97 protein-coding genes and 1 pseudogene (1 of these 98 cut by a window edge) are annotated in these 115,343 nt (G+C 31.7%); 36 read left to right on the top strand and 62 right to left on the bottom strand.

Annotated elements, in window-relative coordinates; translation table 11 throughout:
- The 4 genes from CELLY_RS16480 to CELLY_RS16465 all read left to right on the top strand — a co-directional run.
- A protein-coding gene (locus tag CELLY_RS16480; protein WP_148228915.1) for a CdaR family protein crosses the window boundary here: on the top strand, nucleotides 1-853 show its 3' portion. It extends 68 nt beyond the left edge of the window; the window shows 853 of its 921 coding nt (coding positions 69-921); the start codon falls outside the window, past its left edge; its stop codon occupies nucleotides 851-853.
- A complete protein-coding gene (gene coaE, locus CELLY_RS16475) occupies nucleotides 850-1,434 on the top strand; it encodes a dephospho-CoA kinase (protein ID WP_013622844.1) in 585 nt (194 codons plus the stop codon). Before CELLY_RS16480 ends, coaE begins: the two co-directional genes overlap by 4 nt.
- Before the next feature lie 82 nt (nucleotides 1,435-1,516).
- Nucleotides 1,517-3,100, top strand: coding sequence for a sensor histidine kinase (locus tag CELLY_RS16470; RefSeq protein ID WP_013622843.1), 1,584 nt, complete (start codon nucleotides 1,517-1,519; stop codon nucleotides 3,098-3,100).
- A 5-nt stretch (nucleotides 3,101-3,105) separates the two neighbouring features.
- Entirely contained in the window at nucleotides 3,106-3,822 is a 717-nt protein-coding gene (locus CELLY_RS16465; RefSeq protein ID WP_013622842.1) for a response regulator transcription factor, read from the top strand.
- 48 nt (nucleotides 3,823-3,870) lie between these two features.
- Here CELLY_RS16465 and miaA read toward each other — a convergent pair whose 3' ends face one another.
- Genes miaA through CELLY_RS16430 form a run of 7 tightly spaced genes read right to left on the bottom strand, consistent with a single transcriptional unit; the run spans nucleotide 3,871 to nucleotide 10,820 of the window.
- Nucleotides 3,871-4,779 (bottom strand): tRNA (adenosine(37)-N6)-dimethylallyltransferase MiaA, encoded by a 909-nt coding sequence (gene miaA / locus CELLY_RS16460; RefSeq protein WP_042257548.1) that lies wholly within the window; start codon nucleotides 4,777-4,779, stop codon nucleotides 3,871-3,873.
- An 18-nt stretch (nucleotides 4,780-4,797) separates the two neighbouring features.
- A complete protein-coding gene (locus CELLY_RS16455; RefSeq protein WP_013622840.1) occupies nucleotides 4,798-5,643 on the bottom strand; it encodes an ion transporter in 846 nt (281 codons plus the stop codon).
- A 3-nt stretch (nucleotides 5,644-5,646) separates the two neighbouring features.
- Nucleotides 5,647-7,011, bottom strand: coding sequence for an exonuclease domain-containing protein (locus CELLY_RS16450; protein ID WP_013622839.1), 1,365 nt, complete (start codon nucleotides 7,009-7,011; stop codon nucleotides 5,647-5,649).
- A 20-nt stretch (nucleotides 7,012-7,031) separates the two neighbouring features.
- Nucleotides 7,032-7,700 (bottom strand): YggS family pyridoxal phosphate-dependent enzyme, encoded by a 669-nt coding sequence (locus CELLY_RS16445; protein ID WP_013622838.1) that lies wholly within the window; start codon nucleotides 7,698-7,700, stop codon nucleotides 7,032-7,034.
- Between the two features lie 14 nt (nucleotides 7,701-7,714).
- Entirely contained in the window at nucleotides 7,715-8,953 is a 1,239-nt protein-coding gene (locus CELLY_RS16440; protein WP_013622837.1) for a DUF1015 domain-containing protein, read from the bottom strand.
- 6 nt (nucleotides 8,954-8,959) lie between these two features.
- Nucleotides 8,960-9,850, bottom strand: coding sequence for a 3-hydroxybutyryl-CoA dehydrogenase (locus CELLY_RS16435; RefSeq protein WP_013622836.1), 891 nt, complete (start codon nucleotides 9,848-9,850; stop codon nucleotides 8,960-8,962).
- A 10-nt stretch (nucleotides 9,851-9,860) separates the two neighbouring features.
- A complete protein-coding gene (locus tag CELLY_RS16430) occupies nucleotides 9,861-10,820 on the bottom strand; it encodes a Gfo/Idh/MocA family protein (protein ID WP_013622835.1) in 960 nt (319 codons plus the stop codon).
- A 191-nt stretch (nucleotides 10,821-11,011) separates the two neighbouring features.
- Here CELLY_RS16430 and CELLY_RS16425 point away from each other — a divergent pair, with 191 nt between their 5' ends.
- Nucleotides 11,012-13,081 carry a S9 family peptidase gene (locus CELLY_RS16425; protein ID WP_013622834.1) on the top strand — a complete coding sequence of 690 codons (2,070 nt, stop codon included), beginning with the start codon at nucleotides 11,012-11,014 and terminating at the stop codon, nucleotides 13,079-13,081.
- 88 nt (nucleotides 13,082-13,169) lie between these two features.
- On the opposite strand, the gene CELLY_RS16420 is transcribed toward CELLY_RS16425, so the two are convergent.
- Both CELLY_RS16420 and CELLY_RS16415 read right to left on the bottom strand, forming a co-directional pair.
- Nucleotides 13,170-13,583, bottom strand: a complete 414-nt coding sequence (locus tag CELLY_RS16420) for a DUF6691 family protein (RefSeq protein ID WP_013622833.1) — start codon at nucleotides 13,581-13,583, stop codon at nucleotides 13,170-13,172.
- Between the two features lie 3 nt (nucleotides 13,584-13,586).
- Nucleotides 13,587-14,144, bottom strand: a complete 558-nt coding sequence (locus tag CELLY_RS16415) for a YeeE/YedE family protein (protein WP_013622832.1) — start codon at nucleotides 14,142-14,144, stop codon at nucleotides 13,587-13,589.
- Between the two features lie 188 nt (nucleotides 14,145-14,332).
- On the opposite strand from CELLY_RS16415, the gene CELLY_RS16410 reads away from it, so the two are divergent.
- The gene (locus tag CELLY_RS16410) at nucleotides 14,333-15,331 is read left to right on the top strand and encodes a metal-dependent hydrolase (protein WP_013622831.1); all 999 of its coding nucleotides are present in this window, start codon (nucleotides 14,333-14,335) and stop codon (nucleotides 15,329-15,331) included.
- Between the two features lie 53 nt (nucleotides 15,332-15,384).
- On the opposite strand, the gene CELLY_RS16405 is transcribed toward CELLY_RS16410, so the two are convergent.
- On the bottom strand, nucleotides 15,385-16,791 hold the full coding sequence (locus tag CELLY_RS16405; protein ID WP_013622830.1) for an MBL fold metallo-hydrolase: 1,407 nt from the start codon (nucleotides 16,789-16,791) through the stop codon (nucleotides 15,385-15,387).
- Between the two features lie 70 nt (nucleotides 16,792-16,861).
- Nucleotides 16,862-17,497: a Crp/Fnr family transcriptional regulator gene (locus CELLY_RS16400; protein ID WP_013622829.1), complete on the bottom strand. Its 636-nt coding sequence runs from the start codon at nucleotides 17,495-17,497 to the stop codon at nucleotides 16,862-16,864.
- 195 nt (nucleotides 17,498-17,692) lie between these two features.
- Between CELLY_RS16400 and CELLY_RS16395 the strand changes: the two genes are divergently transcribed.
- The 4 genes from CELLY_RS16395 to CELLY_RS16380 all read left to right on the top strand — a co-directional run bounded on the left by CELLY_RS16395 (nucleotide 17,693) and on the right by CELLY_RS16380 (nucleotide 22,885).
- Complete coding sequence (locus CELLY_RS16395) at nucleotides 17,693-20,116, top strand: TonB-dependent receptor (protein ID WP_042257203.1); 2,424 nt, start codon at nucleotides 17,693-17,695, stop codon at nucleotides 20,114-20,116.
- A gap of 85 nt (nucleotides 20,117-20,201) precedes the next feature.
- On the top strand, nucleotides 20,202-20,528 hold the full coding sequence (locus CELLY_RS16390; protein WP_013622827.1) for a hypothetical protein: 327 nt from the start codon (nucleotides 20,202-20,204) through the stop codon (nucleotides 20,526-20,528).
- Between the two features lie 3 nt (nucleotides 20,529-20,531).
- The gene (locus CELLY_RS16385) at nucleotides 20,532-20,834 is read left to right on the top strand and encodes a hypothetical protein (RefSeq protein ID WP_013622826.1); all 303 of its coding nucleotides are present in this window, start codon (nucleotides 20,532-20,534) and stop codon (nucleotides 20,832-20,834) included.
- Nucleotides 20,834-22,885, top strand: coding sequence for a PepSY-associated TM helix domain-containing protein (locus tag CELLY_RS16380; RefSeq protein ID WP_013622825.1), 2,052 nt, complete (start codon nucleotides 20,834-20,836; stop codon nucleotides 22,883-22,885). Before CELLY_RS16385 ends, CELLY_RS16380 begins: the two co-directional genes overlap by 1 nt.
- A 33-nt stretch (nucleotides 22,886-22,918) precedes the next feature.
- Here CELLY_RS16380 and CELLY_RS16375 read toward each other — a convergent pair whose 3' ends face one another.
- The gene (locus CELLY_RS16375; RefSeq protein WP_013622824.1) at nucleotides 22,919-23,278 is read right to left on the bottom strand and encodes a hypothetical protein; all 360 of its coding nucleotides are present in this window, start codon (nucleotides 23,276-23,278) and stop codon (nucleotides 22,919-22,921) included.
- 274 nt (nucleotides 23,279-23,552) lie between these two features.
- On the opposite strand from CELLY_RS16375, the gene CELLY_RS16370 reads away from it, so the two are divergent.
- Entirely contained in the window at nucleotides 23,553-24,059 is a 507-nt protein-coding gene (locus tag CELLY_RS16370; protein ID WP_042257200.1) for a hypothetical protein, read from the top strand.
- 66 nt (nucleotides 24,060-24,125) lie between these two features.
- Here the strand turns inward: CELLY_RS16370 and CELLY_RS16365 are convergent, their stop codons facing one another.
- Nucleotides 24,126-24,653, bottom strand: a complete 528-nt coding sequence (locus CELLY_RS16365; RefSeq protein ID WP_052306528.1) for a hypothetical protein — start codon at nucleotides 24,651-24,653, stop codon at nucleotides 24,126-24,128.
- A 279-nt stretch (nucleotides 24,654-24,932) separates the two neighbouring features.
- On the bottom strand, nucleotides 24,933-26,438 hold the full coding sequence (locus tag CELLY_RS16360; RefSeq protein WP_013622822.1) for a S10 family peptidase: 1,506 nt from the start codon (nucleotides 26,436-26,438) through the stop codon (nucleotides 24,933-24,935).
- 283 nt (nucleotides 26,439-26,721) lie between these two features.
- On the opposite strand from CELLY_RS16360, the gene CELLY_RS16355 reads away from it, so the two are divergent.
- The 13 genes from CELLY_RS16355 (at nucleotide 26,722) to bglX (ending at nucleotide 49,821) form a co-directional block, all read left to right on the top strand.
- A complete protein-coding gene (locus CELLY_RS16355) occupies nucleotides 26,722-27,207 on the top strand; it encodes a CAP domain-containing protein (RefSeq protein WP_013622821.1) in 486 nt (161 codons plus the stop codon).
- Nucleotides 27,208-27,496: 289 nt separating this feature from the next.
- On the top strand, nucleotides 27,497-30,748 hold the full coding sequence (locus tag CELLY_RS16350; RefSeq protein ID WP_013622820.1) for a T9SS C-terminal target domain-containing protein: 3,252 nt from the start codon (nucleotides 27,497-27,499) through the stop codon (nucleotides 30,746-30,748).
- A gap of 37 nt (nucleotides 30,749-30,785) precedes the next feature.
- On the top strand, nucleotides 30,786-31,712 hold the full coding sequence (locus CELLY_RS16345; protein WP_013622819.1) for a PorP/SprF family type IX secretion system membrane protein: 927 nt from the start codon (nucleotides 30,786-30,788) through the stop codon (nucleotides 31,710-31,712).
- Nucleotides 31,713-31,722: 10 nt separating this feature from the next.
- Nucleotides 31,723-33,639 (top strand): OmpA family protein, encoded by a 1,917-nt coding sequence (locus CELLY_RS16340; RefSeq protein ID WP_013622818.1) that lies wholly within the window; start codon nucleotides 31,723-31,725, stop codon nucleotides 33,637-33,639.
- Between the two features lie 136 nt (nucleotides 33,640-33,775).
- Nucleotides 33,776-34,135 (top strand): hypothetical protein, encoded by a 360-nt coding sequence (locus CELLY_RS16335; RefSeq protein ID WP_013622817.1) that lies wholly within the window; start codon nucleotides 33,776-33,778, stop codon nucleotides 34,133-34,135.
- Nucleotides 34,136-34,215: 80 nt separating this feature from the next.
- Nucleotides 34,216-35,097, top strand: a complete 882-nt coding sequence (locus CELLY_RS16330; protein ID WP_013622816.1) for a DUF6268 family outer membrane beta-barrel protein — start codon at nucleotides 34,216-34,218, stop codon at nucleotides 35,095-35,097.
- A 63-nt stretch (nucleotides 35,098-35,160) separates the two neighbouring features.
- Nucleotides 35,161-36,138, top strand: a complete 978-nt coding sequence (locus tag CELLY_RS16325; protein ID WP_013622815.1) for a hypothetical protein — start codon at nucleotides 35,161-35,163, stop codon at nucleotides 36,136-36,138.
- 70 nt (nucleotides 36,139-36,208) lie between these two features.
- On the top strand, nucleotides 36,209-39,010 hold the full coding sequence (locus tag CELLY_RS16320) for a triple tyrosine motif-containing protein (protein ID WP_148228914.1): 2,802 nt from the start codon (nucleotides 36,209-36,211) through the stop codon (nucleotides 39,008-39,010).
- Nucleotides 39,011-39,250: 240 nt separating this feature from the next.
- Nucleotides 39,251-42,286 (top strand): SusC/RagA family TonB-linked outer membrane protein, encoded by a 3,036-nt coding sequence (locus tag CELLY_RS16315; RefSeq protein WP_013622813.1) that lies wholly within the window; start codon nucleotides 39,251-39,253, stop codon nucleotides 42,284-42,286.
- Nucleotides 42,287-42,297: 11 nt separating this feature from the next.
- The gene (locus CELLY_RS16310) at nucleotides 42,298-43,773 is read left to right on the top strand and encodes a RagB/SusD family nutrient uptake outer membrane protein (RefSeq protein ID WP_013622812.1); all 1,476 of its coding nucleotides are present in this window, start codon (nucleotides 42,298-42,300) and stop codon (nucleotides 43,771-43,773) included.
- A gap of 11 nt (nucleotides 43,774-43,784) precedes the next feature.
- The gene (locus CELLY_RS16825; protein WP_013622811.1) at nucleotides 43,785-45,875 is read left to right on the top strand and encodes a PKD domain-containing protein; all 2,091 of its coding nucleotides are present in this window, start codon (nucleotides 43,785-43,787) and stop codon (nucleotides 45,873-45,875) included.
- A 12-nt stretch (nucleotides 45,876-45,887) separates the two neighbouring features.
- Nucleotides 45,888-47,537, top strand: coding sequence for a family 16 glycosylhydrolase (locus tag CELLY_RS16295; RefSeq protein WP_013622810.1), 1,650 nt, complete (start codon nucleotides 45,888-45,890; stop codon nucleotides 47,535-47,537).
- A gap of 7 nt (nucleotides 47,538-47,544) precedes the next feature.
- On the top strand, nucleotides 47,545-49,821 hold the full coding sequence (bglX, locus tag CELLY_RS16290) for a beta-glucosidase BglX (protein WP_013622809.1): 2,277 nt from the start codon (nucleotides 47,545-47,547) through the stop codon (nucleotides 49,819-49,821).
- Nucleotides 49,822-49,915: 94 nt separating this feature from the next.
- On the opposite strand, the gene CELLY_RS16285 is transcribed toward bglX, so the two are convergent.
- From CELLY_RS16285 to CELLY_RS16255, 7 genes are all read right to left on the bottom strand, one after another.
- Entirely contained in the window at nucleotides 49,916-50,548 is a 633-nt protein-coding gene (locus CELLY_RS16285) for a hypothetical protein (protein WP_013622808.1), read from the bottom strand.
- Nucleotides 50,549-50,572: 24 nt separating this feature from the next.
- The gene (locus CELLY_RS16280) at nucleotides 50,573-51,838 is read right to left on the bottom strand and encodes a hypothetical protein (RefSeq protein ID WP_013622807.1); all 1,266 of its coding nucleotides are present in this window, start codon (nucleotides 51,836-51,838) and stop codon (nucleotides 50,573-50,575) included.
- 22 nt (nucleotides 51,839-51,860) lie between these two features.
- Nucleotides 51,861-52,952, bottom strand: a complete 1,092-nt coding sequence (locus tag CELLY_RS16275; RefSeq protein ID WP_013622806.1) for a DUF6688 domain-containing protein — start codon at nucleotides 52,950-52,952, stop codon at nucleotides 51,861-51,863.
- A 16-nt stretch (nucleotides 52,953-52,968) separates the two neighbouring features.
- Nucleotides 52,969-53,682 (bottom strand): hypothetical protein, encoded by a 714-nt coding sequence (locus tag CELLY_RS16270; protein ID WP_013622805.1) that lies wholly within the window; start codon nucleotides 53,680-53,682, stop codon nucleotides 52,969-52,971.
- A gap of 25 nt (nucleotides 53,683-53,707) precedes the next feature.
- Entirely contained in the window at nucleotides 53,708-54,655 is a 948-nt protein-coding gene (locus tag CELLY_RS16265) for a tRNA dihydrouridine synthase (RefSeq protein WP_013622804.1), read from the bottom strand.
- Between the two features lie 71 nt (nucleotides 54,656-54,726).
- Nucleotides 54,727-55,830, bottom strand: coding sequence for a toxin-antitoxin system YwqK family antitoxin (locus tag CELLY_RS16260; RefSeq protein WP_013622803.1), 1,104 nt, complete (start codon nucleotides 55,828-55,830; stop codon nucleotides 54,727-54,729).
- 250 nt (nucleotides 55,831-56,080) lie between these two features.
- Nucleotides 56,081-56,614 carry a hypothetical protein gene (locus tag CELLY_RS16255; protein ID WP_013622802.1) on the bottom strand — a complete coding sequence of 178 codons (534 nt, stop codon included), beginning with the start codon at nucleotides 56,612-56,614 and terminating at the stop codon, nucleotides 56,081-56,083.
- 198 nt (nucleotides 56,615-56,812) lie between these two features.
- On the opposite strand from CELLY_RS16255, the gene CELLY_RS16250 reads away from it, so the two are divergent.
- Nucleotides 56,813-58,027, top strand: coding sequence for a hypothetical protein (locus tag CELLY_RS16250; RefSeq protein WP_013622801.1), 1,215 nt, complete (start codon nucleotides 56,813-56,815; stop codon nucleotides 58,025-58,027).
- Nucleotides 58,028-58,073: 46 nt separating this feature from the next.
- Here the strand turns inward: CELLY_RS16250 and CELLY_RS16245 are convergent, their stop codons facing one another.
- From CELLY_RS16245 to CELLY_RS16235, 3 genes are all read right to left on the bottom strand, one after another.
- Nucleotides 58,074-58,307: a hypothetical protein gene (locus CELLY_RS16245; protein WP_013622800.1), complete on the bottom strand. Its 234-nt coding sequence runs from the start codon at nucleotides 58,305-58,307 to the stop codon at nucleotides 58,074-58,076.
- Between the two features lie 452 nt (nucleotides 58,308-58,759).
- Nucleotides 58,760-60,097, bottom strand: a complete 1,338-nt coding sequence (locus CELLY_RS16240; RefSeq protein ID WP_013622799.1) for a ferredoxin reductase family protein — start codon at nucleotides 60,095-60,097, stop codon at nucleotides 58,760-58,762.
- A gap of 144 nt (nucleotides 60,098-60,241) precedes the next feature.
- Nucleotides 60,242-60,994: a nitroreductase family protein gene (locus CELLY_RS16235; RefSeq protein ID WP_013622798.1), complete on the bottom strand. Its 753-nt coding sequence runs from the start codon at nucleotides 60,992-60,994 to the stop codon at nucleotides 60,242-60,244.
- Between the two features lie 294 nt (nucleotides 60,995-61,288).
- On the opposite strand from CELLY_RS16235, the gene CELLY_RS16230 reads away from it, so the two are divergent.
- Nucleotides 61,289-62,344: a sensor histidine kinase gene (locus CELLY_RS16230; RefSeq protein ID WP_235183531.1), complete on the top strand. Its 1,056-nt coding sequence runs from the start codon at nucleotides 61,289-61,291 to the stop codon at nucleotides 62,342-62,344.
- Nucleotides 62,334-63,038: a LytR/AlgR family response regulator transcription factor gene (locus tag CELLY_RS16225; RefSeq protein WP_013622796.1), complete on the top strand. Its 705-nt coding sequence runs from the start codon at nucleotides 62,334-62,336 to the stop codon at nucleotides 63,036-63,038. Before CELLY_RS16230 ends, CELLY_RS16225 begins: the two co-directional genes overlap by 11 nt.
- 397 nt (nucleotides 63,039-63,435) lie before the next feature.
- Here the strand turns inward: CELLY_RS16225 and CELLY_RS16220 are convergent, their stop codons facing one another.
- The 4 genes from CELLY_RS16220 to CELLY_RS16205 all read right to left on the bottom strand — a co-directional run bounded on the left by CELLY_RS16220 (nucleotide 63,436) and on the right by CELLY_RS16205 (nucleotide 68,390).
- Nucleotides 63,436-64,683, bottom strand: coding sequence for an NAD(P)/FAD-dependent oxidoreductase (locus CELLY_RS16220; RefSeq protein WP_013622795.1), 1,248 nt, complete (start codon nucleotides 64,681-64,683; stop codon nucleotides 63,436-63,438).
- 1 nt (nucleotide 64,684) lies between these two features.
- Nucleotides 64,685-65,695 carry a 4-hydroxyproline epimerase gene (locus CELLY_RS16215; protein ID WP_013622794.1) on the bottom strand — a complete coding sequence of 337 codons (1,011 nt, stop codon included), beginning with the start codon at nucleotides 65,693-65,695 and terminating at the stop codon, nucleotides 64,685-64,687.
- Between the two features lie 3 nt (nucleotides 65,696-65,698).
- Nucleotides 65,699-67,276 (bottom strand): aldehyde dehydrogenase (NADP(+)), encoded by a 1,578-nt coding sequence (locus CELLY_RS16210; protein ID WP_013622793.1) that lies wholly within the window; start codon nucleotides 67,274-67,276, stop codon nucleotides 65,699-65,701.
- 157 nt (nucleotides 67,277-67,433) lie between these two features.
- Entirely contained in the window at nucleotides 67,434-68,390 is a 957-nt protein-coding gene (locus CELLY_RS16205) for a dihydrodipicolinate synthase family protein (protein WP_013622792.1), read from the bottom strand.
- Between the two features lie 146 nt (nucleotides 68,391-68,536).
- Here CELLY_RS16205 and CELLY_RS16200 point away from each other — a divergent pair, with 146 nt between their 5' ends.
- From CELLY_RS16200 to CELLY_RS16190, 3 genes are all read left to right on the top strand, one after another.
- Nucleotides 68,537-69,382 carry an AraC family transcriptional regulator gene (locus CELLY_RS16200; protein WP_013622791.1) on the top strand — a complete coding sequence of 282 codons (846 nt, stop codon included), beginning with the start codon at nucleotides 68,537-68,539 and terminating at the stop codon, nucleotides 69,380-69,382.
- 86 nt (nucleotides 69,383-69,468) lie between these two features.
- Nucleotides 69,469-70,260 (top strand): type IV toxin-antitoxin system AbiEi family antitoxin domain-containing protein, encoded by a 792-nt coding sequence (locus CELLY_RS16195; RefSeq protein WP_013622790.1) that lies wholly within the window; start codon nucleotides 69,469-69,471, stop codon nucleotides 70,258-70,260.
- Between the two features lie 22 nt (nucleotides 70,261-70,282).
- Nucleotides 70,283-70,999, top strand: a complete 717-nt coding sequence (locus CELLY_RS16190; protein WP_013622789.1) for a nucleotidyl transferase AbiEii/AbiGii toxin family protein — start codon at nucleotides 70,283-70,285, stop codon at nucleotides 70,997-70,999.
- A gap of 153 nt (nucleotides 71,000-71,152) precedes the next feature.
- Here the strand turns inward: CELLY_RS16190 and CELLY_RS16185 are convergent, their stop codons facing one another.
- The 21 genes and pseudogenes from CELLY_RS16185 to mnmE form a co-directional block, all read right to left on the bottom strand.
- A complete protein-coding gene (locus tag CELLY_RS16185; protein ID WP_013622787.1) occupies nucleotides 71,153-71,848 on the bottom strand; it encodes a phage integrase SAM-like domain-containing protein in 696 nt (231 codons plus the stop codon).
- A 25-nt stretch (nucleotides 71,849-71,873) separates the two neighbouring features.
- A complete protein-coding gene (locus tag CELLY_RS16180; RefSeq protein WP_013622786.1) occupies nucleotides 71,874-72,230 on the bottom strand; it encodes a helix-turn-helix transcriptional regulator in 357 nt (118 codons plus the stop codon).
- 458 nt (nucleotides 72,231-72,688) lie between these two features.
- Nucleotides 72,689-73,330, bottom strand: a complete 642-nt coding sequence (locus tag CELLY_RS16175; RefSeq protein WP_013622785.1) for a DUF6266 family protein — start codon at nucleotides 73,328-73,330, stop codon at nucleotides 72,689-72,691.
- A gap of 125 nt (nucleotides 73,331-73,455) precedes the next feature.
- Nucleotides 73,456-73,968: pseudogene (locus CELLY_RS17365) on the bottom strand (DUF6943 family protein).
- Between the two features lie 1,009 nt (nucleotides 73,969-74,977).
- The gene (locus tag CELLY_RS16165; RefSeq protein ID WP_013622782.1) at nucleotides 74,978-76,924 is read right to left on the bottom strand and encodes a heavy metal translocating P-type ATPase; all 1,947 of its coding nucleotides are present in this window, start codon (nucleotides 76,922-76,924) and stop codon (nucleotides 74,978-74,980) included.
- Complete coding sequence (locus CELLY_RS16160) at nucleotides 76,921-77,283, bottom strand: DUF3703 domain-containing protein (RefSeq protein ID WP_013622781.1); 363 nt, start codon at nucleotides 77,281-77,283, stop codon at nucleotides 76,921-76,923. The genes CELLY_RS16165 and CELLY_RS16160 overlap by 4 nt, the downstream gene beginning before the upstream one ends.
- Before the next feature lie 56 nt (nucleotides 77,284-77,339).
- On the bottom strand, nucleotides 77,340-77,753 hold the full coding sequence (locus tag CELLY_RS16155; RefSeq protein ID WP_013622780.1) for a Fur family transcriptional regulator: 414 nt from the start codon (nucleotides 77,751-77,753) through the stop codon (nucleotides 77,340-77,342).
- Nucleotides 77,754-77,755: 2 nt separating this feature from the next.
- Nucleotides 77,756-78,961, bottom strand: a complete 1,206-nt coding sequence (locus CELLY_RS16150; protein ID WP_013622779.1) for an efflux RND transporter periplasmic adaptor subunit — start codon at nucleotides 78,959-78,961, stop codon at nucleotides 77,756-77,758.
- Nucleotides 78,962-78,965: 4 nt separating this feature from the next.
- Nucleotides 78,966-83,300: a CusA/CzcA family heavy metal efflux RND transporter gene (locus CELLY_RS16145; protein WP_013622778.1), complete on the bottom strand. Its 4,335-nt coding sequence runs from the start codon at nucleotides 83,298-83,300 to the stop codon at nucleotides 78,966-78,968.
- A 123-nt stretch (nucleotides 83,301-83,423) separates the two neighbouring features.
- A complete protein-coding gene (locus CELLY_RS16140) occupies nucleotides 83,424-83,819 on the bottom strand; it encodes a hypothetical protein (RefSeq protein ID WP_229720477.1) in 396 nt (131 codons plus the stop codon).
- A 63-nt stretch (nucleotides 83,820-83,882) separates the two neighbouring features.
- Nucleotides 83,883-85,994: a Piwi domain-containing protein gene (locus CELLY_RS16135; protein ID WP_013622776.1), complete on the bottom strand. Its 2,112-nt coding sequence runs from the start codon at nucleotides 85,992-85,994 to the stop codon at nucleotides 83,883-83,885.
- A 21-nt stretch (nucleotides 85,995-86,015) separates the two neighbouring features.
- Nucleotides 86,016-87,269, bottom strand: coding sequence for an ApeA N-terminal domain 1-containing protein (locus CELLY_RS16130; RefSeq protein WP_013622775.1), 1,254 nt, complete (start codon nucleotides 87,267-87,269; stop codon nucleotides 86,016-86,018).
- A 3-nt stretch (nucleotides 87,270-87,272) separates the two neighbouring features.
- The gene (locus CELLY_RS16125) at nucleotides 87,273-87,581 is read right to left on the bottom strand and encodes a helix-turn-helix domain-containing protein (RefSeq protein WP_013622774.1); all 309 of its coding nucleotides are present in this window, start codon (nucleotides 87,579-87,581) and stop codon (nucleotides 87,273-87,275) included.
- A 154-nt stretch (nucleotides 87,582-87,735) separates the two neighbouring features.
- Nucleotides 87,736-89,487 (bottom strand): DUF3987 domain-containing protein, encoded by a 1,752-nt coding sequence (locus CELLY_RS16120; RefSeq protein ID WP_013622773.1) that lies wholly within the window; start codon nucleotides 89,485-89,487, stop codon nucleotides 87,736-87,738.
- Nucleotides 89,484-90,392 (bottom strand): BT4734/BF3469 family protein, encoded by a 909-nt coding sequence (locus CELLY_RS16945; RefSeq protein ID WP_013622772.1) that lies wholly within the window; start codon nucleotides 90,390-90,392, stop codon nucleotides 89,484-89,486. Before CELLY_RS16945 ends, CELLY_RS16120 begins: the two co-directional genes overlap by 4 nt.
- Nucleotides 90,379-90,606: a helix-turn-helix domain-containing protein gene (locus CELLY_RS16110; RefSeq protein ID WP_244847015.1), complete on the bottom strand. Its 228-nt coding sequence runs from the start codon at nucleotides 90,604-90,606 to the stop codon at nucleotides 90,379-90,381. Before CELLY_RS16110 ends, CELLY_RS16945 begins: the two co-directional genes overlap by 14 nt.
- Before the next feature lie 65 nt (nucleotides 90,607-90,671).
- Nucleotides 90,672-90,974, bottom strand: coding sequence for a helix-turn-helix domain-containing protein (locus tag CELLY_RS16105; protein WP_013622770.1), 303 nt, complete (start codon nucleotides 90,972-90,974; stop codon nucleotides 90,672-90,674).
- 156 nt (nucleotides 90,975-91,130) lie between these two features.
- Nucleotides 91,131-92,078 (bottom strand): DUF6617 family protein, encoded by a 948-nt coding sequence (locus CELLY_RS16100; protein WP_013622769.1) that lies wholly within the window; start codon nucleotides 92,076-92,078, stop codon nucleotides 91,131-91,133.
- Entirely contained in the window at nucleotides 92,078-93,172 is a 1,095-nt protein-coding gene (locus CELLY_RS16095; RefSeq protein WP_013622768.1) for a site-specific integrase, read from the bottom strand. Before CELLY_RS16095 ends, CELLY_RS16100 begins: the two co-directional genes overlap by 1 nt.
- A 7-nt stretch (nucleotides 93,173-93,179) precedes the next feature.
- Nucleotides 93,180-93,632 carry a helix-turn-helix domain-containing protein gene (locus CELLY_RS16090; RefSeq protein WP_226696405.1) on the bottom strand — a complete coding sequence of 151 codons (453 nt, stop codon included), beginning with the start codon at nucleotides 93,630-93,632 and terminating at the stop codon, nucleotides 93,180-93,182.
- Between the two features lie 130 nt (nucleotides 93,633-93,762).
- Nucleotides 93,763-95,151: a tRNA uridine-5-carboxymethylaminomethyl(34) synthesis GTPase MnmE gene (gene mnmE / locus CELLY_RS16085; protein WP_038507642.1), complete on the bottom strand. Its 1,389-nt coding sequence runs from the start codon at nucleotides 95,149-95,151 to the stop codon at nucleotides 93,763-93,765.
- A gap of 225 nt (nucleotides 95,152-95,376) precedes the next feature.
- Between mnmE and CELLY_RS16080 the strand changes: the two genes are divergently transcribed.
- The 3 genes from CELLY_RS16080 to CELLY_RS16070 all read left to right on the top strand — a co-directional run bounded on the left by CELLY_RS16080 (nucleotide 95,377) and on the right by CELLY_RS16070 (nucleotide 99,060).
- Nucleotides 95,377-97,902, top strand: coding sequence for a S9 family peptidase (locus CELLY_RS16080; RefSeq protein WP_013622765.1), 2,526 nt, complete (start codon nucleotides 95,377-95,379; stop codon nucleotides 97,900-97,902).
- 173 nt (nucleotides 97,903-98,075) lie between these two features.
- Complete coding sequence (locus CELLY_RS16075; protein ID WP_013622764.1) at nucleotides 98,076-98,444, top strand: DUF4870 domain-containing protein; 369 nt, start codon at nucleotides 98,076-98,078, stop codon at nucleotides 98,442-98,444.
- Between the two features lie 127 nt (nucleotides 98,445-98,571).
- Nucleotides 98,572-99,060, top strand: coding sequence for a hypothetical protein (locus CELLY_RS16070; protein WP_013622763.1), 489 nt, complete (start codon nucleotides 98,572-98,574; stop codon nucleotides 99,058-99,060).
- Nucleotides 99,061-99,142: 82 nt separating this feature from the next.
- Here the strand turns inward: CELLY_RS16070 and dnaN are convergent, their stop codons facing one another.
- The 5 genes from dnaN to CELLY_RS16045 form a co-directional block, all read right to left on the bottom strand.
- A complete protein-coding gene (gene dnaN / locus CELLY_RS16065) occupies nucleotides 99,143-100,264 on the bottom strand; it encodes a DNA polymerase III subunit beta (RefSeq protein ID WP_013622762.1) in 1,122 nt (373 codons plus the stop codon).
- Nucleotides 100,265-100,393: 129 nt separating this feature from the next.
- The gene (gene gldG, locus CELLY_RS16060; protein WP_013622761.1) at nucleotides 100,394-102,061 is read right to left on the bottom strand and encodes a gliding motility-associated ABC transporter substrate-binding protein GldG; all 1,668 of its coding nucleotides are present in this window, start codon (nucleotides 102,059-102,061) and stop codon (nucleotides 100,394-100,396) included.
- Entirely contained in the window at nucleotides 102,061-102,792 is a 732-nt protein-coding gene (gldF, locus tag CELLY_RS16055; protein ID WP_013622760.1) for a gliding motility-associated ABC transporter permease subunit GldF, read from the bottom strand. Before gldF ends, gldG begins: the two co-directional genes overlap by 1 nt.
- Nucleotides 102,793-102,796: 4 nt before the next feature.
- Nucleotides 102,797-103,093: a putative quinol monooxygenase gene (locus CELLY_RS16050; RefSeq protein WP_013622759.1), complete on the bottom strand. Its 297-nt coding sequence runs from the start codon at nucleotides 103,091-103,093 to the stop codon at nucleotides 102,797-102,799.
- Nucleotides 103,094-103,924: an SAM hydrolase/SAM-dependent halogenase family protein gene (locus CELLY_RS16045; protein ID WP_013622758.1), complete on the bottom strand. Its 831-nt coding sequence runs from the start codon at nucleotides 103,922-103,924 to the stop codon at nucleotides 103,094-103,096.
- A gap of 128 nt (nucleotides 103,925-104,052) precedes the next feature.
- On the opposite strand from CELLY_RS16045, the gene CELLY_RS16040 reads away from it, so the two are divergent.
- Together CELLY_RS16040 and CELLY_RS16035 are read left to right on the top strand one after the other, a co-directional pair.
- Nucleotides 104,053-105,006 (top strand): PhoH family protein, encoded by a 954-nt coding sequence (locus CELLY_RS16040; RefSeq protein WP_013622757.1) that lies wholly within the window; start codon nucleotides 104,053-104,055, stop codon nucleotides 105,004-105,006.
- Nucleotides 105,007-105,015: 9 nt separating this feature from the next.
- On the top strand, nucleotides 105,016-105,966 hold the full coding sequence (locus CELLY_RS16035) for a phosphoribosylaminoimidazolesuccinocarboxamide synthase (protein WP_013622756.1): 951 nt from the start codon (nucleotides 105,016-105,018) through the stop codon (nucleotides 105,964-105,966).
- 47 nt (nucleotides 105,967-106,013) lie between these two features.
- Here the strand turns inward: CELLY_RS16035 and CELLY_RS16030 are convergent, their stop codons facing one another.
- Nucleotides 106,014-106,418 carry a response regulator gene (locus CELLY_RS16030; protein WP_013622755.1) on the bottom strand — a complete coding sequence of 135 codons (405 nt, stop codon included), beginning with the start codon at nucleotides 106,416-106,418 and terminating at the stop codon, nucleotides 106,014-106,016.
- Between the two features lie 6 nt (nucleotides 106,419-106,424).
- The gene (locus CELLY_RS16820; RefSeq protein WP_013622754.1) at nucleotides 106,425-108,719 is read right to left on the bottom strand and encodes a PAS domain-containing sensor histidine kinase; all 2,295 of its coding nucleotides are present in this window, start codon (nucleotides 108,717-108,719) and stop codon (nucleotides 106,425-106,427) included.
- Between the two features lie 271 nt (nucleotides 108,720-108,990).
- Between CELLY_RS16820 and CELLY_RS16020 the strand changes: the two genes are divergently transcribed.
- On the top strand, nucleotides 108,991-109,377 hold the full coding sequence (locus CELLY_RS16020; protein ID WP_013622753.1) for a YchJ family protein: 387 nt from the start codon (nucleotides 108,991-108,993) through the stop codon (nucleotides 109,375-109,377).
- Nucleotide 109,378: 1 nt separating this feature from the next.
- Here the strand turns inward: CELLY_RS16020 and CELLY_RS16015 are convergent, their stop codons facing one another.
- The 6 genes from CELLY_RS16015 to trxA all read right to left on the bottom strand — a co-directional run bounded on the left by CELLY_RS16015 (nucleotide 109,379) and on the right by trxA (nucleotide 115,054).
- A complete protein-coding gene (locus tag CELLY_RS16015) occupies nucleotides 109,379-110,722 on the bottom strand; it encodes an exonuclease domain-containing protein (protein ID WP_013622752.1) in 1,344 nt (447 codons plus the stop codon).
- Nucleotides 110,719-111,492, bottom strand: a complete 774-nt coding sequence (locus CELLY_RS16010) for an XRE family transcriptional regulator (protein ID WP_013622751.1) — start codon at nucleotides 111,490-111,492, stop codon at nucleotides 110,719-110,721. The genes CELLY_RS16015 and CELLY_RS16010 overlap by 4 nt, the downstream gene beginning before the upstream one ends.
- A gap of 123 nt (nucleotides 111,493-111,615) precedes the next feature.
- A complete protein-coding gene (gene cydB, locus CELLY_RS16005; RefSeq protein ID WP_013622750.1) occupies nucleotides 111,616-112,692 on the bottom strand; it encodes a cytochrome d ubiquinol oxidase subunit II in 1,077 nt (358 codons plus the stop codon).
- 2 nt (nucleotides 112,693-112,694) lie between these two features.
- On the bottom strand, nucleotides 112,695-114,026 hold the full coding sequence (locus CELLY_RS16000; protein WP_013622749.1) for a cytochrome ubiquinol oxidase subunit I: 1,332 nt from the start codon (nucleotides 114,024-114,026) through the stop codon (nucleotides 112,695-112,697).
- Nucleotides 114,027-114,170: 144 nt separating this feature from the next.
- Nucleotides 114,171-114,758: a methyltransferase domain-containing protein gene (locus CELLY_RS15995; RefSeq protein ID WP_013622748.1), complete on the bottom strand. Its 588-nt coding sequence runs from the start codon at nucleotides 114,756-114,758 to the stop codon at nucleotides 114,171-114,173.
- On the bottom strand, nucleotides 114,758-115,054 hold the full coding sequence (trxA, locus tag CELLY_RS15990) for a thioredoxin (protein WP_013622747.1): 297 nt from the start codon (nucleotides 115,052-115,054) through the stop codon (nucleotides 114,758-114,760). Before trxA ends, CELLY_RS15995 begins: the two co-directional genes overlap by 1 nt.
- Nucleotides 115,055-115,343: the final 289 nt, after the last annotated feature.

The raw sequence follows: 115,343 nt of genomic DNA, 5'->3' as shown, positions 1-115,343 counted from the left end.
TTACACCGCTAATACATACTTTAATTTAGAATACGTGAACGTGCCAGATAGCTTGTTTTTTGCTCAAAAACACAAAACAGAAGTACAGGTAAAAGTGCATGCAGGAGGTTTTCAACTATTACGTTTAAATATTTTTAGAAAAAACATAAAAATTGATTTATCTAACGTAGAGGAAAAAGAAGATAGATATTTTTTAAGGCAGTCGGTTTTTAGAAAGCAAATAGAGCAGCAGTTACCAAATTCTTTATCGCTAACAGAAGTTGGTTATAGTGACACTTTGTATGTAGACCTTTATAAACTACACTCTAAAAAAGTGCCGGTTTTAGCAAATATAAAGGTAGATATGGCACAAAATTATGTGTTAGAAAAAGGTATAAAAATAACTCCAGACTCTATAAAAGTATCTGGACCTAAATCTGAAATAGACACTATTGTAAAAGTAACAGCGGAGGACTATAATTTTAGTGATGTATCATCAGATATTAGTAAAACATTACAGTTAATACTGCCTAAGGATTTAGCTAATACTAAGTTTTCAGACAAAGAAGTTGTTGTTTCTGGAAGTGTATTTCGTTTTTCAGAAAAATTAATTACAGTGCCAGTTACAGTTTTAAATTTGCCAAATGAAATAAGTATCAGAACTTTTCCTAGCGAGGTATCTATCTTATGTAAAGCAAATGTAGAGGTATTAAAAAAAGTTACGGCAACGGATTTTAGTTTAACAGCAGATTTTAATGATTATGTAGATGAAAATTCGCCAATATTAAAATTAAGTCTTACTAAAAAACCAGAAGGTGTTTATAGTGCAAAGTTAAAAGAAGAGTCTGTAGAATTTATTTTAAACAGAAAATGAAAATTGTTGGTTTAACAGGTGGTATAGGTAGTGGTAAAAGTACTGCAGCTAAAATGTTTGCAGACTTGGGTGTGCCTGTATATAATTCTGATACAGAGGCAAAAAAATTAATGCATACCTCTGCTAATGTAAAAGAGCAAATTATACAATTACTTGGTGCAGAAGCATATAAAAATGGATTTTTAAATAGAGAGTATATAGCCCAAAAAGTTTTTTCTAAAGCTAATTTATTAGAACAATTAAACGCTATTGTACACCCAGCAGTAAGAATACATTTTTTAGAATGGGCTGAAAAACAAAACGCACCTTATGTTATACAAGAAAGTGCAATTATATTTGAGAATAACAACCAAGATTTTTATGACTACATAATTTTGGTAACAGCACCCTTAGAAGTCAGAATAGACAGAATATTAAAAAGGGATAATACTACACGTGAAAAAATTCTTTCTAGAATGGACAATCAGTGGACAGATGAAAAGAAAGAAAAAATGTCTGATTTTATGTTAATAAATGAAGATATTGTAAAGTTAAAGTTAAAAATCAGAGAAATTCATTATATATTAAGGGAGTTGTCTTAAAAACCGTTAAAGTTTAACTGTTAGTGTTAAGGTTAGGTTAAACCGGACAGACTATATATGTTAAAATCTTAATTTTGCCCAAATGAACAAGAAGTTATTGGTTATACTTATTGTGTTGATGACCTTGTCTTTGCTTGGAATTATATTTGTACAGGCATATTGGATTAAAAAATCTATAGAAGACAAAGAGGAGCAGTTTTATCAAACCGTATCACAGGTTTTAGATAATGTAGCAGGTAAGATAGAGACTAGAGAAATTAATGAGTACGGAAATAAGTTAATAGCACTTAAAGATAGTGTTGGTAAACCATCTGAATTTCAAATTAGAGATATCTTTTTTAAAGAGATAGATGAAGACTCTAGAGAAGTAACCATTTATAATCACGGAATATTAAAAGAGAATTATAATATTCCACCTTCGTTCTTTGACAATGATCTTTTTAATGATAGTACAACAACTATTACCAGTTACACCAGTAAAACTGTAGAAACAGTTTTTAAGGAAAATTTTGGTATGGATGGTAAAGGATACAGCTTTACGCCAATTAAAACAATAACAAAATTTGGAGATATATCTAGGTTTGAGCGACTGCAGTTTGAAGAAATGTTTAGAGATGCAGCAAACAGAAAACCTATGTATAAGAGGGTTTCTAAGGAAGAAATTAGATCTTCTTTAGAAGAAGAGTTTAAAAACAGAAAAATAGATATTGATTTTGAATTTGGTATTTATAGCAAAGGGTTGCCAACATCTGTAAAATCTAGAAAATTTAAGTTTGACCCCGAAACTGTTAACAGAACACCAATATTTAGAGATAGTGAAGGAAAAACAGATTTTTCACTATTGGTTTCGTTTCCAGAAAAAAAGGAATACTTAGTAGGTTCTATTTTAGGTATGGCTATTATTACCTTTTTATTTACCACAATTATACTTATTACCTATATAGGCGCTATTTACCAGTTAATTAGGCAGAAAAAAATATCAGAAATTAAAACTGACTTTATAAATAATATGACCCACGAATTTAAAACCCCAATTGCTACAATAAATTTGGCAGTAGAGGCTATTAGAAACCCGGGAACTATTGGAGATAAAGAAAAAGTTGGACGCTACCTGCAAATGATAAGAGATGAGAATAAACGAATGCATGCGCAGGTTGAAAATGTATTACGTATTTCTAAATTGGAGAAAAACCAATTAGATATTAGTAAGGAAAGAGTAGATGTGCACGACATAATTGAAGACGCTATAACGCATGTAGAGCTTATTGTAGATGATAGAGGTGGTTATATAAACACACACTTAAATGCAAAGCGTACAGATGTTTTAGCTAATGAAATGCACTTTACAAATGTGTTGGTAAATGTTATGGATAATGCTATAAAGTACTCTCCAGAAGCGCCAAAAATAGATGTGTACACAGAGAGTACAAAAAACAGTATTCTTATAAAAATAAAAGATCAAGGTTCAGGGATGAGCAAAGCTGTTCTTAAAAAAGTTTTTGAAAAATTTTATAGAGAACACACAGGAGATATACATAATGTAAAAGGGCACGGTTTAGGACTGGCCTACGTAAAAAAAATAATAGATGATCACCAAGGTGAAGTATATGCAGAAAGCGAAAAAGGAAAAGGAAGCACTTTCTACATTAAATTACCTATAATTTAATAGATATGGAAACAGTAAACAAGAAAATACTTTTGGTAGAGGATGATCCAAATTTTGGAATTGTTCTTAAAGATTATTTAGGAATGAATAATTTTGACGTTGTTTTAGCTAAGAACGGAATGGAAGGTTTTGAAAAATTCAAAAAAGACATTTATGATGTTTGTATTTTGGATGTGATGATGCCTTACAAGGATGGATACACGCTAGCAAGAGAAATTAGAGAAAAAAATGAGAACGTGCCAATTGTTTTTCTTACTGCAAAAACAATGAAAGAAGATGTGCTTAAAGGGTACAAAGCTGGTGCAGATGATTATTTAAACAAGCCTTTTGATTCTGAAGTTCTTTTAATGAAACTTAAAGCTATTTTGCAAAGAAAGTCTTCTAATACAATGGCAGACAGTAAAAAGTTTGAGTTTACAATTGGTGATTTTAAATTAAATTCTAAACTTAGATTTTTAAAATATAAAGAAGAAGAAGCAGTTAAATTATCTCCTAAAGAAAATGATCTTTTACGTTTATTAGCTTTACATGAAAACGATTTAATGCCTAGAGAATTAGCATTAACTAAGATTTGGAGAGATGATAACTATTTTACATCTAGAAGTATGGATGTTTATATAGCTAAACTTAGAAAATATCTTAAAAAAGATGAGAATGTAGAAATTTTAAACATTCATGGTGAAGGTTTCCGTTTGGTTATTAAAACTGAAGAAGAGTCTTAATTAATAGATATTTATATATAAAAAACCATCCAATTTTGGATGGTTTTTTTATGCTTGTAATTTATCTTCAATTTTAGAAATAATGTTTTTAGGATTGTCGTTAAAATTTACCCAAAGCGTTTCTTTATTTTTATTAAACCAAGTTAATTGTCTTTTAGCAAATCTTCTGGTATTTTTTTTAATTTCAGAAATGGCAAAATCCAGCGTCCAATTATGGTTAAAAAACTGAAATAGCTCCTTGTAGCCAACAGTTTGTAGAGCATTAAGGTTTTGATGCTTTGTTAATGCTTTAGCTTCATCTAACAAGCCATTTTGCACCATAATATCTACCCTTTTGTTAATTCTTTCGTATATAATTTCTCTATCTGCCTTAATGCCAACAGTAATTGTGTTAAACGATCTTTTAGGCTTTTCTTGATTTAAAAAAGTAGAGTAGGGCTTGCCAGAACCAATGCATACCTCTAAAGCTCTAATTAACCTGTGTGGATTATCTTTGTCTACTTTGGTGTAATATTCTGGATCTAAAGCTTGTAGTTTAGTTTGTAAAGCAATAATACCTTTTTCTTTAAATAAAGTGTTTAAATCTGCTCTAACACTAGCATCTATTTTAGGAAAACTATCTAAACCTTTAGTTACAGCATTTACATACAAACCACTACCACCAACCAATATTACAATATCATTTTCTTTAAAAAGTTGTTCTAGTTTATAAAGAGCTTCTTTTTCATAATCGCCTACAGAATAGGATTCTAAAATACTTTTATGTTGAATAAAGTGATGTGGTGCAGCGGCAAGTTCGTTAGTATCTGGTACAGCAGTACCAATAGCCATTTCTTTAAAAAACTGACGAGAATCTGCAGAAATTATATGTGTATTAAAGTGTTGAGCAAGTGTAATTGCCAATTTTGTTTTGCCAATTGCAGTAGGTCCTACCACAGCTATTAGAGTTTTAGTAATCACTATACTTTTTGGGTTTTAATCGTCATCATCTTCTGTTAACTTATAACCACATTTGCGGCAATAGTCTGCATCAGATCTTTTAATTTCACAACTACAATTAGGACAAGATCTACCCTCATCCATTGTTTTATTTGGGTTTAAGTTAGATGCATACTCTGCTGATACAATACCTGTAGGCACTGCAATAACTCCATAACCAATAATCATAATTAAAGTGGCTAAAAATTGTCCCATTGGTGTTTCTGGAGAAATATCTCCATAACCCACTGTGGTTAGTGTTACAATGGTCCAATATACACTGTGTGGTATACTGTTAAAACCGTGTTCTGGTCCTTCAATTAAATACATTAAAGTACCTAGTAGTACAGATATTATCAATACAAAAAATACAAATACAGATATTTTTGTTCTACTAGCTCTTAAAGCATTAATTAGCTTGTTAGATTCGCCAACAAAGCGCACTAATTTTAATATTCTAAATACGCGTAATAAGCGTAGAGCTCTAAAAGCAGTTAAGTATTGTGACCCAACAAAAAAGAAAGCAAGGTACTTGGGTATTGTGGATAAAAAATCAATAATACCAAAAAAACTAAAAACGTATTTTTTAGGTTTATTAATGCAAATAACCCTTAATATATATTCTATAGAGAATAAAATGGTTACTACCCATTCTGATATATTTAAAAAACGGTGATGTTTAGTATCAAAACGAGGCACACTTTCTAGCATTACAATTATAACGCTATACACAATTAATACAAGCAATAAAATATCAAATAATTTACCGGCAGGTGTGTGTGTGCCATAAATTATTTCGTGAATTTTAGCTTTCCAATTTTTAGATGGTTTTTCGTTTTTCAATGGTTAGTGTAGTTGTATTTGTTGTACTCTTTTATTTTTTCTAAGATAGGTTAAAATTAGGTGAATGGTGTTTTGGGTACTTTTCATATTGGTAATAATAGATTCTAAGATATGAATATTATTTATTTGATGATTTAAATTGTAATATCCATAGCCTTTAAATTCTCCATTTTTAATTAAAATAGCAGAATATTCACCTATTTCTCTGCCTTTATCTTTTATTAATATATTTTTTCCGGCTAGGCTATATGTTTCAATTACCTGTTTTACCCTAGCGTTGTAAACTTCTGTGGCTTCTTTTTTTATACAGGCACCATTACATGTACCATCTTCATAATTTCCACAGTTAGTTTTTGCTTCAGAAATATAATTTACCTTGTTGCAAAGTGTAAACTCTTTGCTGGTTTTATGAACAAAATTTTTAGCAGCAATGTAACTACTAAAAGTACCTATTGTTTGGTCTGTAGTTGTAGTTTTATCAATAAATAAAGACAAGTAGCCATCTTTATTTTCTTTTATAAAAACACCATAATTAAATAGCTTTTTACGTATGCTACTATTATATTTTGGTTTAACTCTGCGTAATTCTTCGTTTTCTTTTAGAGTAGCAATTAGGTCGTTTCCTGTTTTTTCAAATGTAACCTTACGTGTTTGCTTTTGTAGTTTTTTAGCAACATTAGAAACGCCTGTAAAGTGTTTGTTTACTTTTTTCTTAATATCTGTAGATCTCCCCAAAAAAATTAAATCACCATCTTTATCATACATATAATAAACTCCAGTATCATTAGGTAATTGTTCTACAAGATTTATTTGTCTGTCTGAAAGTTCTCCCATAGAACCTTCTTTTATAACAGTTTTAATAATGCTTTTGTTAGAGTCTTTAGCAAGCAATAGTTTAAACAATTGTAATGTAGCAAGTGCATCTCCATTAGCTCTGTGTCTGTCACTAACAGGTATGCCTAGTGAGCGTACCAATTTACCTAAGCTATATGATTCTTTATCTGGTATAAGTTCTTTAGATAGGTTAACGGTACACAAGGTTTTGCGTTCAAAATTATAGCCTAAACGCCTAAACTCGGTTCTAAGAATTCTGTAGTCAAACTGTGCATTATGTGCTACAAGAACTGCGTCTTCTGTAATTTCTACAATCCGCTTGGCTATTTCATAAAACTTAGGAGCGGTACGTAGCATTTTGTCATTAATGCCAGTAAGTTTTACTACAAAAGGCTGTATTTCTTTTTCTGGATTAACTAAACTAATAAATTTATCTACAACTTTATGGCCATCAAATCTATGAATAGCAATCTCTGTTATTCCTTCTTCATTAAATTTACCACCTGTGGTTTCAATATCTAAGATTACGTACATTAAATTTGTTTAGCCTGTTGTTATATATAATTTCTGCTACCAAAAATACTACTTCCTATACGTACCATTGTACTTCCTTGGTCTATAGCAATTTTATAATCGCCACTCATACCCATAGATAGTATTTTTACATCTAAGTTAGTAGATTTTGTGCTTTGTAAAGAAGAGAAAACCTCTTTTAACGTACCAAACTCTTTTTTTACTTGGTTTTGGTTGTCTGTAAAAGTAGCCATACCCATTAGGCCAACCACTTTTATGTTTTCTAATGTTTTAAAAACATCAGAAGATACAAGGCTATTTAGTTCTTCTAAATCTAGACCAAACTTTGTGCTTTCTTCTGCAATATGCATTTGTAATAAGCAATTAATTACTCTGTTATATTTTTTTGCTTGCTTATTAATTTCTTTTAATAGTTTTAAACTGTCTACACCGTGTATTAAAGACACATATTCTGCCATATACTTTACCTTATTGGTTTGTACGTGACCAATCATATGCCATTGTATGTCTTTTGGCATCACTTCCCATTTCTGGGTCATTTCCTGAATTTTATTTTCGCCAAATATACGCTGTCCAGCAGCATAGGCTTCTTCTAAATCTGAAACAGGTTTTGTTTTAGATACAGCTACAAGTGTAACCGTTTCTGGTAAGCTATTTTTAATTTCTAGTAAAGACTGTTTAATTGACATAATTTTAATTAAAACTAAAATTCATAAATGGTAACACCGCTTCTTAATTTTGGTTCTATAAAAGTGCTTTTTGGCGGCATTTTTAAACCGTCATCTGCAATGCTTTTTAATTCTTCAATATTGGCAGGTATCATACCAAAACCAACTCTAAATTTACCACTATCTATTTTATTAACTAAACTTACAATTTCTTTTTTACCACTTAAGTAGTCTATTCTATTATTTTTACGTACATCTGTAATGCCAAGAATAGGTTTTAAAATGGTATTGTAAAGTAATTGCGCATCTAATTTATCTAAAGAATTTTTAAACGTATAAATAGATTTACGTAGGTGTAATGAATAAAATTCACCATCTAAATACATACTAAAATGATGTTTTTTATTTGGTTTGTATGGTATAGCACCTCTGTTTTCTATACGGTAAATAGCATCTAACTGTATTAAAAACTCTTCTTTAGTTAAACCATTAAGATCTTTAACCAACCTATTAAATTCGTGTATTTTAAGCTCAGACTCAGGAATAAAGTAACTCATAAAAAAATTATAATTCTCTGTACCATTATGGGCTTTGTTTTGTTCTTTACAGTCTAAACATAGTAATTCTGATGATGAAGATCTGTGGTGACCATCTGCAATATATAGTGTTGGTATATTTTTAAAAGCATTAACAATGGCGCTTATAGCTTCTTTTTCTGTAATAAGCCAAAGGTAATGCGTGTCTCTATACGTTGTGGTAAACTCATATTCTGCACGCTCTTCTTGTTTCTTTTTTATGATAGAAGAAACCTCTGTATTGTCTGGATAAGTAATAAGTACAGGCTCTGCATTAAAACCAACAGTTTTTAAATAGTCTTTAAAAACAACCTCTTTGCTAGCAATAGTATCTTCATGCTTTTTAATGATGTTATTTTTATAATCTTCTACGCTTGCGGCACCAACAATGCCATTAAACACTTGGTTATCTCTGTCTACAACTTTATAAATGTAAAAATAAGGAGAAGCATCTTGTGTAAAAACACCATCTTCTTTAAATTCTGAATACCTGTTTTTTACCAATTGATAACGCGCTACACCAGATATTTCTTTATCATACTTATAACCAGGATTTACAATATGTAAAAAAGAATACGGGTTATGGTCTAGCCTGGCTTCACGCTCTGCCTGAGTGTAACTTTGGTAAGAACGTGAAGCAACCAAACTAACCTTATCTCTGGTTGGGCGTACAGCTTTAAACGGTTTTATATTTGCCAATGCGTATTATTTTGCAAATTGAGAAGCTACTTTTTCTGCTTTTCTAGATTCTGAATAATCGTAAAAACCTTCTCCAGATTTTATACCTAATTTTTTAGCCATTACCATATTTACTAATAGTGGGCAAGGTGCGTATTTAGGATTTTTAAATCCGTCGTACATTACATTTAAAATGCTTAAGCAAACATCTAAACCAATAAAATCTGCTAATTGTAATGGTCCCATTGGGTGTGCCATACCTAATTTCATAACGGTATCAATTTCTTCTACACCAGCTACACCGTTGTAAAGAGTTTCTATAGCCTCATTAATCATTGGCATTAAAATTCTGTTTGCAACAAAACCAGGATAATCATTAACCTCTGTAGGTGTTTTTCCTAATTTAGTAGATAACTCCATAATAGTAGCAGTAACCTCATTAGACGTGTTGTAACCTCTAATAATCTCTACCAATTTCATAATAGGTACAGGGTTCATAAAGTGCATACCAATTACTTGTTCTGGTCTGTTGGTAACCGCAGCAATTTGTGTAATAGAGATTGATGATGTATTTGTGGCCAAAATAGTTTTAGCGTCACAAATAGCATCTAAATCTTTAAAAATCTTTAGTTTTAAGTCTACATTTTCAGTTGCAGCTTCAACAACTAAATCTACACCGTTAACACCATCTGCAAGTACAGTATGTAGTGTAATATTAGCTAAAGTATTGTTTTTATCTGCTTCAGATATTTTTTCCTTAGCAACCATTCTGTCTAAATTTTTAGTAATGGTAGCTAAGCCTTTATCTAAAGATGCTTGTGCAATGTCTATTAAGTTTACCTTGTAATTATTTTGTGCAAAAACGTGGGCAATACCGTTACCCATTGTACCTGCACCTATAACTGCTATATTTTTCATTTTATGTATATTAAAAAGATTCTATAATTTGTAAAGCTACTCGTAATGCATTTGTTCCTTGTTCTAGTGTAACAATAGGAGTAGTGTTGTTGTTTATGGCGTCTGCAAAAGTTTCAAGCTCGTCTAAAATAGCGTTGTTACCTGCAACCTCAGGATTTTCAAAATAAATTTGTTTCTTTTCTCCTTCAGCGTTTTGTAAAACCATATCAAAATCACCCGCTTGTTCTGGTGCATCTTTCATTTTTACAACTTCAACCTTTTTCTCTAAAAAGTCTACAGAAATATAGGCATCTTGCTGAAAAAACCTTGATTTACGCATATTTTTTAATGAAATTCTACTAGCGGTTAGGTTTGCAACACAACCATTTTTAAACTCAATACGTGCATTAGCAATATCTGGAGATTTACTAATTACAGATACACCACTTGCGTTAATACTTTTAACCTCAGAATTTACTACACTTAAAATAGCATCTATATCATGTATCATTAAATCTAAAACCACAGGAACATCTGTACCACGCGGATTAAATTCTGCTAACCTATGTGTTTCTATAAACATTGGGGTTACAATACTATTTTTTACCGCTGAAAAAGCAGGGTTAAAACGCTCTACGTGTCCTACCTGGCCTTTAACATTGTGCTTGTTTTTTAGTTCAATAAGTTCTTCGGCCTCTGCCAGCGTATTGGTAATTGGTTTTTCAATAAAAATGTGCTTTCCTTTCTCTATGGCTTTTTTAGCACAATCAAAATGAGATAGTGTAGGTGTAACAATATCTAAAACATCTACAGCATCCATTAGTTTATTTATGTTATCAAAATAAGTATAACCAAATTCGGCTTCAACTTTTTTACCATTAATAACATCTGGATCATAAAACCCTACTAAAGAATATTTTTCTGATTCGTTAAGCAAACGCAAATGGATTTTTCCCAAATGACCTGCTCCCAAAACTCCAACTTTAAGCATAAAAATCAATTTTCAACAAAAATAGGGATAATGTTTGTTCTATGGTTTATGTGTTTAAAAGTTTATGTCGTTAGAATTAAAAAAATGATAGAAAAGTGGTTTAAACGTGTAACTAATTTTTGGTAATAGTTACAGATTAGTATAATAATTGTAAATTTAGCAATCAAATTAAATACTCAAAAAGAATGAAAATGAACACTTTTAAAGCTGCATTTTGTGCAGTATTATCTTTAGGTACAATTACAGCCGTATCTGCGCAAGATAAACTAAAGGAAATGCCTGGTTATGAGCAGTACATAGAAATAGCACCGCAGATTAGAAGGTCTATAGTTACTTCTCCATCCTATGTGAAATGGAATGATGAAGGAACTGCTTTTCAATACAAAAAAGACGGTGAAACCAAAGAGTTTACTATAGGTAAAGGTGAAACTACTGCTACAACTAAGTTAAAAGATGATAGGTATGCAAAGTGGGCTAACAGGCCAGCTCGTGGCAGACAATATGCCTCTGCTGAGTCTCCAAACGGAAAATACAAAGCATTTACTAAAAACAGAAATATGTTTTATAGTAATGCAGACGGTTCTGATGTTGTTGCAATAACTACCGAAGGTAATGAAGAAAACCAATTAAAGTTTGGTATTGCTACTTGGGTTTATGGAGAAGAATTAAGTCAAAACACCGCAATGTGGTGGTCTCCAGATAGTAAAAAGGTTGCTTTTTACAAGTTTGATGAAAAAGAGTCTAAAAAATACTATGTGTTATACAACCAAACACAAATACAAGATTCTGTAGAGATTGAAGCATACCCTAAAGTAGGCGCTAAAAATTTACCTGTAGATTTATTGGTGTATGATTTAGAAACTAAAAAAATTACTGAATTAGATCTTAGAGACGGTAAACCTTATAACGATGGTGATTTAGGTACTTATATTTATGACATTAGCTGGACACCAGATGGTAAAGAACTATTGTACCACAGTACAAACCGTAAGCAAAATATTATGGAGCTTAGAGCTGCTAATCCAAATACAGGAGCGTCTAGAACTGTAATTAGAGAAGAGTGGTTGCCAAGTTATACAGAAAACAGTCCTGAAATGCACGTTTTGGATAATGGAAAGCAATTTATTTGGGCATCTGAGCGATCTGGCTTTAATAATTACTATTTATATGATTTTAGCGGAAAATTAGTAAAGCAATTAACAAAGCATAATTTTGAGGTAGATGGTATTGTTAGCATAGACGAAGCTAAAAAAGTGATGTATTATACTGCGCGTAGTGGAGAAAACCATATGAAAATACAGTTGCATACTGTAAAATTAAATGGTTCTGGAGATAAAAGATTAACAGACCCTTCTTTTCATCATACTGTATATATGGCGCCAAACCATAAGTATTTTGTAGATGTTGCAGAAACACACAATACTGCACCTGTAACTAACTTAAGAAGTATAAAAGGAAAAAAAATAGCAGAAATTGGTACATCAGACCTATCAGAATTTAATAAGCTAGGTTTAAAAAAGGTAGAAGCTTTTACTTTTACATCTGCAGACGGTAAAACGGAGCTTCACGGATTATTACACTTTCCTTCTAATTTTGATCCAAATAAAAAATACCCACTTCTTTTAAGTAATTACGGAGGACCTGCAACTAATGAGTTTACAGAACGTTTTACACCACCTAACGCATTAACAGAGTTTGGCTTTTTAGTAGCAGAAGTAGACGGAAGAAACGTTAAAGGTAGAGGTAAAAGGTTATTAGATAATTTATACCAAAACTTAGGTTTTACAGAGATGGATGATTTTGCTGCAGGTATAAAATCTTTATATAACAGACCTTATTTTAATAAAAACAAAGTAGGTGTTTATGGTACGTCATATGGTGGAACTACATCTGCAACCTTACTATTACGTTATCCAGATGTTTTTCATGCAGCAGTTGCAAACTCTGCTGTAACAGATTGGCGCAATTATGACAATGTGTATACAGAGCGTTATATGGGCTTGTTAGATGAAAATAAAAAAGGATATGAGGCAAGTAGCTTAATTACTATGGCTAAAGATTTAGAAGGAGAATTAATGATTTTCTTTGGTACTAGTGATAACAATGTACACCCAGCAAACTCATTACAATTTATAAAAGCATTGCAAGATGCTGGTAAGAGTTTTGAAGTGCAAATTGGTCCGGATAAAGGACATACAGCTATGGATACCAGAAGAATGATGGAATTTTTTATAGAGCATTTAGTTTTGGATAAAGAGTAAAAACACCCTCTTAATTTTTAAACTAAAAAAGGCTTCATTGTAAAATGAAGCCTTTTTTGTGTCTTGTATACTGGTTTATACAGCATTTTTAATGGGGTAATTTATCTCTTACAATACCATATAAAAATGTACCTAACACGGCAAAAACTATTACAATTAAAATAGGAGCAAAACCAGCACCTACTAAAGTAAACATTGGGCCAGGACATGCGCCAGCTAAAGCCCAACCAAGTCCAAAAATAATGCCGCCAAAAAGGTATCTGCTAACGCTTTTGTTTTTAGGAATAAATTTTATTTCTTCTCCATAAGCAGATTTTACTTTAAAACGCTTAATAAGGTACGTAATTACAACACCAAGCCCAACAGCAGAGCCTATAATGCCATACATATGAAAAGATTGCATTTGAAACATTTCATAGATACGAAACCAAGAAGCTGCTTCAGACTTAAACATTGTTATACCAAACAATATTCCAATAAGTAAATATATAAATGTTCTCATAGCTTAAAATATTAAAGGGTATAAAACGTGAATCATAAATAAACCGCCAATAAAAAAGCCAATAACAGCTATTAAAGAAGGTAGTTGTAAGTTACTTAAACCAGATATTGCGTGCCCAGATGTACAGCCACCAGCATACCTTGTTCCAAAACCAACTAGGAGCCCGCCTATGGCTAAAATTAAAATACTTTTTATATCTGTTAATGCTTCTAAACCATATAGTTCTGTTGGTAAATACGCATTTCCTGCGCTAGAAAAGCCCAATTCTTGTAATTGCTCTACAGTTTCTGGGTTTATGGCTACAGCTGTAGATTCTGTTAAAAAGTTTGCTCCTATAAAGCCACCAATAATGGCTCCAATCATTACAACTAAGTTCCATTTTTGACTTTTCCAATTAAACTTAAAAAAGTCCGATTTTTTATCTGCTCCACAAATCGTACAAAGAGTTCTTAAGTTGCTAGACATACCAAAGTTTTTACCCGCAAAAAGTAGTAAAAACAGCACTAAAGCAATTAGCGGGCCAGACACATACCAAGGCCAAGGTTGTAAAATTAATTCCATTTTAAATTTTAATAATTATTTGATGCGTTGCAAAGAAACTTCATTTCACAATAATAGAAAGTAACTTAGGTTACCAAGAGTAGAATATATTTAATGCAGCGCCTAAATGTAATAGTTATGCTTTACTTCTGCTTATAAATATACTTTATAATTTTAAAGATGTAGTTTTGTGTAGCTATAATTTATATATGGATTCTTTAACGCAAATAGTATTAGGAGCAGCAGTAGGAGAGGCTGTTTTAGGAAAAAAAATAGGAAATAAGGCAATGCTTTATGGCGCAATTGCAGGTACAATACCAGATTTAGACACCTTTGCATCTTTCTATACAGATACTGTTACGGGCTTAGAAATACACCGTGGTTTTACACACTCTGTATTATTTTCTGTAGTATTTGCCCCAATTTTTGCGTGGTTAGTTACAAGGTATGAGAAGTATAAAGATTTTAGAGGTTGGTGTTGGCTTTTCTTTTTAGCATTTGTAACGCATCCAATTTTAGATGCACATACAACTTGGGGAACACAGTTGTTTTGGCCATTAAATAACCGACTAGCATTTAAAACTATTTTTGTTATAGACCCATTGTATACAGTTCCTTTTTTGGTGTTTGTAATTCTAACAATGTTTCAGAAAAAAGAAAGCTTAAAGCGTAAAAAATATAATAGATTAGGTTTAATAATAAGTAGTAGTTATTTACTATTAACCTTTGCTTTAAAGGGTGTTGCTTTTTATCAATTTAAAAAACAATTAGAAGAACAAAATATAGTATACTCACAAATAGAAACAAAACCATCTGCTTTAAATACTATTTTATGGACAGCAAATGTAGAGACTGAAGATGCATTTTACATTGGCCATTATTCTTTTTTTGACACCAAGCCTATTTTGTTTTCTAGGTATAATAAAAATCATTTTTTAGTAAACGATTTAAAAGATAACCCAAAAATGCAACGTATGATTGCCATTAGTAAAGGATGGTATACTATTGATACATACAAGGACTTTTTATATTATAACGATTTACGTTTTGGTACACTAGGTTTAGATTATAATGATCAAGATTTTGTGTTTAGGTATCAAATACATAAATATGGTAATGGAAGTATTTCTTTTAGTGAAATTCCAAAAAATAGAACTCAGGCTAAAAAATTACTAACTGATTTATGGGAGCGTATAAAGGGAAATTAGTAAATAAAAAAAAGCTAAAACACTAATTAATTAGTGTTTTAGCTTTTGTGTTTTTATAAAGTAGATGGGCAAACGTAGTTGCTTATTGGTATTTTTGTTTCCTTTAAGGCAGCAATACCTCCGTTTACATTAATAAGGTTATGTATGCCTCTACTTTTTAATATAGAAGCGGCTACCATACTTCTGTAACCACTAGCACAGTGTATGTAAAAGTTGTTGTTAGCAGGGTACTTTTTAAGGTATTTATTAATAAAATCTAAAGGAGTATTAACTGCGTTAATTACGTGCTCAGATAAAAATTCGCTTTCCTTTCTAACATCGTAAATTTTTGTAGAATCTTTTACCTCGTTACTTAGCTTTTCTGCTGTTGTACAGCTAACAGTATCATACTCTTTAGCAGCTTTTTTCCAAGCGTTAAATCCGCCTTTTAGGTATCCAAGCGTATTATCAAAACCAACTCTAGATAATCTAGTGACTGTTTCTTCTTCTTTACCCTCTGGAGCAATTAGTATTATAGGTTGCTCTACATCTGCAATTAGTGCACCTACCCAAGGAGCAAAACTACCATTTAAACCAATAAAAATAGATCTGGGAATATGGCCTTTGGCAAATTCATCTTGGTGTCTTACATCTAAAATTATGGCGCCAGTATTGTTAGCTAATGCCTCTACCATATCTGGGTCTAATTCTATTGTGCCACGTTTTATAATATTTGCTATATCATCATACCCTTCTTTGTTCATTTTTACATTTAAAGGAAAATACTCAGGAGGAGGTAGTAAACCATCTGTAACCTCTTTTATAAACTCTTCCTTAGTCATATTTTCACGTAAGGCATAATTTGTCTTTTTTTGGTTCCCTAAAGTGTCAACTGTGTCTTTACTTAAATTTTTTCCGCAGGCAGACCCAGCCCCGTGTGCAGGATATACTAAAATAGAATCTGCTAAAGGCATAATTTTGTTTCGTAAACTGTCGTATAAAAAGCCTGCCAAGTCTTCTTCTGTAATTTCGCCTGCTTTTTGTGCTAAATCTGGCCTACCTACATCACCTAAAAATAGAGTGTCACCACTAAAAATAGCGTGGTCGTTTCCGTTTTCATCCTTTAAAAGATACGTAGTACTTTCCATAGTATGGCCAGGCGTGTGTAAGGCTATAATGGTTATATCACCAACTTTAAATTCCTGATTGTCTTTAGCAATAATAGCATCAAATGTAGGATCTGCTTTAGGTCCGTATACAATAGGAGCTCCAGTTTTTTGAGCTAATGTAACGTGTCCACTAACAAAATCTGCGTGAAAATGAGTTTCAAAAATGTATTTAATAGTAGCATTATTTTCTTCTGCTCTTTTAGTGTAAGGAGAAGTTTCTCTTAAAGGATCTATAATAGCCGCTTCACCATTACTCTCTATATAATATGCCCCTTGTGATAGGCAACCTGTGTATATTTGTTCTATAATCATAACATTGTAGTTTAATTTGGACTACAAACTTATGAGTTATTAATTTGTACAACAGTAACTTAGGTTACATTTAACTAATGTTTATAATTTTTATGTGATTTCTGTGTAATTCTATTTTTTCTAACTTTTCTAACTTCTTTAGTAATCTAGAAATCACCACTCTAGAACTATGTAGATCATACGCAATTTCCTGATGCGTATTTTTAATAATAGAACTATTAGTTACCCTTACCTTTTCTCTTAAGTAATTTAGTAAACGTTCATCCATTTTTAAAAAAGCAACACTATCTACGGTAAGTAGCAACTCATTAATACGGTTATGATAACTTTCAAAAACAAAATCTCTCCAAGATTTGTATTTAGATGTCCAAATTTCCATTTTTTCTATAGGAACCATAATTAACTTAGCATCTGTTTCTGCAATAGCTCTAATTTCACTCTTTTTTTGCCCCATACAACAAGCCATTGTCATAGTACAAGTTTCTCCTTTTTCTAGGTAGTAGAGTAGTAGCTCATCTCCTTCAGTATCTTCTCTAAGTATTTTTATGGCACCAGATACAAGTAAGGGCATAGACTTTACGTAGTCGCCAATTTCTATAAGTTTAAAACCCTCAGGAACTTCTTTATAAGTAGCCACTTCAAGAATTTCTTGTAGTAATTGGTCTTCAAATAAAGTGCCGTAGCTATTTTTTAATTCTTCAATCATAGTAACATCAAAGTTACTTAATAGCAAATAATGATAGTGTTAAAACCCTAAATTTTCACCTTTTTATTTTAATATCGATGTTAACTCCCTCTCCTTAAGTTTATTTAGAATTAATAAAAATAATTCTTGGTTTGTAACTAATCCTGATTTAAGTTTGCAACACAAAATTATTTTAAATCAATCTAAATAAGAATAATGAAAAATTTAATGACCTTAGTAATGTTATTGGTAGCAACAATTGCAGCTACAGCACAAAACACTACACTAACAGGTAAAGTAACAGACGTAGATAATACCCCTTTAATGGGTGTAAATGTATTAGTAAAAGGAACAGCTTTAGGAGCACAAACTAATTTTGATGGTGCATTTAGTATAGCAAATTTAGAATCTGGCACTTACACGGTTCTTGTATCTTACTTAGGTTATAAAACTAAAGAACTGCAGGTTACAATTACTGCAAACACAGAAAATACATTAGAGATAGTACAACTATATGAAGGAAACGAAATTTTAAAAGAGGTAGTTGTTAATGGAGAACGTAGAAATAAGTTTTCTAGAAAAGAAACAGCCTATGTAGCAAAATTACCTTTGAAAGATTTAGAAAATACACAGGTTTACAGTACAATAACCTCAGATTTATTAGTGTCTCAAATAACAACAAAGTTTGATGATGCTCTAAAAAATGCAGTTGGTGTAGACAAGTTATGGAGCTCTACAGGCCGCGGAGGAGACGGATCTGGATACTACAGTATTCGTGGTTTTAGCGTGCAGCCACAATTGGTAAACGGTATGCCTGGCTTAACAAATGGAACAATAAATGCAGCAAATATAGAGCGTATAGAGGTTATAAAAGGACCATCTGCTACATTGTTTGGTAGTTCTGTAACATCTTACGGAGGTTTAATTAATACAGTTACTAAAAAGCCATACAAAGGTTATGGTGGTGAAGTATCTCTTACAGCAGGTTCTTACGGTTTAACAGTACTTTCTGCAGATTTTAATACTGCTTTAGATAAAAATAATGACATCTATTTTAGGCTAAATACAGCTTACCACACAGAAGATAGCTTTCAGGATGCAGGTTTTAAAAAGTCGTTTTTTGTAGCACCATCTTTATCATACCGTGTAAATAATAAATTATCATTTTCATTGTATGCAGAAATTACAGAAGCAGAGCAAACAAATGCCACTTCGTTATTTTTAAACAGAGCAGCACCATCTGCATCTTCTAGTATTTCAGAGTTGGGCTACAATAATAAATTATCATACACTTCTAATGATTTGTCTATAGAGAATCCTACATCTAACTACAGAGTAGAAATGGATTATAAATTGTCTGACACTTGGCAATCACAAACTATTTTGTCTAAAAGTAATACCTCTTCTAACGGATATTACTCTTATTTATATGAGTACGGAATTTTAGAGCCTAATACATTTTCTAGAATGATAAATAAAGAAAATGGAAAAACAAATACTACGGACATACAACAAAACTTTATTGGAGACTTTAAACTAGGAACATTACGTAACAGAGTCGTTGCAGGTTTAGATTATTACCAAGCAACAAACATAGACCAAAGTTCTGGTTTTTCTTTTTACGGTAACGTATTACCAAACGGAGATACAAACGGTGATAACCCTTTTACACCAGAAGTAGAAACAGATACTTACCCATTAACAGAAGCAGGAGTATTGTCTGTTTTAGCAGCACAAACAACAAACAATATAAAATCTAAAACAAGTACTTATAGTGCTTACGTGTCTGATGTATTAAATATTACACCAGCTTTATCTGCAATGGCAAGCTTACGTGTAGATAGGTTTGATAATGAAGATGATGTAACTACAGATGCAGATGACTATGCACAAACAGCTTTTTCTCCTAAGTTTGGTGTGTTGTACCAACCAATACTAGATAAATTATCGGTTTTTGCCAATTACCAAAACGGATTTACAAATATTGCGCCTAGTTTAGTAGGTGACCCAGCAGATGGCCCGCAAACGCTAAAATCTTTTGATCCAGAACAAGCAAACCAATTAGAGTTTGGTATAAAAACAAACCTATTTAACGGTAAATTAAATGCTACAGTTAGTTATTATGACATTACAGTGTCTGATAAAGTAATGACAGATCCAACATCTGCATTTAATAAAATACAAGACGGTGAAGTAGAAAGTACAGGTATAGAGATAGAAATTAATGCAAACCCAATTAATGGTTTAAATATAAAGGCCGGTTTTAGTAATAACGATAGTGAAATTACAAAGACTGATAATGCAATATTAGCAGGTACAAGACCTTTAGAATCTGGAGCAGAAACTCTTTACAACCTTTGGGCAAATTATGAGTTTCAGGTGGGAAGTTTAGAAGGTTTTGGACTAGGTTTTGGTTTAAACGGAGCTAGTGAAAGTTCTATTATTAATTATGGACCAGGAGGTACTTTTGATTTGCCTAGCTACACTATATACAATTCATCAGTTTTTTACCAAGCAGATAAATACAGGGTAGGATTAAAACTTAATAATATGTTTAATGAAACATATTACAAAGGGTGGACAACCATTACACCACAACAGCCAAGAGCATTATTAGCAAACTTCACATATAAGTTTTAAAAATAGTTTAAGTTGGATTTTTGCAGTAACATCTTAGTCTGGAGCTGTACCAGGCTAGGATGTTTACATTAAAAAAAAATAAAAAATGACCGTATTAATTTTAGTAACCACCCTTGCTTGTTTGTTGCATTATAGCACCTCTAAACGTGCTGTAATTACAAAAGAATTTAAACTATTATTTTGGTTACATAACAAACAAAAAAGTGTAAAAATAGCAGCAATTGTACTTTTTGTATTCGGTTTGTTTTTAGCTATTTATACATTTGGGTTGGGAGCAGGATTTATAATTTTTACAATTCTTTTAATGCTAAGTTGGAGCTTAATAGTGCTATTAGCTCCTTTAAAAATTGTAAACTACAAATTACTAACACTACTTTTTTTAGTAGCCTTTTTATTAGAAAAATCATTATAAACTATGCCGGCAAATTCTAAATATTTAACAACAAATCCTTGGCAGCAATTTGCAAAAATATCTGCAGGTATTGTTGGTGGTTATATTGTAACATCATTAGTACATATAGCATTAGCATTATGGTTACCAAACCCTAAAATAGTATTGGCAACGTCTATATATACCATATTTATAGTTTGGGGTGCATTAATGATTGTTCCTTTTTTATTTAAAAACGGATGGTTGGTTTGGCTAGTATATTTAGGTCTAAGTCTACTTTTAGCACTAGCAATTTATTTTGGAAAACTTAATTCCCCTTTAATATAATGAGTAAACGTAATTACAATGTTTTTTTTCATACACATACCGTTAGTGGTATTGTAATTAGTGTAGCCTTATATATTATATTTTTTGCAGGATCCTTTGCGCTTATTAAGGATGAAATTACTGCTTGGGAAAAAGGAAACACAGCAGAAATTTTAGCTCCTGAAGATATAGATTTTAATAGGCTTATAAAAAGTATAGAGGCAGAAGGCCATACACTTTATGGTAGAGACATACGCATAATACCAGCAGATGCTAAAAAAGACATTTATGTACAGCTAACAGACTCCCAAGATACTACAGTAGTAAATATACCAGAAAAACCAACTTATTTTTATGCAGATCAAGAAACCTATAAAATAAGTGAGTATTATTCTTTTTATAGTGTAGGAGAGCTATTGTACAGGTTGCATTTTTTTCATCAATTACCAACAATAGGTATTTACATAGCAGGTTTTGTAGCATTGTTTTTTTTATTTGCTATAATAACAGGGGTTATTGTGCATTGGAAAAAAATGGTGTCTAACTTTTATGTTTTTAGACCCAAGGCAAAATTAAAAATGGTTTGGACAGATGCACACACGGCATTAGGCGTAATAGGTTTGCCTTTTCAGTTTGTATATGCAGTTACAAGTTGTTTTTTATGTATGTCTATTTTTGTGTTGTTACCAGCAAATTATGTGTATAATAATAACCAAGATAAGCTTTTAGAGGATATACGTCCAATGATGAAAACTTATCCGTTAGAAGAAAAGTTAGATACTGTTTTAGACGTAAATTCTTTTATGGCTAAGGCCGATAAAAAATGGGAAAACTTTACGGCACAGCAAATTTATATTAAGAGCTACGGAGCAACAACTATGATGTTTCAGGTTGATGGTTTATTAGGCTCTAAAGAAAAGTTTTTAGGTAACGGAAGAGTTGTTTATAAAATGGCTACTAATACTATAGAATCTGAAAAAAGTCCTTATGTAAACAGCTATGTAGAAGATGTAGAACTTACTATACGTAAACTGCACTTTGGAGATTTTGGTGGTATGTACTTAAAGGTAATATACTTTATACTAGCATTAATCACTTGTTTTGTAATTATATCTGGTGTACTTATTTGGTTAGAGGCACGTAATAAAAAAAATATATCTGCAGCAAAGCAATTGTATAATAGGCGAGTAGGGCACGTGTATTTGGCCATATGTTTAAGTATGTTTCCTATAACAGCATTGTCTTTTATAGCATCTAAACTACTACCAAGAGACTTAGATGCTAGCAGACAAACTATTTTATATGTAGTGTTTTTTGTGGGTTGGCTATTGTTAACCATTTACTTTAAAAGTAAAAGAGACAATTACATTACCAACAAATACAGTTTGTTATGGGGCAGTATTTTAGGATTTTTAATACCAATAATTAATGGCTTGGTATCTGGCAATTGGTTTTGGAAAACCTTTGCAAACAATCAATTAGATGTTTTTACAATAGATGCCTTTTGGTTGGTGTTAGCTTCGGTGGCTTTGGCTATATATTTTAAGTTAGAGCGTAAAGTACCAAAGGTTAGTCACGCTAAACTAGTAGCAGAATACCAGAAAACAGTTTTAGAGCAAAGAAAAGAACAAGAAAATCAATTAGAAACAGGAGAAGATCAATCTAAGAAAATAAAATTTATGAGAACAAAAATTTCAATATTCTGGCTATTAATAGTAGTAGGCTTTATTATACACCACGTTTACGGTTTATTTGGCGTGTATTATAATGAGAGTTTAATGATAGAAGGTGCTACAGGAGATGTACCAGTAGATCACCACTTGTACCGTATATTTTTTGAAGGCATTGCAATGCTTTTTTGCATAGCAACATTAGAAGTATCTAAACAATGGTTTAGATTAACCTCTATAATATGGGCAATTTTATTAGGTATTTTTAATGTATACCATTTTATAACAGCTATATTTTATGAGGCTAAAAACATATCAGAAATACTAATATTGGCATTAATGGGAGTTGTAAGTGTATTATTAGTAAAAACACTACTGCAATGGCGTAAAGAGGTAGTTTAGCTTATTATTACAGTAAACAAAAAAGCATTTAGGTTATTCTAAATGCTTTTCTAATTCTTTAAACTTTCTGTGAATAAACATAATTTCTTTTAAAGTAAATTGCTTTTCATGAAACCAGTCATGGGCTTCAATTTTGGCATTCTCTACTTGTGCATCTCTAATGGCTTCTATAGTTACAATATGCCAATGTGCACCTTTGTTTTTAGAAACCGGATAGCCAACATCACTAATAATATAAGATTTACGAGGCTGATTTACCAATCTAACACCGTTTTTTAAAACAGCTAAGGTTTTGGTAAGAGAAACAACCTCAGAGAAAGAGTAACGTGCAAAGTCGTTAAAACCGTCTCGTTTTACATTAAAAAGCTTATCGCCAACTTCTAAATATCGCATAATTTATTTTACAAAGAGATCGCAAAAATAGAATGATTATCCCTTTTTTACTTTACTACCAAGCACTACTTATTAACAATGGTAAGGGTTTTGTAGCTATTAAGCTGATACTGATAATTTTTAAGAGTTATTTTTTTATTTAATTATAGTAAATTAGTTTCTTCAGCTAGCGCAACTATTTTGCTTATTTGCCTACTCTTTAAGCCACGAGCGTGACGATCGCGTTAGCTGAAGAAAACGGTTTAATATTGAGAAGAATAAAATTTCCAAAAAAATGAAGATAAAGATATTATTAATGCTAGTTATTTTTACCGCTTGCAAAAAAAATGTAAAATATTTGGATTTAGAGCAAGTTAACTCTGAATATATATCAAATGTATCGACTTGCGCAAAAGCATTTGAACAATCAAGATTATTAGATGAAACAATTTCTGAATTTTTAACTAGCAAAGAAATAAAGGCAAATGAAAATCTACGTCGTTTACGTTTAATATTTCTGTTGAAATCAGGGCAAATTGAATATTTAACTAAGATGGCAGCAATATATTCTGATAATGATAAATTAATTACAAAGGTTAATAGAGGGGAAATTGAAGTAAAAGAACTAAATTATCATATCATTGACAATTTATTTGACCCTTCAAGTAGTATTTTTGAAGAGGAGGAAATAAATGAAACTCAACTACTTTTAATTGATATTCTCCCAGATGAAGTTAATTGCTATTTTAAATCTAATGTAAATCCACAAATAGTAGAAGAAATAAATTCTATATGTTACTAGGGCTAATAATACAGATTAGTTGATAACCCCGCTAGCGCAAGCATCTTGCTTGTGCCGTTAAACCAACTAAATTAAATCAATTTCTTCTTTTTTTAAGATATGAAGATTATTTTTAAAATCTTTTACAAATAATTTTTCATTGGAGAAATAAACGGGTTCCGGGCTTATTAGTTTATTACCATTCATAAAATCTTCTTTAGAGATAATCTCGTATTCCCATATTAATCTTTTTCTATTATAATCATAAAGACCAATATAGCGAACTCCATCTCCATATAGTTTTTCACCTAAAAAAGTGAAGTAGTTACCTTGTAGTAAGGGGGAATAAATATTCTTGTATGTTCCCATTCCAGAAAAATCAGCCTCTCTAAAGTTGAAGGATTCTTCAATCTCATAAGTTTGGGTATTTATTTTTTGAAAATAATTTGCAGACATACAATAAAGATTATTATCACTATTATTCACAAAAAAAGAAGTGCCTTTTATTGTCGTTTTGTAACCAAAATTTAAATCGCTCTCTTGGGTAGAGAATTTGTGAACTATATTTCCTGTTTTAATAGAAACAGTAATTAAACGACCACCTTTAGAAAGCACCCACAAATTGTTTTCATTAACTCCTAGGACTTTATCTATTTGATCAATTTCAAATTCATAAGCAGGTTTTCCGAATGAAGTTAATGGTAAATTCCAAAGGGTTTGGTTAGCGATAGACTTTTTTATTATTGAATTATCATTATAAAAAATTCCAAAATCCTTTTCTAAAATAATAAAAGGCTTTTCAGAACTGAAAAAGATTCTTTAATTCCCCCGCTAGCGCAAGCATCTTGCTTGTGCCGTTAAACCAACTAAAATTATTTAATATCACTACAAACTCTAATACTTAGCAGCTTTACCATTAGCAGCACTGTTTTTAATAAAAGCCCTTATGTCTTGGTTAGCAGATTTTAAATCTTCTTTACGCAAGTACATCATATGTCCGCTTCTGTAGCCCTTAAAAGTAAACCTGTCTTTTAGTTTTCCGCTAGGGTCTGTTTGCCACATACTATATTTAGAGGTAAAGTAGGTTGTAGCACCATCATAATATCCAGTTTGGTACAATACTTTTAGGTATGGGTTTTCTGCCATTGCTTTGCGTAAACCTTCTCTAACATTATTATTGCTATTGTCCCAAGGGTGAACACTACCAAACATATTGTACTTAAGGTCTGTTTTAAAGTTTAAGTGTTCTCTAAGGTAAAAGTTAATTGCAGGTGTAAAAGAGTGTAACCAAGAGGTAATTTCTGCATTATAATCGGGCTTTGTACCAGCAGCCATTTTGTCTATACCTAAATATCTAGAGTCTAAACGGCCAATGGTATGTCCGCTTTTATTGCGCAGTAAATCTTTCCAGAAAAAAGAAGTAGGTACCATTAAGTTATGGTCTAAAATTGCTTTTTTAGACATACCAGAGTAGTATGCCATTTTTTCTGCAACATCTTGCTTCTCGGCATCTGTTATAAATCCGCCTCTTGCAATGGCAGGCATAAGCTTGTCTATAGTATATTGTTCTACTTCTGGTAATACTTCTAACAAGTCTTTTTGTTGTAAAGCGGTAGGTAACATTTTATGGTGCCAAGCAGCAGCAGTAAAATAAGGTAAGTTTATACCAGAAGATAAAGGTCCGTCTGCGTTGTATATTTTATAATCTGCTGGTGATACCATAATTACACCATTTAAATACATCCATTGAGACTCTTGTAGTTCTAATGCTAAACCAGACACGCGAGTACCGCCATAACTCTCACCAATAATATATTTAGGAGATTGCCACCTATTATTACGTGTAACAAATGTATTTACCCAAGCAGCCAAGTATTTAATATCTGCATTAATACCAAAAAACTGTTTGCGGTCTGGCATTTTCCCATCTTTTTGGGCAACCATTCTAGAGTAACCCGTATTAACAGGGTTTACGTAAACAATATCTGCTACGTCTAAAATAGAATACGGATTATCTTTAATACCATAGGGCTGTACAGGGTAACCCTCGTCATCAATATTTAAAATTTTAGGTCCAGTATATGCAATGTGCATCCAGACAGATGCAGATCCAGGACCACCATTAAAAGATATTACCAAGGGGCGTTCTTCTCCTTTACTAACATTTGTTCTTTTATAATAGGTATAAAATAACGTGGCAACCACATTATCTTGTTTATCCCAAACAGGTTGTGTACCAGTAGTGGCCTTATAGGTAAGTTTAGTGTTGTTAATTGTAGCAGTGTGGTTTGTTACTACCGTAGTATCTACAGCAATTTTTAAATCTTGAGCTTTTGTTTGTGTAGTAAAACTAAATACCGCTAAAACGGTAACGACTTTTAGGTAAGCTAATTTTTTCATTTTTTGAGTTGTAGTTGAGTTCAGATCTAAAAGTATATAATTACTATAGAGAATAAAAATGTATTCTCTTTTTAACTTTTTTAATAGTGATAAAAATGCTGTTAACCCTAGATAATCTGCACGTTTTTAGGATGAAATTTTTTGACTGCTTTTTTTTAAAATGATTTAAATACACTTTTCTGCAGTTCACCGTTTAAAACTATCCGTTCAATTGAAAATTAGAAAAAAGGCTTAAAAGGCGTGGTAACTTTGTCCCAGATTTAACCTACAAATGTTTATTACCATGTCAAAATTTAAATTTTTACCATTAGGACTTTTAGCTTTATTTATAACAATGACTTCTTGTACTACAGAGAGCATTGAGCAAGAAGATGCAATTTATGCACAAGTAGATACGTCTAGTGAATTAGAGAAAGAAGTTATAGAATTGGTAAATGAGTACAGATCTTCTCAAGGTTTAAATACTTTAGAATATGGTAAAGTGGCATACGGTTATGCTGCACAGCATAATGATTATATGATTGAGGCTGGTAAAATTAGCCACGATAATTTTGATTTACGTGCATCTAATTTAGCAGTAGAGGCAAAAGCAGATTTTGTTTCAGAAAACTTAGCTAAAGATTTTAAAACAGCAAACGGTGTAGTTAAAGCTTGGATTAATAGTCCAACTCACAAAAAAGTAATGGAAGGAGATTTTACATACACAGCTATAAATATTAAAGCTGATGAAAATGGAAAATTATACTTTACACAGTTATATTATAAGTAAGATATTTTTAGGTTAAAATTATCTTTTTTAGATAACACTTTTAAGACAATTGAGATTGTTTTAAAAGTGTTTTTTTGTTACAATATTTTACAAATAGTTAATTTATAGGGAATTGAGTTATTTTTAAAGATTACTGCAAACGTTTGCATAATCTTCAATTTCTTAAAATTTTATGTATTTCATCGAAATGGGGTGTATTTCATCGAGTAAATACAATAAGTGGAGAATACATATACGCAAGGTTACGTTATAATTGTACCAAATTGAAACTTAACCAAAATTTTACTAAATGAAATTAATTTTACCCCAAAAAATTAGACTCATTTTTGTAACACTACTACTCGTTAGTATTACAAATCTTAAATCACAAACAAAAAATTACGCTACAGCAGTTCCTATACAAGATAGGGTAGACAATGCCAATAACGCTGTAGATGGTAATTTATTAACCAAAGCAGACATAAATGCTAGTTCCGGAATACTTGTAGGTATTGGAGCGTACTCAGGGTATTTAGAACTTCAGTACCCAAGCAACTTACCAGCAAATACTACAAGTTTTACCAAAATAGAAACTCAAGACGATTTGTTGCCTAGTTTGTTAGGAGGTAGCTTAGGAGGCCTATTGTCAGACATTGCAGGTATTTTACTTATTGGTAATCAAGAGTTTACTGTAAAAGCGCAAAACAATGCTGTTACAGTATTAGAAAAACAATCTACAGAAGCAAACGGATTCTCTACAGAAGATTTACGTGTTGTAGTAGATAAAGATAACGATTACTTTTTGGCTGTTACACCAGGCCAAGAGTACAATAGAATACGAATTGAAAATAGTATAGGATCTCTAATAGGGTTAAACAATACCAGACAGTTAGGTGTGTATGAATCTTATTACACAACAGGAACAGGAGATTGCGGATTACCAAGTTATACTTCTTTTAGCGGTAATGGTATTTCTTTAGACCTTTTAAATTTAGGAGGAGCAGGAGTAACAAATCCAAATTTTGCTATAGATGGTGATGTATCCACTTTTGCAGAGTTAGGTTTAGGAGTTTTAGATGTTGCAGCAAGCATACAGCAAACTATTTATTTTGACGCAGATTCTGGTACAGATGATGTAATATATGTGCGTTTGGCAGTAGATCCTTCTCTAGTTAGCTTAGGGTTACTAAATAATATTAATATTACAGCAAGCAATGGTGTACAAGAAGTATACTCATCTAACATATCTAGTTTATTATCTTTAGATTTATTAGGTCTATTGCAAAATGGTAATAGTACAGTAGTAGCGTTTAAGCCTAGTGCTTCTGTTAATAGAGTTACTATTAGTTTGGCTTCTTTGTTAAACGTTGCAGTTAGTCAGCAAATTAGACTTTATGATATTTATAGAGCACCAGAACAACCAGTATTTACAGACTCATCTACAGATATTAGTATATGTAGTGGCTCTACAGCAGAAATAACAGCAACAGCAAATGGCGCAGCTGTAGAATTACGTTGGTATGATGCAGAAACAGATGGTAATTTGTTAGCAACAACCAATTCTGGTGATACATTTACAACACCAGCTTTAAATACAAGTACCACTTATTATGTAGCTTCTGCATATGTAGGTTGTACAGAAGAATCTCCAAGAGTAGAGGTTCCTGTAACTGTAATGGAAATACCTACTGCAGCAGATATTACTGTAATTGGTAATGAAAACCCTATTTGCTCACAAAGTAGTGTGGTATTAGTACCTTCTAGTGCTATAGATGCAACATACAATTGGTTTTTAGACAGTGCAGAAACAATGCCAATTACTAACGGTATGGTTGTAAACGGAGCAACATACAATATAGATGAAAACGGAGTTTTAACCATTACAGGCTTAACAGACGTTAATAGTCCGTATACTTACTATGTAGGTAGTACAGATAATATTGCAGGTTGTAAAAATGTAGATGGCGATTTAAAACCTGTAGCTGTAACTATTGTAGATTCTTCTAATACAGCTGTAGACGTTACTCTAGACACCAACATTAGCTTAGCTAACTTAATTACTATTTTTCAGGTAAACCCAACCACAGACATTACTGGTTCTGTAACAGGAGACGTTAATGTAGGAGATGAAGTTACTGTAGCTATAAATGGTACAACTTATACAGGCATATTAGACGCTAACTTAGATTTTAGTATTGCAGTAGACGGTACAGATCTTTTATCTGATATAGATAATGTATTAGAAATTTTTATATCTGGCGGTTTGTGTAGCATTACAGATGATGTTACAGTAACAATACCAGAGTTTATACTAGATAATTTAAATCAGGTTTTTTGTGCATCAGATAATGCAACTTTATTAGATTTAGATGTAAATGGTAATAATGTTGTATTTTTTGATAGTCTTTTAGGTAGTGCTACAGTAGATGCTAATGCAGCTCTAACAGATGGTGGCACATACTATGTAGGACTTTTAGATGTTCCTTTATCTGTATTACCACGTGTACAAATAACGGTTTCAATTTTAGATACTCCTGCACCAACCACAACAAGCACTACACAAGTTTTTTGTGAAGCAAATAATCCGGTAGTTGGAGATATTCAGGTAAATGAAACCGCTGTTGTTTTTTATGATGCGGAAACAGGAGGCACAATGTTAGACCCTTCTACAGCTTTAGTAGATGGTGCAACATACTATGTTGCTAATACAGAAAACGGTTGTGAAAGTAGTGAAAGACTAGCTATTACAGTAACCTTTACGCAGCCTGCACCAACAACTAGTAGTACTGCACAAGAATTTTGTAGTACAAGTAATGCTACCTTGGCAGATATACAGATAAACGAAACCGCTGTTGTTTTTTATGATGCAGAAACAGGGGGTACAATGCTTTCTTCTGATACGGCCATAGTAGATGGTACAACATATTATGTAGCAAATTTAACATCTGGTTGTGAGAGTGAAGATAGATTAGCAATTACAACAACAATAGAAGAAGCAGAGCAAGCTACACTTACAGGTATTTTTGAAGATGCTTGTTTAGAAGATAGTTATATGTATACCACAGAAACAGATAAGCAAAATTATGTGTGGACAGTTACTGGTGGTACAATTACAGATGGTGGTACAAGTACAGATAGTTTTGTAACGGTTACTTGGGACGATTTAAATAACACAGAAATTACAGTTACTTATGATAGTGCAAGTGGTTGCACCTCAGAAGAAGCTATATTAAGCGTAGGTGTTATTAGTTGTGGAGAGGTTTTAGGTGAAGAGTTTTGCTTGTTTGTTTACAACGAGTTTTCACCAAACAATGATGGGTATAACGATTTCTTTAAAGTACAGTGTTTAGAAGATTATAGTTCTAATACATTACAAGTATTTAACAGAAACGGAAACCAAGTTTTTGAAACAGTTAATTATAGCAATAACTGGGATGGTGTAGCAAATGTAAATGGTGTTTTACGTAAAGGAGATCATTTACCGTCTGGCACGTATTACTACATACTTACTATTCCAGAATTAAACAGAACCTTAAAAGGCTGGCTACAAATAGCAAGATAAAACAAAACCTACACAACAACCCCAAAAGAATATTACAATGAAATTAACCAAAAATATAAAATACCAATTACTGCTTGCGCTTGGCTTTTTAGGCATATGTGCTTCTAATGCACAGCAAGCACCACAGTATACACAATATATGCATAACACTATGGCGCTTAACTCTGGTTACACTGGTACAAGTGGCAAGTTAGAGGCTACCTTTTTACATCGTTCCCAATGGGTAGGTTTAGAAGGGGCACCAAGTAACCAGTCTTTTTCAATACAGGGTAAGTTTGGAGAAAAAGTTGGTTTAGGGTTAAGTGCAATTAATGATAAATTAGGAGCATCTAACAACATTACTGTAAATGGTAATTTTGCTTATGAACTGCCTTTAGGTTATGTCACTAAATTATCATTAGGTATAAACGCTGGTGTAGACATTTTAAACATAGATTGGTCTAAAGGATCTTATGAAGATAATATGGATCCTGTTTTTAATGAAAACAATAAAGATGTACGTCCTGTTTTAGGTATAGGAGCATTTATGTACGGTACAAAATGGTACGCAGGTGTATCTACCCAAAACCTTTTTAATTCATCTGTTTTAAAAGATAATGATGAGGTTGTTACAGATCGTAAAAGCCAGTACTACGTAATGGGTGGTTATGTGTTTGATTTGTCTGGTAATTTAAAATTTAAACCAACAATTTTAACAAAACACGTATCTGGAGCACCAATAACGGTAGATGTTTCTGGTAACTTTTTAATTAATGATAAATTTAGTATTGGAGCAGCATACCGTTATGATGATGCCGTTAGTGCATTAGCAGGCTTTAACATAACTAAAGAGTTATTTGTTGGTTATGCGTATGACTATACGTTAACAGACTTAGGAGATTACAATAATGGTTCTCATGAAGTTATTTTAAAGTACAGTGTTTTCAATTCTAAAAAGAGAGCATTATCACCAAGATTCTTTTAAAAATATAGATATGAAAAAAAGTTTATTCATTTTAAGTATACTTTTTGCTTCATTATCTGTAGCACAAAGTAAAGAAGATAGAGCAGATGTATATTTTGAAGATTTTAAGTTTAGTGAAGCTATAAAATTATATTCAAGTGTAGCATCAGAAAAAAGAAAACCATCGTTACACGTTATACAACGTTTGGCAGATAGTTATTTTAATATAAACGATTACCAAAATGCAAAAGATTGGTATAGTAAGTTATATAGCATAAAAGGAAAAGAAGTAGGAGAGAGTAACTTAATAAAATTGGTACAAAGTTTAAAAGCTAGTATGCATATAGATAGGGCAGATGAACTTTTAAAAGAGTATTACACCAATCCTACCAAATTAAAAATGATTTTATTACAAAAGGCGTATTTAGATAGTATTTCTAAGACAAAACCAAAATACACTATTAAAAATATGCCTTTTAATAGCTCAAAGTCAGATTTTGCACCTGCCATGTACTCAAGAGGATTGGTATTTGCATCTGCAAGAGACACTGCTAAGTCTAATAAACTTTACCCTTGGAACAAACAACCGTATTTAGATTTGTATTTTACAAACCCTAAACAAGAAGATTTTGTACCAGAAAAGTTTTTAGAAAATATGGAGTCTAGTTTTCATGACGCAACCATAGCAATTTCTAATAATGGAAGAACAGTATATTTTACCCGTAATTTTATTAAAAAAAATAAACTTAATGCCAATGCAGATGGGTTGTCTAATATGCAAATATTAAAGGGTACAATTGCAGATAATAAGTTGATAAACGTTATGTCTTTAAGCTTTAATAGTAAAAACTATTCTTGTGGCCACCCAGCATTAAGTGCAGATGGGCAACGCCTTTACTTTACATCTAATATGGATGGCGGTTATGGTTCTAGTGACATTTATGTTGTAGAGCTATCTGCATCTGGAGACGTAGTTGGTAAACCTGTTAATTTAGGGCCAACTATAAATACAAGGGGTAGAGAAATGTTTCCTTTTGTAGATAAGGACGAATTGTATTTTTCATCAGACGGACATTATGGTTTAGGCGGCTTAGATATTTTTGCGTCTAAAATACTACCAAATAGTGAGTACTCATTACCATTAAATATGGGGAAACCTATAAACAGTAATATGGACGATTTTTCTTTTATTAGAGAAATGGCTTCAAACAGCGGCTACATAGCATCTAACCGTTATGGAGGTATGGGAGATGATGATATTTATCATTTTGAAGGAGCAAAACCTGTAAACTGTTTAGAGTATTCTGGTAATGTATATAATAAGCTTACAAAACAGCCATTAGAGCGAGTATCAGTTGCTATTTATGATGAAGATGACACGCTAATACAAAATAGTAAAACAGATGTTAATGGGTATTATAATTTTATTTTACCTTGTAACCAAACAAGTAAAATTGTATTTGCTAAGGATAAGTATTCTAAAAAAACAATAACAATAGCAACTCAAGAAAACCCAGAAGAACCATCATTAAATAATAAAGTATATTTAACACCTTTTGAGAGTTTAATTGTAAAAGAGGATAACGTAGAAAAAATTAATGTAGAACCTATTTATTTTGATTATGATAAATACGATATTACGCCAAGAGCAGAAATAGAACTACAAAAAGTACTTTTTGTTTTAAAAGAGTTTCCAAAGACTAAAATAAAAATAGAATCGCATACAGACTCTAGGGGTAAAGATGCTTATAACTTAGAGTTGTCGGACAACAGAGCAAAATCTACCCGAAGATATTTAGTGTCTAAGGGAGTAGATATAGACCGAATAGAAAGTGCCAATGGTTTTGGCGAATTAAAACTTAAAAATAAATGTAGCAACGGTGTAAAATGTTCAGAGCAAGAGCACCTAGTTAACCGAAGATCTGACTTTATAATTGTTGCTAAATAATAATACGACTAGTTTTCCCCAAATCTTGAACACAAAGCACCGTTTTTACGGTGCTTTTGTTTTTTGTTAAAGTATCTTTAAAATACTGGCTTAATATTACGTCATTGATTATTTTTAGGGTTAAAAATTAAGAAATATGAAAAAAGTTATAACATTAGTAATGAGTTTGTGTTTGGTTGTAGCGTTACACGCAAACACAACACCTTTAAATTCAGAGATTAAAGTAGGAACAGAACTTAAAATAGGTGCGGCATCTGCAGCTACCTATGAACATTTAGTTTTACCCAGAAAAAACTTTATTATTAAACGAGGTGGACTTGCAAATTACAAAAGCCTAAAAAACCTTACTGTTGTGGTTGCGGCCGTAAATACTAAAAAAAATGGTGATGTTGAGGTTACATTAAAACGTAAAAACAGTAAAAAGTTTTTTAATAGTCACCCAACTATTAAAGCAGATTATACTAAAGCAATAGCAGAAAAAGAGCTAATTAAATAGTATAATATATAGGGCACTGCCTAAATTATTGGTAAATTTGCAGAGTTTTTTAATAATTATTAATAATTTAATTGTAGTGAATGAGGTATAGATATCTGTTATTTGTTTTTTATTTGTGTTTTGTAACCGCAACCGGACAAATATCAGATTTTGCTAGATTAGAATATAAGGTTTTACCCAGAGGAAACTCTAATTTTGGATACAGTAGAGCTCGTGCAGCTGTTAATTACCCAATAGAACTTAAAAATAGCAATTACCTTTTGTTAGGTTTAGATTATAGCAATATAGAAATGTCTTTTGATCCTGAAATTGCTAAGTTTAATACAGATATTATTCAGGACTTTCAGATGTTAGAGTTTAACCTAGCATACATTAAAAAATTAAAAAACGATTGGCGTTTGGGTGTACGTTTTACTCCCGGATTTAGCTCTAATTTAGGCAGTAAAATTACCTTTGAAGATGCTATCTTTGCAGGTGATGTAGTTTTTATTAATGATAAACGTGATGATACTACTATTAATAAGCCTTACCGTTTAATAGTAGGAGTATCTTATTCGCAAAACAGAGGTATTTCTTTTCCATTACCTTTTATTAGTTACTACCGTAAATTTCACCCAAAATGGTCTTATAATTTAGGCGTTCCTAAGTCTAACTTACAATACCATATCTCTAAAAAATCTAGATTAAAACTGGTAACAGAATTAGACGGTTTTACAGCCAATATACAAGAAGGCTTACCTGTTAATAACGAAGAAGATTTAGCAAAAAAAATAAATGTATCTCTTATTTTAGGTGGGTTACGCTACGAGTTTAAAATAAAAGATCACCTAGAGCTTTTTTGTAATTTTTCTGGCGTACTTATGGAAACCGCAGAGTTAAGAAATAAAGACAACGACAAGGTATCTACCGTAGATAAAAAAAATACCATTTACTTTGGTACGGGAATACGTATAAAAAAATAATTTTTTTTAATATCCCTATAAACCGTTACATATTTATTGTAGCGTAATATTACTTTTACTTCTATGATAAGAGAAACAATACCGTTAATAATTGTAGTGGTTGTAGTAACACTTTTGTATGTAAAACTTAAGCACATTTTATCTAACAAAAGTGCAGCTAAAAATTTAGAATTGTTTTTAAAAAACAATTATGGTACAACTCTAAAATATAAAAATTTAGAGCGTTTTTTTAATACTGCTACAATGAACCCTAATTGCTTTACTGTTGTAATTTATGAAGCAAGGAACCCCAATGTAGAAATGCATTTAACTTTTGATGCAAGTAAAATAGTAGAACAAAAAGATGTTGCATCTGTATATCCAAATGAACTATCTTTTAATGAGACCTATATAGAAAAACAACAAGTTGTGGCTACACAAGCAGTAATTTCAGATAAAATGAAACCTCTTGGGGTTGACTTAAAGTGGAGTTATAATTTTATAGAGTTAATTTTTGATAAAAGTTATACAGAGAACGAAGTTCTAGAAAAAGAGCAATTTTTTTTAAATTTATTTGCTAAAGAAGACACAGATAAATTGGGGTATTACCACAGCTTTACGCTTCACTTGAGTTTTAAGGATAATGAATACCCTTTGCTAAAACATTTTGTAGAGCAAAAAAATGATAAATGGGAGTTAAAAGATATATCGTTAAATGAAGAAGATAAATCTTTTAAAGAGGTTAGTTTACTGGTTAACACTGTAAAAAATGAATATTTAGAAAGTAAACAACCCGCACTTAAATTAGCTAATTATTATGGTACATTAGTTAATAAAGTAGACTTTAGTAGAGTTATTTGGGTAACTTATACAGAGCATAAAAGAACAAAAAAAGAGCTAGAAGAGGCTAAAAAAGGAGTATATGTATCACCAATAAATGGTTATGTTGTTGTGTATTGGAATTTGTTTAAAAAACAAGCACAACACATTGCGTTTGTTTCTTTAGAGGAGCATAAATCTATTGATGAAGTTTTAGAGTATGAAAAAGACAATTTACTATAGTTAACCGCTAATCTAGTTTGTTTTTTGTGCTAAAAAACATAGAATATTGTATATTGTAGCATACAATTTTATGATACTTTCCAAACCATTTATGTTGTCAAAAAAAATAGTTGTCTTTTTCCCTTTTTTATTGTGTTTTATTTTAAAAGCACAGGAGTTACCACCAATTAGTATTATTACTCCGCAACAATATGCAGCAGAAAACCAAAATTGGGATATTTCTCAAAACCAAAACAACTTAATTTATATAGCAAATAACGGTGGGTTATTAGAGTACAACGGTGCAGAATGGAAATTATATGCAGTGCCCAATAACTCTATTGTACGCTCTGTAAAAGCTATTGGAGACAAGGTTTTTACAGGTAGTTTTATGGACTTTGGTTACTGGCAAAAAAATGCTTTAGGTGTATTAGAGTACTATTCTTTAAGAGAAAGTTTAAATCTTCAACTAGTAGACGGTGAACAGTTTTGGAACATAGAAAATATAGATGGTTGGATAATTTTTCAATCACTATCAAGAATATATTTAATCAACCTAGAAAAAAAAGAAGTAAAACGTATAGATGCTAAAGCTACTATAGGTAAAATGATATATGTAGACAATACATTGTATTATCAAGAATTGGGTGTTGGTTTATTTAAAATTGAAAATGAAAAGAGAAAACCAGTAAGTAACAGTAGTTTTTTTAAAGAAAATAAAATAATTACCATACTAAAGCAAAATAACCAATTACTATACCTTACAGAAAATAATGGTTTTTATACCATTAAAAATGAAGAGCCTGTAAAATGGATTACCTCATTAAATACTGATAAAATTAGTGTTTACAATGCTATAAAACTTAAAGATAATGGTATAGTTGTAGGAACAATATCTAATGGTGTTTATTTTTTAAATGAAGACGGATCTTTAAAATATAAACTTAATAGACAAAAAGGAATAAGTAATAATACTGTACTTTCTTTGTTTGAAGACCGCTTTAAAAATGTTTGGCTAGGTTTGGATAATGGTATTAACTTTATAAATAACTCGTCTAGGTTTAACGTGTTTACAGATAATGATGGTAAGTTAGGAACTGTTTACACATCTATAGTACATAACGGTTATTTATACTTAGGTACCAACCAAGGTTTATTTTATAAAGAAATTAAAAAGCAAACAAATTTTAACTTTATTCCGGGTACAAAAGGACAAGTTTGGATATTAAAAAATATAGATAATACTCTTTTTTGTGGTCACGATAAGGGAACATTAATTATAGATAATAATACGGTTAAAAAACAGATAAGCAATTCTCCAGGCACTTGGGATTTTAAACCTATTAATAAAGATAAAAGCCTTGTTTTACAAGGTAATTATAACGGCCTACACATACTTAAAAAACAAAACGGAAGTTGGGAGTATAAAAACCGGTTAGAAGGCTTAAATATGTCTAGTCGTTTTTTTGAAAATATAGGAAACACCATTTATGTTAATCATGAGTTAAAAGGGCTATACAGGCTTAAAGTAGATGCAGACTATAAAAAAGTACTTAACAAAGAGTATTTATCTGTGTCTAAAGAGGGCAGTGGTTCTAATATTATAAAGTTTAATGGTTCTTTACTTTATTCATCATCTCAAGGCATATTTACATTAAAAAATAATGAGTTTGTTAAAGACTCTATGTACTCAAATCTTTTTAAGGATTATAGTAGTTTAACAACATTAATGAAAATAAAGGAAGACAGTACAAAACTATGGCGTTACGCAAATGATAACATTTCTATTTTAAGTTTTGGTAGTATTAGTAGTGAGCCTAAACTCACAAACATACCTGTAGCACGTAATGTAGTAAATAGTGTAGCAGGTTTTGAAAATATGACTCAAGTAGGAGATATTGGTTATTTGGTAGGCACATCTAACGGTTATTTGGTTTTAAATAACTTAAATAAAGCAGATACAGAACAATTAAATATTAATATAAACTCTATTGAGGCTTACAAAAGGGATGATCCTAAATTTAAAGTAAATTTGTTTGAGAGTAGTACGCTAAAAAACAAAGAAAACAATATAGCTTTTCATTATAGTTTTCCTTTTTTTAATACAATTGTAAAAAATAAGTACCAGTATCAATTAAAAGGCTTGTCAAACAAATGGTCTAATTGGTCACAAAATACGTCTCAGCTTTTTGAAAACTTACCGTACGGTGAATATACATTTAACGTTAGGGGAAAATCTGGTAACAATACAACAAACACAGCCAGTTACACCTTTACTATAGAACGCCCTTTTTACCTATCTAACATAGCAATTGCAATATACATTTTTGCTTGTGTGTTACTTTTTAAGCTAATAGATGTGTATTATAAAAACAAACAAAAAAGAGCGCTGTTAAAAACACAACAAAAGCTGTCTAGAAAAGAACTAGAAAATAAACAGCAATTAACCCAGTTAAATAACGAGAAGTTAAAGCTAGACATAGAAAATAAGAACAGAGAATTGGCAATTTCTACAATGAGTATTATAAAGAAAAATGAATTTTTAAATACCATTAAAAAAGAACTTATAAAAGCTAATTTGGGAAATAAGGTTTCTTCTGTAATTAAAATAATTGATAAAAATATTAACAATACAGATGATTGGAAACTATTTCAAGAAGCTTTTAATAATGCAGATAAAGACTTTTTAAATAAAATAAAAGCCAAGCACAGTACACTTACTCCAAACGATTTAAAACTGTGTGCATATTTGCGTTTAAATTTATCTTCTAAAGAAATTGCTCCTTTATTAAACATCTCACCTAGAAGTGTAGAGGTAAAGCGATATCGTTTGCGAAAAAAAATGAATTTACCGCATGAGACAAGTTTAACTAGCTATATTTTGGAATTATAGTACTACTACATTTTTTAATTTTACCAATACATTACCACAACATTAACTATTTTAATTAATTGTGAGTTTTAAATTTGTGTTATTTTCTTACATCTTGTAAAGCCAGTAAAACCAATGGTTTAATTATGATATTAGTATTTTAAGCTATGTTTTTTTGTTGTGTATGTTTTTTGTTGTGTCTTAAATTAAGAATTTCTTAACAATACTTTTTAATTTTGAGAGTACAACAAAAACTTTTTTATGAAAACAAAACTTAGCTTATTATTTACAGTCTGTTTTTGTCTCGTATCCTTAGCACAACAAAATAATATTTCGGGTACAATTACAGAACAGGGAACAGGTTTTCCCATTCCTGGAGTAAGTATAATTATTAAAAATACTATTAAGGGAGTGGTATCAGACTTTGATGGAAATTACACCATTAATAATGTACCAGAAAATGCAATACTTCAGTTTAGTTACTTAGGGTATGTTACTCAAGAAATTAAAATTACAAATCAGCAAACATTAAACGTTATTTTAACGGAAGACGTTTCTAAGTTAGATGAAGTTGTTGTTATTGGTTATGGAGGTCAAAAAAAGAAAGACATCACTGGAGCCGTTTCTATTGTAAGTTCAGAAACAATTGAAGAGCTTAGACCTGTAGATGCAGCACAAGCATTACAAGGTACTTCTGCAGGTGTATCTGTAACGGCACCATCTGGTTCTCCTGGTGGGCAATTTAATATTACTATTAGAGGTGTAAACTCTAACGGAGATAACGGGCCTTTGGTAATTATAGATGGTTATAAAGGAGATTTAAACAGTATTAATCCAAGTGATATTGAGTCTTTTTCAATATTAAAAGATGCACAAGCTGCCATTTATGGTATAGAAGGTGCAAACGGAGTTGTACTTGTTACTACTAAAAGTGGTAGAAAAAACTCGGCATTAAAAATTAGTTACAACGGTTACACTGGTATACAGCAAACAACAAGACAATTACCGTATTTAAATGCAACAGAATATGCATTGTTATTAAATGAGAGCTATGCAGCAAATGGTCAAGATTTGCCATATACAGATGTTAGCAATTTAGGCACAGGTACAGATTGGCAAGATGAGTTGTTTGAGTCTGCACCAATCACCAATCATAATATATCCTTAACAGGTGGTGGAGAAAAAAGTACGTATTACTTTGGTGGTTCTATTTTAGAGCAAGATGGTATTATAGCTAGTGATAAATCTAATTTTACTAGAGCCAACGTTAAAGTTAAATTGGGTTTTGATGTTACAGATAAATTAAAATTTACCACATCTGCTAACTACTTTAATAATGTTAGAAAAACAATAGGAGAAAATGCATTAGGCTCTCCTTTATTTAACGCGCTTAATTACGCGCCAACATATACCTTAGATCAAGAAGATGCATCAGGCTTTTTAGGTAATGAGGTTATAAACCCTTTATCACAAATAGCAAATACCTACAACAAATACAACGGTAATTCTATAGAAGGTACTTTTCAGTTAGATTATGAACCTTTAGACGGATTAAAAATTACATCTCGTATAGGTTTAAAATCATATAATGATACGCAAAAATCATTTGCACCAATTGTAAACTATGGTTCTGGTAAAGTTTTTAATACAGACCGTAGTAGTGTTACACAAACAAAAAACACCAACAACTCATACACTTGGGATACTTTTATTACTTATAACAGGACTTTTGCAGAAAATCACAACGCTACAATTACTTTAGGTACAAGTGCACAAAGAGCTTGGGGAGATAATTTACAAGGTACTGGTTTTGATGTTCCTAACAACTCTTGGGAGTTTGCAGACATATCATTGGCAAATGGTTTAAGCGAAGCAAAATCTACAAGTTCTTATATTTATGATTCTAGATTATCATCATTCTTTACAAGGTTACAGTATGATTATAAAGGAAAATATTTACTTTCTGCAATGGTGCGTAGAGATGGTACATCAGACTTTTCACCAAGTAACAGAATAGACTATTTTTCTTCTGCTACAGCAGGTTGGATAGTTTCAGATGAAGCTTTCTTAGAAGATTCAGACGTTATAAACTTTTTAAAGCTTAGAGCTAGTTATGGCTCTTTGGGTAACAATGTGGGAGTAGATCTTTATAGAGCATTACTTAGTGGTGAGGCTACTTACGTTTTAAACAATGGTTTAGTAACTGGTACAGCAAACGGAAGAATTCCTAACCCAGAAGCTACTTGGGAAACTGCAGATAAATTAGATATTGGTTTAGATTTAAACTTGTTTAACAATAAATTACAGTTTACTGCAGATTACTTTGTAGAAGATCGTAATGATTTATTAATAGCAAACTTTCCTGTATCTGGTATACTAGGTGCATCTGCTCCTGGTGCTGGTTTACCAACGGTTAACGCAGGTACTACACGCACAAAAGGTGTTGAGTTTTTTGTAAACTATAAAGAGAGTTTTTCAGATAACCTATCTGTAGATCTTAGTTATAATGTTACAAAAGTAGATGGTGAAGTAACATCTGTAAATAATAATATTGTATCAGAAGGTGGTTCATTTAGCGTAGGTCAGCCAGCAATTACGCGTATGGAAGTTGGCCAACCTATTGGTTATTTCTACGGACTTAAAACAGACGGTGTTTTTCAAAACCAGGCAGAGGTAAATGCAGCCCCATCACAAGAAGGTTTGGGATCTGCAGCAGCTCCTGGAGATTTAAAATATGTAGATACCAATAATGATGGTGAAATTACCATTGCAGACAGAACATATTTAGGAAAAGCACAGGCAGACTATATTATGGGACTAAATTTAAGAGTTAACTACAAAAACTTAGATTTTGGAACCTATATGTATGCAGAGTTAGGTAAAGAAATGGTTCGTAATTATGAAAGAGACCAACCTAACATTAACAGATCTAGTCTTTATTTAAATAGATGGACAGGAGAAGGCACTAGTAATACAGTACCAAGAGCAACCATAGGAGCAACTACTAACAGGTTATTCTCAGACTTTTTTGTTGAAGATGCATCTTTTTTAAGAATACAAAATATACAATTAGGCTACACATTACCAGATGAGTTTTTACAAAAAATAGGTGTTAGCAAGTTACGTATATACGGTTCTGTTAACAATGCATTTACGTTTACAAAGTACAATGGTTATGATCCTGCTGCGCAAGGCGTTAATCAAAACGGAAATTTAGATGTCTTTTCTAGCGGAATTGATTACGGTTTTTACCCAGTTTCAAGACAGTTTATTTTAGGTATAAATCTTTCTATATAAAACATAAAAAAATGAAAACATATATAAATAAAACCATCACTAGTTTGTTTGTTGCACTATGTGTTATAACAAACAATGCTTGTAGCGATTCTTATTTAGAAGAAGTAGATAGGTATAGTATAGATTCAGAAAATTATTTTAATTCTGAAGAAGATTATTACAATGCGTTAATTGGTGCTTATGACTTGTTACAGTCTACCTATGTAAACGTAATTTTAGGCGAAATAGCATCAGATAATACCTTAGCAGGAGGAGAAAGCGCTACAGACGTAGTTGGTTTTCAACAAATTGATGATATGATACATACGCCAGTAAATAGTAATTTAAGAGACATCTGGAACTGGATGTTTGCAGGCGTTAGTAGAACAAACTTTATACTAGAATTTCAAGATAAAACCGAGTTTGAAGGCAAAAATGTAATGATTGCAGAGGCTAGCTTCTTAAGGGCATATTACTACTTTGAGCTGGTAAAATGGTTTGGTCCTGTACCTGTTAAAGAAACTCGTTTTGAGCTAGGTGAAGAAACAACTTTACCAAGATCTTCTGTTGCAGAGGTGTATGCTTTAATAGAAAAAGACTTAAAATTTGCAATAGATAATTTAGAGTATACAGCACCAGAAGTTGGCAGGGTTACCAAAGGTGCAGCACAAGCTTTGTTAGGCAAAGCTTATTTGTATCAAGAAAAATTTTCTGAAGCAGCTATTGTTTTAGATAATTTAATACAAAACGGACCATATGATCTAGTAACAGATTACAATACCATTTTTGAAAATGACGGAGAAAACGGAGTTGAATCTGTTTTTGAGGTTCAATACTCTGATGCAGAAGGTGCAGGCTTTGGTTGTTTACAATGTAGTGAGGGTAATGTAGCTGTAGGTTTTAATGGAATTAGAAATTACTCAGGACCAGAGTTTGACTCTGGGTTTAGCTTTAATGTTCCAACACAAGAAGTTGTAGATGCTTTTGAAGACGGAGATTTACGTAAAGAAGTAGCCATTTTAGATATAAATGCATGGGCTGCACAAACAGGCGCCACATTTAGTACAGGTAATGAACATACAGGGTATTACAACAGAAAATACATTGCCAGAAAAGGAGATTTAAACACAGGAGATCAAAATCTTACAAACCCTAATAATTACAGAGCAATACGTTTTGCAGATGTTTTATTAATGGCGGCAGAGGCCTATAATAGAGGAGAAATTAGTGATGCCAAAGCACAAACTTATTTAAACAGAGTTAGAGAAAGAGCTTTTGGAGCACCAAATGACGTTACAGCTACTGGTGTAGCGTTAACAGATGCAATTGCAAATGAAAGAAGAGTAGAGTTTGTAGGAGAAGGTCATCGTTTTTTTGATTTGGTTAGAACCGGTAAAGCAGCACAAGAAATTGATGGTTTTACAGCAGGTAAAAATGAAACCTTTCCAATTCCTATTGAAGAAATACAGTTTTCTAATGGTAATTGGCAGCAAAACCCTAATTATTAAAAACCATAACTATGAAGATATTTAAATATACATTGCTTCTTTTTAGCTTATTTTTTATAAGCTGTTCAGAAGATGATAATACAGATTACGTAAATAGTATTGCAGCCCCAACTAATGTGTCTGCAAAAGTGAGCGTAACACAAGACAATACAGGTGTTGTAAACATTACGCCTATTGCAGAAGGAGCTACAAGTTATACGGTAGATTTTGGAGATGGCTCAGAAGTTTCTGAAGCTATTAAACCAGGTAGTACTGTGGCACATACATATGCAGAAGGTAGTTATGAAGTTGCTATTACTGCTGTTGGGTTAAATGGTAAAAAAACAACAGTAACCCAAACTATAGAAGTTTCATTTAAGTCACCAGAAAATTTAGTTGTAACTATAGCAAATGATGAAGCAGTATCTAAACAAGTAAATGTAACTGCTAATGCAGATTTTGCATTGTCATATAAAGTATATTTTGGTGAAACAGAAGCAGAAGAACCTGTAGAAGCCGCTATAGGAGAATCAATTTCTTATACCTATCAAGAAGCAGGTACTTACACCATAAAAGTTGTTGCAATGAGTGCTGCAATAGCAACTACAGATTATGAAGAAGAGTTTGTGGTTACTGCAATTGTACAACCACTTAGTTCTGCTGATACACCACCAAGCAGAAACCCAGAGGATGTTATATCTATCTACAGTGCTGCTTATGATGATGTTGCTGGTACAAACTATTTTCCAGATTGGGGACAAGGTGGTCAAGGTAGCGGATGGACAGAGTTTGATCTTAACGGTGATACAATGTTACAGTACATTAATTTAAGTTACCAAGGTATTGCTTTAGCAGATGGTACTTCTATAGATGTTTCACAAATGGAATATTTACATTTAGATGTTTGGACATCTGGTGATGCAACAAATTTAGAAATATCATTAATTAACAATGCGTCTGGTGTAGTTACAGAAGCTCCTGTAGCATCTAGTTTATCTGCAGGTGAGTGGACAACTATAGATATTCCTTTGTCAGACTATACAGATCAAGGTTTAACCGTTTCAGAAATTTTTCAGTTAAAATTTGTAGGTACACCGTGGGCAGAAGGTACAGTGTTTATAGATAACATATACTTCTACAAAGCACCATCTAACATACCAACAGGCTTAGTAGGTACTTGGAGACTTGCAGAAGAGGCAGGTTCTTTAGGAGTTGGACCGTCTCCAGGAGATATTAGTTGGTTTAATTGTGATGCAGACTGTGTAGCTCTTAGAGCTTGTTATTATGATGATACGTATGTATTTGGATCTGATGGTTCTTTTACAAATAATTTAGGGTCTGAGTCTTGGATTGAAGGCTGGCAAGGCGGTTCTGATGCTTGTGGTGCTCCAGTAGCTCCGCATGATGGTTCTTCTACAGCAACATATACGTATAATGAAGCAGCAGGTACAGTTACCGTAAATGGTACAGGCGCCTATATTGGTTTAGCAAAAGCCAATAACCAAGGAGAATTACCAAACGTTGCAGTACCAAGTTCTATAACCTATAATGTTTCATTTTTAGATGCTAACACTATTTCTGTATACGTAGAAGCAGGTTCTGGCGTTTTTTGGCAGTATAAACTAGTAAGAGACGGTGCTGTTGTTTCTCCAATAGCAGGTACCTGGAAATTAGCAGAAGAGGCAGGTTCTTTAGGTGTTGGACCATCTCCTGGAGATATTAGTTGGTTTAATTGTGATGCAGACTGTGTAGCTCTTAGAGCTTGTTATTATGATGATACGTATGTATTTGGATCTGATGGTTCTTTTACAAATAATTTAGGGTCTGAGTCTTGGATTGAAGGCTGGCAAGGCGGTTCTGATGCTTGTGGTGCTCCAGTAGCTCCGCATGATGGTTCTGCAACTGCTACGTACAATTATGATGCAGCATTGGGCACTGTAACAATAAGTGGCACAGGTGCTTATATTGGTTTAGCAAAGGCTAATAACCAAGGAGAATTACCTAATGTAGCTGTGCCTAGTGAAATTACCTATACAGTTTCTTTTATAGACGCAAATACAATGTCTGTTTACGTAGAAGCTGGTTCTGGTGTTTTTTGGCAATATAAATTAGTAAGAATATAAAAAGATAAAAAAATGAAAACAATAAAATATAATATGATATTCTTTCTGTCGGTATTGCTATTATTTTCTTGTCAGGAAGATGATGCAACTATAGGGGGTATTATTGCTCCAACTAATGTAACATTAGAAGCTACTGTTGTAGGGGTAGACGAGGCTAACCCTAACGGAGATGGTAGCGGTTTTGTTACTTTAAAAGCAAATGCAACTAATGCTATTAGTTATAAGTTTGATTTTGGAGACGGAATTAGTGAAGTGTCTCCCTCTGGAGAAATTACACACAGGTTTAGTGTTGTTGGTGTAAATACATTTACAGTGGTTGTAAATGCTATTGGTACAGGAGGCTTGTCTTCTAGCACATCTGTAGATGTAGAAGTTTTTAGCTCTTTTGATGACCCTGAAGTAAAACAGTTTTTAACAGGAGGTTCTACTAGAACTTGGTATTTAGCAGCATCAGAAGTTGCACATTTAGGTGTTGGTGGTAATGCAGATATTGCTCCAGATGCTTTTTGGTTTCCTTCTTTTTTTGCTGCACAACCGTTTGAGAAATGTGGTATTGAAATTAGCAATTGTTTGTGTGATGATGAGCTAATATTTACCCTAACCGCAGACGGACAATTAACCTATCAGTTAAATAATAATAGTGGTACTTTTTTTAATGCTAGTCACCAAGATATAGTAGGGCAAAATGCTGGCGAAGACGCTTGTTTTGAGTTTGATACTTCTGGAACAAGTATTGTTTCATTAGCTCCAACAAGTATAGATTGGGAAACAGTTCCAGATCCAGATTTTAGACCAAGAGGTACGGTTATGAACTTTTCTAACAATGCTTTTATGGGGTATTACGTAAGCTCTTCTTCTTATGAAATTTTAGAGATATCAGATACAGAAATGTATGTAAGAACTCAAGATGGTTTAAGCCCAGAATTGTATTGGTATCATAAATTTCAAACTAGTCCAGCAGAAGACTCTTTTCAGTCGGTTTTTACAAACTTAGTTTGGTCTGATGAGTTTAACGATGATGGAGCACCAGATGCTACTAAGTGGGGTTATGACTTAGGTGCTGGTGGTTGGGGAAACCAAGAACTGCAAACTTATACTAATGACTCTAAAAATGTTATTGTAGAAGACGGGTTATTAAAAATTACCGCAATTGCAGAAAATGGAGGATATACTTCTGCTAGGTTAAAGTCTGAAAACTTAAGTGAGTTTACATATGGTAGAGTAGAAGTAAGAGCTAAATTACCTGCCGCACAAGGTACTTGGCCTGCAATTTGGATGTTAGGAGCTAATTTTGATGAAGTAGGCTGGCCTAATTGTGGAGAAATAGATATTATGGAACAAACTGGCCAAGATAAATCTAAAACTTCTGGAGCTCTACACCAGCCTGATGCTTTTGCTGGTAATGCGTTTACAAATGAAATAGCCAATGAAACATCTACAACAGAATTTCATAATTATAGTGTAGAGTGGACAACAGACGAAATAAAAATATTAGTAGATGATACTGTTTTTTTAACGTATGCAAACACAGATAGTACGCCGTTTAATTTAGACTTTTTTATGATTTTAAATGTAGCAATGGGTGGTACTTTAGGGGGAACGGTAGACCCTAGTTTTGTTCAGGATTCTATGGAAATAGATTATGTTAGAGTTTATCAATAAAAATAATATGAAAAGAGTAGTTATATATAGTATATCAATTGTTTTTGCAATTGGTATACTATCTTGTACTAATGCAACGTCTAAAAGTGCTTCAGAAAGTTTAGGTATAGATAAAAAAGTAGATTCTATACTTGCTATAATGACTTTAGAAGAAAAAATTGGACAAATGAATCAATACAATGGTTTTTGGGACGTAACAGGCCCAACTCCAAAAGATGGTGATGCAGCTAAAAAGTACGAGCATTTACGTAAAGGTTATGTAGGTTCTATGCTAAACGTTACAGGAGTTAAAGATGTTAGAGCAGTACAAAAAATAGCAGTAGAGGAAACTAGACTGGGTATTCCTTTAATTATTGGTTTTGATGTTATACACGGATATAAAACACTAAGTCCAATACCTTTAGCAGAAGCAGCTAGTTGGGATTTAAATGCCATTAAAAAATCTGCAGAAATAGCTGCATTAGAATCTTCTGCAGCAGGTATAAATTGGACATTTGCCCCTATGGTAGATATCTCTAGAGATGCTCGTTGGGGACGTGTTATGGAAGGAGCAGGTGAAGATACATACTTAGGATCTAAAATTGCTGTGGCTCGTGTGCAGGGTTTTCAAGGTAGTAATTTAGCAGATAAGGCTACAATTGTGGCTTGTGCTAAGCATTTTGCTGGTTACGGATTTTCAGAATCTGGTAGAGATTACAATACGGTAGATGTAGGTACATCTACCTTAAATAATATAATTTTCCCTCCGTTTAAGGCAAGTGTAGATGCTGGTGTAAAAACATTTATGAATTCTTTTAATGAGTTAAATGGAATACCTGCAACAGGAAATGCTTTTTTACAAAGAGAGGTTTTAAAAGATAAATGGAATTTTGATGGTTTTGTGGTTTCAGACTGGGGATCTATTAAAGAAATGATTGCTCACGGTTATGCAAAAGACTTAAATGCAGCAGCAGAGTTAGCAGCAAATGCTGGATCTGATATGGATATGGAGTCTTATGCCTACGTAGAAGAATTGAGTAAGCTAGTAAAGGAAAACAAAGTTTCTGTAGATTTTATTGATGATGCTGTAAAGCGAATTTTAAAAGTAAAGTACGAGCTAGGACTTTTTGATGACCCTTACAAGTACTGTAATGAAGAAAGAGAAAAAGAGGTAACTGGCAACAAAGCAATTAATGAAGCAGTTTTAGATGTAGCTAAAAAATCTATTGTATTACTTAAAAACGAGAACAATTTATTGCCCTTAAAGAAAAACGGACAAAAAATTGCTTTAATTGGTGCCTTAGCAGCAGATAAAACTAGTCCTTTAGGAAGCTGGAGAATTGCAGCAGAAGACAGTACTGCAGTGTCTGTTTTAGAAGGAATGAAAAATTACCCAAACAATACACTTACCTATGCAAAAGGGGCAGATGTTGCTATTGGTAAAGCAGAATTTGCTTTTGAATTAAAAATAAATACTACAGATAAAAGTGAATTTTCTAAAGCTATAAATACTGCTAAAAATGCAGATGTAGTTGTTATGGTTTTGGGTGAGCACGGTTACCAAAGTGGTGAAGCTCGTAGCAGAACAAGTTTAGATTTGCCAGGGGTACAACAAGAACTTTTAGAAGCTGTTTACGCAGTTAATAAAAATATAGTTTTGGTTTTAAATAACGGAAGACCTTTAGCTATTACTTGGGCAGATGAACATATACCTGCAATAGTAGAAGCTTGGCATTTAGGCACACAAACTGGTAATGCTGTAGCACAGGTTTTGTATGGAGATTATAACCCTAGCGGTAAATTGCCAATGACTTTTCCTAGAAACGTTGGTCAAGTACCAATTTATTACAACTATAAAAATACAGGAAGACCATCTACAGACAATCCTGATATTGTTTTTTGGTCTCATTACATAGATGAAAGTAACAAGCCGTTATATCCATTTGGGCACGGTTTAAGCTATACAAAATTTACATATAAAAATTTAAAAGTGACCAAATTAACCAATGAAGAGGTAGAAGTTTCTGTAGCAGTTTCTAACGTAGGTGAGTACAAAGGTAAAGAGGTTGTACAATTGTATATAAGAGATTTATTTGCGAGTGTTACAAGACCGGTAAAAGAGTTAAAAGGTTTTAAAATGGTAGAGTTAGAGCCAAATACAACCAAAACCATTACATTAAAACTAACAAATAAAGAACTAGGCTTTTTTAACAATCAAGGAGAGTTTATAGTAGAGCCAGGTGAGTTTAAAGTTTTTGTGGGAGGAAGCTCTTATACAAGTTTAGAAGAAGATTTTACATTGTAAAGTTATAGTTTGTAATTATATTTTTATTGCTAAAAAGCCTCAATTATATGTAATTGAGGCTTTTAAATTATAATAAAATGTAGTTTTATAGATATTAATTAAAAACAATAGCTGTTTTATTTTTTATACTATAATTAGCAGCTTCATAAAGTGTTAGCCATACTATTTTTTCTATCCAAAAATCACCTTGATTATCAATAGTTTTATAGAGAGTTTCTTTGTTTTGTACTTCTAAATTTTCATTTAATTCTACACCTAACTTTTTTGCAACGCTTTTTAAATCTGTTAATAAACCATAAGAAGAACCAATCATTGCACCAGTAACAGGATATTCATCTGTATCAAAAATAACGTCTTCTAAATCTATAGGAATATAATACCCTGCGCAGTCTGAGTGTACTAAAAGGTGACTATAAAACATAGAAGATTCTTCTTCTACAATGGTATCTGCTGCAGGATCTAAATTTTCATCAAAAGGAATAGGAGTCCAATTTTCATCATTCATATGATATGCAAAAAACCGTCTTAAATAATGAAGAAAAGAATACGGAAAGCCACCAACGTGTAACGGATCTACACCTAATTCATTAGGTTCTAAATGTGGTTTGTAGCCATTTAATTCTAGTAACTTATTTACTTGGTCAAATTCAGCTTTGTATGCCTCATAGCCCTCAGGCTCATTATTTATAAAGTCAGCTAAAATGCCGCTGGTAATACTTAATCCCATTTTATCTTTTTTTATAGCTTATTTTTAATCGCAAACTGTGTAAATTATAGACTTTTTATTTATTTTAAATTGCTTTTGTTGTTGTGTTACATCTTGTAACATTTCATATTTATTAACTTGTAAAAAGTTGTGATAATCACTTGTTTCTTCTTCGTAAGTACGCGGAACTTTTCCTTTGTATTTATAATTATTTAGCTTTTTATTGTATTTGTAACTTTTAGAGTTTATTTCTTCACTTTTAAACTCTTTATACCCAAAGTTATAATACATAGTTTTGGGAGTAAAGTTAATGGCAGACATTTCTTTTATGAATGAGTCATTTTCAGAGCCTGGTTTTGGTAAAGCAGATTTTTCTGTTATTTGCCTTTTTCCAAATACTAATTTGTTACCATCTATTAAAACTCTAATAGGCATTTTATTTTCTGCTCTTGTATACTCAAAAATAATAAAGTCATTAAAATTAGTAGTGTTTTTAAAACTGTATAGTGTTATTTTTTGATCTTCAGATTCTTCATAAGATTGATTAAATGCTAACGATATTTGTTGGGGCACACTAGCTGTTTTATGTATGTAGGGCAAATCAAAACAATTGGCATCTTTGTTAAAAATAGGAGTTAAGTTTACAGGGCTTTTAGTAGTTTTATTGTATGTAATTAATGTTCTATAACTAAATCTATCACCCAAAAAAGAGGTTTTAGTAGAATCTCCAATACTAGGGTTGTAACGACCGTATACACTAAAAGGATATTTAGTTTTATTAGGATTTAAATGTAAATATTTTTCTTTTACAACGCGCCAAGTGCCCGTTTGTACTTCTCCAAAAGAAACTATTACATATTTATTATTATGGTAAAGAAATAATGTTGGGCTACCCTCTGGAGATCTATTACCAAAAGATAATCCATAACTACCTAGTAAGCCTTCTTCTATGTTTTTATATTGTTTTTCTGTGTTGTATAAAGAGTCCATATTAGTAATTAAGTAACTTTCTCTAAGCTTTGTTAATTTAGTTTCTATAGCAGTGCAATTTTCAAATAATTTAGATTGTAAAAGATTATCATACTCGTTAAAAGTTGTTTGTTTAAGTACTCTAGTAGAATCTTTTGCACTAAGCGCAGCGCAAGACTTTAGTTTTAATTCAAAATCTGTTTGACTGTCTATATAATCTATATTCTCTATACAATTACAAGTTGCAGAAGCTTTATTGCTTATAAATTCTTCAATACTTTGTGCTTTACTAGCAAATACAGTTGTAAATAATAAGAGAATTAATAGTTTTATGTTTTTCATAGACATTTGGTTAGTTAAGTTACTATAAATGGTATTGTTTGCTAATCTTTTTTTCTGGATTAACACATAGTAGGTATAATGATATTAAAAAAATCCACTCCAAGGGTTTCATTAAAATATAGGTAATATTAGATCCTATTTTTGAGTTAATTTTTAAAGAAAGATTATAACCATACTTGTCATAATTTTTTCTGATAAAAGAGTGTAAACCTGGAGATATATCAGTAATCATTTCTTCAAAGGCATTGGCAATCTGTAACTGCCTGTTTACAATAATAATATTTTTATGCCTTTTTCCTAAACGAATAGGTTTTACAATTTTAGGATCTCCTTTAGCGGCTACAGTGCATAAATAATGACCTTTATGGTCTAGAATAGGAGGATGCATTTTTTGTGAAAAAGCCCAAGTTGTAGTTTCTGTAAAAACCTTAGTAATAGAATTTACATCTTGCCCAAATAACAATAATACTATTGTAATTAAAATAAAAACAGGAATAAAAAGTAGTAGAGCCCAAACGGACTCGCTAAATTTACTAGCTAAAAAGCTATTGCAATAATTAAGAAATTTATTTTTATAAACTTTGTCTTTAGCTTGTATTTTTTCTTCTCTAACTATTTTAAAAAGAAGTCCTATTGCAATAATTAAACTTAAAGCAGGTGTAAAAATAAAAAGAAATGTGCCTGTGTTTTCTGCATAAATGCCAAAGCTATCTAAGTTATGATGTGTTATTTGTATAAGTATAGCAGTATTAATAAATAATCCTATTACTAAAAAAACTAAGAATAATACAAGCGATAAAGGAGGCAGTTTACGGCCTTTAATCCAAATAAAACCAGCAGATATATTAAAGAAAATAAAATAAACAATAAGTGTTAGTATGTGTTTGCCGCCAAACGGTATATAGCATTCTGGGTCTATAGGGTCTATGGCTTCTGTATGCTGGTGTACGTGTGTAAGTATACCAAGACCAAATAAGAGAAAAGAAAGTAAATACAAAACAAATATAGCAACCTCTAAATTACTTATGCCTTTTTTGTTTTTCTTTAATGCTTTAACAGTAAAAAATATTAGTACAAAAAATAAAACGAGTAATAAAGGGATAATCATTGACATTAGCTTTTCTTTTTAATTAAACACAATACTTGTTTCTTAGTTCTTTAGCTTCTTTATCTGTTTTATAACCGTGTAATAGTAGCCCTTCTGTACAATTAATTTTTTTAGAGGTTATTTGCTTAATTACAAATGCTTTATAATCTTCGGTTTTGTTAAAATCTGAAGGTATTAATTTAATAAGTTTTTTGGCATCTTTGATACCTAATTTTTCACTTAAGACTAAATTAAAAATTGTTTTTTTTAGTTCTATTGTATGTATGGAGTGTTCTAATTTAAAGTTATATGTAAAAGATTTATTCCAAGTTGCAATAACTATTGTATTTTTTACACCTAAGCTCTTCTTTTCTATAGGATTTCTGTAATACTGGTTTATAGTTTGTCCGTAATAGGCATCTATATTAATTTTTAAGTCAGTAACATCTTCATAGTTAATTTTATTATTGTAATCAATAATAAATTCATTAGTACTAAACTCTATATGTCCTTCCTTTGCACAGTTAATTAATTCATAATCATAAAATTGATATATATGTGCTACACCAAAAAATAGAATAGAAATTATAAATATGGGAGCAATTATTGGCAGAATATTATCGGTTAAAGGAAATTTAGTATTTAAAAGAAGTATTATGAATCCAAAAACAAAAAGAGCATAACTAGAATAAACTATTTGTTTTGTTATAGAAAGTTTTTCTTTAATAATTCTGTATTTATAAGCAGTAAATTTCAAATTACATTAGGTATTTATTTAAATTCTATCTTTGGTCTTTAATAATATCTGCTACAGCTTGTTTGTACTTAAATTGGTTACCAGCCTTTTTTATTGCTTTGTATGTTTTTTTTGGGTTGTTAGTTGCTAATGAAAAGAACTCCCAAAATCCTAACATTTTCATTTTTATTGGTGTTGGTCCAGACAATAATTCATCATACTGATGGTAAATAGTATCGTGAAATTCTTTAAAAATTTGCCATCTACCTTTAGGATATTCTGTTGAGTTGTTTTTTATCATACTTGGTAAAAACGGATCTGCAATTAATCCACGTCCAATCATAAAATGTTGTATGCTAGGAAACTGTTCTTTCATTTTTTTAAATTGAGCCACAGTAGTAATATCACCATTATAATACAATGTATGTTTGGCAACATCTACACATTTTTGAAAACCTTGTAAATCTACACCACCTTTATATAATTGTTTGCCTAACCTGGCGTGTATAGCAATACTTTTTAGAGGATATTTATCTAGTACAGAAAAAGACTCTAATATTTCATTACTATTCTCGTATCCTAGTCTCATTTTCATAGAAACGGTAACATCTGTTTCACTATGTGCACGGTCTAAAATATGGTCTATTTTCTCTGGATTACAAATAAGTCCAGATCCCATTCCGCTATTGGTTACCATAGGGTAGGGACAACCTAAATTCCAATTAAGTTCTTTATACCCTAAAGATTGTATGTATTTTATAGCAAATATAAATTGATCTGCATCTGCCGTCATTACTTGTGGTATAAGGTCTAAAGATGTATTTACCTCCGGATTTAAATCTCTTTGGTAAGAGCCCTTTATTACCATTTTTTTATTAAACCTAATGTAAGGCGCATAATAGGTATCTATACCACCAAAAAATTTTTGATGTGCATTTCTAAAGTTATAATCTGTAAAGCCTTGTAAAGGAGACGATAATAGTTTGTATGACATTAATTGGTTTTAAAGTAACAAAGATAAACCTTTGCTATCCTCTTTTTTAAATTTAAGTTGATTAGAAAATTTTAGTTATAAGTCTTCTCTGAAACTACTTTGTCATTTTTGTATTCAATTTCTTTAGAAATTTTACCATTTAATTTATAATATTTCCAAGCGCCTGTTTTTTCATCATTCTTATACAATCCTTCACTTTCTACTTTTGCTGCTTCATTATATGTTTTAGCAATTCCGTTTCTTCTTCCGTCTGCATATGTATAGGTTATTTTTAGCATATCATCACTGTTGTAGTGTTTCCACTCGCCAGATTTGTATCCTATTTTAAAATGACCTTCTGTAACAAGATTTCCGGTTTTATAATATTTTTGGTACAAACCATCTTTATAACCGTCTTTTGAGTTTACTACTTCTTTTTTATTCCCGTTATCATAAAAACTAGTTTCTGTAATAGGGTAACTAGCAGCATATGTTCTTTCGCTTAATAAAAGTCCGGCAGAGCTATAATATGTACTAATCCCATCTTTTTTATTATTTACATATGTTTCTACAGAAGTTAGTTTTCCATTTGGGTAATATTCTTTTTTAATATAATTTCTAGGAGCGGTATATTCTTTTTCCCAAATTACACGGTTGTCTTCTGTTTTCTGAGACCATTTACCAGTTGCTTTATCAGCATTGTAAAAAGATGTTTCTACCAGTTTAGTACCCATATTTCCATCTTTTAAATAGGTAACCCATTTACCGTCTTTTAAGTCTTTTTTGTAATTTTCTAAACGTTGTACTTTCCCTTTTTTATCATAGGTTTTCCATTCACCATCTTTAAGTCCGTTCTTATAATTAAAATCTTCAAAAACATCACCATTTGTGTAGTATGATGTACTTTTTCCATTGGCTTTTCCGTTTTCATCAAAAACCATTTCTTGTTCCAAATTACCAGAAAAATCATAGTTTTTTTTAGTGCCAACCATTTTACCATTTGCAAAAGTCACCTCTGTATATGCACCACTGTTTTCTGCAATTTTGTAGCTTCCGTTTAAAACTTTATTATCAGTTTTAAATAATGTTTCTTTACCAAAACGTTGTGTATCTACGTTTTCCCACATTAAGTAATTTACTTGTGCATTTGTAGTTACAGCAAGCAAAAAGGTTAGTATTAGTACAATGTTTTTCATAATTAAAAAGGTTTTGTTTTATGGTAGTGTTATTATCTTTTTTAAATGTACTTTATACTTGGCGTATCTAAATACCGCAATGTTTTTTGTTTAGATTATAATATATTTTCGTGAGTATTTGACATATATTCTGTTTTAGTTTTTAATGAAAAAAAGTAAAATAACGTGGTAATAGTAAAAACACATAGGCATTAAACAGGCAATATTACTTGTTTAAAAATAAAGGTTCTTATATGTGTTTTGGGCTACATTATAGTATTCTTCTATTTTCTGTAATTGCTTCTTTATAAACTTTAGACTCTTTTAACTGTAGATCTGTAGCTAAGGTTTTTATAAATGGAATACCTAAATCTTCCCAATCACTAACTTGTGCAGCATTCAACCTTATTTCTCTAACTTGGTTTGCAATACCGCCAAGAAAAACCCATAAATGGTAATGGTTTGTACTTGTTTTACTAAATATATAAAACCAATCTTCCCAATGTATAAGGGTATCTTTAGATTTTAATAGTTGTAAGTGTATTTGCTTAATACTTATGTTATTATCAAGTACAGATAACTCAAAAAAATCTTGGTTACTATTGTTTACATAGTTAAATATTTCTGATTTATTTTTATCAGATAGTTTATAATCAACCTTTAAAAAAATGACTAATTCCTCTAAATTTGTAAAGTTTAATGAGGTTTTGTAGTAATATAATTTGTCTTGCCAAACTTTATAACTAGTATTAATTTTAGATAAAATAAACTTGTCTGTTTTGGTATAAATTAAATCTAATGACATTTGTAAGTATTGTGTTTTTTAAACTAATGTATGTTTATTTTAGTCTAAAGACGTGTATTTTCTCTCTTTTTTGTTTAACCAAGCAGCCTGTAAAAGTTATTTTTTTAATTATTTATTTACAGATATAAATAAATGCAACTTTGTTGCGTTAATGATTCATTTGCATATATTTGTGCATTAATAATTAAAAACACACAAATGAAAAAGACTTATTTATTACCTCTTTTAGCTATATCTGCTTTATTTACAGCTTGCTCTAAAGATGATGACAGCGTAAATGACGATGTAGATCATAATGATGAACATAAAAACGCATCATTACTAATTTCTGATGCAAATTCTGCTACATTAAATTTTATTAATGTAGATAATGAAGAAGTTACAGCTTACCAAGCATCTTATGCAAAAGGTAGTGTATATGTTACAGAATCTGGTAGGTATGCTGTTATAACGCATAGAGATAATAACTATACAGAAACATTTAATATTGGTGGAGAAATTGACCACGGAGACCATAGTCATAATTTAGGAGAAACTGGTTTTGGAGCTATAAAATTTGAAAGTCAAAAGCCAACACACTTTAAATCTGAACAAGATTATGTCGCTGTTTATAATGACGGAGATGCTACTCTAAGTATTTTTAAAGAAAAAACTATAGAGAATAGTACAACTGTTAAAAATATACCAACAGGCACTACTGCACATCATGGAGCAATGGTAATTTTTAAAAACGGAAACATAGCAGTTACAAATTTAGGAAACGGAGCTGTTTTGCCTGAAAAAGTACATATTATAAATCAAGATGGTGAAGTTGTGTCAAAAGAAGAACAAAGTTTAAGTACCTCCGGAATTCACGGTAGTGCAGGTAACAACACAACGGCTCTTTTTGGTTCTAATACCGGTGTGCTGGTTGTAAAAGACAACGGAGAACAAAAAATTATTGATTACCCAACTAATTTTGAAGAAAACGTATGGTTTGGAAGTATACTAGGTACAACTTCTGATGCTATTTTTGTTGGATATACCTCTAGTAAAGGTGCTTACTTTATTAATATAAATAGTGAGGAAATTACACCAATACATGAAACTGCAGAATTATTTAAATGTATGGTTTCTAGAGATAAAAAAGAGGTTTTAAGTTTAACAAAAAGTGGAGATATTAAAGTTACCAATGTAATATCTAATTCTGTTGTATATGAAGGTAAATTATCTATTACAATGGATATAGAATCTGATGGCCACGGATCTGTTACTAGTAATATAGATTATTTTGATGATTCTTTATACATATCTATTCCGTCAGAAGAAAAAATTATAAAGTGTAACTTAGAGGAAATGGAAGTTGTTAAAGAATTTAATTTAGGTATAACACCATATCAATTTAAAATATTGGAATACGATATAGAGCACTAGAAATAACTTATTTTATAAAGAAAAACCGAGTCTTTTGCTCGGTTTTTTATTGTTTTTGTAAAAACAATCTAATTTCTTTACGTAAGGATATTTCTGGCTTTGGCAAGGGTATTTTTTGTCCAAATTTTTTACTTCTAGTAAATTTAGAATAGGTTATTTTATGTTTTTTCCAAACCTCAGGATACAACTCTAAGAACTTATTAAAAAAACTCTGTTCGTTAATTTTACCTTCTATTTTAGCGAGTACTTCTTTAAATTTTTCTTCTTGTTGTATAATCATCTTGTTGTTGTTCAGTAGTAAATAAAACTAGTTGTAGTTTTTAATTAATCAAAGATTCAATTGTTTTCAATAAAAAAATGAGTTGCTATTATAAGTTGATACTAATGTTAGTTGTAACAACTTACAATAACCAAAAATAAGCTAATAAATCAGTTTTAGATTGTATAATAAATATTATTCATTCAATTAAAAAAATAATTTTTATAAGATTTTGCTATTCTTTTTTACTACTAAATAGCTATAATTTTATGGGTTGTTTTAAACTTTATTGAAACATTTAATTCCTATTTTGCATAAGTAAAGTTGGTAAGTAGATGAAAATAATATTATAAAACCGCCTCATCATTTATGGCGGTTTTTTTTAAAAGCATATAACTACAAGTTTGTTCGTCTTTATCTTTTCCTCTTTGTTAATGATTAAACAAAATATCATTCGTTAGCCCTTCTAAACATTAGCGCATCTCAAATAATTCTTGATGAAATTTTGAATTAAAATCATTTTGTTTAAAGTCTTTTTTTATTGATTTTCCCATTTTTGAAGGACCACAAAACCAAACACTTGCAGATTTCCAGCTTAAAACAGAATTTCGAATATGTTCTCCAGATATTAGAGCTGATTTAGAGGTTTCAAATACATGTAAATTGATGTTGGCTTCTGCTGAGACTTGCTCTAACTTTTTCTTAAAATTAGCATCTAATTTCATAGCGGAGTAGAAAAAATCAATTTTTTGCTTATTATCCAGTTTTGCTAAACGCTCCATTCGGGCTAAAAATGGTGTGATACCTACACCTCCAGCTATCCAAATTTGACTTTCTTTTTTGTCGTTAAAAGTAAAATTGCCATAAGCACCTTCAAGCACTATAAAATCGCCTATTTTTAATTTATTAGACAAATTATTAGTGTATCTTCCAAGAGCCTTAATTGTAAAGCTAATATTTTTAGTTTTTGAATCCCAAGACGAACTAATTGTAAAAGGATGGTATGGCTCTTTTTTTTCAAATTTTAAAAACGCAAATTGGCCTTCGTTATGTCCTTTCCATTTATCACTTTTTACTATTAATTCAAACATATTCATATCGGGATATGTGTTAATAGACTGAATAGTACCTTGAGACTTTTGTTTTTTTCCCACTTGCCCTAAAAGAACAATAAACGAAGAAACTGTTCCTACTAGCATCATAATTGCCATTGTTATACCAATGGGCTCCGTCCAATAATCAATATACATTAGTGCAAAAGCATGAAAAACTAAGGCTAAATATATTACTGCCATTGCAATGTGTGTTTTTGCAAAAAAACGATAAGGTATCTTTTTTAGTAAGGCCATAATTAGAAACAGAACCGTTAAATAAAAAGCATATTCACCTACTTGAAGCCCCAGAGATTCAATAGATTCCAGAAACTCTTCAAATGCGCCAGGTTCAGCTGAGGACACAGTGGCACCAGAGGTAGCATCTAAAATTATTAACCTATCTAAATACAACCACCATTCTGGCAATTTTGATACTAACCAGTGCAGAATAGAAAATGAGAATGCAAGAATACCAAGCCATTTATGCAGACGGTAAATTTTATCAAGTCCGCCTAAGTGTTTCTCAATCCATAAGGGACGCGTTGCCAATAGCATTGAAAAAGTCATAGCAGAAAAGGCAATAATTCCGGTATATTGATCCAAACTTTTAGTAAACAAGTTAGAATCAAACGGAATATACAGCAGTGTATTTGTCAAAAACCAAATTATTGTGATAAGCGTAATTGATATGGCGAGTGATAGTTTTATTTTATTCATACAAGTTTTCCAATTTGATTAGAACTCTCTGGTATTAGGATTATTTTTATTTTGGGAATTTACTTTTGGCAATGAAATTTTTATTAAAAAAAATGTAGAGGAAATTCATAAATAACCTCTACATCTAATAAAAAATACTTTTAATTAAAGTTCAAGAATTACATCTTCTTTTGCCAATCGTGCTTTAGGCAATTTACGGTTGTAATCTTTTCCATCGTTGTGATAACCAATTGCTAAAGCAAAAGTACATTCGTAATCATCTCCTAACTCTTTGGCAAATTCTTTCTTAATTTCATCCGCATCTACACCTTCCATTGGTGTAGAATCGATTTTTAAGCGTGCCAATGTGTGCAGTACGTTACCCAAAGCAATGTAAGATTGCGCTTTTGTCCAATGACTATTGTTTCCGTTTTCATCGGCTGTCATTTCAGCAAATTTAAATGCATTTGTTAGCATTTTGTCATACCCTTTTTGATTCATACGCCCAGCAGCCATACTAGCGTCTAATCGTTTTTTGAAATCCTCTTTGCTATAATGTACTTTATTCGCAAAAAGAATAATTTCTGAAGCACTGGTAGCGTGTGGTTGATTAAATTTATACTTCTCAAAAGTTTTTGCCAGACGCTGTTTTGCTTCATCACTCTTAATAACGATAAATTTCCATGGTTGTGAGTTTATAGAGGAAGGCGATAAGCGTAATACTTCTTCTATTGTTGCTAGATCTTCGGCTGAAACGCGTTTTGTTTTATCGTATGCTTTTGATGTATAGCGATTACTCAAATCTTCAATAATTTGAGTTCCAACAGCATTTTTTGTTGTTTCTTCTTTTTCTTTTGAAGTACAGGCTGCTAAAAGTCCTACACCAACTGTCAAGATTAAAATAGTTTTTTTCATCATTTATTTTTTTTAAATATTAATATTAGTTTTAAGATTACATTTTAAAAGAATGGTTAAACATTCTTGTGTATACCAACTACTAGTCCTTAACTTTGCTGCGCTGCAAGCCTAATTATAAAAGTGACAAGAGTTTTAAAGTGTTTAATAACACACAAAACACTTTGATTTTATGTTGCAAAAGTAGAAAGCAAGATTTGTTAATGTTGGAATTTTATGACCAACTAAAGTCATCAAATGACGAATTGAACTCGTCATATTTTTTAGCTTTTTCTTAATTAAAATTGGTTTTTTTGTATGAAAAAGTGGGTTATGAATAAATATGTAAGTAAAATAGTAGAAAACAAATGGTCGCAAGAGCTGTTTATTTTACTTATTTCGTTTGTGCTTTTTACCCTCAACGATTGGATATTGATTCATAATTGGCGAAGCTTACTTACAGGTTTTTGCTATTTTTTATTGCTTTACATTCACGCACAAATTAACCGCGCATTTTTATTACCTATTCTGTTAAAAAAGCAGCAACCTTTACTTTATATTTTAGCAAGTATAGGTTTATTAGGTGTTTTTACAATAATAACGTACCATTCTGTTACGCTTTGGATTTATAAAAACTGTTTTTTATATAAATCTATAGCACAAAAAAGCTATACGTACCAAGCAGGAACTTTAATGGTAAGTTTAATCTGTATTGTTTCTATTAGTTTAATATTCAAGTTTTATCGAAATAGTAAGCGAGAAGATAATAAAAAGCTGCTGAGTAAAAACGCACAATTATCCTCTTTAAAAGAGCAATTAAATCCGCATTTTTTATTCAATACCTTTAATACGTTGTACGGTATTAGTTTAAAATACCCAGAGCGTGTTCCAGATTTAATAATGCATACATCGCAATTAATGCGTTACCAGTTAGAATGTAGCGATACATCTACTGTGGTTTTAGAGCAAGAAATTGAGTTTTTAAAAAGCTACGTAGAGTTAGAAAAAGAACGTGTTGGTTACCGATGCGATATTAGTTTTACGAGTTCTATAGACCATCCAAATGCATATAAAATTGCACCAATGATGTTAATTGTGTTCGTAGAAAATGCATTTAAACACGGAACCGCATCAGCAGAAAAATGTTTCGTAAACATTACTATAGATGTAAAAGAGGGTCAATTATCATTTGTGGTGAAAAATAGTATTCCGAAAAAGAAACGAAAAATAGATTCTACTAAAATTGGACTTAAAAATACCTTAAAACGTTTGTCGTTAATTTATCATAACCATCATACCATAAAAATAACAGAAGAAGATGAGTTTTTGGTGAATTTACATATCAACCTAACAACAAAGCAGAATGACAACTAAAATTAAATGTATAATTGTTGATGATGAACCAGCAGCGCATTATGTGCTTTCGGACTACATTAACAAAAATCCTTTTTTGTCGTTAGAACATCAGCTGTATAATGGGTTAGAAGCTATGCAATATCTTACAAATAATCCTGTAGATTTAATGTTTTTAGATATTGATATGCCAGAAGTTACAGGTATGGAGTTGCTAAAAACACTACCTAATAAGCCAAAAACAATTTTAACCACGGCGTATAGCGAGTTTGCATTAGAAAGTTATGAATATGGAGTGATAGACTATTTATTAAAACCCATTTTTTATCCAAGGTTTTTAAAAGCAATAGCACATTTTGAGGATAAAAATGCTATTGAGAATAGTCCAGAACCAAAAGAAGAAGCAAAAGACATCTCTCTTAAAATAGGTAGCGATATGGTTACTATATTGTTAGATGATATTCTTTTTACACAAAGCTATGGAAACTACGTAAAAGTGTATACTATGAAGCGTACCTATGTAGTAACAATTACTACAACAGAACTTGAAAAGCAATTGCCTTCAAGTTTATTTGTTCGCTCTCATAAATCTTATATTGTAGCAATAAATAAAATAAAAACAATAGATAAAGATTGTTTGATAATACAGCAAAAATCTATTCCTATAGGTATTACCTATAAACGTGAAATTATGGAGATTATTAAGTTTAATTAATTACTTCCCAATACAGAAATTAGCAATCCTTTAAATACAGTGCCTTAGAGCTGTTAAGGTGTAAATAAGGTGTAATACTATGTTTTCTTATTGTTGTATAATATTTTTAATATTACGCTTTAAAATAATAATTGGATTAATGAATTCAATTGATTAAACTTATTATAATTTCTATTTTAAATAAAGTTTGTAGAAATTATTCATCCCTTTTCAGTCATATTCTTTATGGCATATTAACTTATTTAAAGAATTACTTTTTAAAACACACTTATTTCTCAATCATAAAAATGCCATAGCATCACAAAATTACTTTTAAATAAAGAATTAGTGCTAAAAAACTATTGTTCAAGCATCAATTGTTTTGTAATGAAATATTAGGAATTGAGTCGAGTCTCATTTAAAATCTTCTGTCGGGATTAAATGAACTTAAATCTAAAGTAGTCTTTTTTTCTGAAATTATTTCGGAAACTAACTTTCCTGTTGCTGGTCCTAAACTCCAACCCATCATCGCGTGTCCAGTTGCAATTGTTAAATTATTACATTTAGAAGATTTACCAATGTAAGGTAAACCATCTGGAGAGCAAGGTCTCAAGCCGCAGTCTGCAGACCGTTTTTCTGCTACAGTAATATTCAAATTAGTATAATAATTTTTTGCTGCATTGGCAATAGTCTGTACTCTCATTGGATTAATATTATGATTAATGCCAGCCATTTCCATTGTGCCAGCAAAACGTGTAAATCCTTGCATTGGAGTAACAGCTACTTTTGCTTCGCATAGTATTGCGGGAATTGTAATTCCTGTTTCTCTGTTTACATTAATTCTGTATCCTTTCCCTGCTTGTATTGGAATTTGTAAGCCTAGTTTTTTAGTCAATAATGGGCTCCAACTTCCAGCTGCTAAAACAACTTCATCAGCTTTTAATTTTTGTTTGTTTGTTATTATTTTTGAAACTGTTCGGTTTGTTACCTCAATATCTTTTACATCTTCATTAGCATAAAAAATAACTCCTTTTGTCTTTAAAAACTTTACCATTTCTGGCATAAAATCTGTTGGAGTCATATGTGCATCTGAATCAAAATAAATAGCACCTTTAATATTCAGGTTTGCATTTGGTTCTAGAACATCCACTTCTTTTTTAGTTAAATTTTTAACACCTAAACCTTCTTCAATTCCACGTTTACCGATCTTCCATTCTGCTTCACCAACTTTATCAGATTGATAGCACATTAATAAACCTTTACGTTCATAATGAAAATTAAAAGTGTTAGATTCTTTAATATCTTCATATAAATCTCTACTTAAAAGATTAATAGCTTTAATTACGGGAATTGCTTTTTCCACTTTAGAGGCAGTAGCAGATTTTTTAAACGCCCAAGTCCAATTTAAAAAATCAGCATTTAAACGGGGTTTTATATAAAAAGGACTAGTTGGATTAAACATCCACTTAATCCCTTTATTAATCATTCCTGGAGCTGCTAACGGAATAAAATGACTAGGTGTTATATAACCAGCATTAACATAAGATGCCCCGCTTGAGAAATTAGACTTATCGATTATTGATACTTGATGGCCTTCTTTTACAAGATAATAAGCTGTACTTAAACCTATTATTCCTGCACCAATGATTATTACGTTTTTATTCATATTAAATTACTTGGAAACCATGTGCATAAGGATCATCTTGATCATCAATAGTAATTGTATTGTATCCAAAAATTTTTGCCCAGCCCTGTATGCTTGGTATTATGGCTAGTTTACCATCTAAAACGGTTTCTTTTTCAACACGTCCTATAAATTTACTTCCAATAAAACTTTCGTGTATAAACGCTTCTCCGGCTTTTAATTTTCCTTTGGTATACAATTGTGCTAATCTAGCAGAGGTGCCAGTTCCACAGGGACTTCTATCTATAGCTTTGTCTCCATAAAATACAGCATTTCTTCCTGATGATGTTGGGTCTAAAGGATTACCTGTCCACAACATATGTGTTACATGTTTTATGGCTTCATTTTCTGGATGAACAAATTGATTAGGATATTTTTCGTTAATTCTGTCTCGTACTATTTGAGAAAATTGAATAACCTTTGACGCTGTAAAATTATGAATACCAGAGAAGTTTTTCTGAGGGTCTACTATGGCATAATAATTTCCACCATAAGCAACATCAAAAATAATCTCTCCTAATTCAGGACAATCTATTGTTAAATCTTGAGCGGCTAAATAACTTTTTACATTAGTAATTTTTACCCATTCTACCTTATTGTTTATTTGCTTGTATTCAATTTCTACTAAACCAGCAGGCGCTTCCATTTTAATTTTCCCTGGAATTTTAGGTTGTATTAAACCCTCTTCAATTGCAATTGTAATGGTACCAATTGTACCATGTCCACACATTGGTAAGCAACCTGACGTTTCAACAAATAAAATAGCAAAGTCATTTTCTGGATTATGTGGTGGATACAAGATGCTACCACTCATCATATCATGCCCTCGAGGCTCAAACATTAACCCTTTTCTTACCCAATCGAATTCTTTTAAAAAATGAAGTCGTTTTTCGCTCATGGTATTTCCAATCAATTTTGGACCTCCACTTTTTATAACCCTAACAGGGTTTCCGCAAGTATGTGCATCTATACAAACAAACGTGTGCTTACTCATTTCTTAATTTTTTGATCTTATTCCATTTATAACTCTAAAAATATTGGAAGGATTATTGTTTTTTAATTCATTTGGCAACAAATCATTTGGCCAATCTTGATAACTAAACGGACGTACCCAACGCTTTATAGAACCTATTCCAACTGCTGTAAATCTGCTATCCGTAGACGCAGGATATGGACCTCCATGTACCATAGATTCGCAAACTTCTACGCCTGTTGGAACGCCATTAAAAATAATACGTCCCACTCTGTTTTGTAGCGCTGTAATTACTGCTGGATAGTTAGCAACTTCGTTAGAATCAGAAATTACAGTTCCTGTTAATTGCCCTTCTAAACTGGCAATAACGGTTTCTAGTTCTGATATGTTTTCACATTGGACAATCATAGAAAAAGGTCCAAAAACTTCTAAATGTAATGTCGAATTTTCTAAAAATGTTTTTCCATCAACAGAAACAATAGCTTGTGTTGCATAATTGTTTTGAACGTCGGATCTATAGTTTGCTGTTACTGTAACGTTATCTTGAGACACTACTTTTTCTTTATTTCTGACGTATCCTTTTTTAATATTTGGATGCAACATACACGACGGATTTATTTTAATAATTTCTTCTGATACGTTGTTTATAAAACTTGTTAAAGCGTCACTTTTAATACCTAATAATAATCCTGGATTTGTACAAAATTGACCCGTTCCTAAAGTAATAGAACTTGCATACGTTTTAGCAATTTCTGCTTGTCTATTTTCTAATGCTTTGGGTAAAATTATAACTGGATTTATACTTCCCATTTCAGCAAAAACAGGAATTGGTTCTGCTCTTTTTGAAGCTAATTCGAATAAGGCTCTTCCGCCCTTTATGCTTCCAGTAAAACCAACTGCTTTTACTTTTGGGTGTGCCACTAATTGTTGTCCAACTTCTATTCCACTAGAATTTAGATTAGAAAACACACCATTTGGCATTCCTGTTTTTTCAGCTGCTTTAATAATTGCAGATGCTACTAGTGCTCCTGTTCCAGAATGCATTGGATGGGATTTTACAATTACTGGGCAACCTGAAGCTAAAGCTGCTGCTGTGTCTCCACCGGCTGTAGAATAGGCTAAAGGAAAATTACTTGCGCCAAAAACGACTACTGGACCTAAAGGAATTAACATTTTTCTGATATCTGATCTTGGCATTGGCTCTCTATTAGGTTGTGCTGTATCTATTGTTGCCTCAACCCAAGACCCTTCTGCTACTAAATTTGCAAAGTTCTGTAATTGTCCAATTGTTCTTCCTCTTTCTCCTTTTGCTCTTCCTTCTGGTAGACCTGTTTCTGAGCAATATGTTTTGACCAATACATCGTCTAGTGCTAAAATTTCATTGGCAATTGCGTTTAAAAATGTTGCTTTTTTGATTCCAGGAACTGCTCTAAATTCTTTAAAAGCTGATGCTGCTAAATTTGCTGCATCATCAATTTCTTGAGCTGTTGCTTCTGTAAAAACAATAGCATTCTCTGTATTTAATTCCGGATTAAAGGTTTTGTATGTTTTGGTTCCGTTGGCAGATAATTGATTGCCAATAAAGTTTTTTCCTGATATCATCTATACTTATTTTTTAAATGTTTTTTCAATTTTATTGGTTTGTAGCTACTTCTTATTGATTCTAAAAATTTTTTCAATAATAGCTTGAGATTAAAAAGTTTTTTTTCAAAATCATAGCTAGAATAAAGAAGCTTTTTCTTTTAAATATTTGAAAGGCTTAACCTAGTAAGTCGAGAACTTCAAGTCTTTCTTTTGCAAGAATATATCTTGCACGGACATCATCAATTTGCTGTTGTGTTAATTTCTTACCAAAAGTACGTAGCCCCCCAGCAACATCATTATGATGAATTCCCATAGCAAGCTTAAGATATTCCATAAGCAGTGGCTGAGCATCCAGATACGATAATGAATTTAAAGCCTGAGAAATTTCGTATGCTTTAGTCCATTGTCCATTTGAAACATACTCCTGCATAGTTACACTTGCTTTTGGGAAGATAGTACCTACACCTGTAATGCCACCACTTGCTCCAGCAAGTCCGGCATATATAGTAACTGTGTCTACTCCAGCCAAAACTTTTAAATCTTTATTCTCTAACATCAAGGTTTCTATAATTGAAACATCTATAGTTGATATTTTAAGGGCTGTTACCATAGGAAGAACAGAAAGTCTTTTAAGAAGTTCTGTTGAGAGCGAATGGTAACCGGCTGCATCAGGATTGTTATAAGGCATAATTGTTACGCCTACATCTTTTGCAGTTGCTTCAGAAAGTGCATAGTACTCATACATTTCTTTTTCAGAAGGAACCGCTTTCGTTTTTGGAGGCATAACCATAACTGTATCAACTCCAACTGTAGCAAGTCCCTCAATAATTTTGGCAAGTTCTTCCTTAGTTTCTGCTGCTGCTCCGCTAATTAACGGGACGTTATATTTTTTAGCAACCTCAGAAAGGGATTTAAGTAAAGAAAGACGCTGGTTATTGCTCAGGTAACTATTCTCACCCAGGGTTCCAGAACCGACAAGTCCACTCATTCTGCTTCCGCTTTTTCCTTGAACCTTTAAAATGTCTGCAGCCTGTTTTTGTGTTGCATCAAGGTCAATTTCAAGAGCTCCAGACTTTGACTCTTTCAACCAGGTAAACACAGCTGGCATAACGCCATTCCATTGTATACTCATAATTCTATTTTTAATGCTAGTAAAATTAAAGAGTTAACAAATTTTAAAATAAGATTAAATTATTCAATTTTGATACTATATTATCCTTAATGCTATATAATTTTGTAATATTGAATAATTTTAGATTAAAATTTAATTGTTTTTAAATGAAAGTTTTACCATTTAAAATTCCTAAACCAGATAATAACTCCTTAATTTATCAAGAAGATATTGAATTGGTGTTTTATGATAAATTGCACCAACATGATGAAATTCAAATAAGTTTTATCGAAAAAGGTAGTGGTTCTTTATTGGTTGGTGATCGTATTTCTAGCTATTCTGAAAATGATCTTTTTGTTATTGGAAGCAATTTACCTCATGCTTTTAAAAGTGATAAAAACGCAGTAATTCACTCTAAAATGTTGAGTCTGTTTTTTACAGCATCTTCTTTTGGAGATTCTTTTTTTGAATTGAATGAACTAGCTGAAATAAATCATTTCTTATCTAAAACTTTACAAGGTTTAGAGGTTAAAACACATAAAAACGATATTAAAAAAAACTTTATAAAACTAAAAGATGCTTCTAAATTTGAACGTTTTATTTTATTTTTAGAAATACTAAAAAAAATTTCTAATGCAAAATCAGCTCCTCTTTCAACGTTTATTTACAATAAAAAATACACTGATATTGAAGGAAAAAGAATGCGTAATGTATTTGATTTCACATTTGAAAACGCGTATCAAAATATAACTTTGGATGATGTTGCAAACGTTGCTAATATGACAAAAAATGCCTTTTGTAAATATTTTAAAAAACGAACAAATAAAACGTTTATTAGTTTTTTAATTGAATTACGGATTGAAAATGCTTGTAAATTATTAATAGCTGACAAGGATTTATCTATTAATGAAATTGCTTTTAAATCCGGATTTAATAACATTTCTAACTTTAATAGACAATTTAAGATTATAAAACATATGACTCCCAATTCATTTAGGAAGACTAACCTTTAATGGAACCTATACTACATTAAATTTTTTTTAGTAAAAATACGAGATAAGTAGTATTTTTTACTACCTTTCTCGCAAAATTACTATAATTGCAGTTATCTGAATTTATAAAAGAACGGCTTTCATTAGAGAAATACTCTTTCTCTACAGAAGAACTTTATACCGCTATTGAAAAAGATAAAAAATATGTTAAATCTGATTTATCGTATTTAACGAAAAAAGGGGATATAATCTCTTTAAGAAAAGGTTTTTATTTAATTATTCCGCCAAGGTATTCAAAGCAAGCAAAATTACCGATTGAATTATATAGTGATAATTTATTTAAAAGTATAGACAGGCCTTATTACATAGGGTTGTATTCTGCAGCTAAATTCCATGGGGCAAGTCATCAGCAAATTCAACGTGACTATATCATTACATCCACACCAACTTTATTAGATATTGATAAAGGAGCTATTAATTTACGTTTTTTTACAATTTCAAAATGGCCAAGGAAAAATATAACCACTAAAAAATCAGATGCAGGGTATTTCAAAATATCTGACTCAGTTCTTACAGCAGTAGATTTAATTTACCATCAAACAAAACTTGGGGGCATTAATAGGATGTTGTCTGTATTAGAGGAGCTAATAGAAGAAATTCAAGTTTCTGATTTAAGAGATTTGCTTAAATGGTATCCACATAAAAGTGCTTTGCAAAGGTTTGGCTTTTTATTAGAAGAACTTCAAGCAGATGAAAAATTAACAAGCATTCTTTTTGAGTATATAGATTCTAATAAATTTTATCCTGTATTACTAAGCCCAAAATCAAACCAGAAACCTGGAGCAGTAGACAATAAATGGAAAGTTGATGTTAATATTAAACTAGAAAGTGATTTATGATACCAAGACCATATATAGCCAAATGGCAAGAACAAGCACCTTGGAAATCATTTTCTCAGATGATTTTTTAAGAGAAAATCTTGCCTTTAGGGGAGGTACGGCTTTACATAAATTATACCTAAATCCCGCACCAAGATATTCTGAGGATATCGATTTAGTACAAATTAAAGAAGGGCCAATAAAACCAATTATGAAAAGAATAGGGGAGGTAGTAACCTTTTTTGAAGAACCTAGAAATACAAAAATTGGAGGTCATGGAGCTAAAGCGATGTATCGTTTTAATTCGGAGTATGAGAATATTCGATTACGCCTTAAACTAGAAATTAACTGTAAAGAGCATTTTAACGTCTTAGACTGGGTTGATTTTCCTTTTGAAGTAAAAAGCGAATGGTTTGTGGGAAGTTGCAAAATTAGAACTTATAGCATAAATGAATTACTAGGCACTAAATTAAGAGCTTTATATCAACGAAGCAAAGGACGAGATTTATTCGATTTAGATTATTCTAGACTCAATATAAAATTAGATATAGAACAAATTATAAAATGTTTTAAGGAGTACACTATTTTTTCAACAGGAAATAAACCACCGAGTCAAAAAGAATTTTTGTTAAACATAGAAGAAAAAGAGAATGATTCCAATTTCACTGGAGATATGGAAGCTTTATTACGACCTGAAATAGAATATAATCAAGAGGCTGCTTTTGAATGGTTAAAGAACGAATTAATAAATAAGATATAAAACAATAAATGACAAGTAACAATCAAAGAGCCGAATTACAAAGTCAAATATGGAAAATAGCCAACGAAGTGCGTGGTTCTGTAGATGGATGGGATTTTAAACATTTGATAATTCTAAAATAGCTGAAAACGATTATAACCTATCGGTAAGTTCTTATGTGGAAACTAAAGATACGCGTGAAAAAACAGAGTATTTACATTTCGTTTCACTAAGTGCTTGCAGTTCAGAATGTGTAAGGTATTCTCTTTTAGATTCCCCTTGGCTAAATCCTTTGACCGATTTAACAACATCTATATTCAAATATCCTTCAGCGTAAGCTTCTCTTAATACAGCACGCAATTTATTGAAGTAAGTGTATTTTGTGTTTTGAGATAATGGTGTCTCCCCATTTGTTCTAGCCTCTTTATGAAGGTATTTTTTAAACCCCTTTAAAAAGTCTTCATCAATATCTTTAATGGCTATATTGAGTTTGCTAAAACGTTCTAGGTGCTTAAATGCAGCTTCCCAATTATCATAATTACCTTTGCTTTCATATCGCTCCTCCTGAAGTTTTTTGTAATAATCTAAAAGCAACGTTTTTCCCTTCTGATTATCTTCAATATTGAATTTGCCTTTTATTAACTCCGCTTTTTTAAGCGTTAATATATTTTCAGCAAGATTTAATGTTTGTTTGTTCTCATTCTTTTCATTTGCCGTGATTGGGTTGCCGTGTAAATAAAGTTTTAAATATTCAAAAGCCCTATCGTGAATCGTCTTTCCATTCTCATCTATAGAATAGCCATTATAATACTCCAAGTATAGACTAATGCGTCCAGTTGCAAGTTTCTTTTTTCTAAGACTTATTTTCATAATTTGAAATTTACCTATTGTTAAACTACATTTTAAAAAGATCATCTATGTCAGAACGTTTAACTCTAATAGTTCTTTCTCCAAAATTAATCGCTTTGATATTACCTTTTTTTATATTACGATATACAGTTTTTATGGAACAACTCAAGAGCACTGAAACCTGCTTTGGAGTTAAAAATTCCAAAACATTTAATTTTTCTACTTCTAACGTTATTTTATGGGTAGTTTCTTCATTGCTTTTTGAGATTTTAGCTTGTTTTACTTTTTCTTTATAATGCCTGCTATTGCATTTGTGTGAGCAATATTTGGTTGTAGTTTTTTTAGCCGTAAATTCTTCTTTACAGTATTCACAAATTCTTTGTACTTGAATTTTACTACTCATTATAAACTAACTATATAAAGTTATAAGAGGTCCTAAGAAGTCCTATGAGGACATAAAAGGACATAAGAGGACATTTTGGCGAAATAACCTATAATGAGGTGTAAATTTTACACCTTTTAAGAATTTAGTAAAAAAAGGTGTAAAAATGGTGTGAAAATATTGAAAATATAAACGTAAAAAAGAAAGAGAAGGAATATAGGTGTTTTTGTAATCATTTGATTTTTAGGTATTTGACGTCAAATGAAATTAAATGATATCAAATAAAATACTTATTTACTTCCCAATACAATATTTAACTACCCTTGTATTCATTGGTGCTATTGTATTTGGGCAACAAATAGCATACAAAAAATGGATAATAAGAGAAGATTAGTAACAACTATTAATAAATAGAGCAACAAATATAGCATAAAAAAAACCGCTCGATTAGAGCGGTTTCCAAATAAAAACACCAAGCATTAATTAGCTGTACCAGAGCCTAAATAAATACTGTTTGATACTTGACTACCATCAGCAGAAATAAAAGCCATAAATAGCTCTACTGTATCTCCTGCATAAGTTGTTGGGATTGGAATAATTTGAGAACCTACTGTTCTGTCTGCTCCATCAAGTAAAGAAATGGATTCCTTTTTTGAAGGATTGTAAACCAATAACATCGCCTTGTCAGTAGCATTTGCGTTACCTTCAGCAGAGTTATCATCCCAACCAAACGTTACTTCTCCAGCAGTTGCTAAATCAGTCGTTGGGTTTAGCACACCAGATAAACCTCCTCGACTTACTAAAGCGTTCGGATAGTCAACAACAAAGTTAGGTTCAGTACCTGTAATAGCATTATTCAATACATACGACATTGCAGCATTAAATTCTGTTTTCTTAACAGCTAACCCTTTATATCCTAACTTAATAAAAGGCTTTACAGCCTGTAAAAATTCTAAAGTGGCAGTAAACTTGGTTCTTTGGTTTACTTGACCAACAGTTCTTGGATTGGCTACACTTGAAGGTTTAATTCTAATGTAATCAATTCCTTTCCAGCTTCCACCGATAACGTTACCAACCTTACCTGAAAGACCTCCTAAAATACCTTGAGCAATTTTACCCATAACATAAATAATTTAAATGAAACATAATTTTCTTCGGACTTGGTACGGACTTAACACGAAGTTGTACCTTCCGCTGAAATATATGGCAAGTTTTATGCTATTCTTTTGATATGGATTTTGTTGCTTTAGATTGCTTCTTTTTGCATTTTAGAAAATAAACTTTGGATATATGATACTTTCAAATCTGCCATTTTTGAAATAATTTTATGAAGCTCCTTTTCCTTTTTATTAATTGCTGACACAATATTAATATGTTTTTGCAACTGAATTGCATCATAAAACAATGAGCTGTAGCTGTTTTTCAAAGTGTTCCTACAATCATCTATTGAAATAAACGGAATAACACTACCTTTTAAATAGTAAGCGTAAAAACCGCCTATTTGCAACATCATAGATAAGTGAAAAAGTGTGTGTTTTACCTCTTCTGTTGTAGTAGTGACAACGAAACAGTTAGCACAGGATTTTTAGAGTGGTTTTCCGCTGTTTAGACCTTTGTTTAGAATGAAAAAATGAGGGTTCGAGTAAGTCTTTCCGACTTGGTGTGTTTTTAGTTCAAAAGTTGACATAGCTATCCAATTTAAAATTGCTTCGCTACGCTTCGCGCCATTATTTTTTTTGAAAAGAAAAAAGATAGCCATAGTTGTTGTGGCGTGGGTAAGGCTGTCAAGGTTTTTGGATAAAAGTTTTTTGAGTTGAATGTCTAAATCAAAAGAAAAAGGGTATTGAAAAAAAGTTTTATTCAAAACCCGTAGGGCTTGACCTTTATAGCCTTGTGCGGTTGGCAGAGGTAGCCACATATATTTGCCATTTTTTTTTATTTTAATATTTCAAATCGGTTTAAACTTGATTCAATTTACTTTTAACTTTTCTGGGGAATTAACACTTAAAAAAATAGGTTTCAGTTCGTATTTGAGCGTTGGATGAAGCGTTTGTATATGTAGCGTTTTAAATAGTTGTTTGATAAAACAGCATTTAAACAAGCTACTTATACAGGACTTTTAGACAATAGCTTATTGCTTTTTTGAGGCACGATAAAAAGTAATGTGCTATGGCGTATTACTACATATTCTAAACCTATTTTTTTATATCCTATTTCTTGGGTGGTGGGGAAAAGTGGACATTAATATTTGTTAACGAAATGAAACAAACAAAGACTTGAGGTAAGGAATACTTGGACTTAACGATGGTTTTGTGCAGTTGAATGAGATAACGAATATTATAATAAATTAACGTTACCCTTTTGAATGTTCGACTGTTTAATGTTTGTTGAAAATGTAGTTAGAAGTTCGAATGTGAGCGTTGGAATAGCGGATATTTTACATAATAGCAGTTATAGCGACGAAAATATAATAAAACGCCGTAGGCAACCATTGAAAGGATTTTTGCTCCTATAACTTCTATTATGTAACATAGCTTGGGATTGGTTTTTTGGCGTAATAGTTGTTTGAGCGTTGGCAATAGCTCTTTGCTTTTTTATTGTACTAATTTATTTATATAGATACTTTTAAATAAAACAAGTAATGTGCTATTATAGCGTTGGATACAAGTATTATGACATAAAACCAATTATGCATTGGCGAGCGGAACAGCACAAAAGACAGAGGATTTTGAGGTACGAAAAAACTGGGTTTTGGGTTGTGGGGACAATTACCAACTCATTCGTTGTAATCTAACTGCATTTAAAATTGCTAATAATGCTACTCCTACATCTGCAAAAACTGCTTCCCACATTGTAGCTAAACCACCTGCTCCTAAAATTAAGACAATAACTTTAACACCAAATGCTAAAATGATATTCTGCCAAACAATTTTACGTGTAGAACGACTTATTTTAATGGCTCTTACTACTTTTGAAGGTTGGTCTGTTTGAATGATAACATCTGCTGTTTCAATAGCTACATCGCTCCCTAAACCACCCATTGCAATACCAACGTTACTTGCTGCTAAAACTGGTGCGTCATTAATACCATCACCTATAAAAGCTACTTTGTTTTCAGGATTTTTCTTTAAAATTTCAACTTCGTTTAATTTATCTTCTGGTAGCAAACCACCTTTAGCATTTTCGATGTTCAACTCTTTAGCGACTTGTTGCGTAATGGAATCTTTATCACCGGAAAGCATCATAATATTTTTAATGCCTACTTTATGTAAATTAGTAATTGTTTCTTTTGCATCTTCCTTTAATTCATCTGCTATTACTACAAAACCTGCAAATTGATTATCGATTGCTACCAACACTATCGATTCTACAATAGATTCCGTTTCCGTTGGAACATTAATATTATTCGCAGTCATTAAGGCTTTATTACCTACTAAAACTGTTTTACCATTTACAATGCCTTTTAAACCTTTACCTGCAACTTCAGAAACGTCTTGTGCTTCAAAATCTTCACCTTCAGCTTTGTACTCTAAAATGGCTTTAGCAATTGGATGCGTGGATTGTTCTTCCATCGCCATTAAGTATTGCATAAATTCGGTTTCATTCCAACCAATTGCTTTTACTTCTTTGATTTTAAAAACACCTTTGGTAACGGTTCCTGTTTTGTCCATTACCAAAGTATTTATCTTGGTCATTGCATCTAAAAATGAAGCACCTTTAAATAAGATTCCATTTTTTGAAGCTGCTCCCAATCCACCGAAATATCCTAATGGAATTGAAATCACTAACGCACAAGGACAAGATATTACCAAGAAAATTAATGCTCTGTATAACCAATCTCTAAACACATAATCATCTACAAAAAAGTAAGGTATAAAAGTAACACCAATAGCTAAAAACACTACAATTGGTGTGTAGATACGAGCAAACTGTCTGATGAATAATTCTGTTTTAGATTTACGTGCTGTTGCATTTTGAACCAAGTCTAATATTCTCGCAATAGAACTGTCTTCAAACTTATTGGTTACCTCAACTTCAATAACGCTTTCCAAATTAATACTACCTGCGTAAACCTTTGCTTCTTTTTGAATGGAATCTGGTTTGCTTTCTCCTGTTAACGCAGCTGTATTTAAAGATGCTTTTTCGGATAATAAAATGCCATCCAATGGAATTTTTTCACCTACACGAATTTGAATTTTCTCTCCAATATTGACAACTTCAGGCGAAACACTTTTATAATCTCCCTCACGAAATACATTGGCTTCTTTAGGTCTAACATCTAATAATACTTTTATATTTCCTTTTGCACGATTTACAGCAGCACTTTGAAATAATTCGCCTACTGCATAAAATAGCATTACTGCAACACCTTCGGGATATTCACCAATAACAAATGCACCAATGGTTGCTATAGACATTAAAAAGAACTCTGTAAAAACATCACCTTTTTTAATACTAATCCAACCCTCTTTTACAACAGGAAACCCTACAGGAAGATATGCAATACCATACCAAGCAATACGAATCCAATCCTTAAAGAATGAAACATCAAAATAATCTAAACCTATACCAATGATAAGCATTGTAAAACTTATTATTGCAGGCACGTAGGTTTTGAATGCACTTCCATTACCGTGATTATGACCATCATTATGCGTGTGTTGCACTTCTGAATTTGGTTTTAAATCTCTTAAATTGACTTTCTTTTTTTTCATTTAATATCTAATAATTTTTCAATGTCATTGGGAATAGGCATTCGTTTTAATGGTGGCACGTTTGCTCCACCAGTATTACCAAGTGGAACGTGATTTATAAATGATTTCCAGCCACCCACAAGCAACCTAATTATTTGACCTATTACTTCTTTCGTATCTTTTTGTCTAAATCCAAACTTTAGCATAAGCCAATGTGAATAGGTATGTTCTATAGGATAAGATTGTCCTATTATATGACTACGTTCTAAATGATACCAAGCATTACCAAACTGCTTATTTTCTAAACAGAAACTGTATTGTTTTAATTCTTGGTTATACGCCTGTTTTAGATGTTTAGGTATTTTAGTATTAAACTTCATATCCTCTAATTTTGGATAAATGTACTTTAATAGTAAGTGCAATGGAAGTGCAATAATTAGACACTACACTTATCGCAAATACCTTTTACCACCAAATTTACATTCTCTGACACAAAACCATCTGGCACTTTTATTTGAGGTATTTTATGTTCTGTTAAGCAAATGGTTTCATTGCAATTATTACAATGGAAATGTAAGTGCAAATCGGTTTCAATTTCACAATTACATCCCTTTTCACATAATGCATATTTTGTAATCCCTGTACCATCGTCTATTTGATGCACAATAGCCTTTTCTTCAAAGGTTTTAATAGTTCTGTATAAAGTGGTTCTGTCTGCTTTTGAGAAAGCATTTTCAATATCACTTAAAGTAACAGCGACCTCTTTTTCTGCAAGAAACTTATATATAAGCAAACGCATTGCTGTAACACGAATATTTTTTGACTCTAATACTTGTTCTATTGTTTCCATAATTAATGTGCGTGTTCTGCTTCTCCTTTTTTCATTTCTGCGTTAAGATAATAAGCATTGTTATAAGCAAATTTTGTATTACTTTCTATGTTTTCAGTAAATTGAACCGATACCCAATCACCATCTTTAGTGCCTAACACAACTTCGATAGGTTTAAAGCTCCAATCGTCATTTTCTTTTTCTACTGAAAACACATAATATCTTTCGCCTTCTTTTATAATTGCACTTTCTGGTAAAGCTTTTGTTTGGGTATTATCTACTTGAATTTTACCTTGAATATACATACCAGGAATTAAGTTACCTTTTTTGTTTTCTATTTCTGCGTGAACGTGGACTGCTTTTGGGTTGTCCTCAAAGGTTTTGCTTACGGAATAGATTTCTGCGATAAGCTCTGCATCTGGTATGGATTGTACCGTAAAGTTAACTTTCTGACCTTTCTGTACTTTATAAACATCTTTTTCAAAAACCATTAAATCGGCGTGAACGTGATGCGTATTTACAATTTCAAATAATTCGGTTTGTGGCTCTACATATTGACCTGTTTTTACTTCAACTTTTTGCACAAAGCCTTCTATTGGACTTCGCAATGCTATGCGCTGTGCAATTGTTCCATTGCGAACTGATGTAGTGTTAACGTTGAGTATTCTTAATTGCGCTTCTAAACCATTAACCATTGCTTTTGATGCTTGATATTCTGCTTCTGCTTTCTGGAAATTAGCACCAGAACCAACACCAGCATCGTATAATTTTTGTTGACGTTCATAATTTTTCTTTGCAAGCTCGCTATTGCTATAAGCGTTTAAATAATCCGTTTGCGCTTGTATGATATTTGGGTGCGATAGATAAGCCACAACTTGACCTTTATTAACCTTATCACCTTCAATCACTTCAATTGAAACGACATTTGCACCAACAACAGTAGTAATAGCTGCTTCGTTTTGTGGTGGTACTTCTAACGTTCCGTTTGCTTCTACATAGCCGCTCATATTACGTAATGCTAACGTATCTATTTTCATTTTCAATGCATCGAATTGCTGTTGTGAAAGCATTACTTCGTCTTCATCGTGATGCTCTTCGTTAACTTCTGTTTTTTCTTCCTCATCGTGGGAATGACCATCATTCTCGTTATGATTTTCTTTATTTCCGCAAGCTGAAACAAATATGGCTAACACCATTACGGTGAGGATTTTATATATTTTGTTTTTCATTGTCTTATTTATTAAAATATTGTAATTGAAATGTGCTTTCTAAATAGTTTACTAATGCAGTCTGTGCTTCCAGTTCCGATTGAATTGCTTCTTTTATCAACTGCGTAAATGCAGTATAATCAATTTCGCCTTCTCTATATGCCAGTAATGCACCTGTTTTTTGCTCTTTTGTTAATGGTAAAACTTGGTCTTTGTAAAACTCCCAAGATGTTTTCCATTTCATATAATTTTCTTTAGCCTGAACAAACCTTGATTGTACTTCCTGTTTTTTGAACGCTACATTGGTTTCCGCTATTTCTTTATCAATTCTGGCACTTCTAACTTGTGCTTTGCTAGAACCTGATAAAAACGGAACTGAAATTCCTGCTTGATAGGTGTAAAATCCTGAATTGCCATTTACTTTTTGTAAACCACCTTGAAGATTGAACTTTGGCAAATTATCTGCTTTTGCAGCTTTATATTTAGCTTCCGCTTCATCTACAATGTTCTGCGACATACTGTACAATGGATGACTTTCAATACTGAATGTTTCCAGATCACTATCTATCGCTACCTCAAATTCATCTGAAACTGTAAAAATTTCTTCTGATACCAACCACAAATTGAATTGCTGTAAGGCAATAAGATAATTACTATAGGCTTGCGCTTTTTTATTCTGAATTTGAAACGCTTGATTTTTTGCTGCCGAATATTCTAATTTAGAAATAGCTTCGACTTCATAATTTAAAGCTACTGCTTGCTCGAATTTGGAATAAATGGAATCCAATTCCTTATACAAATCATAGTTTTGTTTCATTTGATAGCAATTAGACCAAGCTTTTTTAACTTCCAATTCTAATTCCAACTCGGAAAGTTGAAAGGCTTTTTGTGCCAATTGAATGCGTTGTTCTTGTAGCTTCTTTTTAGAACCAATGCCAAATACATCGATATTTGATTGACCAATACCAATGGTTGTATAGATGCCATTTCCATTATCAATTTCTTCTCCACCTGTAAAAATTTGAGTCGTTCCGAAATCATAGGCAGTCGATTTTAATTGTTCTTGTTTTGTAATTTCCAACTGCTTTTGCTTCAATAATGGATAATTACTTTTTGCGAGTTTAACAGCTTCCTGTAATGAAATTTCGGGAATTGTATCATTCAACTCTTGTGCATTACTTTGTGGTGAAAAGCCAAATAGTAATAATACAACTGCTGTTGCTGTTACTAACTTTTTATTTGGCTTAAACGTAAAAGATTTGTTTTCTACCCAATGATATAAAATTGGTAAAACAAATAAGGTAAGCAAAGTTGAAGTTAATAATCCACCAATAACAACCGTTGCCAATGGACGTTGTACTTCTGCACCAGCTGATGATGAAATAGCCATTGGTAGAAAGCCTAATACATCTGTAAAAGCAGTTAGCATAATAGGTCTGATTCTTCGTTTAGTACCTTCAACTATTCTATCCTTTAGATTGGTTACACCTTCTTCTTTTAATTCGTTGAGTCCGCTTATCATTACCAAACCATTTAAAACTGCAACACCAAACAGCACAATAAAACCAACACCTGCCGAAATACTAAATGGCATATCACGTAACCACAACGCCACAACACCACCAATAGTTGCCATTGGAATAGCTATGTAAATCATTAAGGTCTGTGGTAAAGATTTTAATGCAAAATATATTAGTATAAATATGAGTAACAATGCAATAGGCACAACGGTTTGTAATCGGTTGCTGGCACGTTCTAAATTTTCAAATGCACCACCATAACGAATAAAATAACCTGATGGTAATTCTAATTGTGCATCTAATTTTGATTTAATTTCAGTTACTAACGATTTTACATCACGTCCTCTAACATTAACACCTACATAGGTTCTTCTATTGGTGTTATCTCTACTGATTTGCATTGGTCCTGCTTTATAGCTTACATCTGCAATTTCACGTAAAGGAATTTGAGCACCCGAAGGTAAATTGATATACAGGTTTTGAACATCTGAAATATCCTTACGGTTTTGATCGCTTAATCGTACTACTAAATCGAAGCGTTTTTCACCTTCAAAAATTACACCTGCTGTACCACCTGCAAATGCAGATTGTACGGTTTGATTAAGCGTATTTATTTGAAGACCATATTGCGCCAATTTATTCCTGTTGTAATTGATTGTCATTTGTGGCAAACCTGTTGTGGCTTCCGCTTTCATATCACCAATACCTTCAGTACCTGCGATAATTTTAGATATTTCTTCGGCTTTTTGAGATAGAATATCAATGTCTTCACCATAAAGTTTTATAGCAATATCTTCACGAACACCTTCTAATAACTCGTTAAAACGCATTTCAATAGGTTGTGTAAACTCATAATTAACACCAGGAACCATTTCAACTGCTTCTTTCATTGCTTCAATCAATTCATCTTTTGATTCTATAGTAGTCCATTCACTTTTAGGTTTCAGAATTACAAAAACATCGGCAATATCCATAGGCATCGGGTCGGTTGGAATTTCGGCAACACCAATACGACTCACAATTTTATCAACTTCTGGAAATTTTGCTTTTACTATTTGTTCTATTTTGGTAGTAGTTTCAATAGTTTCTGTAAGTGAACTACCTGGTTTTAAAATAGCGTGAAATGCAATATCACCTTCATCGAGTTGCGGAATGAACTCGCCACCCATTCTTGAAAACATAAAAACGGTTATTCCGAACAACACAACTGCAATACCAATTACCCATTTCCCTTTTCGCAAGGCTCTAACCAATAAAGGTTGGTATTTATCTTCAACCCAATGCACAAATCTATCTCCATAAGATTTTTTATCGTTTTTAGGTGCTCTTAATATTAAAGCTGACATCATTGGCACATAGGTTAAACAAAGTACCATTGCACCAATCATAGCAAAAATAAAGGTCAAAGCCATTGGTTTAAACATCTTTCCTTCAATACCTTGTAAGGCTAAAATGGGTAGAAAAACGATAAGGATAATCAACTGACCGAAGAAGGCAGCATTCATCATCTTTTTTGAAGCATTAGAAGAAACTTTATCTCTTTCTTTAGATGTAAGTTGTTTCTTTTTCAAAACTTGTGATGCTATAAGAAAAACAGTGCTTTCAACAATAATTACAGCACCATCTACAATGATTCCGAAATCAATTGCTCCTAAACTCATTAGGTTTACCCAAACATCAAAAACATTCATTAAAATAAAAGCAAATAATAAGGATAATGGAATAGTAGAGGCAACTATTAAACCTCCTCGCCAATTACCTAATAAAAAGACCAACACAAAAATGACGATTAATGCACCTTCAATAAGATTAGTTGTTACTGTAGAAGTTGTTTCGCCAATTAATTTACTTCGGTCTAATAATGGTTCAATAATTACGCCTTCTGGTAACGACTTTTCAATTTGAGTCATTCGCTCTTTTACATTGGCGATAACATCATTAGAATTAGCACCTTTTAACATCATTACCAAACCACCAACAACTTCTCCTTCTCCATCTTGAGTTAATGCACCATAGCGTATTGCAGAACCAAATTGTACTGTAGCAATATCTCCTATAGTTACGGGAATATTATTAATATTCTTGACTGTGATTTTTTTAATGTCCTCTAAACTTCGCACCAAGCCTTCACCGCGAATAAAATTAGCCTGATGGTTTTTTTCGATATACGCACCACCTGTGTTTTGATTATTGGCTTCAAGCGCATTAAACACATCTGTAATGGTTAAACCAATAGCGTTTAAATCGTTTGGGTCAACCGCTACTTCGTATTGTTTAATCTTACCACCTATGGCGTTTACTTCAACTACACCTTCAACCATAGCCATTTGACGCTGTACAATCCAATCTTGCATTGAGCGTAAATCTGTGATGGTATATTTGTCTTTGTACTCTGGTGCTACTTTTAAGGTGTATTGGTAAATTTCTCCCAATCCTGTTGAAATTGGTCCCATAGTAGGTTCGCCAAAACCAGCAGGAATTTGCTCTTTGACTTCGTTTAGTTTTTCAGCTACTAATTGTCGAGGCAGATAGGTTCCCATATCATCATCGAATACAATAGTAACCACAGATAAGCCAAAACGAGAAATTGACCTTATTTCCTGAACATCAGGAAGATTGCTCATTGCCACTTCAATTGGATAAGTAACAATTTGCTCAATATCTTCAGTACCTAAATTGGGGGATTGTGTAATAACCTGTACTTGGTTATTGGTAATATCTGGAACAGCATCTATTGGCACTTTGGTCATACTCCAAATACCTGTTCCGATTATGGTAAGCGTAAGCAAACCAATAATGAATTTGTTATTGATTGAAAAATCAATGATTTTATTAATCATAGAAAATGTATTAATTCAGTTAAACTATTCGATACAATTCTGATATAAGAAAATAGAATTACACAAAATGAAATGAACCCTTTAGGCTCAAAATTGGATATAGCTATCCATTAAAAAACTGAATTATACTTTAGGTGGCTGGAAAAGTGATTCCAAATATCTGGAAGTGAAGTTTACTTTATGTAAATTATATTGTTTTTTCTCTTCAAACTTTAATAGATTGGTTAAAGCCAAATTATTGTTCGCAATAATTAATACCAAAGGGTGACAACATTGATTATGGGAATGGACTGGTGTATTCTCCTTATCTGGGTTATGATGATGCTCTTCATTTTTAGCATCGCTCTCAATGTAATCTTCAACTACATATTCAAAGAAAGAGTCTCCATAAACTTTATGGTCTTGATAATGGGTAATTACATTTGAAATTTCTTTAATTGGACCACAAAAGTCCATATCTATGCTTATCCCTTGAAAAAAGAATAAAATAGACATTGATATGGAAACAAATATTTTCATATAATTTATACAAATATACAAATTATTGAATGCAATGGTGTTGCAAATAAATTGATTGGTAAATTACAAAAACCATAGAGCATCTTTAGCATCGTCTGGAACGCCATTATTAAAATGTGGTGCTATTTGTGCTACCATTTCTGGATATTTTATTGTGATTGGTACATTTTGTTGTCGAAGCGATTTCCAATATAATCTGCTAAACTGATACACTTGTGTTAATAATTCTAACACTACATCTGCATCTTCAAAAGCATCTTCATCTGGACTGCTTACCTTAATTTTTATTGGGAACGGATAACCATCTGTATCTGCATACCGCTGTGAATTAGGGTAACGTGCATTATTAAACAACAAAAAATGATTTTCGCTAATACGTATGTATGTACCACTTACAGGCATTAACTTTTTGTTCCAATTAAGGTCGTAAGCAATAATATCTTCTGCTTCTGTTTTATTGATATTTAGAATGTAGAGCGGAATTTTTAACCCTAATGTATGCATCCCTCTAATAATTGGTTTTAGTTCCTCGTAACTCATTTCCTTATAGAAGTGAATGACTACTTTATCTGCTTCTGCAACCGATGTAAAATCTCTAATGGCTTTACATATACTTCCTGCCAATAGGTCTGTTTCGCTTTGGTCAAAATATTCGAACTTTCTAAATAAGCCATTGTTTTGAAAACTAAAGGCACTTGCTATATAACGTCTGTTTTCGCCTTGATTGGTAAATGCACCAACACCTATTACTAATTCTTTTTTATCGGTTACTGCAAGTTTCCAAGGTGCGCCACCTAATTTGGCGTGAATAGCTAACGCCATATTTTGCAATGAAAATTGGAAGTTGTATTGATTCTCGATATTGACCACCATTTTTTCATAATCTACCACTTGTGTAACAATGCCTTCATTTAAAAACAGTTCTTTGATTTGAATATAGATTTCGCGGTCTTCGGGATTTTGTGTGAACTTATCGAAAGGACTTAAATAAAAAGCTGCGTAAAGCACATTATCGTGGTCGAAGGTTAAACTCTCTAACTTTTCAACTATTTCTGGTATTGGGTCGTTTTCGTTGGTAAATTCAATGAAGTGTTCTTTGGATGATGATGCTTTAATGTTCACATAGGCTTCTAATCCTTTATAATAATTCTTTTCTGTATTTACACCTTCCTTTAAATTTTGATAGAAAGACAATACCGAATCTTTATGAGAAGTATGGCAAATGAAAAATATCTTGATATTTTGATTGTTTGGACGTCTGTAAGGGTTTAGGATATTCATTGCCTTTTTAGGCACTAAATGGGTTTTCTTGTTACCGTATTGGTCTTTACCAAATTCCAATAAACCTACTTGTGGGTCGATATGGTTGATACGATTGATTGGCACATCTATAAACGTATCAGTTTTAAATGGAAATATGACTTTAAAATCTTCTTTAAACAGATAGTTGGTTGCAAAATTATTAATAAGTGCTACGTACTTTTGATATTTATTAATTGGTCTTATAGGTTCCTCAATAGGTATATCTAATGCTCGTGCTAATGACAAATTAAAAATTGGGTATGCTTGGTCAAACTGAATAGCATTGTAAAATTCTTGTTTTTCCTCTGTATCGAGGTCCATTTGGTAATTGAACGTTTTTTGACCATATACACAACGTTTTATTAACTCTGAATCCTCTATATCCTTAACCGATGTTGTAAGGACTTTTGAAGTACCATCGTATGATACAATTAACTCTGGTAAGTCTGTGAGTTTTGCAAACTGTATCTTAAATGAAAATTTATAGTAGAGGTTATAGTCTGCTGTATTCCCTTTTTTTGAAGGCATCCACACTTGTACATCACCAACGAAGTTTTTTACTACTATATAGTCTTTCGATTTAAAATAGCTTCTTAATTTATGTTTAAGGAATTGCTTATAAATTCTTAATTCTCTACCATCTACTAAATTTAGCTTAATGCTTGGTGCATCTGGTATTTCTGTTGTAAATGTTGTAAATATTTGGTCTTTGTTAGATAAGTCTGCATCTGGAAACACCTCTTTTATCTGCCTTGAAAATTTAGATTTATGGATAGGATGACTACCTTCAATATCCTCTAAAGTTAAATAAATAGTAGGCGCACTATTAGGCCATTTAAAGTTTAGTATGTTGGTTTTGAGGTGTTCTTGCATAAATGAAATTATATTGTAATTTTACATAGAAGGTTGAACTTTATTATTGTTATCAACTAATAAATCTTTGTTTAGTAGTCTATTTACAGACTGCATATCTTGGTATGTAGATTTAGCACGCTCTATTATTTTTTCAATAATTTTATCAGAAACTTCCATTTGTTTCACCAAGCCTAAACCAACCAAATAATCTAATAAAAAGGATATATACAATAGTTCAAACTGTGAAAAAATATTGTTTTTTGTTTTAGTGCGATGTATTAAATAATCTCGATGACGAACAATCTTTGATACATATGTTTTAATATCATCTTCTGGAATATTAGTTATATCGACTAATAATTGCTTTTGTTCTAATAAATCTTTGGCAAAAGATGAGTTCTTAATCTTATTACCAAATTTCAAACTATAAGCTTCGAAAGCTGTATAGGAATTTGTAAATCGCCTACTATGGCTCGTTTTAACCGAGAGTAAATTTTCGATAATAATATCAGCACAATAACCTATGCCTTCATTGTTATACCAATGCTTAATTATATTGGACAAATCATCTTTAATAGTATCATAGTCAAGCGCTATAAAACCAGATATGTTTTCTTTGTTGAAATCATCCTTGTAATATAACGAAGCCCAATTACCACAGCTTAAACATTTAAAATTAAAAGCTTTAAATTGTACAGACTTACCGTATAAAAAATGAAATAATTTTTGAAATGAATTATATAAATCTATACTCTCAAGAATACTCAATTTTTTTTCTGATTTAAAATCGACATATCCAACATTGTCCATTCTAAAAAAGTTGTGGTTAGAAGTATATGATGTTGATTTTGTGATTTTAATAGATAAGTCTTCAGTAATATTCGTATTGTGGACTACGTCATCCTCTTTTTCAAGTTTGTCTTCTAAAGAATTATACCAATGCATTTTTCTAACCCAACTCACTATTGCTAAATTGTCAATTTGAAATTCATTAATTTTCAAACCTATAGGTTCAATTAAATGATATGCACAAGCAAACGTATATTTAGGCTTATAAGTTTTAGTCTCTACTATTCCATTGCTACTGTTTTTAATCTTGCAGTTTACAAAAGTTAAATAGCCTAAACCTGTAAAAACCCCATAAATTAACTCTATTTGATAGGCAGGTAATCTTTCTGACAAATTGGTCGTTATGTGCACTTCATCATTAATTAACTCTAATACACAAAAGCACTTATTATCCTCTGCAGATTTAAACCATACCTCGCCATAATATTTATTCTCTTTAAACATAAATTACTTTAAATCCTTACCCTTTTTAACAATCTTACTAATTTTTTCTTCAGCTATTTTGAGGATTTCCGTACTCTCTTTTTCATTTTTGAGCATTAGTACAATTTGTTCGGACATCCATAGCTTAATTAATTCGTTTTCGTCTTGTTTTAATGCTTTAGCGAATGCAACTACTTGTTCGCGTCTTGCCATCCGATTTCCTCGTTCTATTTTGCTTAAATAGGCAACGTCCATATTTAGGTTTGCAGCCATTTCTCTTAATAGCAAATTGCGGTTTTCACGCAATGAGCGTATGTACTCTCCAAACTCCATAATAGAATTATTTAGACTTGTCAAATTTTGTCTAATTTAAGTAAAGGAAACTAAAGGAAAAGAAAAAGATATTAGTAGTTATTAACAGATAATGAGGATATTAAGGATTTGAGGAAGTCATTTAATCATATCCCTAAATCCTTAAAATCCTTAACTACGGCTTTGCAGGATTTGAGTAGTTATTGTGTGCTTCTCTGTGTATTAATCCTGCTTCTACAAATTTGGTAATATATCCTTCTGCGGTTTTATGTGGGATGTTCTGTTTTGTAGCTAAATCTAAATACACTTGTCTGATAAATTGTTTTGGTAAACTTTCTAAAAAGCGTTCTTTTCTATTTGAACGTTTTGTTGCTTTCTGCTCTATTGGTAAATCATTAAATACTTTACTACTGTGCTTCACTAAAATTGAAATTATGGTTATAGCGTTCTCAAAATCTATATCCTCACATTCTTTAGTTCCATTTACATCACCATCTTCCATAATGCGGAATGCTGTGAATAGCATCATTACCCTAAATGCAATTAAGCCTAATCTCCTTATTGTTGCAATATACTCTTCGGGTTGTAGGTTGATGTATTTGGTCTGTAAGGATTCAAAAAAGGTATTGAATTGCTGTTGTTGAGTTGTGGTTAATCGTATTTCAATCTCTGGATTGTTTTTTAGCGTTTTGTACAGTTCTAAAAACTCACTACCTAATTGGTTATAGTAATCATCTAAACCTACTTTATTGCTATTTTGAAACACGTTTTTCCAAGTTGGTTTTATATTCATATAGTAAAACATAAAGCGACTAAATAAGCCATTTTCTGCATTGGGTATTAGAGTCGCCACTTGTTTAGGTGTACCTGATAATACTGTTGATAAACAGGGTTTTTCAATATCTACGTATTCTCTATCCGTTCTGCGATAATAGCTTATAGTTTCGTGATGAAAGGCTTTCCGAAAACCATCGGAATAATTACCATAATCGCTTTTAAAGGCTTGTGCTAACGTATCGCCTTCGGTTTCAAAAATTAATCCTCTGCCTTTATTATCAGAAATTAATTGATATACGCCTGTTACACTATTGTTAGCAGGAATGAATAGCATTCGCTCTGGCGGTTTACTCGGTTTTTCTAAGTTTTCATCTTTGCCTTTGTTCATATTGTAAGTAGCGGTTTCTGATTGAAATTGCTGCTTTAATACTTTGGCTTGTTCTCGTTTTAATTTGTGAACGGGCTCTACCAAATTTTTAATTTGGTTAAGCCTTCCTTTTCCTGCAGAAGCAGGTGCGGTTACAAATAAATATAAGTTGCTGAATACTTTACGTTGGTCATAGATTCCGAAGAGTTTAGGAAAACACGCACTAAATGCTGTTAATGCGCCTAACAATAAAATGTCCTTTTCTTCCTGTCCATTAGCAGGGTTTACAACTTGTTGTAAAAACTGTGGCAAATTCTCATATACCGTTTCTGGTATTGTAGGCATTGCTTGGTTGGGTGTATCGACAACAGTTACAACGTTTGTTGCAACTTCGTTGTTATACTGTTGTTTAGTCGGTTTTATACCTGACTGATGTGTGTAATGGTAAAAGGTAGCAATTGTAATTCCGTGTCCTTTTGCGTTTAAGCATTTATCGAATTGTGCATCACACTCTTTAGCATCGTAACCTGCATAATTTTTACTTATTCGGTGGAAATAATCTCTTCCTGTTTCTCTGTATTCTTCTGCTAAAGCAAAGCCTAAATCTCTCCAAGTGGCATAACTTCCTGTTATGTCTGTACCTGATTGCTCGATTGCTGAAATGTAGGATTCAATGTCGTTATCAGCAACAGCAACAACATTAGTTGTTGCTGTGTTGCTTTTTGGTTTTGTTGGCTCTTTAGGAACTTCTAACCAATCTTTTGGGTTAAATATTTTAGTCATAATGCTTGATGTCTTTTATGTAAAAAGGCTGTTGGGTCATATGGTAAAAAACACGCTCTGGAAACGTCTTTACCTGACTGGTCAACCTCAATGTTATAATTGTGTTTAATGTAATTTGCTACTGCTGTGAAATATTCTGAATGCGATACTTCTGAAATATCTATTCTAATAATCCATTTTAGGCCATCGCCAGATGGTGATATGAATAGCATTTCGGTTTCAAAATATTCATCATTTAAGAGCTGTGTTCTTAACTCTTGTAGATTCTCTAAATGGTCAAAATCAATGGTTAATAAATTAGAATGCTTTAGCAAATTGTTATCGCTTCGTTTTTCAAATGTTCCTGAAAGTGTTACGTAATCAAAGCGATTCGCTTTGAATTTACGTGCTTCTTTTACATTGGTAATTGCTCTTAATTCTTCAGTAATCTTTTTGTATTTATTACTTGTGATTAATGCAAATACTTGATGTAATCGCAAGGTTTCCGAAGGAAACACATTGCGAACAGGTGCTTTAAAAAAGCTACAGTTGGCATACCACGTATCGTCTGGTTCATTAAGCCATTCCAATTCGTCTTTTTCCTTGACTTCTAAATTTAGATGTAGCTCTTGATTTATCTTCTGGTACAAATCTTCTTCATCGGTTATTCTAAAATGATATTGTGCAAAATCGAATACATCACCTTTAAAGGCTTCTAATTCTGTATCTCGATGTGTTGCTATAATACCATCAATATGAATCCGTAAGGTTTCTTTACCACCATTAAAAGGGTTTCGAGTTATCCCACAGTCCCTTCCTTTTACAGAAAGGACTGTTTGATTAGGATAATACTGTCTCAACACATAGGCATAGATTTTTAAACCATAATGTGTTTTGTCTAAAATTGCTTCTCTACTTATTTCCATCTTGCTTGAAATTATGGTTGTAGTAGTTGTCTTGAAGCAATTGCTCTATGTCAGCAACTTTATAGTAAAATTTACCTTTTACTTTGCTGTAAGGCAAAGTGCCATTGGTTCTTAAAGTTTGTAGCGTTCGCTTACTTATATGTAAGGTCTGCAATACATCTTGATTGTCTATCCACGTATCTTTTAATACTTCTGCTCTCGATTGTCGTAACAATTCGATACGTGCTTTAATGTCCTTTATTTCTTGAGAGAGCGTTAAGAGTAAATCGATTATTTCAGTCATAACTTCACCGCTCCTTTCTTAATAAGGTAATCGGCAGCTTGCTGTTCGATTTCGTCTCTTGAGTTCATACGGTTACGCAGTAACCAATGGTCTAACTCTTCTCTTTGGAAATAAATCTTTTTACCATTCGGTTTATAATGTGGAATGGTTCCCGTACTTGTGAGTTTATACAAGTGCGATTGGGATAATTCTAAATACTTGCAAGTTTCATTAAAGTTTAATACTTGCTTTTGCATTGTTTGTTGCTCTAATAAGAGTTTTTCAATGCGGTCTAACTTTTCGATGATATTTGTGTCCATCGTTTATTTTGTTTTAAATAAATGAGGACATCTGGCCAAATGTCATTCTTGGTTTTCAAGAACAGGACAAAGGTTGAAAATTGGCTTCCCGATTTTAGTAAGAGTGTAAAACAAGGGTAAGACAACAGTAAGGTTTCTTACTATTCTTACTGTTTTTTATTGCAGTTGTTGGATGATTTTATCTATTTCTTCCTTTTCTTTTGGGTTGTGAATTTTGTTTTTGTGAAGATTATTCGCCTTTAATAGCGTACCTGTTTTAGTAATAAATTTTCCAGAACGTTCTATTGAGGTAGGATTGAAACCATTAAAAAATGGTTTAAGTTTTGTTACAAGGTAACTAAACTGTGTAGTTTCGCATTGAAGATAAATTTGCGATTCTGTATTTGCAAAATCTTTTGCTAATAACAATTGGTGCAAATGTTCAACAGTTGTGCGGTTATCTAACAAATCGATTTTTAGATTTACTTGTTTAAGTACAGTTAGCAAAGTTGAAGTGTCATTACTTTTATATCCAAAAGAAGTCTTGGGTGTTGCTTTCGTTTTTGATGTTTTTTTGGTAGCAACTTTTTTAGTGGTGTTCTTTTCTATTAAGCTAACATCAAAAGTTTCATCATTAAAGTATTTTTCTGCAATTTCAGAAATTGAGAATTTTGTATTTTCCGAAAATTGTCCGTATTGCTCTTGTAGTTCAGCATACAACCTTATTACAGATACTTTTAAGTAGTTTATGATATAATTGTCATCATTATTTAAATCTGTTGTTATACCTCTTTTATTGATATAAGTTGCAATGTCATTTAAGTACTTATCAAATTTATTAAGTAGAATGGTATAGCTGTATTTATTTTCTGGTGTAGTTGCATTTTTCGGAAATTCCTTTACAAATGATGCTACTGTATTTTCTGTTTCATTAATTATTAGCTTTTGATAGTATTCTTTTTTCGCATTTAAAGGCTTTTTAAAGTTTACTTTAAAAACTGCGTTATTAGCTTTTTGGTTCAATTTAAAATCAGACAATAAGTATTTAAAATCCTTTTCCTGTCTATTATCTCTATGTAAGCCATTGGTTATAGAAACCAAACTTGAAAATATACTTCCTTTCATTATAAATCCAGTTGAATACGGTTAGCAGCTTCTTTCTTTTTATCGTCAATTACTTTGGCATATATCTGTGTAGTTCGTAACTCTTTATGACCTAATAATTTTGATACAGTATATATGTCTGTACCCAAAGTTAATTGTAAGGTAGCGTAGGTATGACGCGCACAATGAAACGTAATAGTTTTAGTAATACCTGCCTTCATCATCCATTGTTGTAATTTTAAATTAGACCAGGCACTATAATGTAAGCCATCAAATACTTTATCGTCTGGATTACCTTTTTCTCCTAATAGATTTCTTGCTTGGTCTGATATTGGTAAGGTTTCGACACCTTTAGTTTTCTTTTGTCTAAATCGGATATAATATCCCATTTCTTTTGAGTGCTGGATTTCTGACCATATCAGTTTTTCAATATCTGACCAACGTAATCCGGTTAAAGCTGAAAAAATAAAAGCATTCTTTAAGATAGGCAGTTCACATTCTGTATTAACTGCTTTTTGTAATTCATCAAGCGTTAAAAATTCTCGTTGAGGTTCTCCTTGTTTAAAATACTCTACACCATTTGCAGGATTTACTTTTAAAATTCCATCCTTGACCGCCTGTTTTAATGCCGCTGAAAATTTACCATAATACGAATATTTTGAATTTTGAGACAATTGCTTACCTGCTCTACCTATTGCTTCTTTATCTAAATACTCTTTGAAACGCTCAACAAACGATTTGTCTATATCTTGAAAACTAACATCTGTTGGACAAAACTTTTTTAAATGTTTTAGCATACTATTCCAATTACCATAATTGCCAGAGCTTGTATTTTTCTTTTCTGCTAAAGCTGTGATATAAGTAATAAAACTACCTTTTAGCTTTTCAATATCTTGAAAGCCATAAATACCATTTTGAATTTCTATTTGTCGCTGTGCACATATAGTTTCAGCCAATTGTTTGGTTTTCTTATTAACCTCTCTTTCAGTTTTGGTTTTAGGATTAGGTGTAAGGTATAAGCGTAAGTATTCTGTTTTACGTTTGCCTTTATGATAGTAATCTAAATACAGACTTATTTTGTCGTTCTTCTTGCGTTGTCTTAATGTTACTTTCATAATGGAATTAATTAAAAAGGTTTTCTATTTGCCATCTGGCCACAATACGCTTTCTACCAAAAGGAACTGCTTTTAAACGTCCTTGTTGAATCATTCTTTGAATGGTCCATCTACTCACGCCAATCAGTTGTGAGGCTTCTGTTACGCTTAAAAAATCTTTGTTATTTACAGCATTAGGATTGCGAACTTCAACAACTTGTTTTTGCTGTTGCATATCTTCAGTAAGAGTAGCTTGAATTTTTTCTTGACGTTTGCGTGCCTTATAAGCTCTTTTTGCACAAGTATCGCCACAGTATTTAGTAACTGTTGTACGTGCTGTAAATGCATTACCGCAATGCTTACAAGTTTTAGGAATGAATAAATTACTGCTCATAAATGGTGCTTTATGTAGCGTAATGGTGCAACGTGGTGCGTTATGGTGCATCATTTCGCCAATATCTTCGCCAACAGAAATGGGCAACAATTCTATATTTCAGGCAACAGATATACAACAAATTTAATCAAAAAAGAGCAAATAAACAACAAATAAAAGAAGATAAAACACTATAAAGTCAACAATAATAAGGGGTTAACAAATAAAAGAAAGTAAGTTACTTCCCAATACAGAAATTAGCAAAAATATTACCAAGTAGTTCATCATTAGAAACCTGTCCGGTAATTTCACCTAAGTGGTACAGGGCATCTTTTAAGTCTATAGCTAGTAAATCTCCAGAGATACCACCATCCATACCAAGTTGTACTCTTTCTATACCTTCTAGAGACTTTAATAAAGCATCAAAATGTCTGGTATTGGTAACAATAGTTTCATTATTACGCAACGCACCTGTATTTACAAACTCTAAAAGTTTGTTTTTTAAGGTTTCTACGCCATCGCCAGTTTTGGCAGATATAAATAGCGTAGAAGGTATTTCGGCCTCTATAGTTTCTATTTGTTCTGGCGTGTATAAATCTTTTTTATTGGTAATTACAACAAGTGTTTTTAACGGAAACTGATTTTTTATTCGCTCAATTTCTACTTTAATACTTTCCAAGTTTTCAATTGCAGGTGTAAGCGGACTTAAATACAATACCACTTGGGCTTGTTCTATTTTTTCAAACGTTTTTTTAATTCCAATACTTTCTACAACATCTGTAGTTTCTCGTATACCAGCTGTATCTATAAATCTAAAACCAATACCACCAATAGCTATTTCATCTTCTATGGTATCTCTTGTGGTACCAGCAATATCACTTACAATTGCGCGGTCTTCATTTAAAAAAGCATTTAATAAGGTAGATTTACCCACATTTGGTTCGCCAACAATAGCTACAGGAATTCCGTTTTTTAGTACGTTACCAACAGCAAAGGAATCTATTAATCGTTTTAAAACCTCTTGTATTCTAGACAGTAGCGTTATAAACTGTGTGCGGTCTGCAAATTCTACATCTTCCTCCGCAAAGTCTAATTCTAACTCTATTAAAGACGCAAAATTTAAAAGTTCTTCTCGTAGTTTTTTAATTTCTGATGAAAATCCGCCTCGCATTTGCTGCATTGCAATTTGGTGACTAGCCTCATTGTCAGACGCTATTAAGTCTGCTACAGCTTCAGCCTGACTCAAATCTAACTTGCCATTTAAAAAAGCACGTAATGTAAATTCACCAGCATCTGCCATACGGCAACCATTGCGTAAAAACAGCTGTATAATTTGCTGCTGTATGTATTGTGAGCCGTGACAAGATATTTCAATAACATTTTCACCTGTGTATGAGTTAGGACCTTTAAAAAGTGACACCAAAACTTCATCATATACCTTTGTACCATCTACTATATGCCCTAAGTGTATGGTATGCGTTTTTTGCTTGGTTAAATCTTTATTACGTACAGATTTAAACTTAGCATTTGCCAATGTAATTGCGTCTGGCCCAGAAAGCCTAATAACTGCTATGGCACCAGCGCCAGATGGTGTTGCTAATGCAACTATAGTATCTTGTGAAAACATAAATGCAAAAATACAAATTATTAAAGTTGATGTGTATTCATTTTTCATTAAATAAATACTGTAAATAGCAAGAGAACGTAATGTGTAACTTGTTAAATAGAGAAAGGCGCAATAAAAAAGCAACTATGCATCATAACAAAAAGTTAAATCTCACTAGGTTAAGATGTGTAATTATATTTTTGTTAACAACTAACAGAAACCTAACAAACTCAAAAAATCTAAAAAATGATTAAAAAAATGGCCTTGTTGCTATTGTTTGCCGTATGTACTACGGTAACATTTGCACAAGAAGAAACTAGCAATGTGCCAACACCTAATTACAGGCAAGCGGCAAAATTTTCCCCAGATAATTTAAAAAAAATTGTACATTCTACCACAGTTAGACCTAATTGGTTAAAAAAAGGAAATCGTTTTTGGTACCAGTACAAAACTACAGAAGGTGCTAATTTTTACTTGGTTGATGCCGACCGTGGAACCAAAACAAAACTGTTTGATAATGCAAAAATGGCACAGTGGTTAACTTTAATTACCAAAGACCCGTATGATGCTAAGCACTTACCACGCTTTAATTTTAAGTTTGTTAAAAATGAAACAGCCATACGCTTTAGAGTAACATCTAAAGAAAAAGTAGATGTTGTTGATGATAAAAAAGACGATAAAAAGAATGATACCATTTCTAAAGACTCTACTAAAGCCAAGAGTGCTAAAAAAGCACCTAAAAAAGAGAACAAAGTATATTATTTAGAATACAAATTAGGAGGTAATGGTTTAACTGTTATTAATAATAAAAAAGAAGACGAAAACAAAAAACGATGGGCTAATATAGCTCCAGATAGTAGCATTGTATTGTTTTCTAAGCAGCACAATTTATATTGGATGGATAAAGCCAACTATTTAAAAGCTGTAAAAGATGAAAAAGATTCTACCATTGTAGAACACCAATGGACTAAAGATGGTGTAGAAAACTATGGCTATGGTGGTGGCTCATGGGGAGAGAACAACGAGACTAAAGAAGAGAATAAAGACAAACGTAAGGGGATAAGAGGGTATTGGTCTCACGACTCTAAAAAGTTTGTGTACCAACGATCTGATTCTAGAGATTTAAAAGATTTATGGGTTATAAATTCGGTTGCTAAAAAAAGACCAACTTTAGAAACTTATAAATACCATATGCCGGGAGAAAAAGAGTTCTCTAAACCAGAAATTTTGGTTTTTGATATACCTTCTAAAGAAAAGCGTGCTGTAAAGTTAGACACTACAATACAGCAAAGTATTGATATTTATAGCGCACCTACTAAAAAAATGAATTTTAGTGATGATTTTAGACCTTCATTATTACTTTCTAAAAAAGGTAAAATTTATTTTAGTAGTACTAGTAGAGATCGTAAAAAAGTACATATTAATGTTGCAGATATAAACACAGGGGAGGTTAAAACGCTTATTAAAGAGGAACTTAATACCTATGTAGAGGCTAAGGACATTGTGTTATTTAATAATGAGCAAGAAATTATTCAATGGTCAGAGAGAGACGGTTGGGCACATTTTTATTTGTATGATGCAAACGGTAATTTAAAAAATCAGATTACCAAAGGTAGTTACCACTCTAATAGTTTTGTGGGTGTTAATGAAAAAGAGCGCACATTATTTTTTACTGCTAATGGTGTTACTAAAGAGCAAGACCCGTATTACGAGCATCTTTTTAAAATTAACCTAAATGGTACAGGATTAAAAAACTTAAATAAAGGAGACTATAATACTAGTACTAGTATGGCAGACTCTAATAGGTTTTTTGTAAACAATTACTCTAGGGTAAATACAGTTCCAAAATCTGAACTAAGATCTAGTAATGGTAATGTAGTATTAAAGTTAGAAGAGGCAGATTTATCTGCACTTATGTCAACAGGTTACAAATTTCCAGAACCGTTTAAAGTAAAGGCAGACGATGGTATTACAGATCTTTACGGAGTAATGTATAAGCCTTTTGATTTTGATGAAACTAAGAGTTACCCGCTTATAGAATATGTATACCCAGGACCACAAACAGAGGCTGTAAATAAATCTTTTTCTGTTTCTATGAATAGGTTAGACAGGTTAGCGCAAGTTGGTTTTGTAGTAGTTACTTTAGGTAACAGAGGCGGACACCCAAATAGATCTAAATGGTACCACAACTACGGTTATGGAAATTTAAGAGATTATGGTTTAGCAGATAAAAAATACGTTGCAGAGCAATTAGCAGATAAGCATAACTTTATAGATATTTCTAAAGTAGGAATTTTTGGCCACTCTGGAGGTGGATTTATGTCTACCGCAGCAATGCTAGTATACCCAGACTTTTTTAAAGTAGCAGTATCTTCTGCAGGTAATCATGATAACTCTATGTACAATAGTTGGTGGAGTGAAACGCACCACGGAGTAGAAGAGGTGAAAGATGCTAATGGTGTTATTACATATAAATACGATATTGATAAAAACCAGACTCTAGCAGCTAACTTAAAAGGTAAATTAATGCTGGTAACTGGTGATGTAGATAACAATGTGCATCCTGGTGCTACAATTAGAATGGCAAACGCACTAATTAAAGCAAATAAGAGATTCGATTTTATGATAATGCCTGGCCAAAGACACGGTTTTGGTAGTATGACGGAGTATTTCTTTTGGTTAAAAGCAGATTATTTTAGCAAACACTTTTTAGGTGTAGAGGCTACAAATGTAGATATGTTAGAAATGAATAGAGCTAAACCAAAACACTAACTCTAGTTGGTAATATAAATATATAAAACGCTCGTATTGTATTATATACGAGCGTTTTTTTAGTTTTTATGTTGATGACTTTTTAGATTTAAAAGAAAATTTTATGCTTTTTAGTGTAACATTTTATAAAATATAACTACTGATATAGTAATAACATCAAAATCAATCAAAAAATGGAAATCATCAATCAACAAAAAGCAACATCAAGGTCTGATAACGGATTATTAGCAGTTACACATTTAACACAATTACTACATTATTGTACAGGTGTAGGAGGCTTTATAGTGCCTTTAGTACTTTGGTTAACTACTAAAGATAGCGTAGAAGGTATGAACGAGCACGGAAAATCAATAGTAAATTTTCAGTTAAGCTTACTGCTTTATATCATAATTAGTGTTCCTGGAATTTTATTGTTTGGTTTGGGCTTATTAGGCTTTTTATTTGTTGGTATTATAGGTTTTGTAATGCCAATAGTAAATGCTGTAAGAGCTGCAAACGGAGAGTCGCCAAGCAAATTTATGACAATCTCATTTATATCTTAATGCACTAATAATAAGTATTTTACAAAATCTGTTTCTAAAATTTATTTAGAGACAGATTTTTTTTTGATTTTATATCAAAATTATAGTCTAATTTTGCACCACACACACATTAACTATAATTAAAATTATGAAGAAGATTGTATTAGCAGTAATGCTATTAGCACTTAGTGCAACAAGTTTAACAGCACAAGAGCAAAAAACAGAAAGCGTAGAAAAAGTAGAAAACACTAAAACTACAGAAGAAGTATTAAAAGCAGAAGAGGAAGCAAAAGCCAAGACTGAAGAGGCAGCTAAATTAGCAGAAAAAGAAGCTAAAAAATTAGAAAAAGAGCAAAAGGCTGCAGAAAAGAAAGCTAAAAAAGAAGCCAAAGAGGTTAAAAAGAAAGAAAAAGAGGCCAAAAAAGAAGCAAAACTAAAAAGCGCAATTGCCAAGCAAAAGAGAAATGTATCTAAAGTAGAAAGAAAAATTACAAAATTAGAGAATAAATTATCTCAGGATACTGCGGCAGGCAAATTATCTCCTGTAGCTATAGAAAAACTAAAATCTTCTATAGCAAAGCAAAAGCTTAAATTGGTAAAAGAAAATGTAAAGCTTAATAAATTAGAACGCAAGTAATAAGATATTAGTAATACAATTAAGAATAAAAAAAGAGGACATTATGTCCTCTTTTTTGGTTTTTTATGTTGGGTATTTTAATTTATGCGTTGTTAAGCATAACTGGCATTACAAGCATAGTTACGTGCTCGCCTTCATCTACACCATCTATAGGTGTTAAAATACCTGCTCTGTTTGGTAAACTCATTTCTAAAGAAACATCATCAGAACTTAAATTACCTAGCATTTCTACTAAAAATCTAGAGTTAAATCCTATTTGCATATCATCTCCTTGGTAAGAACAAGTTAAGCGTTCTTCTGCTTTATTGCTGTAGTCTATATCTTCAGCAGATATATTTAACTCTGCACCAGCTACTTTTAAACGTATTTGGTGAGTAGTTTTGTTAGAGAAAATAGATACACGTCTAACAGAACTTAAAAGCTGAGTTCTAGAAATACTTAATACATTTGGATTCTCTTTTGGTATAACCGCTTCATAGTTAGGGTATTTACCATCTATTAGTCTACAAATTAGTTCTGTATTGTCAAAAGTAAATTTAGCATTACTTTCATTGTATTCTATGGTTACATCATTTTCACTACCACCTAATATCCCTTTTAATAAAGTTAAAGGTTTTTTAGGCATAATAAATTCTGCTACCTGAGATGCAGTAACATCTGTACGTTGGTATTTTACAAGTTTGTGAGCATCTGTAGCTACAAACGTTAAATTTTCTGGAGAAAACTGAAAAAATACACCACTCATAACTGGTCTTAGGTCATCATTACCAGCAGCAAAAATTGTTTTGTTAATTGCAGTTGCTAAAATATCACCTAAAATAGTTGTAGTACTTGGGTTAGATAATTCTACAGCGTTAGGAAATTCTGCACCATCTACGTATGCTAAAGCATATTTACCGTGGTTACTACTAATTTCAACTGTGTTGTTTTCCTCTACAACAAAAGTTAATGGTTGCTCTGGAAAAGTTTTTAGTGTTTCTAATAATAATTTTGCTGGCAAAGCAATTGTACCTTCATTATCAGAATCTACCTCTAAAACAGAACTCATTGTGGTTTCTAAATCTGAGGCAGAAACAGTAAGACTGTTTTGCTTTAATTCAAACAAAAAATTATCTAAAATTGGCAATGTGTTACTGTTATTAATAACACCGCCTAAAACTTGTAATTGCTTTAACAAATAAGTACTAGATACTATAAATTTCATCAGCTATATAATTTTCTTCATTTATGGTTAGGCTCTCAAATGCCTTTAAGTATTTTTCAAAAAGTTTAAAAAATCCTTGAAACAAAGATATTTTAATTGTCCTTTTAACGAAAACAAACTTATTAACACTTATTTACCGTATTTATGTTTTCTATAATAATTAAATATTAAACCAAATAGTAGCGTTAAAACCACTGGTAATGCTATGTTTATAAGTTGCCACTTGGTTTTTTGAGCTACAATTTTTTCTTTATCTAAGAACGGAATTGCAACTTTTTTTGTTCGGATGTTTATAAGTCCGCTATCATCTAACAGGTAATTTATGCTATTTACCATAAAATCTTTGTTCCCGTAAGCGTTATTTGTCCATTTGTCATAACCAAGTTGTAAAGGCTTTCCTTTGCTTATTTGGTTTTTTATAACATCACCATCTGCAATAACCAACATTTTATTGTTTGTACCAACTTCTTTGTTGTTTTTTAGCGCAAATGGTTTTACGCGGTTATTGTAAACAGATTTAAATTTACCTTCTACCAAAACAGCTAAAGGTTTATTACCATTGTTGTATTCTTCTTTGTTAGGGGCTTTATTAACCAAATCTAAGCTAATAATATTTGGTGTGCCTACCACTGTAGATAAGGGAGAACTATAGTATAAAATATGTTTATTATACTCGTTATTATTTAAAACATCTATACTGTTTGCAAACTGTAAACGTAAAGCTTCTAAATTGTTATTTATAGGGTGGTCATTTCTAGAAAAAACCATTGGGTTAAATGGCCAAGGTACAGGGTTGTATTGAGAGTTATTGCCATCTCCTTGTGCTAAAACAATTTGTGTAGCGTATATATCTTTAACCAATGCAGGGTTTATACGTATGCCATATTTAAAAAAGAAATCTTTTAAGTTTAAATCTCTAGGAAAAGCTAAAGATTTACCTTCATTATTAAATAAACTATCTAGCTCCATACTAACGTTATCTATAAGCCACATAGATTTTCCGCCATTTACAATGTATTGGTCTAACACATATTTTTCTTTATCTGTAAAAGGCTCCGTAGGTTTTGCAATTAAAGCAAGATCGTACTCTTTTAATTGAGTTAATGTTTTCTCTGGATTACTAGCAACAGAGTCTAAGGTAAAAGCTCCAATATTATAATATTCTTTAATAGTAGACAGGTAATCTGCAAGGTAAATATCTTGCAACTCACCATTACCTTTAATAACGGCTATTCTCTTTTTTTGTTTAATGTTTAATTTGCTAAAAGCATCTGCAAAAGAATACTCTAAATGTTGTATAGAGTTGGTTACGCGCTCTTCTGTAGTAGCTCCTAATTTATTTTTAAGCAGGGCAACTTTTACAGTTTTATTGTTGTAGTTAACTATTGCCCAAGGAAAAACAAATTCCTGAGACACTTTTCCGTTTTCTTCTACAGTAACATTAGCAGGTGTTAGGCCTAGTTTTTGCATTTCTGCAATTGCATTTTCAGATGAGCCTGTAGTTTCTAAAGGGTTAATAAAATTAAATTTTATATTGCTATTTTCAGCCTTAAACTCTTCTAGTATTTGTTTTGTTTCGGACTGTAATTTTACAAATTCACCTGGCAATTGTCCTTCTAAAAGAACATCTATAATTACAGGATTAGTAAAATTTTGTACGGTTTGTAAAGCAGCAGAAGATAATGTGTATCTGCTGTCTTCTGTAACATCCATTCTTGTGTATATGTAGTTAGATGCTATATTAAGTACAACTAAAGCAATAATACCAATAGCTATGGAGGTAAGAGTTTTTTTCATTATTGATTTAAGTTTTTAAGTTGAACAACAGTTAAAAACAAAAAAAACACTGTAAGGCTAATAAAATAAATTAAATCTCTAGTGTCTATAACACCGCGTGCAATACTCTCAAAATGTGCTTTCATTCCTAATGAGGCTATAGCAACAGATGTGCTACCGTCTGTAAACAATGTGCTAATACCTTGAAAACCGTAAAAGCAGGCAAAACAAAGAATTAAAGCCAGTAAAAATGCAACTATTTGATTTTGAGAAAGGGTAGAAGCAAAAATTCCAATAGCTGTGTAACTAGCCATTAAAAATAAAAGTCCAAAATAAGAACCAAACACAACTCCCATATCTATATTACCAATTGTTTGCCCTAGCTGAGATAAAGAGTATACATATAAAAATGTAGGTATAATGGCTATAATTACTAAGGTAAGAGTTCCTAAAAATTTACCAATAACTGTTTGCCATAAAGATATTGGTTTAATAAATAACAGCTCTAAAGTTCCTGTTTTACGTTCCTCAGAAAAACTTTTCATTGTAATGGCAGGTATTAAAAATAAAAATACCCAAGGAACAAGAAAAAAGAAGTTGCTTAGGTCTGCAAAACCATAATCAAAAACATTGTATTCTCCTTTAAAAACCCATAAAAACAGGCCGCAAAATATTAAAAATAAGCCAATGACCATATAGCCAATTGGCGACGTAAAAAACGACTGTATTTCTCGTTTGTAAATGGCGTACATCTAATTAATTTAAAGTTTCATTTTTATTTACAGTCCAAGCTTCTGGTTTATCTGCAAATAGTATTTTAGTTTTTGCCCAAACACCAATAAATAAATCTGAGTGTCTGTAAGCCTCTAAAGCATTTTCACTATCCCAATAACTATATGTAAAAAATATAGCAGGGTTATTTTTGTCTTGGTATAGCTCTAAAAAGTTACATCCATCAAAATTTCTAATTAAATGTTTAGACTGGTTAAATATATTTTCAAAGCTAACAATATTTTCAGTTTTAAACGTCAATTTTACAATGCGTACTATCATTTATAAAAAATTAATGGTTATGGTGTCTCTATAATCTAATCCTAATAGGGTAGATGCGCCACCAACAGTGGTTAAATTGCTTTTATAAATAGCAAGTTCTAAAAACTGAGACGAGTTAAAAAGAGCTAATAAATCTCCAGGACCATTGCGTCGGTTTTTTTCTGCATCAAAGTTAATAATATCACTATACTTATTATGTATTGTTTTTAATACTTTACCACGTACTCTAACCTCATAATCTCTACCATTTTTATAAGCTTCAAATAAGTTTTTTTGAATATTGCTAACAACGTTTCCGTAATTATCTATGTAAACAATATTGCCAATTATGGTTTTGCCTCCATCTATTAATTGCGGAACAAAGTCTTTAAAAGTCTTTAAATTGGTAAATGGCTTGCCTACAACTTCCATTTTACCACCACGAGCTAAATGGCAAGCAGCTTTTATAAAAACATCGTAAGTAGGGAAAGAGCCATCTTTAGTGTCTGGTATGTTAATAGAAACTATTTTTTCTGGTTTAACTTCAGAAGTTATTAAACAAACAACGCCGTTGTTAGCACTTATAAAATAATGCCCATCAACATAAGTAATAATATGTTCATTTTCTTTGGTAAGCTCGGCATCTACACCTACAATATGCACTGTACCCTTAGGAAACGTTTTGTACGAGTTTTTAAGAATATAGGCACATTCTTGTATGTTAAACGGATTTATGCTGTGTGATATATCAACAATAGTTGCATTTTCAATTTCGCTGAAGATTGCTCCTTTTAGTGCGCCAACAAAATGGTCTTTGTATCCAAAATCAGTAGTTAGTGTTAGTATTGTCATTTATGACTGTTGATATGTTTTTTGCCGTGGTGAAGTGATTTTGATTAAATTTGTTATACAAAATTACATAAAAAAATAGCCAACTAAAATTTATATTTACGTCCTAACCTTTTAATACATTTTTTCATTTGAACGAAATCATAATTGAACTCACAGAAATAAGTCCCAGAGAATTTTTTGGGCATCAAAATGCGCATATAGATTTATTGAAAAAATACTTTCCAAAACTAAAAATTGTTGCCCGTGGCAGCAAGATAAAAGCTTACGGAGATGATGAGCATTTAGAAGAATTTGATAAGCGTTTAGATATGCTTATGACCCATTTTGCTAAGTACAATAAAATAGACGAAAATGTAATTGAAAGGGTTTTTACTAGCAATAGCCAAGAAGATTACGCCACAAAACAGAGTAGTGGAGATGTTTTAGTACACGGTGTTAGTGGTAGACTTATTAAAGCACAAACTGCTAACCAGCGTAAACTAGTAGAGGCTGCAACCAATAATGATATGGTTTTTGCTATTGGCCCTGCAGGTACAGGTAAAACATATACTGGTGTTGCTTTGGCAGTAAAAGCTTTAAAAGAAAAACAGGTAAGGCGTATTATTTTAACTAGACCAGCGGTAGAAGCAGGAGAAAATTTAGGTTTTTTACCAGGAGACTTAAAAGAAAAGCTAGACCCTTACATGCAACCGTTGTATGATGCTTTGCGTGATATGATTCCGGCAGAAAAATTAGCACATTACATAGAAAACGGAACCATACAAATTGCACCAATGGCATTTATGCGTGGTAGAACACTAGATAACGCTTTTGTTATTTTAGATGAAGCACAAAATACTACGCATGCCCAAATGAAAATGTTTTTAACACGTATGGGTAAAAATGCAAAGTTTTTATTAACAGGAGATCCTGGCCAAATAGATTTGCCACGTAGAGTAATTTCTGGTTTAAAAGAAGCTTTACTAGTTTTGGGTAATGTAGATGGTATAAAAATTATTTACCTTGATGATAAAGACGTTGTAAGGCACAAATTGGTTAAAAAAGTTATAGAAGCATACAAAAATATAGAGCATCAAAATTAAAAAGCACTAATGAATACAATTACAGATACCAATTTTAAATTTCCTAAACAAGTAAACGTTTACAAAGGTAAGGTTAGAGAAGTATATCGTTTAGAGGATGACATTATGGTAATGGTAGCAACAGACAGACTTTCTGCATTTGATGTGGTTATGCCTAAAGGAATACCATATAAAGGGCAAATACTAAACCAGATAGCTACAAAAATGATGAATGATACAGCAGATATTGTTCCTAATTGGTTATTAAAAACACCAGATGCAAATGTAGCTATTGGTCACGCTTGTGAGCCTTTTAAGGTAGAAATGGTTATACGTGGGTATATGTCTGGACACGCAGCTAGAGAATACAAAGCAGGAAAAAGAGTGCTTTGTGGTGTGCCTATGCCAGAGGGATTAAAGGAAAATGATAAATTTCCTTCTCCAATTATAACACCTGCTACTAAAGCAGAAATGGGAGACCACGACGAGGATATTTCTAGAGAAGATATTATAAAAAGAGGTATAGTTTCTGAAACCGATTATAAGCAGTTAGAAGATTACACTTTTGCTTTATTTAAAAGAGGAACAGAAATAGCAGCAAAACGAGGTTTAATTTTAGTAGATACTAAGTATGAATTTGGTAAAACTAAAGACGGTAAAATTGTTTTGATTGATGAAATACATACTCCAGATTCTTCTCGTTATTTTTATGCAGATGGTTATAAAGAAAGACAAGAAAAAGGAGAGCCACAAAAACAATTGTCTAAAGAGTTTGTACGCCAATGGCTAATAAGCAATAATTTTCAGGGGTTAGAAGGACAAACATTGCCAGAAATGACAGATGAGTATATAGCGTCTGTGTCTGAGAGGTATATAGAGTTATATGAAAATATAACAGGAGAAACTTTTGTTAAAGCAGACATCTCAAATATTCAAAAAAGGATAGAAACTAATGTTTTAGAGTGTTTGCAAACACTATAGTATACTTAAAAAGTAAAAAGACCGTAATATAACGGTCTTTTTACTTTTTAAGCATTTAAGTTTTCTATAATAGATTTTAACTGTCCTGGTTTTATAGGTTTAATAATGTAACCATTAATTTCAGATACATTATTAGCACGTTCTATATCTACAGGGTCTACAGAAGATGAAACCATATAAACCGTAATTTTTTTGTCTAATTGAGGTTTAAATTTTACGTATTCTTCCATAAATTGAAAACCATCCATTATGGGCATATTGTTATCTAAAAAAATAACATCGGGAAGTTCATAATTATTTTTAATATTATCTAGCATAAAATCTTTTGCTTCTTCTCCATCAGAAAAAACCATAATTTTTTTTGCCAAGCCTAATGCTTTAATTGTTTTCACTATTGTAAATTGATAGATATCATCATCATCAATAATACATACGTTAAAATGGTTTTTCATAATTTTTTAGTTTAGGGTTACTATAAAGGTTGTTCCTTTATTAACGTGGCTTTTAGCGCTAATTGAGCCGCCAAGAGATTCTATTTGTACTTTGGTCATAAATAAGCCTATACCTTTTGCTTCTGGATGTCTATGAAAAACTTTGTTTAAGCCAAATAATTTGTGGCCGTGTTTTTCTAAGTCTATACCTAAGCCATTATCTTTTATGGTTAAGGTTATTCTGTTTTTTATTAAAGTTGTTTTTATCTCTATTACAGGGTCTCTATCTGGTGATTTATATTTAATTGCGTTACTAATTAGGTTTAAAAAAATACTTTCTAAATATAACTTGCTATATAGTACTGTATTTACAGAAGAGAAATCGCTAACTATTGTTGCGTTTGTAGCTTCTATTTCACCAGTTAAAATTTCCTTAGTTTTATTTAAAATGTCTTCAAATTTTAATTTTTTAAGCTCGGTTGGTGCTCCATTAGAAGTCTTTAAGGCTTCTACAAGTGTGTCTAATGTTTCTGTTAAATGGCCAATAACAATTTCAAACTTGCTAAAAATCTCTGCTTTATCCTCTTCATCTGTAGCGCTATTATAAAAACCTAAAAGAGAGTTTAAATTACTTACTGGAGCTCTTAAGTTATGTGATGTTATATGCGCAAAATCTGCTAGCTGTCTGTTTTTATTTAATAGGTTATCGGTTAAAACTTCAAGTCTTTCTTTGGCTTTTAATATTTTATACTCTGCGTGTTTTTGCTCTGTAATATCTCTTATGGCAACAGAAATAAGTAAACCTTCTTCTGTCTCTAAGGGAGATAAACTTATTTGAATTGGTATTTTTTCTCCATTTTTATGTAATGCATATAAATCTTCACTTTTTTCTGCTTCACTAGTTTTAATAGTTGTAAAAAAGTTATTATTATTGGTTTTGTATGTATGCATAAACTTCTCTGGTATAAGAAGTTCTACAGGTTTATTTTTTAATTCTAGAGATGAGTAGCCAAACAACTTTTCGGCCTGTTTATTACTAATTTGTATACAACCTTCCTCATTTACAATTAGCATTGCATCTGGTGCAGATTCTAACAGTCCTCTAAACTTTAATTCTGCCATACGTAACTGCGTTACATCTTGGCAGGTTCCCATCATTTCTATGGGTTCTCCTAACTCATTGGTAATAAGTTCTCCTAATAAATGTACCGTTTTTGTAGTACCATCTTCTAATACAATACGGTGTAAAACATCTGTAAACTTACCTTCTTTTACAGTTATATCAATAAAGTTAGAAACCTCTTTGCGGTCTTCTGGATGAATATGATTAAAATACGTGTCAAAAGTTACATTTTTTAATGTATTTGGGTCTCTACCAAAAATATTATACATATTGGCAGACCAAGTAATGTCATTATTTACCATATTCCAGCTCCAATTACCCATCATGGTAATTTGTTCTGCGTAGCTTAGAAGCTGATTTTTTTTAAGGAGTTCAGCTTCTGCTTTTTTACGGTCTGTTATATCGTAAAAAATACCCAAAATACCTAGGTATTCATCTAAATCATTTTTAAGTGGAGTTAGGGAAAGTTCTACAGGAAAAAGAGTTCCATTTTTTTTACGAAATGTCCATTCTCTTGTATCTTTAATATCTTGTATTCCTAATTCATAAAAAGGATTGTAATTTTTTATATGTTCTTTTCCAAATTTAGAAGCAAATTCTTTACTAAAGTTGGCTAACTCTTCTTCTAAAAGAATTGAAGTAGGAGGTAAGTTTCCAATTACTTCATTAGCAGAAAATCCTAAAAGTTTTTCTGCACCAGAGTTAAACTGCATAACACCTCCTTGTTTGTCAATAGAAACAATAGAAACGGCACTAGAGTTTATTATAGATTTTAATTCACTGTTAACAGAGTGTAATTGTTGTTCTGTTTTTTTTGCTTCTGTAATTTCCTGAAAAATACCGTAAACACGAGTTACAACACCATTTTTTTTATCTGCAAGCCCAATTTTACGAGCCCATATTTTTTTTCCTGTAACTGTTTCTAAAGCAACCTCTTTGTCAAAACTAACACCATTGGTAATGAGGTTAGTCATACCTTCTTTAATATTTTTTCTATGTACTTTATCTGTAAAAAGAGTAATGGTCTCTTTTAAGTTTATTTTATTTCTATCTTTTAAATCTAAAATGTCACTTGTAATTTTATCCAAAGTATAATCTTTGGTTTCTAGGTTAAGCTCCCAAATACCAATACGTGCCACGTTATTTATACGGTCTAACGTATTTTTAATTTTAGGATTTTTTTCAATTGCGTTATGCATTCTAAATTAATTTATAAGCTAATTAAGCGTTATTGCTATTTCTTGGGGGAATAGAATATTCTAAAAATAACTATTTTAATGAAATTAACAATTATAGTAGGTAATAAATGTTTTTCTTTTTACTTATTTTCGATAAAATACTTCTTAATTCTTCCTTTTTTTAATTATTTAGTTTAATTAAAAAAATATTAGTTATATTATAATTGTAAAAACAATTTATTACTTTTAGGGCTTAATTATCAGTTGTTTACTGTAAATACCCCAAAAAAATATGCAATGTCCTTGTACACCTACTCAACTTTATGAAAATTGTTGTAAAAAGGCCCATTTAGATATTACAAATGTAGAAACAGCGGAGCAGTTAATGCGTTCTAGGTACAGTGCGTTTGTATTGGCTAATATGGATTATTTATACAAAAGTCATTACAGCAAAACTAGACCAAAAAAAAGGGAGCGTAATGAAATAGAAAAATGGACAAACTCTGTACATTGGATAAAATTATCTGTGTTAGATATAGATAAAGGAACAAAAACTGATGATACAGGTATAGTAGAGTTTAAAGCATACTATATGGAAGATTCTAGCATCATTATTTTACATGAAACGTCTAATTTTTGCAAAGAAAACGGTCACTGGGTATATGTAGACGGTAATTAATTTATACTAATTTTTTATTTGTAAAACCACGTAATATTTTTTGAATATCTAAGTTGTCTTTTTGTGGTATTAAGTAGTTTTCTAACTGTTCATTGTTTGTAATAATTTCAGTTTTACTTATAAAACCATATCCCATATAACTGCCATTTTTTAATAATACAAACGCTTCTTCATCTTCGGTTCTACCTTTTTCTTTAAGTACTTTTATTTTAGCTACATCTTTAATATGTTGTATGGCTTTGTCTACTCTTAAGTTATACTCTTCTGGAGTTTCATTTTGTCTACAAATACCATTGCAAGCACTAATTTTATGGTGGTTGCAGGCTTGTACACCTTCTTGTAGATGACAGTATTTAGGGCACAAATTAAATAAAAAACACAGCTCTTCTACATAAGCTCTACATTGCCTTACATTAGAAAAAATTTTTAAGGGATTAGGACTGTTTTTTACGGAGTTGTAAGCTAAATGTATTATTCCTTTACGGTCTGTATAGCTAAAAACAGCATAGTTTTTAAGGGTTCTTTTTGCTAGCTGGTTATACTCTGGGTAATGTTGTTTTATAGCAGCATCCTCCATTAGTAAAGCAACAAGCTCACTACCAGAAAGTTCAAAATCTATATCAGCTGTTTCTCTACACATATCTAAAGATTTCTGTGTTTTGCTGTAAAAATGAGAAAGCACTCTTTTTTTTAAATCAACAGCTTTACCTATGTATATAATTTTACCTTTTTTGTTTTTAAAGTAATAAATACCAGGTGTATTAGGTATTTTATTAAAAACTTCTGTTGGTAAATGAGATGGCAATGTACCTTCTTTTGATGTCTTTTTTAGAAAGCTATTAAAAACAGTTTCAGAACCTTCTTTATTAACTAAAATCTTAAATAAAGTTACAGTAGCTTCGGCATCACCTCTGGCTCTGTGTCTGCCTTCTATAGCAATGTCTAAATCTTTGCATAGTTTGCCTAAACTATAGGAGTTATGTCCAGGTAATAGCTTACGAGAAAGTCTTACTGTGCATAATTTTTTACGTCTAAAATCTTTGTCTACAGCTTTAAACTCGTTACGTATAACATTATAATCAAAATTTACGTTATGAGCTACAAAAATGGTATCTTCTGTAATATCTAATACTTGTTGGGCAATTTCTGCAAAGGTAGGAGCGTTTGCAACCATAGCGTTGTCTATACCTGTTAGTGTAGTAATGTAGTAAGGAATTACATCTTCTGGATTAACTAAAGACGTAAACTCATCTACAACCTTATCACCATCAAACTTAAATATAGAAATTTCAGTAATTTTATTAGTTTGGCCGGTAGTTTCTACATCAATAATTGTGTACATCATTTTAAAGATTTTTCTAATGCTTTTAACTCTACACCAAGTGTATTAAACATTGTAATTATGCTACTTATTTTAAGTTCATCTTCTGTATATTCTTGAGTGTTAATACTACAGGTAAATTCCCAAATCTCTAACACTTCATCAATAGCTACTTCATAAGGCTCATATGCGTTGTTGTCTGATACTAATTTTAGAGTATTGTTTTTTTCAATTTGATTATAAACTCTTTTGTAAACCATACCATCATTAAGTGTAACTAAAACATATGTTTTACCACTGGTAATATCTCTTCTGTCTTCTATAAACTTGCCAATTACAAATGCGCCATTTTTCATAGGCAGCATAGAGTCGCCCTTAATAGGAAAAGCTCTGTGTTTACCAGTGGGTAAAAAAGGAAGTTTAATTTTAGATAATTGCTCTATATACTCTGGATCATCATAGCCAGCTAAATAGCCAGCAGAAGCAGCAACAGGTACAATTTCTATTAAATTGTCATTACTATCATCTACTTGTATAGGAAAAAGTACACGCTGGTTGCCAATTTCTATAAAAGATGCATCTGTAGCTTTGCTTAGATCATTACGTACTAAGACATCTATGGGTAACTTAAAATAATCAGACAGTTGTATAAGAGTCTCAATAGTAGGAGCAGAACGACCTTCTTCATAAGAACTTACACGGGCTCTTGTTATACCTAAGTCTATGGCTAAGCTTTGTTGTGTAACACCTTTTAAGCTTCTTAAATGGCGAATGTTTGTAGCAATAAAAATCATAATGCTACAAATGTAAACAATAATTGCAATTAATTGTAGCTAAAAAACGTACTTAAAAGTTTATTTATAATTTAAATATTGTAGTTGTTTGGTTTTTAGAGGTTTAATTATTTGTAGTCTTTTTTAATGTTCCCCGTAGCCTACATTATCCATTTTTCCTTTAAAAACCTTGTATTGTATAACCATATAAATAGCAACTAGTACAACTGCAATAGCAAACCAATAAACACCAACAGAGAGTCCGTATTCATCTGCAGCAACATTGTAGAGTGTTAAGTCTGGATTTATAGAGTTTGTAGATGGCAAAACTTTAGGAAAAATTGAAGCTACGGTAGATGTAAGTCCGCCAAATAAAAATAAGGTAGAAAATAAAAAGCCTATTCCGTGCTTTTTAAAAGATTTTACTTTAAATAAGCCAAATAAACCTGTAAATGTTATTATTGGAAAAATCCACAACCAAGGCATATCTATAAAGTTGTGAAAAGGATGTGGCTCTATTATATGCCAAACCAGTAATGATAGTATTACCAGTACTACTAAAACAATATTTAAATTAAAAATTACTTTTTTAAGTTTTTCATTGATATCAGAATTAGTTTTAAATATAATCCAGTTTGCACCGTGTATTGTAAGCGCAACTACACCAATAATACCTAATAGTAGGGTAAACCAATCTATAATACCTAATTCTTCTGCGTGTGGACTAAAACTAGGGTTCCATAAAGGTAAAAAGAAATAATGTGCTTCATGTGTAGAAACACCATCTACAACATTACCTAAATTTACACCTCTAACAACATTACCCAAAGCTACACCAAAAAATAGAGCTAAAAGTAAGCTAGCAATACCAAAAGCTTTATCCCATATGGCTTCCCAAATTTTATTGTGTATTTGACCTCTAAGCTCTAAGCCAATTGCTCTAAAAATAAGTAACCACAAAATTATAATTAATGGCAAATAAAATCCACTAAAAGACGATGCATATAATGTTGGAAAAGCAAAAAATAAAACACCTCCAGAAGCTATTAACCATACTTCATTAGCATCCCAAAAAGGACCAATAGCATTAGTAATTGCTTTTTTATCCTTTTCTTTTTTAGCAAAAAATAAGTGTATAATTCCTGCTCCAAAATCGTAACCATCTAAAATTACATAAATAGCAAGCATTGTCATTAAAACGATATACCAAAATAGTTCCATAATTAGTGGTTGTTAAGTTGTGGCCCTTTATTAATAATTTTTCCTGCAAGCATTAAAAATAGCAAGCCAAGTAGCAAGTATAGGCCAATAAAGCCCAATAAGGTGAATAGTGTATTACCAGATGAAACTGTTGGCGAAGCCCCATCTGCAGTACGCAGTAAATTATAAACAAGCCAAGGTTGTCTTCCTAACTCTGCTGTGTACCAACCGGTAGTGTTAGCTATATACGGAAAAGGTATCATAAACATAAGAAACCATAATATCCATTTTGTTTTGTAAAGTTTTTTGCGAAATAGTTGTACAACAGCTATAAGCATTAAACCAATAAAAATTGTACCTAAACCCACCATTATGTGGTAAGCGTAATACAGACCAGGTACATTTGTAGGATGTACATCTTTAGTAAACTCATTTAAGCCTTTAATTTCTGCATTCCAGTCTTGGTATGTTAAAAAGCTTAATATGTTTGGTACCGCAATTTTATTGTCCAATTTTTTTTCAAGCATATTGGGTTGACCAATAAGTACAATTTCAGAACCTCCATCTTCAGTTTCAAAAATACCTTCCATAGCAGCAAAAGTAACTGGCTGGTGTTTTGCTACGTTTTTAGCAACCAAATCTCCTGTAGGGAAAGCAACTAATAAACTAGAAATTAAACCAAAAATAACACCTGTTTTTAAAAAGAGTTTGCCAAACTCATTATGTTTATTGTTTAAAAGATAAAAAGCTCCTATAGCAGCTACAACAAATGAAGAAGTTACCAAAGATGCCGCTTGGTTATGTAAGTAGGAAGGTAGCAACCATGGATTAGAAAAAAGAGCTCCAAAATTGTTTAAAACAAACTTACCATTTTCTAATATTTCATATCCTACAGGATATTGCATCCAAGAGTGCGTAGCTATAATTAAGTATCCGCTTGCCCAAGAACCTAAAAAAACAAGAAACCCAGTAACAAAATGTAGTTTGTGTCCTAAAAGTTTTTCTCCAAATAAAAACAGACCTAAAAAGGAAGATTCTAAAAAGAAAGAAAACATACCTTCCATAGCTAAGGTCTGACCAATAATACCTCCGGTTAACTCAGAAAATTTAGCCCAATTGGTGCCAAACTGAAATTCCATTGGTATGCCAGTTACAACACCCATAGCAAAGTTAAGTGCAAAAATTTTCATCCAAAATTTAGCAGCTTCATTATATTTTAGAGTATTTGTTCTAAGAAATTTCCATTTAAAATAGACAATCATTAAAGATAAGCCCATTGTTAATTGCGGAAATAAATAATGAAATGTGATAGTAAACGCAAACTGCATTCTATCATAAAATAGCATGTCCTCCATATGCTTGTAAGTTTAGACTATAAAAATACAACACAGATGCTAAAAACTATGTAACATTTATTACAAAAAGCTTATTATTTAAAAGCTTTTAGAAATTTTATAAAATTAGAGTTTAAAAGAAAATTAACTTCTTGCTTAAAGCAATTATTTTTCTTTTTTAGTAATGATAAAAAACAACTCTTTTCCTGCTCTTGGCTTTATAGAGTTGTATGCTTCTTCCATAGTTTTTATTTCAAAATATGGCTTAAAGTACGTAAGATATTCATTTTTAGATCCTCCAAAAGGTGGTTCATTAGTATTTAATGGAATATTAAATAGTAAACCGGCTACTTTTCCGTTTTTATGTAATAAACTATGTGCTTTTACAGTATAATCTAGTCTTAGCTTAGGGTTAATAGCACAGAAAAATGTTTGTTCTATAATTAAATCAAAATTAAAGTCTAAATCAAAAAAGTTAGAGTGGAGAAGGTGTTGTTTAGGAAAATTAGGTACTCTAGCATTAAAATTATTTAGCGCTGTTTTAGAGACATCAACTACATAAATATTTTTAAATCCGTTTTTATGCAAGTATTCTGCTTCATAACTATTTCCGCCACCAGGTATTAAAATACGTGTTTCTTTATTTTTTAATTGGTCAAAATAATTTTTTAAAGGTGTAGAAATTTCACCAATATCCCAACCAATATCGCTTTTTTTATACCTATTGTCCCAATAATCTTCAGTAAGGTTCATTAGTTAGCTTGTGTAATAATAGATAGTAATTCGTTTTTTTGTAACACTCCAGACTGTCTCCAAACTTGTTTGCCGTTTTTAAAAAGCACTAAAGTAGGCACGCCCTTTACTTGGTATTTAGCAGCTAGTTTTTGGTTTTTATCTACATCTATTTTAACAATAGAAACCTTGTCTTGTAAATTGTCTTTTACTTGTTTTAAAATAGGACTCATTGTTTTGCAAGGCCCGCACCATTCTGCATAAAAGTCTACTAAAACAGGAATGTCTTTGTTTATAATTTCTGAAAATTTACTCATCTAAATAAAGATATAATTAAATAACTATAAAGGTATGAAATTAGAATATGTTTAAAAATGATTAAAGAAGTAAAGCTTAAAAAATTGAAGCATAAAAAAAAGCGATTTAGTTTTTACTAAATCGCTTTTAATGTTGTAGCGAGAACGAGAGTTGAACTCGTGACCTCCGGGTTATGAATTTTACCCTTTATTTTTGTTACTCTGTATTTCATTGATAGTTAGTGTGTTGTAATAATGTAAATTTGTTAAAAATTATAGTTTTGGGTGCTGTTTTGGGTGCTGATATTTA

This window comes from Cellulophaga lytica DSM 7489, from assembly GCF_000190595.1.
GTDB classification, from domain to species: Bacteria; Bacteroidota; Bacteroidia; order Flavobacteriales; family Flavobacteriaceae; genus Cellulophaga; species Cellulophaga lytica.
Note: the sequence above shows the minus strand (reverse complement) of the source record. Positions and strands in the feature narration are given on the sequence as shown.

Bases quoted from the DNA above. Each gene is read 5' to 3' on its own strand.
- bglX (WP_013622809.1), top strand. From the start codon at position 47,545: ATGAAAAGAGTAGTTATATATAGTATATCAATTGTTTTTGCAATTGGT.
- CELLY_RS16945 (WP_013622772.1), bottom strand. From the start codon at position 90,392: ATGGAAATAAGTAGAGAAGCAATTTTAGACAAAACACATTATGGTTTA.
- CELLY_RS16240 (WP_013622799.1), bottom strand. From the start codon at position 60,097: ATGAATAAAATAAAACTATCACTCGCCATATCAATTACGCTTATCACA.
- CELLY_RS16435 (WP_013622836.1), bottom strand. From the start codon at position 9,850: ATGAAAAATATAGCAGTTATAGGTGCAGGTACAATGGGTAACGGTATT.
- CELLY_RS16280 (WP_013622807.1), bottom strand. From the start codon at position 51,838: ATGAAAAACATAAAACTATTAATTCTCTTATTATTTACAACTGTATTT.
- gldG (WP_013622761.1), bottom strand. From the start codon at position 102,061: ATGAAAAAAACTCTTACCTCCATAGCTATTGGTATTATTGCTTTAGTT.
- CELLY_RS16470 (WP_013622843.1), top strand. From the start codon at position 1,517: ATGAACAAGAAGTTATTGGTTATACTTATTGTGTTGATGACCTTGTCT.
- CELLY_RS16125 (WP_013622774.1), bottom strand. From the start codon at position 87,581: ATGGAGTTTGGAGAGTACATACGCTCATTGCGTGAAAACCGCAATTTG.
- CELLY_RS16360 (WP_013622822.1), bottom strand. From the start codon at position 26,438: ATGAAAAAATTAGCTTACCTAAAAGTCGTTACCGTTTTAGCGGTATTT.
- CELLY_RS16380 (WP_013622825.1), top strand. From the start codon at position 20,834: ATGAGTAAACGTAATTACAATGTTTTTTTTCATACACATACCGTTAGT.
- CELLY_RS16250 (WP_013622801.1), top strand. From the start codon at position 56,813: ATGAAAAAGACTTATTTATTACCTCTTTTAGCTATATCTGCTTTATTT.
- CELLY_RS16155 (WP_013622780.1), bottom strand. From the start codon at position 77,753: ATGGAAACAATAGAACAAGTATTAGAGTCAAAAAATATTCGTGTTACA.
- CELLY_RS16245 (WP_013622800.1), bottom strand. From the start codon at position 58,307: ATGATTATACAACAAGAAGAAAAATTTAAAGAAGTACTCGCTAAAATA.
- CELLY_RS16020 (WP_013622753.1), top strand. From the start codon at position 108,991: ATGCAATGTCCTTGTACACCTACTCAACTTTATGAAAATTGTTGTAAA.
- CELLY_RS16330 (WP_013622816.1), top strand. From the start codon at position 34,216: ATGAGGTATAGATATCTGTTATTTGTTTTTTATTTGTGTTTTGTAACC.
- CELLY_RS16315 (WP_013622813.1), top strand. From the start codon at position 39,251: ATGAAAACAAAACTTAGCTTATTATTTACAGTCTGTTTTTGTCTCGTA.
- CELLY_RS16310 (WP_013622812.1), top strand. From the start codon at position 42,298: ATGAAAACATATATAAATAAAACCATCACTAGTTTGTTTGTTGCACTA.
- CELLY_RS16220 (WP_013622795.1), bottom strand. From the start codon at position 64,683: ATGAATAAAAACGTAATAATCATTGGTGCAGGAATAATAGGTTTAAGT.
- coaE (WP_013622844.1), top strand. From the start codon at position 850: ATGAAAATTGTTGGTTTAACAGGTGGTATAGGTAGTGGTAAAAGTACT.
- CELLY_RS16230 (WP_235183531.1), top strand. From the start codon at position 61,289: ATGAAAAAGTGGGTTATGAATAAATATGTAAGTAAAATAGTAGAAAAC.
- CELLY_RS16325 (WP_013622815.1), top strand. From the start codon at position 35,161: ATGATAAGAGAAACAATACCGTTAATAATTGTAGTGGTTGTAGTAACA.
- CELLY_RS16150 (WP_013622779.1), bottom strand. From the start codon at position 78,961: ATGAAAAACAAAATATATAAAATCCTCACCGTAATGGTGTTAGCCATA.
- CELLY_RS16385 (WP_013622826.1), top strand. From the start codon at position 20,532: ATGCCGGCAAATTCTAAATATTTAACAACAAATCCTTGGCAGCAATTT.
- CELLY_RS16285 (WP_013622808.1), bottom strand. From the start codon at position 50,548: ATGGGATTAAGTATTACCAGCGGCATTTTAGCTGACTTTATAAATAAT.
- CELLY_RS16345 (WP_013622819.1), top strand. From the start codon at position 30,786: ATGAAATTAACCAAAAATATAAAATACCAATTACTGCTTGCGCTTGGC.
- CELLY_RS16185 (WP_013622787.1), bottom strand. From the start codon at position 71,848: ATGAAAATAAGTCTTAGAAAAAAGAAACTTGCAACTGGACGCATTAGT.
- CELLY_RS16825 (WP_013622811.1), top strand. From the start codon at position 43,785: ATGAAGATATTTAAATATACATTGCTTCTTTTTAGCTTATTTTTTATA.
- CELLY_RS16375 (WP_013622824.1), bottom strand. From the start codon at position 23,278: ATGCGATATTTAGAAGTTGGCGATAAGCTTTTTAATGTAAAACGAGAC.
- CELLY_RS16430 (WP_013622835.1), bottom strand. From the start codon at position 10,820: ATGCTTAAAGTTGGAGTTTTGGGAGCAGGTCATTTGGGAAAAATCCAT.
- CELLY_RS15995 (WP_013622748.1), bottom strand. From the start codon at position 114,758: ATGAACCTTACTGAAGATTATTGGGACAATAGGTATAAAAAAAGCGAT.
- dnaN (WP_013622762.1), bottom strand. From the start codon at position 100,264: ATGAAATTTATAGTATCTAGTACTTATTTGTTAAAGCAATTACAAGTT.
- CELLY_RS16355 (WP_013622821.1), top strand. From the start codon at position 26,722: ATGTCAAAATTTAAATTTTTACCATTAGGACTTTTAGCTTTATTTATA.
- CELLY_RS16095 (WP_013622768.1), bottom strand. From the start codon at position 93,172: ATGAAAGTAACATTAAGACAACGCAAGAAGAACGACAAAATAAGTCTG.
- CELLY_RS16425 (WP_013622834.1), top strand. From the start codon at position 11,012: ATGAACACTTTTAAAGCTGCATTTTGTGCAGTATTATCTTTAGGTACA.
- CELLY_RS16320 (WP_148228914.1), top strand. From the start codon at position 36,209: ATGATACTTTCCAAACCATTTATGTTGTCAAAAAAAATAGTTGTCTTT.
- CELLY_RS16420 (WP_013622833.1), bottom strand. From the start codon at position 13,583: ATGAGAACATTTATATATTTACTTATTGGAATATTGTTTGGTATAACA.
- CELLY_RS16120 (WP_013622773.1), bottom strand. From the start codon at position 89,487: ATGACTAAAATATTTAACCCAAAAGATTGGTTAGAAGTTCCTAAAGAG.
- CELLY_RS16395 (WP_042257203.1), top strand. From the start codon at position 17,693: ATGAAAAATTTAATGACCTTAGTAATGTTATTGGTAGCAACAATTGCA.
- CELLY_RS16390 (WP_013622827.1), top strand. From the start codon at position 20,202: ATGACCGTATTAATTTTAGTAACCACCCTTGCTTGTTTGTTGCATTAT.
- CELLY_RS16030 (WP_013622755.1), bottom strand. From the start codon at position 106,418: ATGAAAAACCATTTTAACGTATGTATTATTGATGATGATGATATCTAT.
- CELLY_RS16100 (WP_013622769.1), bottom strand. From the start codon at position 92,078: ATGAAAGGAAGTATATTTTCAAGTTTGGTTTCTATAACCAATGGCTTA.
- CELLY_RS16035 (WP_013622756.1), top strand. From the start codon at position 105,016: ATGAATACAATTACAGATACCAATTTTAAATTTCCTAAACAAGTAAAC.
- CELLY_RS16400 (WP_013622829.1), bottom strand. From the start codon at position 17,497: ATGATTGAAGAATTAAAAAATAGCTACGGCACTTTATTTGAAGACCAA.
- CELLY_RS16340 (WP_013622818.1), top strand. From the start codon at position 31,723: ATGAAAAAAAGTTTATTCATTTTAAGTATACTTTTTGCTTCATTATCT.
- CELLY_RS16000 (WP_013622749.1), bottom strand. From the start codon at position 114,026: ATGGAGGACATGCTATTTTATGATAGAATGCAGTTTGCGTTTACTATC.
- CELLY_RS16050 (WP_013622759.1), bottom strand. From the start codon at position 103,093: ATGATAGTACGCATTGTAAAATTGACGTTTAAAACTGAAAATATTGTT.
- CELLY_RS16275 (WP_013622806.1), bottom strand. From the start codon at position 52,952: ATGTCAATGATTATCCCTTTATTACTCGTTTTATTTTTTGTACTAATA.
- CELLY_RS16210 (WP_013622793.1), bottom strand. From the start codon at position 67,276: ATGATATCAGGAAAAAACTTTATTGGCAATCAATTATCTGCCAACGGA.
- CELLY_RS16200 (WP_013622791.1), top strand. From the start codon at position 68,537: ATGAAAGTTTTACCATTTAAAATTCCTAAACCAGATAATAACTCCTTA.
- CELLY_RS16180 (WP_013622786.1), bottom strand. From the start codon at position 72,230: ATGAGTAGTAAAATTCAAGTACAAAGAATTTGTGAATACTGTAAAGAA.
- CELLY_RS16165 (WP_013622782.1), bottom strand. From the start codon at position 76,924: ATGAAAAAAAAGAAAGTCAATTTAAGAGATTTAAAACCAAATTCAGAA.
- CELLY_RS16160 (WP_013622781.1), bottom strand. From the start codon at position 77,283: ATGAAGTTTAATACTAAAATACCTAAACATCTAAAACAGGCGTATAAC.
- CELLY_RS16410 (WP_013622831.1), top strand. From the start codon at position 14,333: ATGGATTCTTTAACGCAAATAGTATTAGGAGCAGCAGTAGGAGAGGCT.
- CELLY_RS16145 (WP_013622778.1), bottom strand. From the start codon at position 83,300: ATGATTAATAAAATCATTGATTTTTCAATCAATAACAAATTCATTATT.
- CELLY_RS16175 (WP_013622785.1), bottom strand. From the start codon at position 73,330: ATGGGTAAAATTGCTCAAGGTATTTTAGGAGGTCTTTCAGGTAAGGTT.
- CELLY_RS16350 (WP_013622820.1), top strand. From the start codon at position 27,497: ATGAAATTAATTTTACCCCAAAAAATTAGACTCATTTTTGTAACACTA.
- CELLY_RS16215 (WP_013622794.1), bottom strand. From the start codon at position 65,695: ATGAGTAAGCACACGTTTGTTTGTATAGATGCACATACTTGCGGAAAC.
- trxA (WP_013622747.1), bottom strand. From the start codon at position 115,054: ATGAGTAAATTTTCAGAAATTATAAACAAAGACATTCCTGTTTTAGTA.
- CELLY_RS16450 (WP_013622839.1), bottom strand. From the start codon at position 7,011: ATGTACGTAATCTTAGATATTGAAACCACAGGTGGTAAATTTAATGAA.
- CELLY_RS16405 (WP_013622830.1), bottom strand. From the start codon at position 16,791: ATGATTATAGAACAAATATACACAGGTTGCCTATCACAAGGGGCATAT.
- CELLY_RS16070 (WP_013622763.1), top strand. From the start codon at position 98,572: ATGAAGAAGATTGTATTAGCAGTAATGCTATTAGCACTTAGTGCAACA.
- CELLY_RS16295 (WP_013622810.1), top strand. From the start codon at position 45,888: ATGAAAACAATAAAATATAATATGATATTCTTTCTGTCGGTATTGCTA.
- CELLY_RS16190 (WP_013622789.1), top strand. From the start codon at position 70,283: ATGGCAAGAACAAGCACCTTGGAAATCATTTTCTCAGATGATTTTTTA.
- CELLY_RS16370 (WP_042257200.1), top strand. From the start codon at position 23,553: ATGAAGATAAAGATATTATTAATGCTAGTTATTTTTACCGCTTGCAAA.
- CELLY_RS16135 (WP_013622776.1), bottom strand. From the start codon at position 85,994: ATGCAAGAACACCTCAAAACCAACATACTAAACTTTAAATGGCCTAAT.
- CELLY_RS16140 (WP_229720477.1), bottom strand. From the start codon at position 83,819: ATGAAAATATTTGTTTCCATATCAATGTCTATTTTATTCTTTTTTCAA.
- CELLY_RS16075 (WP_013622764.1), top strand. From the start codon at position 98,076: ATGGAAATCATCAATCAACAAAAAGCAACATCAAGGTCTGATAACGGA.
- CELLY_RS16205 (WP_013622792.1), bottom strand. From the start codon at position 68,390: ATGAGTATACAATGGAATGGCGTTATGCCAGCTGTGTTTACCTGGTTG.
- gldF (WP_013622760.1), bottom strand. From the start codon at position 102,792: ATGTACGCCATTTACAAACGAGAAATACAGTCGTTTTTTACGTCGCCA.
- CELLY_RS16235 (WP_013622798.1), bottom strand. From the start codon at position 60,994: ATGATGAAAAAAACTATTTTAATCTTGACAGTTGGTGTAGGACTTTTA.
- CELLY_RS16260 (WP_013622803.1), bottom strand. From the start codon at position 55,830: ATGAAAAACATTGTACTAATACTAACCTTTTTGCTTGCTGTAACTACA.
- CELLY_RS16265 (WP_013622804.1), bottom strand. From the start codon at position 54,655: ATGTCATACAAACTATTATCGTCTCCTTTACAAGGCTTTACAGATTAT.
- CELLY_RS16130 (WP_013622775.1), bottom strand. From the start codon at position 87,269: ATGTTTAAAGAGAATAAATATTATGGCGAGGTATGGTTTAAATCTGCA.
- CELLY_RS16105 (WP_013622770.1), bottom strand. From the start codon at position 90,974: ATGGACACAAATATCATCGAAAAGTTAGACCGCATTGAAAAACTCTTA.
- cydB (WP_013622750.1), bottom strand. From the start codon at position 112,692: ATGGAACTATTTTGGTATATCGTTTTAATGACAATGCTTGCTATTTAT.
- CELLY_RS16415 (WP_013622832.1), bottom strand. From the start codon at position 14,144: ATGGAATTAATTTTACAACCTTGGCCTTGGTATGTGTCTGGCCCGCTA.
- CELLY_RS16080 (WP_013622765.1), top strand. From the start codon at position 95,377: ATGATTAAAAAAATGGCCTTGTTGCTATTGTTTGCCGTATGTACTACG.
- CELLY_RS16010 (WP_013622751.1), bottom strand. From the start codon at position 111,492: ATGATTTTTATTGCTACAAACATTCGCCATTTAAGAAGCTTAAAAGGT.
- CELLY_RS16225 (WP_013622796.1), top strand. From the start codon at position 62,334: ATGACAACTAAAATTAAATGTATAATTGTTGATGATGAACCAGCAGCG.
- CELLY_RS16445 (WP_013622838.1), bottom strand. From the start codon at position 7,700: ATGTCAATTAAACAGTCTTTACTAGAAATTAAAAATAGCTTACCAGAA.
- CELLY_RS16015 (WP_013622752.1), bottom strand. From the start codon at position 110,722: ATGATGTACACAATTATTGATGTAGAAACTACCGGCCAAACTAATAAA.
- CELLY_RS16045 (WP_013622758.1), bottom strand. From the start codon at position 103,924: ATGACAATACTAACACTAACTACTGATTTTGGATACAAAGACCATTTT.
- mnmE (WP_038507642.1), bottom strand. From the start codon at position 95,151: ATGTTTTCACAAGATACTATAGTTGCATTAGCAACACCATCTGGCGCT.
- CELLY_RS16255 (WP_013622802.1), bottom strand. From the start codon at position 56,614: ATGTCATTAGATTTAATTTATACCAAAACAGACAAGTTTATTTTATCT.
- CELLY_RS16820 (WP_013622754.1), bottom strand. From the start codon at position 108,719: ATGCATAACGCAATTGAAAAAAATCCTAAAATTAAAAATACGTTAGAC.
- CELLY_RS16465 (WP_013622842.1), top strand. From the start codon at position 3,106: ATGGAAACAGTAAACAAGAAAATACTTTTGGTAGAGGATGATCCAAAT.
- CELLY_RS16335 (WP_013622817.1), top strand. From the start codon at position 33,776: ATGAAAAAAGTTATAACATTAGTAATGAGTTTGTGTTTGGTTGTAGCG.